Raw genomic sequence first — 112,324 nt, forward strand, 5'->3', positions numbered from 1 at the left:
CGGCATCCGATACCGGCCTGGATCGTGGTCGGCGCGGGTACCGGCGGCACCAGCGCCACCATCGGCCGCTATGCCCGCTACCGGCGGCTGCCCACCAAGCTCTGCGTGGTCGATCCGGAGAACTCCGCGTTCTATCCCGGCTGGCAGGCGGCCGACTGGTCGGTGCGCACCGGCCGGGGTTCCCGGATCGAGGGCATCGGCCGGCCGATCGTCGAGGCGTCGTTCCTGCCCTCGGTGGTGGACCGGATGGTGCAGGTGCCCGATGCGGCCTCGCTGGCGGCCATGCGAGCCGCGTCGGCGGTGCTGGGCCGGCGGGTGGGTGGCTCGACCGGCACCAACCTGTGGGGTGCCTTCGGCCTGATCGCCGAACTGCTGGCCGCCGGCCGATCCGGCTCGGTGGTCACCCTCATCTGCGACGCGGGCGACCGGTACGCCGACACCTACTACGCCGACGAGTGGGTGGCCGGGCAGGGCCTCGACCTGGCACCGCACCTGGCCACCGTCGACCGGTTCCTGACCGACGGCTCCTGGCCGACCTGAGCCGCCGACCAGAGCCGCCGGCTTGCGGCGGAAGCCTCAGCGGGTGGGCGCGCGTTCGGCCAGGCCGGGATAGCGCAGCACGAAGCCTTCCGGGTCCACCTCGACCTCGGCGCTGAAGCCGCCGCTGGCGTACCGGAAGCTGTTCGGGCCCAGCCCGGTGTACGTCTGCTCGGTGGGGAGCACGGTGAGACTGGGCAGCAGCACCCAGGCCACGCTTATCGAGTGGGCGGTGTCGGGGGGTGCCGTGTTCAGGCCGAGCCGGCGCAGCGGCAGGGTGTTGAACAGCGGTGAGCCACCCAGATCCACGTCGAGGGCGTCGGCCAGCCGATCCGGGTCCTCCAGGCCGGGCAGCCCGGCCGGGGCGTGCCCCGCGGCGGTCAGGACCGCGTCGAGGTCACCCTGCTCGGCGGCGGTCACCCGCCACCGCTGCGTCGCCCGTTCGAGCCGTACGTTGCGCCGCCACCCGGCCCCCTCGACCTCGACCTCCAGGCGGACACTGGCCCAGTCGGTGTCGGTGGCCACCTGGTAGCGACAGGTGTAGGGAACCGGGTCGACGGCCAACTGGGTGCCCGTCGCTGTCAAGCCGTGGCCGTCGTCGACCAGGGCGTGCTCGGCACCGGCGGTGTCAGTACGGGTCCATAGCAGTGACTTCGGCGTGGTCGGCATGAGCCGGACGTTACGCCACCCGGCGGAGCCGGGCAGCGTATGCGCCGGAGATCAGCACCGCGAGCGGAGCGCGGCGGTCAGTAGCTGCGGGCCCGCGGCCGGCCACCCGTCCCACGCCGTTCCTCGCGTGGCCGGTCGTGCGTGTTCCAACCGTCCGACCGACCGCCCCGGTCACCGCCGAAGCGGCGCTCGCCGCGCGGGTTGTCGTGGTGCCGGCGGTCGCCAGGTGCCTGCTCCGCGAAGCGACGTTCGCCCCGGTGACCGTGGTCGGCGTAGCGGCGCTCGCCGCCCGGCCGGTCGCCGAAGCGCCGGGGGCCGCCCGGCCGGCTGCCGCGCCGGGGCTCCGGCTCGTCGCGTACCGGCACCCCGCTCGGCTCCCGCGCCCCGGTCAGCTCGGCCAGCACGGGGTCGCCGACGCGTACCCGGGACTGGGCCGGCTCCACACCGGCCTTCTCCAGCATCGCCAGGGTGGTGCGGCGCTGCTTCGGCAGCACCAGGGTGGCCACCGCGCCGGCCTCACCGGCCCGGGCGGTACGCCCCGCACGGTGCAGGTAGTCCTTCGGGTCCTTCGGCGGGTCGACGTGCAGCACGAGGGAGACCCCGTCGACGTGGATGCCCCGCGCCGCGACGTCCGTGGCGACCAGGACGTTCGTCCGCCCCTCACGGAACTCCGCCAGCGTGCGGGTGCGCATCCGCTGGGTCTTGCCCCCATGCAGCCCACCGGCCCGTACGCCGACGGCGGCGAGCTGCGTGACCAGCCGGTCCACGCCCAACTGGGTACGGGCGAAGACGATGGTCCGGCCCGCCCGCGCGGCGATCGACGCGGTCACCGGGAACTTCTCCTGCGGCGGAATGAGCAGCAGGTGGTGGTCCATCGTGGACACGGCGGCGGTCGCCGGTGCGGTCGAGTGGGTGACCGGGTCGGTCATGAACCGCCGCACCAGTGCGTCGACGTCACCGTCGAGAGTGGCCGAGAAGAGCAGTCGCTGCGTGCCCGCCGGCGTCTTCGCCAACAGCTCGGTGACCTCGGGCAGGAAACCCATGTCGGCCATCTGGTCGGCCTCGTCGAGCACGGTGATCTCGACGTCGTCGAGCTGGCAGACACCCCGGTCGATCAGGTCGGCGAGCCGACCCGGCGTGGCCACCACCACCTCGACGCCGCGCCGCAGGGCATCGATCTGCCGGTCGTACGGCACCCCGCCGACGGTGGTCTTGAGGAACACGTCGACGGCCTTGCCCAGCGGCATCAGCGCATCGTTGACCTGCATGGCCAGTTCCCGGGTGGGCACCAGCACGAGCGCCCGTGGACGTCGGGGGCGGGCCCGCTCGCCGGCGGCGATCCGGGCCAGCAACGGCAGCCCGAAGGCGAGCGTCTTACCGGAGCCGGTCTGCCCACGGCCCAACACGTCGCGTCCGGCGAGCGCGTCCGGCACGGTGGCCTGTTGGATCTCGAACGGCGTGGTGATGCCCTGTCGGTCCAGGGCGCGGACCAACTGCCGGGGAAGCCCGAGCGAGTCGAAGGTGACCGGGGCGGTCGTGCCGGCCGGCTGCGGCGCGGCGGAAAGGTCGGGGGAGAACGGGGGCGTGCCGAGGTCAGTGGAGGTGGTCAAGAAATGCCTTTCGAGCGGGGCGCATCTTCGCGATGTCCCGCTGCGGCCGTGGCCGCCGGATCTTCCGCAAGAACGCCCATGGGCGCGCGTGACACGCGCCAGGTCAATGATCAGAGACAAGTGTACGGCGGTCGGCGCCTGCTTACCCGCGCCGGAGTCGCGTAGTGGGCGGACTCACCAACGATCCACAAGCCGTCGGTCGTCCGCGAGGCCACTGCTCGCGCTGGGCAGCGCGTCGTTCGCGAACAGCACCACAAGGACGCTGATCGCCACCAGCATCCCCAGCGCGACCGCCATCAGGATCACGACCCGGAGGTTGCTGCGGGACCGCTCGGCCGCCGTGTCCGCCCAACCCTGCGCCAGGATGTGGCCGGTCAACGAGCCGGAGGTCTCCTGATCAACGGTCGGGAACACCACCGTCGCCGAACTATCAAGTCCGGCGTAGTACGCACTCAGGTCGGAACCGCCGGGACGCTGCGTTGGCGCAGGCCCGGGCGGGCGGTACGGCTGTTCCGCTTCGGCCGGACGGGGCGTGCGCTCCGGCTTCCCGGGCGGCCGGACACTTGGCGGCGATCCGGTCTCGGACGTCCCGACCCGCGCGGCCTGTTCGGACGTGCTGCTCTGGGGTCGCGTCGCACCCGGATCCTCGCCCGGCGGGTCCACCGCCGCGAGCGACCCGGCGGAGCCCGCGAGCGAACCGGCGGAGCCCGGGCGCAGTCCCGGACGGGACGAGGGTCGAGGCGCGACCCCCGGCGAACTGGGCCCAGGCTCGTCACGGCGGCCGGCGGGGTCCGTCGGCGGCGGCCAGACGGGCAGCGCCGGTGCCGGCACTACCGGAGCCGCGTCAACCTCGCTTGGGCCGTCGGACGGAACGCTTCGGGACACGGCAACGGACGGCGTGGGTCGGGCGGTGGCCGGTGGGGGCGGGAACGGCGGTGCCGGCATCGGACCCGGTGGCGGCGGTGGTGCCGGTACGGGTGGGCTGGGAGGGGGCGTCGGCGGACCCGGAACCGGTGGTGCGGGTCGGGGGGTGGGCGGAACCGGGGCCGGTCCCGGCGGGTACGGACCGGGCGTCGGTGGCGTCGGTGCCGGCGACGGTGGGATCGGCCCGGGCGCCGGGGGATGGGGTGCGGGTTCCGGCTCGGGCGCGGGTGGCGTGGGCGGTTCGGCCGGCCTGGCCACGTGAGCCGGAGTGGAGCGGTAGACACCTGTTGCCTTGCCGCCGCCCCCGGCGGACTGCGCCTCGTCCACGCTCACCGGGCTGAGGTTGGGTACCCGAACGCTGGCCCGTGCCGGGTCCGGTGCTGCCGGCGCCGGGCTCGGCCGAATTTCCTCCCGCTGACCGGGAACGTTGGCCGTGCCGGTCACCGAAGCCGCTCCGGTGGGATCGACACTGCCGCTCGTGCCCACCGGTCCGGCGGTGGCCCGGTACGTGGTGCCCCCGCCGGTCACGGTCGGTCCGTCGCCGGCCGGTGGCTGGCCGTGAGTCACGTCGCCGGGCACCGTCGCCCCGGCGACGCCCGCCCGGCCCCGGGCCGGTCCCGCCGCCCGGCCGGCGACGTCCGCGATCGGACGGGGGGTGGGCGGTTGAGCAACAGGTTCGGCCGACTCATCGGCCGTTCTGTCCGGGACGCCGCGCATAGCCGGCTGCGACTCGACGGCGGGGGTGGGCTCCGGCTTGGGGGCAGGGGGCGGGTCCGCCGGCCCCGCCGGAACCTCTTGCTCCGTCATCGTCGCCTCCGCGCCACGCTCGCCACCGACCCGTACCGCCGGACCGGAGTGCCTGAGTGACACCGTGCCACATTCCGTCCGCGCAGCACACCCGGAGTGTGTACCCGCGTTGTGGTGTGATCAGTCGCCGGCAGACCGGACATCGACAGACCCTTATCAGCGTGGACGTCGTGGCCGGCCTGCGGCCACGGATGGATGTCCTCCGAGCGTCATGTCTCTGTGACATGAAAATGTCACAGAGACATGAGGGTTCAGGTGAAGTCTCCAAACGCCCTGTTGCTCTCGGTGACCGGCGGTCGTCGCGGATCGACGGGTGCGATGTCGGGGTCAGGTCACCGTCCGCCGACCGTGGACGGGCGGGCCGAGGCGCTGTCCTCCGGCGCCGCGCTGCTCGCCTCGGTGGTCGGTTCGGCCTTGCCGGCGGCCGTGGTCGGCGCGACGCTGCCGGCTTCGAGGGTCGGTGCGGTGGTCCTGGACGCTGAGGTCGTCGCCGACGGGGTGGTGGTCGCCGACCGGGTCGCCGACGGGATGGCCGGCGGGGTGGTGGTCGCCGACGGGGTGGCCGGCGGGGTGGTGGTCGCCGGCGGGGTGGTGGTTGCCGGCGGGGTGGTGGTTGCCGGCGGCGTGGTGGTCGCCGGCGGCGTGGTGGTCGCCGGCGGCGTGCCGCCCGACGAGGTGGGGGAGGGAGTCGGCGTCTTCGTGGGCTTGGGCGTCTTCGTGGGCTTCGGCGTTTTGGTGGGCTTCGGCGTCTTGGTGGGCTTGGCCGTCTTGGTGGGCTTGGCCGTCTTGGTGGGCTTCGGCGTCGGCTTGGGCTTGGGTGCCGGCGGCTGCGACGGGGTGGGCGGGGACGTCGGCGCCGGCACCGCGCCCACCACCCGGGTCGCGGCGTAGAGCCGGGACCACCGGACCGTGGAGATCTTGACCACGTCACCGGTGGTCGGTGCGTGGATCATTTTGCCGCCGCCGACGTACATTCCCACGTGATGGATGCTGCGCCAACTGCTGCCCGAGGCGAAGAAGAGCAGGTCGCCGGGAAGTAGAGCGGTGCGAGGCACCGTCCGCGAGCTGGTTGCGCGGTACTGGTCCCGCGAGACTCGCGGCAGCTGTCGGTAACCCGCCGATCGGTATGCCGCCCACATCAGGCCCGAGCAGTCGAACGAGTTCGGTCCCTCGGCCGCCCAGACGTACGGGTCGCCGAGCTGTTTCCGGGCGTACGCTACGGCGGCCTTTGCCGTGAGGTGCGCGGCCAGCCCACCGGCGGACTGGTCGACGTAGTCGGCACCGATCTGCTGCTCGGCCGTCTCCTGTTGGCGGGCCAACTTGACCAGCTGCGTGGAGTTCTCGTCGCGCAGCTTGATTAGCTCCGCCTCGGCGTCGCGTAGCGCCTGCTGGGTGGCGGTGTACTGCTGCTGAATGACCTGGAGCCGCGACTGGGTGGCGGTGAATGCCTGCGTCGCCACCTGCTCGATGGCCCGGGCGCGTGTCATGCCGCCGGCGGCGGGGCGGGTGTCGTGCCCGACCTTCTCTCCCCGGTAGGCCCGGCCGAGCAGATCCAGGTCGCGCAGGTCGGTGGCGAAGCCGCCGGGCGGTAGCGCGGCGGCAACCTTGATCGCTTCGGCGGCTGCCTGGTCGGCACGCTGCTGCGCCTGCTGGACCGCGCCCCGGGCGAACTCCAGATCACGCTCGGCGGTGCGGAGCTGGGTCTGCACCTCGTTGCGCTGCTGTTCGAGTTCGAGTAGCCGGGTGCCCAACTCGGCGACCCGCGCCTCGGCGGCCGTGATCCGGGTCTCCAGCGTGCTGGCACCGGGAGCGCCGAGCGCCGGTGGCGTCAGGCCCGGAGTGTTACCGGCGGGCATGCCGGGTAGTTGGAGCGGACCGGTGGCCGCGGGACGGGAGCCGCTGTCGGGCACCGTGACGGGTATGCCGGGCTCGGCGTACGCCGGTGCGGCGAGGACCGTGCTGGCGACCGCGGCGAGCAGGGCGGACCAGAGCGCCGGACGTAGCACCGGTGAGACCGCCGGACCTCGTCGCCACTGCCTTCCGTCCGTGCTGTCGATCATCCCGCTCCTCGTCCGGTCGTTGCTCTGCCACGCTCGGTCGGCGCGGCGCTTCGGGACGCTACCAGCGTGTGTCGTGCCCCACCCTGTCTTACCTCAGGTGGTGCACTGATGTCGATGTCCGGCCGGATAACGGGAGGCTGAGAGTCTGCTGCCAATGACCACGGTGTGAGTTGCCGCCGCGGCCGACGTAGGCTCGGGTGGCGACCGCGTTCCGGTCGCGACCGCAGGTGGAAGGGGACGGGGCTTTCGATGGACGCCGGACTCAAGCGCGAACTCGAGGCGAAGGTGTACGCGGGGGAGCGGCTGACTCGTGAGGACGGGATAGCCCTCTACTCCAGCGACGATCTGACCTGGTTGGGGCGGCTGGCCCACCACAGGCGCACCGAGATGAACGGTGACCGGGTGATGTTCAACGTCAACCGGCACCTGAACCTCACCAACGTGTGCAGCGCGAGCTGCGCGTACTGCTCCTTCCAGCGCAAGCCGGGCGAGAAGGACGCGTACACCATGCGCATCGACGAGGCGGTTCGCAAGGCCAAGGAGATGGAGGACGAGCAGCTCACCGAGCTGCACATCGTCAACGGCCTGCACCCGACGCTGCCCTGGCGTTACTACCCCAAGGTCCTGCGCGAGCTGAAGGCCGCGCTGCCGAACGTGAAGCTCAAGGCGTTCACCGCGACCGAGGTGCAGTGGTTCGAGAAGATCAGCGGACTGGGCGCCGACGAGATCCTCGACGAGTTGATGGACGCGGGCCTGGAGTCGCTGACCGGCGGCGGTGCGGAGATCTTCGACTGGGAGATCCGCCAGCACATCGTCGACCACGCCTGCCACTGGGAGGACTGGTCCCGGATCCACCGGCTGGCGCACACCAAGGGGATGAAAACCCCGTCGACCATGCTCTACGGCCACATTGAGGAGCCCCGGCACCGGGTCGACCACGTACTGCGGCTGCGTGAGTTGCAGGACGAGACCGGCGGCTTCCTGGTCTTCATTCCGCTGCGCTACCAGCACGACTTCGTCGACTCGGCGGACGGGAAGATCCGTAACCGGATTCAGGCCCGCACCACGATGGCCTCGCCGGCCGAGTCGCTGAAGACCTTCGCGGTCTCCCGCCTGCTGCTCGACAACGTTCCGCACGTCAAGTGCTTCTGGGTGATGCACGGACTGTCGGTGGCTCAGCTCTCGCTCAACTTCGGTGTCGACGACCTGGACGGCTCGGTCGTGGAATACAAGATCACCCACGACGCCGACTCGTACGGGACGCCGAACACCATGCACCGCGACGACCTGCTGCACCTCATCTGGGACGCCGGGTTCCGTCCGGTCGAGCGCAACACCCGCTACGAGGTGGTCCGTGAGTACGACGCGGCCCCCACGCTGGCCGAGCGTCGGGCCGAGCCGCAGCAGGTCTGGGCCTGATCCGACGCGTACCCTGGCACGACGATGGCCGAGCAGCAGAGCGCGTTTCCCCGCCGGGACGCCGAGGGGCGGGTCCGCACCCTGGGCGACCTGGTGGGTGTCGGCCTGGCCGGGGTGGTCATCGGGCTGCTCGTGCTGGTGCTCCTCGACGTCGCCTTCGCCTGGTTCGGTGCCGGTGAGTTCGGCCAGGCGAACGGCTGGCTCGCCGTGATCCTGCCTGCCTGGCTGTTCTGGGAGGACTTCCGGGCGTGGGATTTCGGTGCGCCCCGGGTGGTGGCCGCGCTGGTGGCCGTGGCGATGGCGGTGGTCTCCGGACTGCTGGTGGCCGGGGTGGCCACGGCGCTGCCGCCGCTGCTGTCCGGCGTGCTCGCCGCGACCACGTTCACCGTGGTGTACGCGATGATCTGGTTTCCGGGCGTGCGCTGGCTGGCCAACCGGACCGGCTGAGGCAGAGTGACGACGTGAGCGAGCGGAGCGAACGAACGTGAGTGCGGCGGTCAAGTACACGCTCGGCCGGATCGGTCTGTTCGTGGTCGTGGTGGCGGCCCTCTGGCCGGTCGACCTGGACATCTTCCTCAAGTTGATCCTGGCACTGCTGTTCTCCGCAGCGCTCTCGTTTTTCCTGCTCAAGGGCTGGCGTGACGAGATGGCCGAGGAGATGGCCGCCGCCGCCGAGCGTCGCCGCGGGGAGAAGGAGCGGCTGCGGTCCGCCCTGGCCGGCGACGACCAGGCCGACGACGACGCGACGGGTGATCGGCCCACCGACGGGAAGGGCTGAGCGCTCCGGTGACCGGGTATCCGGTCACCTGAACTTCCGGTCGGCGGAAACATGTCGCCGACATGAGTATCCGGTTGGGATGGACCCAACAACGATTAATATTGATATGACCATGTGACAGGTGGTGGGCTGTCCGCTACCGAGCGGGGGATCCCCGCGCCTCCAGGAGGTTGTCCATGGCCTTCCGTTCCATCCCCGTCCGTCGTGCCCTGGCGCTCATCGTTGCCGCCGGGCTCGGCCTGCTCATCGTCGCCGCGCCACCGGTCTCCGCCGAACCGGCGCCCGACCGGGACCAACAACCGGCCGCCGTGCCCTACCGGGTGCTCGGCCCGAAGACCCTCGCCGACCGCAACGCGGTGGCCCGTACGGGTGCCGCCATCGACTACTCCGAGCACGGCGTGCTGCACGTCTCGGCCACCCGGGCCGAGGCCGCCGCCATCACCCGGCTGGGGTTCCGGCTGGAGGCGGTCGCCGCGCTGCCAACCGACCGGGGACAGGCCGACGGCGACGTCGGTGTCCTCGGCTTCCCGTCGGCCGACTCCAACTACCACGACTACCCGGAGATGATCGCGGCGGTGAACAAGGTGGTCGCCGATCACCCGACGATCGCGCGAAAGATCAGCATCGGTAGCTCGTACGAGGGTCGTGACCTGGTCGCGGTGAAGATCTCCGACAACGTCGCCACCGACGAGAACGAGCCGGAAATCCTGTTCAACGCGCAGCAGCACGCCCGCGAGCACCTGACCGTCGAGATGGCGATCTACCTGCTCAACCTCTTCACCGACAACTACGGCTCCGACTCGCGGATCACCAGCCTGGTCAACGGCCGGGAGATCTGGGTGGTGCCCTCGGTCAACCCGGACGGCAGCGAGTACGACATCGCCACCGGCTCCTACCGGTCGTGGCGCAAGAACCGCCAACCCAACAGCGGATCGTCGTACGTCGGCACCGACCTGAACCGGAACTGGAGCTACAACTTCGGGTGCTGCGGCGGCTCGTCCGGCTCCACCTCCTCGGACACCTACCGGGGTCCGTCGGCGTTCTCCGCGCCCGAGACGCAGGCGCTGCGCAACTTCGTCAACAGCCGGGTTGTCGGCGGGGTGCAGCAGATCAAGGCCAACATCGACTTCCACACCTACTCCGAGCTGGTGCTCTGGCCGTACGGCTACACGTACAACAACACCGCCCCGGGAATGAGCGCCGACCAGTACAACACCTTCGCCACCATCGGTCAGCAGATGGCGGCGACGAACGGCTTCACCCCGCAGCAGTCCAGCGACCTGTACATCACCGACGGCAGCAGCATCGACTGGATGTGGGCCGAGCACGGCATCTGGGCGTACACCTTCGAGCTGTATCCGGGCTCGGCCTCCGGCGGCGGCTTCTACCCGCCCGACGAGGTCATCCCGCAGCAGACCTCGCGTAACCGCGAGGCGGTGCTGATGCTTTCCGAGTACGCCGACTGCCCCTACCGGGCCATCGGCAAGCAGGCCGAGTACTGCGGCAGCGGTGGCGGGGGGACCACGGTCTGGTCGGACACCTTCGAGACCGCGACCGGCTGGACGACCAACCCCAACGGCACCGACACCGCGACCACCGGGCAGTGGGAGCGGGGCGCCGCGCAGGCCACCAACTCCAGCGGAGCCAAGCAACTCACCCCGTACGCGGGCAGCAACGACCTGGTGACCGGCGGGCTCGCCGGCAGCGGCGCGGGTGCCTACGACATCGACAGTGGGGTGACAAGTGCCCGATCGCCGGCTGTCGCACTGCCGTCCAGCGGCACGTTGACGCTCTCGCTGGCCTGGTATCTCGCCCACGGCTCGAACGCGTCGTCGGCGGACTACTTCCGGGTCAGCGTGGTGCACAACGGCGGCACCACGGCGCTGCTCACCCAGTCCGGCGCGGCCAGCAACCGCAACGGTGCCTGGACGGTGTCGAGCCTCAACCTCACCCCGTACGCCGGCCAGTCGATTCGGATTCTGGTGGAGGCCGCGGACGCCTCGACCGCCAGCCTCGTCGAGGCGGCTGTGGACAACGTCACCATTACCTCCTCCTGAGCTGAACGGGGCCCCGCCATCCCCCTCGCGCGGGGCCCCGTCCAGGGACCAAACGGGCAGACCGGGTTCTCCCGGCAGCTCACCGCCGGGCCTCCGGCAGCGCGACCGGCCTGCTCAGCGGGGCGCTGACGCGACGTGCGCTACGGTCTTAGCGACCCGTTCCAGCGAAGCCGGTGCGACACCGGCGCTGTCCCGCAACTGTGATGCCCCGTTCGCGGGGACGAGCCAGGTCGCCTGGGGCGCGGTCGCGATCCGCGCTCTCGAGGAAGGGCGCCTCGCGGACGGGTGCCCCGGCTCCCTGTCGGCGAAGCAGCACATCCTCGACCGACAGGAGGACCGATGTTCAGACGTACCCCCGCAGTCTTCGCCGCCAGCCTGGCGGTGGCCGCGCTCGCGCTCGGCGCCTGCGCCGAGAAGACCACCGACACCCCCGCCGCCAGCGGCAGCCCGAGCGCCGCCACCTTCCCCGTGACCGTCGGGTCGCTGACCCTGGAACAGCGGCCCGAAAAGATCGTCTCGCTGTCGGCGACGGCCACCGAGATGCTCTTCGCGATCGGTGCCGGCCCGCAGGTCACCGCGGTCGACGACCAGTCCAACTTCCCGGCGGACGCACCGAAGACGGATCTGTCCGGCTACCAGCCGAACGCCGAGGCGATCGCCGCGAAGGACCCCGACCTGGTGGTGCTCAGCAACGACCGCAACAAGATCGTCGACCAGCTCACCAAGCTCAAGATCCCCGTTCACCAGGCTCCGGCGGCGCAGACCCTCGACGACTCGTATCGGCAGCTCACCGAGCTGGGCACGCTCACCGGCAACACCGACGCGGCGGCCGACGTGGTCCAGCGGATGAAGGACGACATCACGAAGATCGCGGCCGAGGTGCCGCAGCGGGCCGAGGCGCCCACCTACTTCCACGAGCTGGGCCCGGAGCTGTACACCGCCACCAGCAAGACCTTCATCGGTTCGATCTACAGCCTCGCCGGGCTGGAGAACATCGCCGACGCGGCCGACGCCGACGGAAAGAACGGCGGCTACCCGCAGCTGTCCCAGGAAGTGATCATCGACGCCGACCCGGACTTCATCTTCCTCGGCGACGTGCGGCAGGCCGGTCAGACCGCCGACAAGGTCAAGGCCCGGAGCGGCTGGGCGTCGCTCAGCGCGGTGCAGAAGGACCAGGTCGTGGAACTCGACGACGACATCGCCTCCCGGTGGGGACCGCGCGTGGTGGACCTGCTGCGGGCCATCGTGGACGCCACCGCCAAGGCCGCCGAGTGACGCTGACCGTCGAGCGCTGAACGGATCGTGCACGACGTGCTGAAGCGTGGCCGACTCGGCACGCCGGTCGGGGCGGCCACCCCGCCCCGGCCGGCGGGCCTGCGGAAACGTTGGCTCGCGGCCGGGGTGCTCGCCGTGCTCGTCGCCCTGGTGGCCGGGGTCTCGCTCGGCCCGGTCAGCCTGCCGCCCGGCAGCGTCGCGATCGAACTGCTCAACCTGCTGCCCGGGGTACGCCTGGACAGCGGGCTGACCGAGCGGGAGATCGCCATCATCACCGAGCTTCGACTGCCCCGGGCGGTGCTGGGTCTGCTGGTCGGCGGGCTGCTCGCCCTGGCCGGCGGCGCCTACCAGGGGGTGTTCCGCAACCCGCTGGCCGACCCCTACCTGCTCGGCGTCGCGGCCGGGGCCGGGCTCGCGGTCACCGTGGTGCTGACCCTGGGCGTCGGCGTGGGCGGAGCGTTGAGCGGGCTGCCGGACACCATCCCGCTGGCCGCCTTCGTCGGCTCCCTCGGCGCGGTGGCGATGACCTACCTGCTCGGTGCCGCCGGTGGACGTAGCCGCTCCCCGGCGACCCTGATCCTGGCCGGGGTGGCCGTCTCCGCGTTCCTCAGCGCCGGGCAGACGTACCTGCTGCAACGACACGCGGAAAGCATCCAGCAGGTGTACTCCTGGCTGCTCGGGCGGCTGGCCACCGCGGGCTGGCAGGACGTCCGGCTGGTGCTGCCGTACTTCCTGCTGACCAGCGTGGTCATCCTGCTGCACCGGCGGGAGTTGGACGTGCTCTCGGTCGGCGACGACGAGGCGGCCAGCCTCGGCCTGCATCCGCAGCGGTCCCGGTACCTGCTGATCGCCGCCGCCTCGCTGGGCACCGCCGCCGCCGTCTCCGCCTCCGGCCTGATCGGTTTCGTCGGCATCATCGTGCCGCACACCGTACGGATGCTCGCCGGGTCGAGCTACCGGGTGATCCTGCCGCTGTCGTTGCTGTTCGGTGGGGCCTTCCTGGCGCTGACCGACGTGGTGGCGCGCACCGCCGCCGCACCGCAGGAGATCCCGATCGGGGTGGTCACCGCGCTGCTGGGTGGGCCGTTCTTCGTGGTGGTGCTGCGCTCGGCCCGGCGGGTGCTGACATGACCGGCTCGTCGACCGCGCTCGCCGTCGACCTGCGCGGTTTGCGGATCAGCCTGGACGGTACGCCGATCCTCGCGGGCGTCGACCTGACTGTCGCCACCGGCGAGTGGGTGACGGTGATCGGTCCCAACGGCGCGGGCAAGTCGACGTTGCTGCGCGCCGTCGGCGGCCTGCTCCCCGCGCCGGACGCCGTCCGGCTCTTCGGTACGCCACTGGGCGAGCTGCGCCGCCGGGAACGCGCCCGGGTGGTGGCCACGGTCGCCCAGTCGCCGGTCGTACCGTCCGGCATGGCGGTGCTGGACTACGTGCTGCTCGGTCGTAACCCGTACATCCCGCCGTTGGGCCGGGAGTCCGCCGCCGACCTGGCCGTGGTGCACGAGGTGCTCGACCGGCTGGACCTCGCCGGCTTCCACGCCCGGGAGCTGGCCACCCTCTCGGGCGGTGAACGGCAGCGGGTCTTCCTGGCCCGGGCGCTGGCCCAGGGCGCCACTCTGCTGCTGCTGGACGAGCCCACCAGTGCCCTCGACATCGGCCATCAGCAGGAGGTTCTCGAACTGGTCGACCAGCTACGTCGGACGCACGGCCTGACGGTGCTGGCCACCATGCACGACCTGTCCATCGCCGGTGAGTACGCCGACCGCATGGTCCTGCTGGCCGGCGGCCGCATCGTCGCCTCCGGCACTCCCGACGAGGTGCTCACCGAGGACCTGCTGGCCCGCCACTACCGCGCCCACGTCCGCGTCATCCCCGGACCCCACGGCCCCCTCGTCCTCCCCACCCGCCCCACCCGCGCCGATCATGCAGTTGTCCCACCTGACAAAAGCCGCGAAGACTAACGAAGCGACAACCACAACTGCATGATCGACGGGCAGAGGTGGGCGGGCGGGTCAGGGAGTGAGTGCGATGAGGGAGAAGAGGGCGCCGTGGGGGTCGCGGAGGGCGGTGAGGCGGCCGGCGGGGACGTCACGCGGGGGGACCAGGATGGTGCCCCCGAGTTCGGCGGCGCGGGCTGCGGTGGCGTCCGCGTCGACGACCGAGAAGTACAGCGTCCAGTAGGCCGGCGAGTCGGCCGGGAACTCGCCGCTCAGCGGCGGCATCATGCCCGCCACCAAGCGGTCGCCGAGCCGCCACCCCGTGTAGGCGACCTGGCCCATCGGCTCCTCCTCCGGCTGCCAACCGAAGACCAACTCGTAGAAGATCCGTGCCCCGTCCGGATCGGGGGTCACCAGTTCGGTCCAGCTCATCGCACCGGGCACGTCGAACACCTCGGCCCCGGCGAAGGTCATCGGCTGCCAGACGCTGAACGCGGCCCCGGCGGGATCGGTGAAGACCGCCATCCGACCCCGGTCGAAGACCTCGAACGGCGGCACCACCACCTGTCCACCGGCCCGTTCCACCCGGCCGGCGACCAGATCGGCATCGTCGGTGGCCAGGTATGTCGACCAGATCGGCACCTGGTCCGGTACGGCCGGTGGGCCCGCCCCGGCCACCGCCCGCCCGTCGAGCAGGAAGACCGTGTACCCGCCCGACTCCGGCTCGGGGTCGACCCGGCCGGTCCAGCCGAACAGTTCCGGATAGAACCGCCGGGCCGCGTCGAGTCCCGGCGTCGCCAGGTCGGCCCAACAGGGCGTACCCGGTACGACGCTGACCACGGCCACCCCTCCCGACCTGCGGCGACCACCGGTCGGCCGCCCTTCTCGGCATGGTGGCACCGGTACGCCGTCGTTCGGGGTGGAAACCGGGGGAACGTCAACTGAACCGGCGACCCGGTCCCGTGCGGTCGGGAGTCAGCCGAGCGGTGCGGGTAGCGGCGTGGCGTGCAGCACGGACAGCCGGGACACCGCCCGGGTGAGCACCACGTACAGCCGGTTCAGGCCGCGTGGCTCGGCGGTCGCGATGGCGGCCGGTTCGACCGCGATGACGTGGTCGTACTCCAGGCCCTTGACTAGGGTCGCGGGCATCACCGTGACGCGCGCCTCGGTGGCCGGACCGTCGGCGGTCGCGGTCTCGATTGCCGCCTCGGCCAGCGCCGCCCGCAGCCCGTCCACGGTGTCGTCGACGGCGATCACGGCGATCGACCCCTCGAACGTGAGCGCCGTCCGCACCTCGGCCACCGTCGCGGCGGCGAGATCGCTGACGGTACGCACCGCAAGCGTGCCGTCGCTGCGCAGGGACTCGGCCGGCGGCACGTCGACGGCCAGCGCCGGAAGCAGCCGGTTGGCGAAAGCCAGCACGGCGGCGGGCACCCGGAACCCGATGGTCAACGGCACCACCGTCGCGTCCGGCTTGCCCAGGTGGCGCAGGCTGTCCCGCCAGTCGCTGGCCGCCCACGGCGCGGTGGCCTGGGCCAGGTCGCCGAGGAGCGTGAGCGAGCCGTGCTCACTGCGTCGGGCGATGACCCGGCACTGCATCGGGGAGAGGTCCTGGGCCTCGTCCACCACCACATGCCCGTAGCCGGCCGGGCGTTCCAGCAGGCCGGCCGCCTCGTCGATCAGCACCGCGTCGGCGGCCGTCCACCGGGTCGCCTTCGCTGTTCTTCCCCACCCGGTCCCGGTGGTGGGACGGCCGGACCCGGCGCTGGTCAGCAGCCGCTGCTCGTCGGCACCGAGCAGGCCGTCGGCGGCCTGGGCGAGCCGGTCCGGGTCGGTGTAGAGCGCGTGCAGCAGGCCGTCCGGCGTGAGCGCGGGCCACACGGCGTCCAGGAATGCGGCGACCGGATTCGACCGGCTCATCCGGCGCAGCCACGCGTCGCTCGGCGACTCCGCGCGCCGCGTTTCGGCCTGCCGTTGCAGCAGTCCGACCACCCGGGCCCGGACCCGGTCCCGCCCGACGGCGTACGGCAGGCGCTCCGCGCGGGTGTCCTGGACCAGCCGGTGCAGCGGCTCCAGCCCGATCCGCCAGCGGAACGAGCCGTCGGAGACGAGCACCGGTTCCGCCGGCTCGCCGACGTACGCGTCGACGGCCCGGCGCAGCACCTCGGCCATCCGCGGGTCGTGCTTGAGCGTGGCCACCACCGGTGGATCCACCGCGCGTACCGGCACCCGGTCGACCAGGTCCTCCACGGTGGCCTGCTCCACCTCGACCTCACCGAGCGCGGGCAGCACCGCCGCGATGTAGCCGAGGAAGGCCCGGTTCGGCCCCACGACCAGCACCTTCGACCGTCGCAGCCGCTCCCGGTAGAGGTAGAGCAGGTACGCCGCCCGGTGCAGCCCGACGGCGGTCTTGCCGGTGCCCGGGGCGCCCTGCACGCAGATCGAGTCGGCCAGGTCGGCCCGGACGAGTTCGTCCTGCTCGGGCTGGATGGTGGCGACGATGTCGCGCATCGGCCCGACCCGGGGTCGTTCGATCTCGGCGGTGAGGATCCGGCTGGCCGTGCCGAGTTCCTCGCCCCGGTCGAGGTGCTCGTCCTCGAAGCTGGTCAGCTTTCCGTCGTTGAAACCGAACCGGCGGCGTACCGCCAGGCCCTGCGGATCGCGGGCGCTGGCCCGGTAGAACGCGCGCGAGACCGGCGCCCGCCAGTCCAGCACCAACGGTTCGCCCTGCTCGTCGGTGACGTGCCGGCGGCCGACGTGGTAGCGGCGGCCGGCGTGTTCGGCATCCGCGTCGCCGAAGTCGAGCCGGCCGAAGAAGAGCGGGGTGCGCGGGTCATCGGCCAGTTCGGCGACCCGCCGGGCAAGGTGCCGGCCGAGCTGCTCGGCGGTGTACGCGTCCCCGGCCACCTTGTCGCCGGTGGCGAAGAGCGCCTCGGCGCGTTCCCGCATCCGGTGCAGCGCCGCCCGCGAGCGGGTCAGGTGCGCCCGTTCGGCGGCAAGTTCGTCGTCAAGTGCGGGTGGTTGGGGGATTTCTCGGGCGTGCAGGCTCATCCACGGACTCCTCGACACGGGAAGAAGGCTGCCGCTCGCGTTTCCGACTCGTGGGTCGGCGCGGGGACGTCCGCTGCGGTGCTACTCACCGCGGCCGTCGGGCGGAACGAACAGCCTACTCCCGGGACTGCCGGGGACAACCGGTTTTCGGTCCGGCGGGGGATCATGGGGACATGACGCAGGCGCACTCCGAGCCGCCCCGGGTGACGATCAGCGACCCGCAGACGCTGCGGGCGCTCGCTCACCCCGCCCGGCTCGCGATCATGGAACATTTGGCGACGACCGAGGGCGCGGTGACCGCCACCGAGTGCGCCGAGGTGGTGGGCCTGTCGCCGAGCGCGACCAGTTACCACCTGCGGGCACTGGCCAGGTTCGGCCTGGTGGAGCAGGCGCCGAGCCGGGGGGACGCCCGCGAGCGGCTGTGGCGTGCCGCGATCCTGTCGTGGGGAATCGACGCCGGTCGGGACGCCGACCCGTCGGTACGCGACGCCGAGCAGACCCTGGTCGAAGTTTTCCTGGCCCGGGAGCTGGAGCGTAGCCGGGACTGGCTGCGCCGGGCTCCGGACGAGTCCGAGGAGTGGTATCGCAGCGCGATTCTCAGCGAGTCATTGTTGCTGCTCACCGCCGAGGAGCTGGCGGAGGTGAACGAGGCCGTGACCGCCCTGCTTCGGCCGTACCGCATACGCACCCGGACCGATCCACCGCCGGGGGCCCGTCGGGTCGCCGTCCAGTACCGGGCGCTGCCGCTGGCCTGAACGTACTTGCGCCAACCAGATGTGAAGCATTACTTTCGAAGTATGTCCTTCACATCTGGCGGGTCGCGTTGGGCCGACGTCGCCCTGGCCACCGCCGCCCGTGGCTTCGCCACCTGCGGGCAGTTCCTCGCGGCGACCACGCTGACGCTGGCCCTCCAGTCGTCCGGCGCGGGTGGCCGTGCCGTCGCGGGGATGCTGCTGGCGGCGACGCTGCCGCTCGTGGTGCTCGCCCCGCTGACCGGTCGGCTCGCCGATCGGGTGGACAGCCGGATGCTGCTGGTCGGAGCCGGACTGGCCCAGTCGGTGATCTGCCTGGCGCTGGCGTACGTCGACCATCCGTTGCTGGTCGTGGGGCTGGTCGCGCTGCTCGCCAGCGGCCTGGCAGTCGCCCAGCCGGGGCTGGCCGCACTGGTGCCCGCCATGGTGCTTCCCTCGGATCTGCCCAAGGCCACCGCACTCAACCAGACCGCCGGCACGCTCGGTGTGCTGACCGGGCCGGCCGTGGCCGGGTTCCTGGTGGGAGGCTTCGGTGCCCGGGTACCCCTGTTGATCGCCGCACTCGTTTATCTGCCGCTCGTCGTCGCCGGCCTGCTCGTGCGTACCCGCCGAGGCGGCAGGCGGCAGTTGACGGTGACCAGTGGCGCGGCGGTCGTGGACCGCGACGCCGGGCCGGTTGGCGGCTGGCGCCTACGGCAGGACCCGCTGCTGGTAGCGATGGTGGCGACCCTGGCCGGCGTGATCGCGGCCATCGGCGCGATCAACGTCATCGACGTCTTCTACGTACGCGAAACCCTCGGTGCCTCGGCCTCCGTGTACGGACTGGTGACCGGGGCCTGGACGCTCGGTGTGCTCGGCGGTGCCTGGATCTTCGCCCGGGTGGTCAGGCGGCTCACCGACGACGGCGCCCTGGTCCAGGGCGGCCTGCTGCTGCTCGGCGGCTGCTGCGTGGCGGTGCTGCTCTCGGTGACGGTCCCCACGGCTGCACTGCTGGTGCCGCTCTGGCTGCTCGGCGGCCTCTGCAACGGCGGCGACAACGTCTTCCACAACGTGGTGGTGGCGCGGCGGGTACCCGAGGCGGCCCGCGGGCGGGCCTTCGCCGCCGTGGGTGCCGCGGTGCAGGGCGCGGCGATGGTCGGTTATCTGGTCGGTGGCGTGCTGCTGGAGGCGACCGAACCGCGCCCGCTGATCGTCGGATGTGGGGTGGCCGGGCTGCTGGTGCTGCTCGGCTTCGTGGGACCGGTCCGCCGAGCGGTCCGGACCGAACGCTCCCGCGTCCGGCAACTCCCACCGGCGGGCCCTGCGCAGACGGGGCCGGCGGGTGCGGGGTTGGCCACTTCCGCGCCGTCCGGCTGAGCAGGTCAGGGGCGGCGGGGATACGGTCGGGGCATGGTCGAGCGCCTTGCCCGCCCCCGCGTCGGGCACATCCAGTTCCTCAACTGCCTGCCCATCTACTGGGGGCTGATGCGCTCCGGCACCCTGCTCGACATCGACCTGCGCAAGGACTCGCCGGACCGGCTCAGCGCCCAACTCGTCGCCGGTGACCTGGACATCGGGCCGATCACCTTCGTCGAGTACCTGAAGCACGCCGACGAGTTGCTGCTCCTGCCCGACCTGGCCGTGGGCAGCGACGGGCCGGTGCTGTCGGTCAACCTGGTGAGCACCCGGCCGCTGGCCGACCTCGACGACGCACGGGTGGCGCTTGGCTCCACCTCAAGGACCGGGGTGCTGCTCGCCCAGTTGCTGCTGCGCGAGCGGTACGGGGTCGACCCGGAGTACTTTCGGTGCCCGCCGGACCTGACCCAGATGCTGTTGGAGGCCGACGCCGCGGTGTTGATCGGCGATGTGGCGCTGCGGGCGATGTACGAGGCACCCCGGCAGGGGCTGACCGTGACCGACCTGGGTCAGGCGTGGCGGGAGTGGACCGGGCTGCCGATGGTCTTCGCCGTCTGGGCGGTCCGCCGCGACTTCGCCGCGGCCCATCCCGGGTTGGTCAAGGAGGTGCACGAGGCGTTCCTGCGGTCGCGTGACCTGTGCCTGGCCGAGTTGGACCAGGTCGCCGAGTCGGCGGCCCGGTGGGAGCCGTTCGACGCGAGCACGCTCGCCGACTACTTCCGTACCCTGGACTTCTCGCTCGGTGAGCGCCAGATCGCCGGCATCCGCGAGTTCGCCCGCCTCACCGCCGCCCACGGTGAAACCCCGCCACTACCCCCCACCGGCCCCACCTTCTTCACCCGCTGACCCGCGGGTGCGGCAGGCTCACGGGCTGGTGGTGAGCAGCGCCTCGGTGATCTTCTCGCAGTTCTTCATGCCGTACTCGTAGCCCTTGTTGATCGGGTACTGGAGCATCACGCCCATCGTCCAGGTGTCGCCGATCGCCAGGCAGTTGACGTGGATCTCCTGCTCGCGGGTGCGGTCGACCCAGCCGTTCTTGATGGCGATCTTCTTCGCCTCGGCGTCGGGGAACGCCTTGCGGATGCCGAAGTCACCGGCACCGCGTACCTGGCGCATCTCGCCGAGTAGCCACTTGGTCCACTTCGGGCCGGCGGCCGTGCCCTCGGCGATGCAGTTGCCCAGGCGGGCGGTGTCCCGGGGGGAGAGTTCGGTACGGCTCCAGCCGAGATCGCTCGACACCTTGCTGTCGGTCAGCTCGCAGGTGGACAGCAGCCGCTTGATCGAGGCCGCTCGGCCGATCTGGGTGTAGAGCTGCTCGGTGCGGGTGTTGTCGCTGTCCCGGATGATCCGGGTCAGGTCGTCCAGCTTCGCGTCGCTCGGGGTCTGCCCGGCGTTGGCGGTACGGCGCAGGTAGTCGGCCACGATCCAGGACTTGATCAGGGAGGCGGTGGTGCTGGTCTCGGCCATGTTGTCCGAGCCGATGATCTCCCCCGAGCGGCGGTCCAGCACGCTCCACGCGTACCAGCCGTCGATGTCCAGGTCGATCTCCTCGGCCTCGAACGGCAGCGGCTCGGGCTCCGGCGAGGGACTGGGGGGCGGCCGCACGCTGCGGTCGGTTGAGGTGCCGTCCCGGGCCGCCGGTGACTCACCCTGACCCCACTGGGCGGCGGCGGTGGACTCGAAGGGCGAGCCGGGCAGCAGGCGCAGCGACACCAGGACCAGCCCGATCAGCACGGCCGCGATGGCGATCAGACGCAGCGGCGATGTCTCGCCGTTGCGGCTACGGCCGGCCATCAGAGCTTCCCGATCGGCTGCTGGGGCACCTTCAGAGCACCGCCGGGCTGCGGCGTCACCAACTGGCTCGCGACGCTGGCGCAGATGCCCGCCCCGTAGTCGAGCCCGTTCTGCCTGGGGTAACGCAGCATCACCGCAAGGCTCCACTTCTCGGTCACGGCCAGGCAGTTGACGTGCCAGTTGCCGTCGTAGACGAGGGAGGTCCAGCCGTTCTTGATGCTGACCGGTCCCTGGCTGGTGATCGACTCCGGCAGGCCGTCGATGATGCCCCACCGGCCGCCGCCCTCCGAGGGCTTCTGGTCCTTGGCGGCGGTGCTGCCGCGAACCTTGCTCATCTCGGTGAGCAGCCACTTGGTCCACTTCGGGCCGGCGGCAGTGCCGTCGGCGATGCAGTCGCCGAGCCGTACCGCGTCGCGCGGGGACATCCGGGTGAAACTCCACCAGCCCTCGTAGCCTTTGACGTTGCCGGGCTTGGTGTCGGTGAGGCCGCAGAGGCTGATCGCCCGCTTGATCACGGGACCGGGCTGCCCGTTCGAGGACGCACGGTAGGAACCACCTGCGGCGGCGTAGACCATGTTCGCCCCCTTGTCGCTGCTGTCCCGGATGGCCGCGCTGGCCGCCTTCTTCATCCACGTCGGCGGCTTCTTGTCGCCGAGTTGACGCAGGTAGTCGGCGACGATCCAGGTCTTGAGCATCGACTCGGTCGAGTTGGTCGCGGCCATGTTTTTGGAGCCGGCGAGCTGGTCGGTCTCCCGGTCGAGCAGTGCCCAGGAGAAGAATTCACCCGTGAAGTTCACCGAGACCTTGCCGGCGGCCAGGGTCGGCGGCGGCGGTGGCGCGGGTGTGGGCGCGGCGACGCTCTCCGGGCTGGCCTCCGCCTCGCTGGCGGAGAGCCGGGCGTAGGCGGTCGGCACCAGCATGACGCCGCCGAGCAGTATCGCCGTCGCGGCGAACACCATGGTCACGCTGGATCGCATGAGCGGGCGAGCTCCAGATGTCGGGGCCGGGGGACCGGCTTGTTGCCAGGACTGACCGGTGCGGATCGCCTGGGCCGGGGGAAGTGGCCTGATCTGGCGATCGTCGTCAGCCGATCGGTGTGACGGGAAGTCTACGTGCGGATCGGCGCAATGCCAGGACTCGAACCCTGGCGACTCGCCGTGAGGGTGAGAAAAACGAACCGCTACGCGGTCCTTGCGAGGAATTGTCGCTGATTCGTGACCCAGCTCATAGTTTCCCGCGCCACCGATGGCGATCGGGAGGTGACGGAGGGTGGCCCCGAATTTGTATGACACCCTCTGGCTTATTCAACCCTTAGCTGTAACACTGGGGGCATGTATGGCAATGACTTCCCGGGCGAGGACCCGCCCGGCGGGCTGCTCGGTGAGGTCGAGGCGGCGGAGGCGGCGTTGCGCGCGGCCGCGGCACGTGACCGTGGCGCCGCCGAGCCGGGCCGCGACCTGGCCGCCTACTTCGCCGAGGTCGTCGACGCCGATCAGAAGATCGAACCCCGCGACTGGATGCCGGAGGCGTACCGACGGACGTTGATCCGGCAGATCGCGCAGCACGCCCACTCCGAGATCATCGGCATGCAGCCGGAGGGCAACTGGATCAGCCGCGCACCGTCGCTCAAGCGCAAGGCGATCCTGCTGGCAAAGGTGCAGGACGAGGCCGGCCACGGCCTCTACCTCTACGCCGCCGCCGAGACCCTCGGCATCAGCCGGGACGAGCTGGTCGACCTGCTGCTCAACGGCCGGCAGAAGTACAGCTCGATCTTCAACTACCCCACCCTGAGCTGGGCCGACGTCGGAGCGATCGGCTGGCTGGTGGACGGTGCCGCGATCGTCAACCAGGTGCCGCTGTGCCGCTGCTCCTACGGCCCGTACGCCCGTGCCATGATCCGGGTCTGCAAGGAGGAGTCGTTCCACCAGCGCCAGGGCTACGAGATCCTGCACACCCTGGCGCACGGCACCCCGGCGCAGAGGGCGATGGCCCAGGACTCCGTGGACCGCTGGTGGTATCCGTCACTGGCCATGTTCGGCCCGCCCGACGGCGACTCCACCCACTCCGCCCAGTCGATGGCCTGGAAGATCAAGCGGTTCTCCAACGACGAGCTGCGCCAGCGCTTCGTGGACATGTGCGTCGGTCAGGCCGAGGCGCTCGGGCTCCACATTCCCGACCCGGAGCTACGCTGGAACGACGAGCGCCAGGCGCACGACTTCACCCAGCCGGATTACGACGAGCTGATGCAGGTGATCAAGGGCGACGGGCCGTGCAACCGGCAGCGGATCGAGCACCGGCGCCGCGCCCACCGTGAGGGCGCCTGGGTGCGCGAGGCGGCCGCCGCGTACGCCGCCAAGCGTGCGGAGAGGGAGAAGGTGGCAGTGTGAGCCGGCAACACACCCCGCTCTGGGAGGTCTTCGTCCGAGCCCGGCGCGGGCTGGCGCACAGCCACGTCGGCAGCCTGCACGCGCCCGACGCGGAACTGGCCCTGCGCAACGCCCGTGACCTCTACACCCGACGCCAGGAGGGGGTGTCGATCTGGGTGGTGCCGGCGAGCGCCATCACCGCGTCCAGCCCCGACGAGAAGGACGCCTTCTTCGACCCGGCCGCCGACAAGGTCTACCGCCATCCCACCTTCTACGAGGTGCCGGACGGGGTGGCGCACCTGTGAGCGACGTGCTCTCCTTCGCCCTCTCCCTCGGCGACGACGCGCTCATCGCGGCGCAACGGCTGGCCGAGTGGAGCACCCAGGCACCGGAGATGGAGGAGGACATCGCGCTGTCCAACATCGCCCTGGACCAGCTCGGTGCCGCCCGCCTCCTGCTGTCGTACGCGGGTGAGCTGGAGGGCGCCGGCCGGGACGAGGACGCGTTGGCGTACCTGCGCGACGACCGGGAGTTCCGCAACTGCCTGCTGGTCGAGCTGCCCAACGGTGACTTCGCGGTGACCATGGCGAAACTGCTCGTGCTGGCGGCCTACCAGGTGCCGCTCTACACCGCCCTGGCCGGCTGCCCGGACGAGCGGTTGGCCGCCATCGGCGGCAAGGCCCGCAAGGAGTCCGCGTACCACCTGGACCACGCCGCGCTGTGGGTGCGGCGGCTCGGCGACGGGACGGAGGAGTCACACCGGCGGATGCAGGCCGGTGTGGACGAGATCTGGCCGTACGCCGACGAGTTGTTCACCACATGGCCGGACGCGCCGGTCGACCCGGCGACCCTGCGGTCCGAGTTCGACGACACCGTGACCGCCGTGCTCGCCGACGCGACCCTCGCCGTCCCCGAGGTCGCCTGGACGCCGGCCGGTGGGCGCGACGGCGTGCACACCGAACACCTGTCGTACCTGCTCGCGGAGATGCAGGTGCTGCACCGCGCCCACCCCGGGGCCCGCTGGTGAGCCGATGAGCCGGGCACGGGAGGCGGTGGCGGCGGTGGTGGACCCGGAGATCCGGGAGGTCACCATCGACGATCTCGGCATCCTCCGCTCGGTGTTGGAGGACCAGGTCACCGGTCGGGTGGTGGTGACGATCACCCCCACCTACACCGGCTGCCCGGCGATGGACGTCATCCGCGCCGACATCCGGCGCGCGTTGGCCGCCGCCGGTCATCCGGACGCCGAGGTGCGTACGGTGCACAGCCCGGCCTGGAGCACCGACTGGATCAGCGACGCCGGGCGGGCCAAGCTGGCCGCCGCCGGCATCGCCCCACCCGCCCCGGTCCGGCGCGACGGCGTCGTTCCGCTCACCCTGACGGTGCGCTGCCCACGCTGCGGCTCGCCGGAGACCGAGCAGCTCAGCCGCTTCGGCTCCACCGCGTGCAAGGCGCTGTGGCGCTGCCGCTCCTGCTCCGAACCCTTCGACCAGGTGAAGGCCCTGTGACTGTCACCATCACCCGCCCGGTCCGCCGCCGTCCGGTGTTCCATCCGCTGCCCGTCGTCGCCGTGGACCGGCTCACCGTCGATGCCGTCGCGATCACCTTCGCGGTGCCGGAGGAACTGCGCGAGACCTTCGCGTTCGGTGCCGGCCAGCACCTGACCGTACGCCTGCCGGCCGAAGCCGTTGCCGCGGACAGTGACGGCGGCGGGGACGTGCGCCGTTCGTACTCGATCTGTTCCACCCCGGCGGAGCTGGCGCGGCACGGGCGGTTGCGGATCGGCGTGCGGGAGATTCCGGGCGGCGCCTTCTCCGGCTACGCCTGCGGGGCGCTGCGGCACGGCGACACCATCGAGGTGCTGCCGCCGATGGGGCACTTCACCACGGCCTTCACGCCGGACCGGGCTCGCCGCTACGGCGCGGTGGTCGCCGGCTCGGGCATCACCCCGGTGCTGTCGCTGGTCGCCACCGCACTGGCCGTCGAACCGGCCAGCACCTTCACCCTGGTGTACGGCAACCGCACGGCCGGCAGCGTGATGTTCGCCGAGGAACTGGCCGACCTGAAGGACCGCCACCCGAGCCGGCTGCACCTGGTGCATGTGCTCTCCCGTGAACAGGGCGATTCGCCGCTGCTGTCGGGTCGGATCGACGCGGAGCGGCTGGATCGGCTGCTGGAGACCATCGTGCCCGGCGAGGCGATCGAGGAGTGGTTCCTCTGCGGCCCGTACGGACTGGTGGTGGACGCCCGTGCGGTGCTGGCCGCGCGGGGCGTCGCCGAGTCGGCGGTGCACACCGAGCTGTTCCACGTCGATGCGCCGCCCGAGCCGGTGCGCCGTACGGACGACGCGTCCGGCGGTACCGACGTGACGATCACGCTCGACGGAAGATCGTCGAGCTTCACCATGCGCCGCGACGAACGGGTGCTGGACGCGGCACTGAAGGTCCGCGGCGAGCTGCCGTACGCCTGCAAGGGCGGGGTCTGCTCGACCTGCCGGGCCAAGGTCGTCTCCGGTGAGGTGGAGATGGCCCGCAACTACGCCCTGGAGCCCGACGAGGTGGCCGCCGGTTACGTGCTGACCTGCCAGTCCAACCCGCTCACCGACACCCTCGCCATCGATTACGACGCGTGACGCGTAGAACGTTTCGTTCTTGCTGGGGCCGGTTTGTGGCAGTCGGGCGCGCGATCGCTCCGGCGTCCACCGGACCTCTGCCCCTCCGTGCGGGAGGACGGCATGTCGGACAGGGATGGATCACAAGTGAAGTGCGCCGCTGAGAGCTGATCGGCTGCTCGGCGTACGCTCGGGGGCGTGACGGTGAACCGGGAGATCGACGACATCCTGCAGCGCGGCGCCGACGGCGGGCGGATCACGCCCGAGGAGGCTCTGCTGCTCTACACCGAAGCCCCCTTCCACGCCCTCGGCGAGGCGGCGGACGCGGTCCGTCGGCGGCGCTACCCGGACAACGTCGTCACGTACCTGATCGACCGCAACATCAACTACACGAACGTCTGTGTGACGGCGTGCAAGTTCTGTGCCTTCTACCGCGCACCGAAGCACAAGGAAGGGTGGACCCACCCGACCGAGGAGATCCTGCGTCGCTGCGGCGAGGCGGTCGAGCTGGGCGCCACCCAGGTCATGCTCCAGGGCGGCCACCACCCGGACTACGGCGTGGAGTACTACGAGGAGCTGTTCTCCTCGGTCAAGAAGGCGTACCCGCAGCTCGCGATCCACTCGATCGGGCCGAGCGAGATCCTGCACATGGCGAAGGTCTCCGGGGTGAGCCTGGACGAGGCCATCGCCCGGATCAAGGCCGCGGGGCTCGACTCGATCGCCGGGGCCGGCGCCGAGATGCTGCCGCAGCGGCCCCGCACGGCGATCGCGCCGCTGAAGGAGTCGGGCGAGCGCTGGCTGGAGGTCATGGAGTTGGCGCACCGGCAGGGCGTCGAGTCGACCGCGACGATGATGATGGGGACCGGCGAGACGGCCGCCGAGCGGATCGAGCACCTGCGGATGATCCGCGAGGTGCAGGATCGTACGCAGGGCTTCCGGGCCTTCATCCCGTGGACGTACCAGCCGGAGAACAACCACCTCAAGGGCCGCACCCAGGCGACGACCCTGGAGTACCTGCGGCTGGTGGCGGTGGCCCGGCTGTTCTTCGAGACCGTGCCGCACCTGCAGGCGTCCTGGCTGACCACCGGCAAGGACGTCGGCCAGCTGGCGCTGCACATGGGTGTCGACGACCTCGGGTCGATCATGCTGGAGGAGAACGTCATCTCCTCGGCGGGTGCGCGGCACCGGTCCAACCTGCACGAGCTGATCGGGATGATCCGTTCCGCCGGCCGGATCCCGGCCCAGCGCGACACGCTCTACAACAGACTGGCTGTGCACCACACGCCCGCCGACGACCCGAGCGACGACCGGGTGGTCTCGCACTTCTCGTCTATCGCTCTGCCCGGCGGCGGTGCCGGCCGATCGCTGCCCCTGGTCGAGGCGAGCTGACCGACGCCCAATCTCGACAAGTCGAAAGCGACGCCGATCGGTGCCTGGACCGCCTGACCTCGCCGCCGCAAGCGCGAGTTTCGGCATGGTGGCCCTTCCGGGGCCGCGGTAGGCCGCGAGTTGCGGCATGGTGGCCCTTCCGGTCGGCCGAACACCGCGAGTTCCGGCATCCCGGGACCTCGTGGGGACGGACGGCGTCGTGGGTGGGTGCGGCAGCAGCGGACGAGAGATCACTATGGGTCACTGTGGTGGTGCGATCGGTTGTCAGCCGAACGGCTCGGGTGGATCATCCATCCGGTTCGAAGCGTTGGGCCGCTCCGGCCATGGGCTCGGGTGTGGCCAGGTAGCAAGACCCATCAATCCGGACAATCCTTAATTGGCCATTAGCTGAGCAGCTTGTGGCGGGTGTGAAGCAGGGTGGCGCGGGTGATCGTTGACCGCTAACGTCCCCGCCCGTACGTTTCATTCACCCCACGGGGGAGACACCTCTGATGATTTTCCGTAACCGGGCTGCCGCGTACCTGGGTGCCGGTGCCGCCGGCGTCCTCGCGGCCGGCGCCTTCGCCGCCCCGGCTCTGGCGGACGACAGCGCGGACCTTGCCATCAAGGCGACCGGCACCACGATCGCGGTCGGTGCGCCGGGCAAGGACGCCAGCGTCTCGCTGCTGAACAAGAGCAAGGTCGACGCCAAGGACGTGCTCGTCGCCCTCGACATCAGCAAGCTGAAGACCGACCTCGTCGACATCGACGAGAGTGGCTGCAACCCGCGCGAGGACGGCTGGATCCTCTGTGGCATCGAGGGTGACACCATCCGCGCCGGCGAGGACGTCGACTGGTTCTTCCCGTTGACCCGCAAGGGCGCCGAGGTCGGCCCGGCCGGCTCCATCACCGCGGTGATCCTGCACGGCGGCCCGGACCCGGACGAGTCCGACAACGTGGTGACCGTGGACGTCAAGGTCGAGGGCACCGGGCCGGACCTGACCGTCGTCGCCGACGATGTCCGTAAGGCCGTCAAGGTCGAGGGTGGCACGTTCACCGAGGTCGGCGACCTGTACGCGGGCAACACCGGTCAGCTCATCTACGGCGCCTTCAACCAGGGTGACCAGGCCGCCCGCGGTCTGCGCATCGAGGTGCAGCTGCCCGAGGGCGCGACCTTCGCGGAGAAGGAGCCGGACTGCACCTACAACGCCGCGATGACCTCGCTGACCTGCGAGTACGACAAGGCCGTCCTCATCCCGGCAGCGCAGGACACCGACGGTGACGACCTCTACTCCGGTGCCCGCTTCTACAACCTGGTGAAGGTCGCCGACGGTGTGCAGCCGAGCAGCCTCACCGGTGGCAAGGTCACCATCGACTCGCTGTCGGTGCAGGAGGCCCCCAGCATCCTCCGGTCCGCCGCCACGTCGGCCCTGCCGGAGAACGCCACGGGCGTCGCGGTCAACGACGTCGACCCGAGCGACAACACCGACGACTTCGCGGTGGTCGTGGCCGCCGAGGGCGGCTCCGGTGGTGGCGACGGTGACGGCCCCGGCCTGCCGGTCACCGGTGCGCAGGTCGGCCTGATCGGTGGCGTCGGCGCGGCTGTGCTGGCCGCCGGTGTGGCCATGTTCCTGGTTGCCCGCCGTCGCCGGGTGGTCCTGGTGACCCCGGGTGACGAGAAGACGGACGACTGAGCTTCGTCCTCTATCGGCCCGCGTGGGCCGTTCACATAACGCACGGCAGTGAGGGCGGGGTGGGTGACCATCCCGCCCTCACTGTGTCGCTCGACCCTGGGCGGGCCGCCGCTCGCCGGGCTGGCAGAGTGAAGGGGTGAGCCGTACCCCGCAGGGCCAGCGCGCCAGTCTGGACAAGCAGCCGCACGAGGTCGCCGCGATGTTCGACGGTGTCGCGGCCCGTTACGACCTGACCAACACCGTCCTGTCGTTCGGTCAGGACCGGTCCTGGCGACGGGCGACCCGCGCCGCGCTCGACCTGCGGCCGGGTGACCGGGTGCTGGATGTGGGTGCCGGCACCGGCGTCTCCACCGAGGAGCTCGCCCAGTCCGGGGCGTACGCGATCGGTGCCGACCTGTCCCTCGGCATGCTGTACGCCGGCAAGCGCACCCGCCCGCAGGTGCCGCTGCTGGCCGGAGACGCGCTGCGGCTGCCCTTCGCCGACGCCAGCTTCGACGCGGTGACCATCTCCTTCGCGTTGCGCAACGTCAACGACACCGACGCCGCGCTGGCGGAACTGGCCCGGGTGACCCGGCCGGGCGGCCGGCTGGTGATCTGCGAGTTCAGCACCCCGGTCAATCCCGCGTTCCGCACCGTGTACCTGTCCTACCTGATGCGTTCCCTGCCGGCCGTGGCCCGGACGGTCTCCAGCAACCCTGACGCGTACGTCTATCTCGCCGAGTCGATCCGGGCCTGGCCGGACCAGTCGGCGCTGGCAGCGCGGGTGGCCGCCGCGGGTTGGGAACGGGTGGCGTGGCGCAACCTGACCGGCGGCGTGGTGGCCCTGCACCGCGCGGTCCGCAGGTGAGCGCGGCTCACCCGGCGTCCATACCCTCTAGGCGGTAATACGCCATTTAGGCAAATAAGGCGATTATGTCGTCTTTGCGGCTTAAGCTGGCCCACATGACGGATCCGAAGAATGTGGCCATCGGGGATGCCGCGGAGCTGGTGGAGCAGCTCCGGGGCCTGGCCGGGGCGGATCCCGCCGACGTCCGCCAGGTGGTGACCGAGGTGCTCGCGGCCCTGGACCGGGCCGCCGGCGGTACCTTGCGTGAGCAACTGCCGGAGACCATCCGCGCCAGCCTGGACAGCGCCGCATCGGCACGCACCTGAGTGCCGCGTCGCGAGAGCTGATTGACAGATGGCGGCAGGGCTCCGGCTCCGGTGACCGGGGCCCTTCCCTGCGTCCAGCAGGTTAGGCCGACCTAACAAGGCGAGCTTACGGTGCCGGTCATAGACTCGTCCCGGCTGGCTTGTGAAGCATTTCACGAGCAGGCGGGGAGGAGGCGCTAATGACTGCGGTGGAGAACGACGCCGATGTGATCGTCGTGGGCGCCGGTCCCGGTGGTTCGGCGACCGCGTACCACCTGGCTCGGCACGGCGTACGAGTGCTGCTGCTCGAGAAGACCGAGTTCCCCCGGGAGAAGGTCTGCGGCGACGGGCTGACCCCCCGCGCGGTGCGGCAGTTGATCCGGATGGGGGTGGACACCTCCCCCGAGGCCGGCTGGCTGCACAACCGTGGCCTGCGGGTGATCGGCGGCGGTGTCCGGCTGGAACTGGACTGGCCGGATCTGGCCAGCTTCCCGAACTACGGCCTGGTGCGCACCCGACTCGACTTCGACGACCTGCTCGCCCAGCGCGCGGTGTCCGCCGGAGCCAAGCTGCGGACCAGCGTGAACGTCATCGGCCCGGTGCTCGACGGCGACGGCCGGGTGATCGGGGTGCAGGGCGAGGACGGGCCGGACAGGGCACCCGTCACCTTCCACGCTCCGCTGGTGGTGGCCGCGGACGGCGTCTCGGGCCGGTTCCCACTCGCCCTCGGGCTGGCCAAGCGAGAGGACCGCCCGATCGGTGTCGCCGTCCGGCGCTACTACCGCTCCGAGGCCCGCCACGACGACGACTACCTGGAGTCCTGGCTGGAGTTGCGGACCAAGGGCACCAACGAACTGCTGCCCGGGTACGGCTGGATCTTCGGCCTCGGTGACGGCCGGGTGAACGCCGGGCTCGGCATCCTCAACTCGTCCTCGGCGTTCGGCAAGACGAACTACCGGCGGCTGCTCACCGACTGGCTGGCCAACACGCCGCCGGAGTGGGGGATGGCCGACGATGCCAACGCCGAGGGCTCGATCCTCGGCGCCGCGCTGCCGATGGGCTTCAACCGGGTGCCGCACTACACCCGGGGAGTCCTGCTCGTCGGCGACTCCGGCGGCATGGTCAACCCCTTCAACGGCGAGGGCATCGCGTACGCGATGGAGTCCGGCGAACTGGCCGCGGAGGTCGCGGTCCAGGCGCTCGCCCGGCCGGCCGGCGCCGAGCGGGAGCGGGCCTTGATGGCGTACCCGCAGGAGCTGAGCTCCCGGTTCGGCGGCTACTACCGGCTGGGCGGGATCTTCGTGAAGCTGATCGGCCGTCCGGAGATCATGCGGGCGGCGACCAAGCACGGGATGCCCCATCCCACGCTGATGCGCTTCGTGCTCAAGCTGCTGGCCAACCTCACCGACCCGCGCGGCGGTGACGCGATGGACCGGGTGATCAACGCGATGACCCGGGCCGCGCCCGCCGTGTAGGGGTGCGGAGCAGGCAAGGTCCACCCCCGCCGAAGGGCGCGGGGTGGGATGTGAATAGTGTGAATTTCGCCAACCACCGAGGGCAGGGAAGGACGAGCAGGAGAAAATATGTCGCTCTCGCCTTACGTACCCATCATCGGGCTGTTCGCCCTCGCCGCGGGTTTCGCGCTGTTCTCGATAGCCGCCGCCCGGTTCGCCGGCCCCCACCGCTACAACAGGGCCAAGCTCGAAGCCTACGAGTGTGGGATCGAGCCTAGCCCGCAGCCGATCGGCGGTAGCCGGTTTCCGGTCAAGTTCTACCTGACGGCGATGCTTTTCATCGTCTTCGACGTGGAGATGATCTTCCTTTACCCGTGGGCGGTCTCCTTCGACATCCTGCCGGTCTTCGGGTTCGTCGCCATGTTGGTGTTCATCGGTGCCGTCTTCGTCGCGTACGCCTACGAGTGGCGGCGCGGCGGCCTGGACTGGGACTGAGGGAGGAACGGCTATGGGTATCGAGGAGAAACTTCCCGCCGGAGTCCTGCTCACCTCGGTGGAGAAGCTGGTCAACTGGTCGCGCAAGTCGTCGGTCTGGGGCGCCACGTTCGGCCTGGCCTGCTGCGCGATCGAGATGATGGCCGCCGGTGGTCCGCACTACGACATGGGCCGCTGGGGCATGGAGGTCTTCCGGGCCTCGCCCCGGCAGGCCGACCTGATGATCGTCGCCGGCCGGGTTAGTCAGAAGATGGCCCCGGTGCTGCGCCAGATCTACGACCAGATGGCCGAGCCCCGCTGGGTGCTCTCCATGGGTGTCTGCGCCAGCAGCGGCGGCATGTTCAACAACTACGCCATCGTGCAGGGCGTCGACCACGTCGTACCGGTCGACATGTACCTACCGGGCTGCCCGCCCCGGCCGGAGATGCTCATCGACGCGATCCTCAAGCTGCGCGAGAAGATCGGCCACGAGCCGCTCGGCCCGAACGGGCGCAAGATGCTGGCGGCCCGGGAGGCGCGCGGTGACGTGCCGGTGGTGCCGTACGGCTCGATGCCGTCGTCGTACCGCAGCGACAAGGCCCGGCGGGCCGAGTGGACGAAGGCCGTCCGCGAGGGCCGCGAGGAGCAGCTGCGGATCGAGAACTGGATGAACGCCCAGAACCACCTCCACCCGTACGGGGGGATCAAGTGACTGACGACAAGCCGACCACCGGCGGCGTGCCGATCCCGGTGACGCCGGCCGGCGCGACGAGTGGCGCGCCGGCCGAGTTTCCGCCGGCCGCACCGGCGGGCCTGGGCATGTTCGGCAACCAGGGCAGCGGCGACGTCTCCGGGTTCGGCGGACTGGTCCGGCAGCACCACACGGTCGAGGACTCACCGCGGCCGTACGGCAGCTACTTCGACGAGGTCCGGGACGCGCTGGAGGAGGCGTACCCGGCGTTCGGCGAGGCGATCGAGAAGGTCGTGGTCGACCGGGGCGAGCTGACCCTGCACATCCGTCCGGAGCGGATCGCCGAGGTCTGCCAGGTGATGCGGGACGATCCGGCGCTGCGTTTCGAGCTGTGCTCGTCGGTGTCCGGGGTGGACTACCTGGGCGCCGATGCCCGCCGACTGCACATCGTCTACCAGCTCACCTCGATGACGTACCGGCGGTGGGTCCGGCTGGAGGCGGCGGTCAGCGCCGAGGAGCCGCACCTGCCCAGCGTCACCTCCATCTACCCGACCGCCGACTGGCAGGAGCGGGAGGCGTACGACATGTTCGGTGTCGTCTTCGACGGCCACCCGGCGCTGACCCGCATCCTCATGCCGGACGACTGGGAGGGTCACCCGCAGCGCAAGGACTACCCCCTCGGCGGCGTGCCCGTGGAGTACAAGGGCGCCGAGATCCCGCCGCCCGACAAGCGGAGGTCTTACCAATGACCGCGTCGAACTACGCCACCGAGCGCGAGACGACCGAGGGCCGGGTCTTCACCGTCACCGGCGGGGACTGGGACGACGTCGTCTCCGGCGTCGACCCGATCAACGAGGGTCGGATCGTCGTCAACATGGGCCCCCAGCACCCGTCCACGCACGGTGTGCTCCGGCTGATCCTGGAGCTGGAGGGCGAGACGGTCCGGGAGGCCCGCTCGGTCGTCGGCTACCTGCACACCGGCATCGAGAAGAACCTGGAGTACCGCAACTGGGTGCAGGGTTCGACCTTCGTGACCCGGATGGACTACCTCTCCCCGCTGTTCAACGAGACGGCGTATTCGCTGGCCGTCGAGAAGCTGCTCGGCATCGAGGAGCAGATCACCGAGCGGGCCACCACCATCCGGGTGCTCATGATGGAGCTGAACCGGATCTCCTCGCACCTGGTGTGGCTGGCCACCACGGCGATGGAGCTGGGCGCGATCAACATGATGCTCTACGGCTTCCGGGAGCGCGAGTACGTCCTGGAGATCTTCGAGCTGATCACCGGCCTGCGGATGAACCACGCGTACGTCCGGCCGGGCGGCGTCGCCCAGGACGTGCCGGACGAGGCCATCGTCAAGATCCGCGATTTCCTCAAGCTGATGCCGAAGCGGCTCAAGGAGTACGAGGACCTGCTCTCCGGGCAGCCGATCTGGCTGGAGCGGACGCAGAACGTCGCGGTGCTGGACGTGACCGGCTGCTTGGCGCTCGGCGTCACCGGGCCGGTGCTGCGTTCGGCCGGGCTGGCCTGGGACTTGCGCAAGACCATGCCGTACTGCGGCTACGAGACGTACGAGTTCGACGTGCCGACCCACTCCGACGGCGACGTCTGGGGCCGTTACCTGGTTCGCAACGCGGAGATCCGCGAGTCGCTCAAGCTGGTCGAGCAGGCGCTCGACCGGCTCAAGCCCGGTCCGGTGATGGTGGCCGACAAGAAGATCGCCTGGCCGGCGCAGCTGGCCGTCGGCGTCGATGGCATGGGCAACTCGCTGGAGCACGTCGCAAAGATCATGGGCCAGTCGATGGAGTCCCTGATCCACCACTTCAAGCTGGTGACGGAGGGCTTCCGGGTGCCGCCGGGCCAGGTGTACGTCGGGGTCGAGTCGCCGCGCGGCGAGCTGGGCGTGCACGCGGTCTCCGACGGCGGGACCCGGCCGTACCGGGTGCACTACCGGGAGCCGAGTTTCGTCAACCTCCAAGCCCTGCCGGCGATGGCCGAGGGCGGCCTGATCGCCGACGTCATCGCCGGCGGCGCCTCGCTGGACCCCGTCATGGGAGGTTGTGACCGGTGAGCGCGAGGAGTGAGCTTGCGAGCCCCGCAGTCGCGAACGGAAGGCGACGCTGATGACTGTCTTCACTGACGAGACGCGGACCAGGGCGCGGGAGATCATCGCCCGCTACCCGGCGGACCGGTCCCGCTCGGCCCTGCTGCCGTTGCTGCACCTGGTGCAGGCCGAGGAGGGCTACGTCTCCCCGGCCGGCGTGGCGTTCTGCGCCGAGGTGCTCGGCCTGAACAAGGCCCAGGTCGGCGCGGTCGCCAGCTTCTACACGATGTACAAGCGCCGGCCCACCGGTGACTGGCTGGTCAGCGTCTGCACCAACACCATGTGCAACGTGCTCGGTGGCCAGGAGGTCTACGACACCCTCGCCGAGCACCTGGGCGTCGGGCACGACGAGACCACCGCCGACGGCAAGGTCACCCTGGAGCATGCGGAGTGCCTGGCCGCCTGCGACTACGGCCCGGTGATGACCGTGAACTACGACTTCTTCGACGGTGTCGACCCGCAGACCGCGGTCGAAGTGGTCGACGAGCTGCGCGCCGGTGGCCGGCCCACGCCGAGCCGCGGTGCCCGCCTCTGCACCCTGAAGGAGATGGCGGTCCAGCTCGCCGGCTTCGCCGACGAGCGGGAGGGTGCCGTCGCCGACGGGGTGCCGGGCGAGCCGACCCTGCGCGGTCTGCGCCTGGCCCAGCAGCACGGCATCTCGGCGCCGGGCTTCGACCCGAACACCCCGATCCGCAGCGGCAAGGCGGGGGACAAGCCGGCACCGGCCACCCCGGCGAAGGCCGCTCCGACCGGCAGCACCGCACCCGACGTTCCGGCGCCGGACCGCAAGTCGCCGCAGGTGCGTACCGCCGAGACCCGGCAGCCGGACGCGGAGACCGCCGTCCCGGACGCTCCCGGCACCAAGGCCCCCGTCGACGGGCAGCCGCCCGCGGCGGGCGACGCCCGGGCCGCGGAGGCCGCCGGCGTGGCGGCCAACAGGCCGGCGGGCGACGCCAAGCCAGCCGGTGACGACACCGGGGCGCAGGAGCGCAACCTCAGGGAAGCGGAGTCCGCCGGTGGTGGCCAGGATTCCGCGCACGACAAGGGGGCTCAGAAGTGACCACGCCCGCGCCACAGACCCTGGCCAAGCTGACGCCCGTGCTCACCAAGCGCTGGCTGTCCCCGGACGCCTGGCGGATCGGCACCTACGAGAAGCTGGACGGGTACGCCGCGCTGCGTAAGGCGATCAAGGCCCACCCGGACGACCTGATCCAACTGGTGAAGGATTCCGGGCTGCGCGGTCGCGGCGGCGCCGGCTTCCCGACCGGTCTCAAGTGGGGCTTCATCCCGCAGGGCGACGGCAAGCCGCACTACCTCGTGGTCAACGCCGACGAGGGTGAGCCCGGCACCTGCAAGGACCTGCCGCTGATGACCCACGACCCGCACTCGCTGGTCGAGGGCGTGATCATCGCCTCGTACGCGATCCGGGCCAACCGGGCCTACATCTACATCCGGGGCGAGGCCGTGCACGCCGCCCGCCGGCTGCGCAACGCGGTGAACGAGGCGTACGCCAAGGGCTATCTCGGCCGCGACATCCTCGGCTCCGGTTTCGACCTGGATCTGGTGGTGCACTCGGGTGCCGGCGCGTACATCTGCGGGGAGGAGACGGCGCTGCTGGACTCCCTGGAGGGTTTCCGTGGCCAGCCCCGGCTGCGTCCGCCGTTCCCGGCCACCCACGGGCTGTACGCCAGCCCCACCGTGGTCAACAACGTGGGCACCATCGCCAGCGTGCCGTACATCGTGCTCGGCGGCGCGGACTGGTGGAAGTCGATGGGCACGGAGAAGTCCGCCGGCCCGATGATCTACTCGCTCTCCGGCCGGATCGTCAACCCCGGCCAGTACGAGTGCGGCCTCGGCATCACGCTGCGCGAGCTGATCGAGCTGGCCGGCGGAATGCAGCCGGGGCACAACCTGAAGTTCTGGACCCCGGGCGGATCGTCGACCCCGCTGCTCACCGCCGAGCACCTCGACGTGCCGCTGGACTTCGAGGGCGTGGCCGCCGCCGGTTCGATCCTCGGCACCACGGCCACGCAGATCTTCTCCGACCAGGACTGCCCGGTCTACGCGACCTACCGGTGGCTGGAGTTCTACCACCACGAGTCGTGCGGCAAGTGCACCCCGTGCCGGGAGGGCAACTACTGGATGGTCCGGGTCTACCGGCGCATCCTGGCCGGCCAGGGCACCCAGGACGACCTGGACACCCTGCTCGACACCTGCGACAACATCCTCGGCCGCTCGTTCTGCGGCCTGGGTGACGGCGCCACCAGCCCGGTGACCTCGTCGCTCAAGTACTTCAAGCAGGACTACCTCGACTACATCGAGGGACGGACCGCGCCGAAGTTGTCCGACAAGCAGTTGGTGGGAGCCCACTGATGCGAGTGCGAGGAGTGAGCGGAGCGGGCCCCGCAGCCGCGAGCGAAAGGCGAGCACTGTGACGGACGTTGCCAAGCCGACCGAGACGGTCACCCTCACCATCGACGGCGTGGAGGTCACCGCCCCGAAGGGAGCGTTGCTGATCCGGGTCGCCGAGCAGATGGGCACCGAGATCCCCCGGTTCTGTGACCACCCGCTGCTGGCTCCGGCCGGCGCCTGCCGGCAGTGCCTGGTGGAGGTGGAGGGGCAGCGCAAGCCCGTCGCCTCCTGCACCCAGCCGGTCGCCGACGGCATGGTGGTCCGCACCCAGCTCACCTCTCCGGTCGCCAAGAAGGCGCAGGAGGGGATCATGGAGCTGCTGCTGGTGAACCACCCGCTCGACTGCCCGATGTGTGACAAGGGCGGCGAGTGCCCACTGCAGAACCAGGCGATGTCGACCGGCCGCACCGACTCCCGGTTCCACGAGCACAAGCGGGAGTACCCGAAGCCGCTGCCGATCAGCACCCAGGTGCTGCTCGACCGGGAGCGGTGCGTGCTCTGCCAGCGGTGCACCCGGTTCTCCGAGGAGATCGCGGGCGACAAGTTCATCGACCTGATGAACCGCTCCTCCGCCGAAGAGATCAACATTTACCGGGACGAGGACTACGGGACCGAGGGCGAGGACGGCGACGTCCCGTTCAACTCGTACTTCTCCGGCAACACCGTGCAGATCTGTCCGGTCGGCGCGCTCACCGGCACCCAGTACCGCTTCCGTGCCCGTCCGTTCGACCTGGTCTCCAGCCCGAGCGTGTGTGAGCACTGTTCGGCCGGCTGCGCCCAGCGTACGGACTGGCGGCGGGGCAAGGTGCTGCGCCGGCTGGCTGGGGACGACCCCCAGGTCAACGAGGAGTGGAACTGCGACAAGGGGCGGTGGGGCTTCCAGTACGCCCGCGCCGCCGACCGGCTCACCACCCCGCTGGTCCGCGACGAGCGCACCGGCGAGCTGCGGGAGGCGTCCTGGAGCGAGGCGCTCAGCGTCGCCGCCGAGGGGCTGCGGGCCGCCCGGGACACCGGCCAGGGTGCCGCCGTGCTCACCGGCGGTCGGCTGACCGTCGAGGACGCGTACGCGTACGCCAAGTTCGCCCGGGTCGCGCTGCACACCAACGACATCGACTTCCGGGCCCGCCCGGTCTCCCGCGAGGAGGCCGACTTCCTGGCCAGCACGGTCGCCGGTAGCACCGACGTCACCTACACCGACGTCGAGAACGCGCCGGCGGTGGTGCTGGTCGGTCTGGAGCCGGAGGAGGAGTGCCCGATCCTCTTCCTGCGGCTGCGCAAGGCGCACCTGAAGAACAAGCTGAAGGTGTACGCGATCGCGCCGTTCGCCACCCGCGGCCTGGAGAAGCTCGGGGCCAAGCTGGCCCGCGTGGTGCCGGGCGAGGAGGCCGAGGTGCTCGCCGAGCACGCCACGGTCGCCGAGGCGCTCAGCGCCGAAGGGGCGATCCTGATCGTCGGCGAGCGGCTGGCCACCGTACCGGGCGGCCTTTCCGCCGCCGCCGAGGTGGCCGCGCGTACCGGGGCGAAGCTGGCCTGGGTGCCGCGGCGCGCGGGTGACCGCGGCGCCGTCGACACCGGCTGCCTGCCGAACCTGCTGCCCGGCGGTCGCCTGGTCACCGAGCCGGGCGCCCGTGCCGAGCTGGGCGAGGCGTGGGACATTCCGGCCGGGGTGATCCCGAGTCAGTCCGGCCGGGACACCGACGGCATTCTCGGTGCCGCCGCCGCGGGCCAGGTGGGCGCGCTGGTGGTGGCCGGAGTCGATCCGGCCGACCTGGCCGACCCGCGCCTGGCCGAGCAGGCTCTGGACACGGTGCCGTTCCTGGTCAGCCTGGAGTTGCGGGCCGGCGCCGTCACCCGTCGGGCGAACGTGGTCCTCCCGGTCGCACCGGTGGTGGAGAAGGCCGGCAGCTTCCTCGACTGGGAGGGCCGGCTGCGCCCGTTCGACGCGGTGCTGGAAACCGCCGCGATGACCGACGGCCGGGTGCTCGACGCGCTCGCCGCTCAGCTGGATGTGCGGCTGGGCACCGGGGACGTGCTGACCGTCCGGCGTGAGCTGGGCAGCCTGCCGGTGACCCGCGCTGAGCGCCCGGCCGCGCCCACGGTGCAGCCGGGCTCGGTGCCGCAGCCGGGTGCCGGTGAGGCGGTGCTGGCGACCTGGCATCAGCTGATCGACCTGGGCAGCCTCACCGACGGTGACGAGTACCTGGGTGGCACCGCCCGCCCGCCGGTGGTCCGGCTGGGCAAGGGCAGCGCGGAGGCGCTCGGCGTCGCCGACGGCGACCCGGTAACGGTGGGTACCGACCGGGGTGCGGTGACCCTGCCGGCGGCGATCACCGAGATGCCGGACGGTGTGGTCTGGCTACCCACCAACTCGCCAGGTTCGACCGTGCGGCGCAGCCTGGGCGCGACCTCCGGCGTGGTGGTGCGGATCTCCGCCCCCGGCGTGACGGAGCCGGTCGCCGCCGACGCGGCCGACCGTCCGGGCCCGTTCCTCAACTCATCCGGGGGTGCCGCATGAACGTCATCGCCCAGGCGCCGTCGCTGAGCGACTTCGGCCACGATCCGTGGTGGTTGGTCCTCGGCAAGATCGTCTTCGCCTTCGTCGTGGCCCTGCTCGGCACCCTGCTCGGCGTCTGGTTCGAGCGGCGGGTGGTGGGGCGGATGGCCGTGCGCCCCGGCCCCAACCAGCTCGGTCCGTTCGGTCTGCTGCAGACCCTCGCCGACGGCCTGAAGATGGCCTTCAAGGAGGACATCCTCCCGAAGTCGGCGGACAAGGTCATCTACTTCTTCGCCCCGGCCATCTCGGTGATCTGCGCGGTCACCGCGCTGTCGGTGATCCCGTTCGGCCCGATGGTGAGCATCTTCGGTCACCAGACGCCGTTGCAGGTCACCGACGTGCCGGTGGCGGTGCTCGTGGTGCTCGCCCTCTCGTCGATGGCGGTCTACGGCATCGTGCTCGCCGGCTGGGCGTCCGGCTCGACCTACCCGCTGCTCGGCGGACTGCGGTCCGCCGCCCAGCTGATCTCCTACGAGGTGGCGCTGGGCCTGTCCATCGTGGCGGTGTTCATGCTCGCCGGCACGATGTCGACAAGTGAGATCGTCGCCGCCCAGGGCAGCAACACCGAGCTGAGCCTGTTCGGCGTCGACATCCCGACGCCGGGCTGGTACGCGCTGCTGCTCTTCCCGAGCTTCATCGTCTTCTTCATCTCCATCGTCGGCGAGACCAACCGGCCGCCGTTCGACCTGCCGGAGGCGGAGTCGGAACTGGTGGCCGGCTTCATGACCGAGTACAGCTCGCTCAAGTTCGCGCTGATCATGCTCAGCGAGTACGTCGCGATGGTGACCATGTCGGCCTTCACCGTGACGCTCTTCCTGGGCGGCTGGCACGCACCCTGGCCGATCACCATCTGGTCGGGCGCCAACTCCGGCTGGTGGCCGCTGCTCTGGTTCTTCGGCAAGGTCATCCTGTTGGTCTTCGTCTTCGTCTGGCTGCGCGGCACGCTGCCCCGGCTGCGGTACGACCAGCTGATGCGCTTCGGCTGGAAGGTGCTCATCCCGATCAGCCTGGTCTGGATCGTGGTCCTCGCCGGCCTGCGCACCGTCGACGACTGGGACACCCAGAGCCGGCTGTACGCCATCGGCATCCCGGCCGGCATCGTGCTGCTCGCCGCGCTGTTCTGGCCGAGCCGCAAGCCGGCGCCGAAGCCGACTCTCGCCGAGCAGATCGACAACCGGCCGCCGGGCAGCTTCCCGCTGCCCCCGATGGATCTCCAGGTACCACCGAGCCCGCGCACCCGGCGCATGGTCGCCGAGCGGGAGCCGGCCAACGTCCCCGCCGGCCAGGACTCTGAGGAGGTGTGACGTGGGCGCGATCACCGGAACGTTCAAGGGCTTCGGGGTCACCTTCTCGCACATGTTCAAGAAGGTCGTCACCACCGACTACCCGTTCACCCCGCCGACGCCGGCTCCCCGCTACCACGGGCGGCACATCCTCAACCGGTACCCGGACGGGCTGGAGAAGTGCATCGGTTGTGAACTGTGCGCCTGGGCCTGCCCGGCGGACGCGATCTACGTCGAGGGTGGCGACAACACCGACGAGCAGCGCTTCTCGCCGGGCGAGCGGTACGCCAGCGTCTACCAGATCAACTACGCGCGGTGCATCTTCTGTGGACTGTGCATCGAGGCCTGCCCGACCCGCTCGCTGACCATGAGCAACGAGTACGAACTGGCCCGGGACAACCGCCAGGACCTGATCTTCACCAAGGAGCAGTTGCTGGCCCCGCTGCTGCCGGGGATGGAGCAGCCGCCGCACCCGATGCGGCTGGGCGACAGCGAGAAGGACTACTACATCGGCAGCCTCACCAACCCGGGCACCTCCGCCGGGGCGGAGCGCTCCCCGATGGGGCCGGGGCGTTACCAGGTCGACGAGCACCCGGGCGTCACCTTTCCCGGTGCCGAGCAGGCCGCAGCGCGGGCCGAGGCGGAGAAGGGAGAGTCGGAATGAACACCTCGACGCTGCTCGCCGCCTCCGGTGCGGTCTCCGGCGGCGAGGCGGTGACCTTCTGGATCCTCGCTCCGCTCGCGCTGGCCGGTGCGATCGGCATGGTCGTCGCCCGCAACGCGGTGCACTCGGCGCTGTGGCTGGTACTGACCATGCTCAGCCTCGGGGTGTTCTACGTGCTCCAGGCGGGACCGTTCATCGGCATGGTGCAGATCATCGTCTACACCGGCGCGATCATGATGCTCTTCCTGTTCGTGCTGATGCTGGTCGGTCGGGAGGCGTCCGACTCGCTGATCGAGGTGCTGCGCGGCCAGCGGATCGCCGCGATCGGGCTGGGGCTCGGCTTCGCCGGCCTGCTGGGCAGCGGGGTCTACCGGGCCACGCAGGGCAGCACCCCGATCGGCCTGGAGCAGGCCAACGCGGGCGGCAACGTGCAGGGCATCGCCCGGCTGCTCTTCACCGACTACGTCTTCGCCTTCGAACTCACCGCGGCGCTGCTGATCACCGCCACCATCGGCGGCATGATCCTGGCGCACGTCGAGCGGCGCAAGGAGGACCGGCGCGACCAGGTGGCCACCATGAAGGCCCGCTTCGCGCCCGGCAACTACCCCGGCCCGAAGCCCGGCCCGGGTGTCTTCGCCACCTCCTCGTCGGTCGCCACCCCGGCCCGCCTGCCGGACGGGCGGCTGAGTGACCGCAGCACGCCGGACATCCTGCCGGTGCGGGAACTGACCGCCGAGGAGACCACGCTGAAGGGCACTGAGAAATGAGTGACTTCTTCTCGGTCGAGCCGAACTACTACCTGGTCCTCGCCGCGGTGCTGTTCACCATCGGCGCGGCCGGGGTGCTGGTCCGGCGTAACGCGATCGTGTTGTTCATGTGTGTCGAGCTGATGCTCAACGCGGCCAACCTGGCGCTGGTCACCTTCAGCCGGATGAACGGTGACCTCAACGGCCAGATCATGGCGTTCTTCGTGATGGTGGTGGCGGCGGCCGAGGTCGTGGTCGGGTTGGCCATCATCATGGCGATCTTCCGCACCCGACGCTCCGCCAGCGTCGACGACGCCAACCTGCTGAAGTACTAGAGGGGCCCACCGGTGGACGAAATCATGACGTACGCCCAGGCTGCTCCGGCCGAGACCGTCTCGTACGCGACGGCGGACGGGCTGCTGAGCAGCGTCTGGCTGCTGGTGGCCATCCCGCTGGTCAGCGCGACGATCCTGCTGCTGCTCGGCCGACGGGCCGACCGCTGGGGGCACTGGCTCGGGGTGACCGCCGTCGGTGCCGCCTTCCTGCTCGGCCTGAGCTACTTCCTCGGCCTGCGCGGCCTGGAGAACAGGTCGGTCGAGCTGAGCCTGTGGGATCTCATCGCGGTCGGCGGCCTGCACGTGGACTTCGGTCTGCTGTTCGACCCGCTGGCCGGGGTCTTCGTCCTGCTGATCACCGGTGTGGGCTTCCTGATCCACCTGTACGCCGTCGAGTACATGGCGCACGACGCGGGCCGGCGTCGCTTCTTCGCGTACTTCAACCTGTTCATCGCGGCGATGTTGCTGCTGGTGCTCGGCAACAACTACGTGATGCTGTACTTCGGCTGGGAGGGCGTCGGTCTGGCGTCGTACCTGCTGATCTCCTTCTGGTACACCAAGCCGGCCGCGGCCACCGCCGGTAAGAAGGCGTTCCTGATGAACCGGGTCGGCGACGCCGGCCTGGCCATCGCGATCTTCATCATGTTCGCCACCCTCGGCACCACGCAGTACGACGAGGTGTTCAACGGGGTGAGCGCGTTGGCCGGAGGCACCGTGCTGGTGCTCGGCCTGCTGTTGCTGCTCGGCGCGGCCGGCAAGTCCGGCCAGTTCCCGCTCCAGGCATGGTTGCCGGACGCGATGGAGGGCCCGACTCCGGTGTCGGCGCTGATCCACGCCGCGACGATGGTCACCGCCGGTGTCTACCTGATCGCCCGCTCGAACGTCATCTTCTCGGCCAACGCCACGTTGCAGCTGGTGGTGGTGAGCGTCGGTGCGTTGACCCTGCTCATCGGTGCGATCATCGGCTGCGCCAAGGACGACATCAAGCGGGTGCTGGCCTGGTCCACGGTCAGCCAGATCGGCTACATGTTCCTCGGCGTCGGGCTCGGTGGCGCGGCGTACGCGCTGGCCATCGTGCACCTGCTGGCGCACGGCTTCTTCAAGGCCAACATGTTCCTCGGCGCCGGCTCGGTGATGCACGGGATGAAGGACCAGGTCGACATCCGTCGCTTCGGTGGCCTCGCCAAGTACATGAAAATCACCTGGCTGACCTTCGGCGCGGGCTGGCTGGCCATCATCGGCATGTTCCCGTTCTCCGGTTACTTCTCCAAGGAGCCGATCATCGCCGCCGCCTTCGAGCGGGAGGGCTGGACGGCCTGGCTGTTCGGCGGGGCGGCGGTGCTCGGTGCCGCGTTGACCGCGTTCTACATGACCCGGCTGTTCGTGCTGACCTTCCACGGGCCGAAGCGGTGGACTGAGGACATCGAGCACCCGCACGAGTCCCCGGCGCTGATGACGATTCCGCTGATCCTGCTCGGCGTCGGCTCGCTGGGTGCGGGTTGGCTGCTGGCCACCTCCGTACCGGACTGGCTGACCACCACCGCCGGGCTCGGCGCGGCCGAGGCGCACCACGACGCGGTGCTGCCGCACTGGGCGATCGTGGTGCTGTCGCTGGGGGTCACCGTGCTCGGTGCGGTGCTGGGTTGGTTCCTGTTCCGCAACGGGACGGCGACCGCGCCGCAGCCGGCCGGGGTGCTGGTCACCGCCGCTCGGAAGAACCTCTACGCCGACGCGGTGAACGAGGCGGTCTTCGAGAAGCCGGGCATCTTCCTCACCCGGGCGCTCGTCTACCTCGACAACCGGGGCATCGACGGGCTGATCAACGGGCTGGCGGCGGGTGTCGGCGGCGGCTCGGGCCGGCTGCGGCGGTTGCAGACCGGCTTCGTCCGGTCGTACGCCACCTCGATCCTGACCGGCGCGTTGCTGGTGGTGGCCGCCTTCCTGGCCGTGCAGGCGGGGTGGTTCGCGTGATCGACCTCTTGAGGCTGTCGGCCTCACAGGCGGCCGTCGCCGGCGGACCGCACAGTGACGACGGAGGTAAGGCCGCATAATGTCCGACTTCCCGTTCCTCTCGGTGCTCACCGTGGCGCCGCTTGTCGGCGCCGTGGTCGTCGCCCTTCTGCCGCGCAGCCGACCGACGCTGGCCAAGCAGGTCGCGCTCGGCTGGTCGCTGCTGGTGCTGGCGCTGTCGGTGGTCATGTGGGTGACCTTCCAGGTCGGTGGCGACCGCTTCCAGTTCCGCGAGTCGTACCCGTGGATCCCGAACTGGGGGGTCAGCTTCACCTTCGCCGCCGACGGCATCGCGCTGGTCATGCTGATGCTGATCGCGGTGCTGGTGCCGCTGGTGATCCTGGCGTCCTGGCACGACGCGGAGTCCTCGAAGCGGTCGGTGCCGGTCTACTTCGCGCTGCTGCTCGTCCTCGAATGCACGATGATCGGTGTCTTCGCCGCCGCCGACGTCTTCCTGTTCTACGTGTTCTTCGAGGTCATGCTGGTGCCGATGTACTTCCTGATCGGCAGCTACGGGGGTCACCAGCGGCAGTACGCGGCGGTGAAGTTCTTCCTCTACTCGCTTGTCGGTGGTCTGTTCATGCTGGCCGCCGTGATCGGCCTGTGGGTGGTCGGGGGCAAGACCTTCGACTGGGTGGCGCTGTCGCAGGTGGACATCTCCACCGGTGCCGAGCGCTGGCTCTTCCTCGGGTTCTTCGTCGCGTTCGCGATCAAGGCACCGTTCTTCCCGTTCCACACCTGGCTGCCGGACGCCGGTGGGGCGGCACCCGCCGGTGCCGCCGCGCTGCTGGTCGGCGTGCTGGACAAGGTCGGCACCTTCGGCATCCTGCGGTACTGCCTGCCGCTGTTCCCGGACGCGGCCCAGTGGTTCGCACCGTGGGCGCTGGCCCTGGCGGTCATCGGGATCATCTACGCGGCGCTGCTGGCCGTCGGGCAGAACGACCTCAAGCGGCTGGTGTCGTACACCTCGATCGCCCACTTCGGCTTCATCGGCGTGGGCATCTTCGCCTTCACCACGCAGGCGGGCACCGGAGCCGTGCTCTACATGGTCAACCACGGCCTCGCCACCGGGCTGCTGTTCCTGGTGGTGGGCATGCTGATCGCGCGTCGGGGCTCGGCGCTGGTAAGCGACTTCGGTGGCGCGGGCAAGCTGGTGCCGGTGCTGGCCGGTGTGCTCTTCTTCGCCGGTCTCGCCTCGCTGGCCCTGCCCGGTACCGCGCCGTTCGTCTCCGAGTTCCTGGTGCTGATCGGCACGTTCACCGTGAACAAGCCGGTCGCGGTGATTGCCACGCTGGGCATCATCCTGGCGGCGGCGTACGTGCTGTGGATGGTGCAGCGCACCACGCAGGGCACGCTGAACCCGGCGCTGACCGAGATCGACGGCATGAAGCGTGACCTCAACCTGCGCGAGAAGGTCGTCGTGGCCCCCCTGATCGCGCTGATCGTGCTGCTCGGCTTCTACCCGAAGCCGGTGACGGACGTGATCAACCCCGCCATCCAGGCGACCATGCAGGACGTCGGCCGGACCGACCCGGCCCCGTCGGTAGACACCGTCCAGGAGGCGAGTCGGTGAGCGCGAGGAGTGAGCTTGCGAGCCCCGCAGTCGCGAGTCGAGAGGCTGGTGGGGTGAGCGCGAGGAGTGAGCTTGCGAGCCCCGCAGTCGCGAACGAAAGGCTGGTCCAGTGACCGAGCTTGAACTGCCGCCGATCGACTACGCGGCGATCGCGCCGATCCTGATCATGCTGGGCGCGGCGGTGGTCGGGGTGCTGGTCGAGGCGTTCGTGCCCCGGCGGCTGCGGCACCCCGTGCAGCTGCCGTTGGCGCTGCTGGCGGTGCTGGCGGCGTTGACTATGGTGGTGGTCAACGCCGACAAGCGAATGATCACCATCGGGGTGATCGCCGTCGACGGGCCGACGCTGTTCCTCCAGGGCGCGATCCTCGCCCTGTCGGCGGTCGCGCTGCTGCTGCTCGGCGAGCGGGTGGTCGAGCGCGGCGGCGCGTTCGTCGCGCAGGCGGCGGTGACCGCCGACTCGCCGGAGGACCGCCAGCAGGCGGAGAGTGCCGGTGGCGCGGGCGAGGTGTACCCGCTCACCACCTTCGCGATTGGCGGCATGCTGATCTTCGTGTCGGCGAACGACCTGCTGACCATGTTCATCGCGCTGGAGGTCTTCTCACTGCCGCTCTACCTGCTCTGCGCGCTGGCCCGTCGCCGCCGGCTGTTGAGCCAGGAGGCGGCGATGAAGTACTTCCTGCTCGGCGCGTACGCCTCGGCGTTCTTCCTGTTCGGCCTGGCGCTGATCTACGGCTTCACCGCCGGCCTGGGTGACCGGGCCGCCGGGGTGGACTTCGCCACCGTCAACGCGGCCGTGGCGAACTCGACGGCCAGCCCGGTGCTGCTCTTCGCCGGTATGGCGCTGGTCGCCACCGGCCTGCTGTTCAAGGCGGCCGCCGCACCGTTCCATGTCTGGACGCCGGATGTCTACCAGGGCGCACCGACGCCGTTGACCGGATTCATGGCGGCCTGCACCAAGGTCGCCGCGTTCGGTGCCCTGCTGCGGGTGTTCCATGTGGCCTTCGAGGGGGCCCGCTGGGACTTCACTCCGGTGCTCGGCGCTGTGGCGGTGCTCACCATGCTGGTCGGCGCGCTGTTCGCGGTGACGCAGACCGACATCAAGCGGCTGCTGGCGTACTCGTCGATCGCCAACGCCGGCTACCTGCTCGTCGGTGTGCTCGCACCGGGCAGCGAGGGCCTTTCCGGCACCATGTTCTACCTGGTCGCGTACGGTTTCACGGTGTTGGCCGCGTTCGCGGTGGTGACGCTGGTACGCGACGCCGATGGTGAGGCCACCCACCTGTCCCGCTGGGCCGGGCTGGGCCGACGGTCGCCGGTCTACGCCGCCGTCTTCACGTTCGTCCTGCTCGCCTTCGCGGGCATTCCGATGACCAGTGGCTTCACCAGCAAGTTCGCGGTGTTCGGCCCGGCATTGGACGGCGGCCAGGTGTGGCTGGTCATCGCCGGCGTGTTGACCAGCATGGTGCTGGCCTTCCCGTACCTGCGGGTCGTGGTGCTGATGTGGCTCTCCGAACCGGGTGACACCACGCCGACGGTGGCCGTTCCCGGCGGGCTCACCTCGGCCGCCCTGGTGATCGGGGTGCTCGCCACCCTGGTGCTCGGCGTCGCGCCGGATCCGCTGCTCGATTTGGCCTCCGCTGCCGCCGACTTCGTTCGGTAACGGCTGAACTGCCGATTGAGGGCCGGTCCACGCTCGGTGGGCCGGCCCTCGCCGCGTATCCCCGGTCCGGTGCAGGTAGAACGTGTGTGGCATGGTTGGAGGCGTGGTGATTAGGGGTGGCGAGGGTTCAGGCGTCACCGGCTCCGGTGGTCGCCGGAGCCGGTCCGGCGCGGCTCAGTTCGGCGCGCTCGGCCTTCACCTCGCCGATCCGCGCACTGAGGAGTCCGTGCTCGGCGTGTTGGCGGCGGTCGAGGCTGAGCTGCTGGCGAGCATCGCCAGCGCCGACCCGTTCGTCACCGAGGCGGCCCGGCACCTGGTGGAGGCCGGCGGGAAGCGGTTCCGGCCGTTGCTGGTGGCCCTGGGCGCCCAGTTCGGCGATCCGACGCGAGCGGAGGTCGTCTCGGCGGCCGTGGTGGTGGAGCTGACCCACCTGGCCACGCTCTACCACGACGACGTGATGGACGAGGCGTCGGTGCGCCGGGGCGCACCCAGCGCCAACTCCCGGTGGACCAACTCGGTGGCCATTCTGGTCGGCGACTACCTCTTCGCCCGGGCCGCGGACGTCGCGGCCGAGCTGGGCACCGAGGCGGTACGCCTGCAGGCGCGGACCTTCGCCCGGCTGGTCCACGGGCAGATCGCCGAGACCATCGGCCCACGGGCCGGTGACGATCCGGTGACGCACTACCTGCGGGTGATCGCCGAGAAGACCGGCTCCCTGATCGCCACGAGCGTTCAGTTCGGCGCCCAGTTCAGCGGGGCCGCCCCGGACCAGGTGGCGGCGCTGGCGGGCTACGGCGAGACCATCGGGGTGGCCTTCCAGCTCTCCGACGACCTGCTCGACATCGCCAGCGAGTCGACGGAGTCGGGTAAGACACCCGGCACCGACCTGCGGGAGGGCGTACCCACCCTCCCGGTGCTCTACGCCCTCGCCTCCGACGACGCCGACGCCGCCTCCGTGCGCCTGCGGGAGATCCTGGCCACCGGTCCCCTGACCGACGACACCCTGCACGCCGAGGCGCTCGGCCTGCTCCGGGAGAGCCCGGCGCTCAAGCGTGCCCGCGAGACCGTCCGCAGCTTCGCCGAGGACGCCCGCACCCACCTCGCACCCCTCCCACCCGGCCCGGCCCGCCGCGCCCTCGAATCCCTCTGCGACCACATCGCCGACCGCACCAGCTAGCCCCCACCCCACCGGGTTGATCAGGAAGTTCTGGTCGCCGTGCGCGCGAATCCACACGCGAACCTCGATCAACGTTGTGGGCGTGTGGGCGTGGGGTGGTAGCGGGGGGTGGAGAGGAGCGGGGCGGCGGCGAGCATGGCGGCGGCGGCGGTGAGCCACATCGCGGGATAGCCGGCTGCGGCGGCCAAGGGGCCGAGGGCGAGCGGGCCGAGACAGCCGCCCGCGTACACCCCGGTCTGGGTGATCGAGGTGGCTGCGGCCGGTGACTGCGGGTGCAGTTGGACCACCGCGAAGTTCATCAGCCCGGGCCAGGACCAGCCCAGACCGAAGCCGAGCACCACGCCGACCACCAACGGCCCCGGGCCGGCCACCGCGAGCAGGCCCAGTCCCACGGCGCCGGCCACCAGCAGACCGGCGATCACCGCGATGTGTCCACCGGTGCGTCGATCGGCCAGCCAGCCGACCCCGATCCGGGCCGCGACGCAGACCGCGCTGCCGAGGGTCAGGGTGAGCCCGGCCATGCCCGGACCGAGACCCCGGTCGACCGAGGCGTCGACCACGAAGGTGCCGAGCGCGTTCGCCGCACCCGCGGCCAGCGTCGCGGCCACTCCGACGAGGACCAGTCCCGGGTTCGCGCCGCCGGTCCTTCCGGTGCGCCGCCGCGCGGGCTGGGCGCGCTGCAAGGGTACGGCCGGCAGCACGGCCAGTGCGGCACCGGCTGCCGCCACGAAGGCCCATCGCCAACCGACGGTCAGCGCGAGGGTGGGTACCGCGACTCCGGCCAGCAGGGTGGAAACCGGGATGGCTGCCTGCTTGACGCCGAACGACAGCCCCTGCCGTCGGGGTGGGACGTGCCGGGCGAGCAGGGCGTTGCTGGACAGTTGACCGAGCGCGTTCGCGGTGCCGGCCAGGGCGAGCAGACCGACCAGGACCGGGTACGACCGGGCAACCACCGCCACGGCCAGCAGGGCGCCGGCGGAAACCCCGATGCCCGCGCGGGCCACCACGGCGGCGCCCCACCGTTCGACGAGCGCACCGGACGGCACCGAGGCGAGGGCGCCGACGCCGAAGTAGACCGCCACGACGAGTCCCAGACCGGCGGGGGAGAAGCCCAGCTCCTCCCGCATCTGTACGGCGAGCCCGCCGACCAGGAAGACCGGCAGGACACAGACGATCGTGACGGTGACCGCGACCGCACTGGCCCGTACGGGTCGTGCTGTGGTCTCCGAGGTGCGTGCAGGGGCGATGCCGGCCATGGTCCGGCCAACCTACGCCAGCCGCATCTCGGCGACGGAAAGTGCGGTCAACTTCACATCGCGTACTCGATTACCCTGGCTGATCCACCCGATCAGGCGTTTCGCGCCGGGCCGCTTTTTCATATGGTGTAAGTCCCCGGTGGCGGAGGTGGTTGTGCGTGACCCCCTGGCGGAACCTTCGGACCTGATCCGAAGTGTCTCCCGCGCGCTTCGAGTGCTTGAGTCGGTCGGTCGTGCCCCGCGGGGCCTGACGGTCAAACAGATCGCCCGCCGCTGCGAGCTGACCGTGGCCACTACGTACCACCTGGTTCGCACCCTCGCGTACGAGGGCTACGTGATCCGTCGGGAGGACGGCACGTACATCGTGGGTCTGGAGGTGGCTGACCGCTACCGCGAGCTGGTGGCCGCCTTCCGTGGCTCACCGGCCATCGGCGAGAGCCTGCGCCGGGTGGCCCTGGAGACCGGCTGGAGTCACTTCCTGGGCCGGTTCGTGGGTGGCCAGGTGGCGATCACGGCAGTGGCGGAGGGCAACCGCTCGCCGTACCTGGAGGATCTCGTCCCCGGTTTCGACGAGGGTGCCCACGCGACCGCGCTCGGCAAGGCCCTGCTCGCCACGCTCACCGCCGAGCAGCGCCACCGTTACCTGCGTGAGTACGGCATGCGTCCGTTCACCAGCGCCACCCTCACCACCCCGGAGGCATTCGAGGCCGACCTGTCCGCGGGGGACCGACGCGGGATGCAGTTGGAGTTGGGTCAGTTCCGGCAGGGCGTGGCCTGCGCCGCCGTACTGGTGAGCCCGGACAAGGACATGGAGCGGCGGACGGTGCTGGCCTGCGCGCTGCCCGCCAGCGAGATGATGACCTCCGCCCGGGTGGTGCGGACCAAACTGCTCACCGCCGCGCGCGCCATCGCCGACGGCCTGGCCGCCGACAACTGACCGTCGCCACCCGCCGAGACGGCCCCCTCCCTGGTGGGGAGAGGGCCGTCGGATGGGCGGCCGGCGTGATGCCGGATCGGGGGTCAGCTACCGACCGGTCCGCCGTCCAGCCGCCAGGTCACCACCACGCCCGGCTTGGCGTAGTCGCCGTCCGGCCACGTGGAGGCCGGGTTGTCGACCGTGGCACCGGTGATCTCCCCCGGGTGCTGCACGGCCACGAAGACCGAGCGGCTGTCCTCGGTGATGAACGGACCGCAGGTCTCCGCACCCATCGGCACGGTCAGGAACTGCTTGAGGTGGCCGCGCTCCGGCCCTTCGGTCGCGGTGGCGAAGAGCCCGTCGTTGCTGCCCAGCGCGTTGCCGTCGGTGGAGATCCAGAGGTTGCCGGTGGCGTCGAACGCCACGTTGTCCGGGCAGGAGATCGGCGAGACCTTGGTCTTGTCGTACCCGGCGAAGTAGGTCGACGGGTCCGCCGGGTCGCCGCAGACGATCGGCAGCGACCACGTGAACGTGTCGGAGGTGTTGTCCCCCCGGTCCTCGACCAGTTCCAGGATCTGCCCGTGCCGGTTCGCGATACGCGGGTTGGCCTCGTCCGGCGCCGGGTTGCTGCCGACGCCACGGTTGGAGTTGTTGGTGAGCGCCACGTACACCTTGCCGGTGAGCAGGCTCGGCTCGACGTCCTCCGGACGGTCCATCTTGGTCGCACCGACCTTGTCACCGGCGAACCGGGTGAAGGTCAGCACCTCGGCGGCGGTCATTCCGTCCACGTAGGACCGGTTGCCGCTGACCAGCTTGATCCAGCGGCCCCGGCCGTTGAAGGCGCCGTCGCTGGGCAGGGTGCCGGAGCCGTCGATCTCGCCGGCGCTGGTCTGGTCGAGCTTGGCGACGTAGAGGGTGCCCGACTCCAGCAGCGTCAGGTTGTGCTTGCGGGCGACCCAGGAGCCACCCTTCATGAACTTCTTGTCCGAGACGAACTTGTACAGGTAGTCGAAGCGCTCGTCGTCGCCCATGTACGTGACCACGTGCCCGTTGCGCGCGACGATCACGTTCGCGCCCTCGTGCTTGAACCGGCCGAGCGCGGTGTGCTTGCGTGGGCGGCTCTCCGGGTCGAACGGGTCGATCTCCACGACCCAGCCGTGCCGGTTGGCCTCGTTGGGGTGCTTCGCGAGGTCGAAGCGCTCGGCGGCCCGGTCCCACTTGCGGCTGCCGCTGGGGTAACGGGCGGTGGTGTTGATCCCGTAGCGCGCCAGCCGGGCCTTCTCCGACTCCGGCGCGGCGTCGCCGCCGACGAAGTACTGGTTGAAGTTCTCCTCACCGGACAGCACCGTGCCCCACGGGGTGACGCCGCCGGCACAGTTGTTCAGCGTGCCGATGACCGTACGACCCTTCGGGTCGGCGGCCGTCTTCACGAACGACGTGCCGGCGGCCGGGCCGGTCAGCTCGAACTTGCTGCTCAGCGCGTCAATCCTACGGTTGTACGGCCTACGGCCGGAGTCGACGACCTGCCACTGGCCGGTGCCGGCGACCCGCTCGATCTCCACCACCGACATCCCGTGTGCAGCCATCGCCACCTTCACCTGCTCGACACTGAGCGCGTCCTGGCTGGTGAAGCCGGGGAACATCAGGTCCTCGTTGGTGTACTCGTGGTTGACCACGAGCAGTGCCCGCTTGCCGCGCTTGTCGAGCGGGAGCACGCCGACGAAGTCGTTGTTGTAGCCGAACTGCTTGGCCTGTGCGGCGGGGGACTGCCGGCGCAGGTCGAACTCCGGCGCACCGGGCACCACCGGGTCGCCCCAGCGAATGACCACGGCGTGGTCGTAGCCGTTCGGGACGACGAACGTGTCGAGGGTGTTCGGCGGGATCGGCTTGAAGCTCAGGGCACCGCTGCCCGGACGACGACCGGCCGTCGCCGGCTGACCGGCCGGGGGCACCGGCGGGACCGGAACCGGGGCCGCGGCGGCGGCGGGGGCCGCGCCGGCCGCAGCGCCGCTGAAACCGAGCACCAGGGCGCCGACCGCCCCGGCGCGGACCACACCGCGGCGGCTGACCTCGGCGTTCACCACGTCACCGAAGTACGCGTTGTCGGAGGTGTTGGGTACCGGGTGGTCACAGGCGTTGCCGCAGCGGTACAGGCAGGTCATGGCGTCGCGGCTGCCGTGGCGGGGGGTGCCCAGCAGCGGGAGCAGCCGGAGACGGTCGCTCATGGGGAGGATCCTCCTGAGGGTCGGTGCACGTCGGTGCAGGTCACCGACGCGTACCCGCCGGACGCTAGGGCGGCGCGGTGAGCGCGGGTCAGCGTCGACGTGAATCAGCGATGAACTCCACCCCGGGAATCCCAGGTTTGAGCTGGGAATGAACCGATCGGCGTGACAGCACGTATCTCCGGTCGTAACACCGCGCCCGCTCGCGCCGAGAGCGAGGAGAAGACCATCAGCGACCACGACGCCCACCTGCTGCGCGCCCTGCACGACGAGCATGCCGAGGCGCTGTACGCGCACGCGTTGCGGCTGGTCAACGGCGACCGGCAGCGAGCCGAGGACCTGGTGCAGGAGACGCTGCTGCGGGCCTGGCGGCATCCGGAGTCGCTCGACCCTCGGCGCGGTTCGGTACGTGCCTGGCTCTTCACCACCGCGCGCAACCTCGCGATCGACGCCTGGCGGCGGCGGTCCACCCGGGTCGGCGAGGTCTACACCGACGAACTTCCCGAGCCGCCGGAGGTCGTCGACGAGACCGAGCGGGCCGTCGAGGCGTGGACGGTCGCCGAGGCGCTCAACCGGCTCAGTCCCTCGCACCGCGATGTCCTGGTGGAGTGCTTCTACCAGGGACGATCGATTTCCGAGGCGGCCTCCCGGCTGGGCGTGCCGCCGGGCACGGTGAAGTCCCGCACCCATTACGCGCTGCGCTCCCTACGGCTGGTCCTGGCCGAGATGGGGGTGACCGGATGAACCGTTGCGAGTTCGCGTACGACGACGGGGCGTACGTGCTGGGCGCGCTCTCCCCGGCCGACCGCGTGGCCTACGAACGGCATCTCGTCGACTGCCCGGCCTGCCAGCAGTCGGTTTCCGAGATCGCCGTGCTGCCCGGCCTGCTCGGCCGGTTGGACCCGGCCAGCATCGAACAGTTCCTGCCACCGCCGGAGAACCCCCGGGTGCCCGAGCTGCTCAACGCCGCGCGGGAGCGCCGACGCCGCGAGCGGCAGGCCGGCCGGCTGCGGTACGCGGTAATCGGGCTGGCCGCCGCCGCGTTCGCTCTGGTGGTCGGCTTCGGGGCGGCCACGGTGCTGCCCGGGCAGGGGCCGAACGGGCCGGTGGCACAGGTTCGGATGGTGCAGATGCAACCGGTCGCCGGCACGGCGCCGCTGCACGCCGAGATCGGCCTGACCGGCACCAACTGGGGCACCGAGGTCACCATGCATTGCGGCTACGACGAGCGGGCCGGGTACGGCAAGGCGAACGCCTTCCGGCTGGTGGCGCACGCCGGGGACGGTTCGCAGGAGCAGATCGGCTCCTGGCTGGCCGCACCCGGCGACGACCTGCGGATCAGCGGGGCGACCCGGTTCACCAACGCCGAGCTGGTCCGGCTGGAACTGATCCGTGCCGACGGCACTCCCGTGCTCGCCTACGAGGTCCGCTGAACCGTGCCCCAGTGTCAGTGGCTGGTGGCGACCGCCGTCGTGGGCGGCACGGTGCCGTTCAGGCGTAGGCGGCGGGTGTGCCGCGCCTGGCGTACGGCGTCGGCGGTGAAGACGATCAGGGCGAGCCAGACCAGGGCGAAGCCGGCCAGCCGGGCCGGCGGCATCGGCTCGTGGAAGATCAGTACGCCGCAGCCGAGCTGGAGGATCGGCGCCACGTACTGAAGCATGCCGAGGGCGGTCAGTGGCAGCCGGTTGGCGGCACCGGCGAAGAGCAGCAGCGGAATGGCGGTCAGCGCTCCGGCGAGCACCAGCAGGGCCGTGTGCCCGACCGAGACGTGACCGAACGCGGCGGCACCGGTGGCGGCGAGCCAGCCGAGGTAGCCCAGCGCGGGCAGCGACAGCACGGCCGACTCGACGAACAGGCCCTCCGCCGCGGGCAGGCCCAGGCGCTTCTTCACCAGGCTGTACCCGCCGAAGGTGAACGCCAGGATCAGCGCGAGGTACGGCAGCCGGCCGTAGTCGACGGTGAGCACGGCCACCGCCAGGGCACCGACGCCGAGGGCCAGCCACTGCGCCGGGCGTAGCCGCTCGCGTAGCACCAGCACCCCGAGCAGGACCACCACCAGCGGGTTGATGAAGTAGCCGAGGGCGGTTTCCACCACCCGGTCGGAGTTGACGCCGTAGATGTAGGTGAACCAGTTGACGGCGATCAGCGCGGCGGCGGCCCCGATCCCGGCGAGCGTTCGTGGCCGGCGCAGCAGGGCCCGCAGGAAGCCGACGTTGCGCAGCGCGACGAGCAGCAGCGCGACGAAGGCGACGGACCACACCACCCGATGCGCCAGGATCTCCAGCGGGCCGGCGGGGCGCAGCAGCTTGAAGTAGAGCGGAAAGAACCCCCACAGCAGGTAGGCACCGAGTCCGTAGAGGTATCCGAGGCGGAGCGACGTCACGGGTTCACCGTAAGGGGCGTCCGCGGCTGTCGATCCTTGCTGGTGAGCGGGCTCACGGCCTGGTCGCGCTCGTCGAGTTCCATCCACCGGTCGGCGCGTACGGCACCGAAGCCGACCTTCGCGTACACCCCGTGAGCGTCGTTGGTGGCCAGCAGGATCCGGCGTACGCCGAGCTCGGCCAGGTGGTCACGGACCGCGCCCGCCAGCCAGGTGCCCAGCGCACGACCCCGTTCGGCCCGGTCGACGTAGACGTCGCAAAGGTAGGCGAAGGTGGCCCGGTCGGTGATGACCCGGGCGACGGCGACCTGCCGGCCGTCCGCCGGCCGGTAAACGCCGAACCCGACGGACCCGGCGAACGCCCGCGTCACCGTCTCCCGGTCCCGCCCGAGCGCCCAGTACGCGTCCCGGCTGAGCCAGCTGTGTACGAGATCCAGATCGAGCCGGGCCGGATCGGTGCTGATCGTGAAGCCGTCAGCGCGGGTGAGGGTGAACACTTCGTCGAAGCTAGTGCCTCAGCTCGGTGGGTTCCGCAGCCAATTCCCGCCATCTGGCCGGGCGCGCCGTCCCGGTGGTCGCCGTTGCCGGCGACCACCGGGAACTCGCGTCGGTTGGGTCAGTCGCGGTCGAGGACGGCGCCGAGGATCCAGGTGACGATGCTGACGAAGAGTGCCCCCAGCACCGCGGCCGGCCAGAAGCCGTCGACGTCGAAGGGCAGTCCCGCCTGATCCGCGATCCAGCCGGTGAGCAGGAACAGCAGACCGTTAACCACGAGGGCGATCAGGCCGAGGGTGAGCAGGTAGACGCCGCAGCCAACGGTCTTGATGATCGGCTGGAGCACCCCGTTGACCACCCCGAAGATGACCGCGACGAGGATCAGGGTCAGGATCGTCTCGGAGACCGAGTCCGTTTCAAGCGAGATGCCGGGAATGAGAAGTGTGGCCAACCAGAAGGCCACCGCCGTGGCGCCGACCCGGATCAGCAGCCCTTTCAAAAAACCCATGGCGGGCATGGTGCCACGGCGGGCGTGCGGGCGGAACCCGCGAGATCATCCATCGCGACGAAGGGTGCGGTCACCGATGAGCTGCGCCTCGATCGACGTGCAGCCGAGCAGAGCCCAACGCAGGGCCCGCCGGTTGACCACGGCGACCATGTCGTGCCGGATCCGGGTCAGCAACTCCGCCGCGTCGCCGAGCCGCAGCGCGTTGCCGGCGACGGTGGCTTCCGCCGGGCTGAGCGGCTGGAAAACCGCCAGGTCGGCGCGGCCCAGCGCGTCCGCGTCGGCGGCGGTCAGCGCGTCGCGGACCAGTAGCGTGGTGTGCCAGGCGGTGCCCGGCCGTGGACCGGCCGGCGCTGGCGCGTCCAGCACCACGAGCACCGGGGTCAGTGGCGTGCCGGGCTCTCCCGCCACCGGGCGGTCCGGTGGGGTCAGCCGGACCGGCCCGCCCGGCCAGCCGACGCCCCGGACGAACGGCTCCCAGGCGGGTGCCCGGGCGGTCTGGACGATCACCCTGGCCCCGAGTGCCACCGCACGCACCACGATCAGTTGGGCGGCGGGTACCCCGCCGACGAGCATCAGTCGGGTGCTCTCCGGCCGGAACAGCCGGATGGTGACGGCGTGGCCGCGCCGGTTGACGCCGAGCATCAGCCCGGCGGCACCGAACGGCAGTTCCGGGGCCAGGTCCTCGCTACCGATCGGCGCCTCCCGCTCCGGTTTCCGGGCACCGGTCGGTGGTGCCCCGGGCAGGGCCAACGGCAGCGTTCCGGCGAGCCCGTCCAAATGCCCGCCGTCGAGTCGCTCCACCGCCGCGCCGTCGGCGGACACCGTCCGCCGCAACTGCCGGGCCGCCGTCGAAAGCTCGGTTGGCGTCGTCGCGGCCAGCCGGACGAGCAGCCCGGCGGCCGTGGGCCGCTCCGTCCCGGCGTGCAGCGACACCGTGACCGCGGTCGCCGGTAGCTCCCACAGCCGAGGCACGAGCGTGGCCGCGTCACCTTCCGGCCACCGGCTCAGCCGGAAGGTGGTCTGCAACAGGCCGCCGCATCGGACCGCCTGCCAGGACTCCCGCACCGGAGCTCCGTCGTGGTGGGCGAACTCGGCAAGCACCCGCCGGATCGGCTGCTCGCCCATCGGTCGTACGGTCACCGGTCGGAGCCGCCGGACGACGCGCCGGACAGCGCCCGCGAGGGCGTGCCGCAGCGCCTCCTCCGGCCAGCCCCGCGTCCGCGACACCCGCACCGCCAGCACCGCCCGCTCCCGGCCGGCCAGCTGCCCGTCGGTGAGCTGACGGTAGGAGACGGCCGCCGCGCTGCCGCCGGCACCGACCGCCGGTGCCGGCTTGCCGGTCAGGAGAAGTTGTACGCGTACGGGTGGTGCCTGGTCGGTGTCGGCCGGGAGCAGCGACGCGGGTGACGGTAGTGACAGTTCGCGGTCACCGAGCAGGTCGGCCGGGTCACCGATCTCCAGCAGGGCCACCAGGCCGCCCGGGTCGTCAAGCACGGCGGCCGGACCATCGCCCAGCTCGACGGGACGGATCACGGCGTGCGGGTCCACCAGGTCGAGCAGCTCGGCCTGGCCGGAGTGGGGGCTGGTCAACCGCCGTCGGGCCAGGTAGCCGAGGCCGACGACCAGCCACTCGTGCAACCAGCGCCGGCGGACCCGGCACCAGGTCACGGCGAGCAGCGCGGTCGCCACCAGTGTCGTGGCGATCGTCGCCAGGAGGTTCCGGCCCGGTACGGCGACGAGCGTCGCCGCCACCAGCTGGGTCGCGACGATCTGCCCCGACCGAAGCCGAGCCGGTCGTCTTCGACGGCCGGTGCGTGGCTTGGCCCCGGCGGGGAGGATCCGAGGCCCGGGGCTGGCAGACGGCTCGCCGGAGGGAGGGAGAGCGGCCGCATCCGGGCGGGTGGGAGTGAGGGTCGCCGCCACCACACCTCCCCAGAGCCGATCACCCATCGCAACATTGCCGCGGCCCATCGTAATTACCGGCGGGCGATCGCGTTGTCCACAGGGGAACCCGGCGGGGTAGCAGAACCGCGATCGTGTCGCTACTCTCAGCGACGAGTTCTCGTTGGCCCATCCCGCGTCGTGCTCGCCCTCCGGCGTCGTGGGTGGTGCGTTCCCGCCGCAGGGCCAGCCACGATCGAGGAGACGAGGTGACGTCCAAGGTGTCCCAGACCCAGGCAGAGGCCGCGGTGATGCAGCAGACCGCGGCGAAGTTCGAGCAGACCGACCAGTCGTTGCAGTCGATGCTCAGTGGACTGCTGGTCCAGCTGGAGATCCTTCAGCAGGCCTGGCGCGGGGCTGGTGGCCGGTCGTTCGAGCAGGTCAAACGGAAGTGGGCGGAGGATCAGGCCGGGTTGCAGCAGGCCCTGCGAGAAACGGCGGGCGCGATCCGCGCCGCCGGCACGCGGTACGACGCGTCGGACGCTGAGGCGGCCGCCCGGGTGGCCGCCACCAACCGCGGCGGCATCCAACTGCCGCTCTAGAGCCCACGACCTCAGGGAGAAAGAATCCGATGGAGCACGGTGTGCTGGTCGTCAACTTCGCTGCGCTGCAACAGGCCAGCGCGGACATCCAACGGGCGCTGAACACACTGGACGCCCAACTCGGTGAGTTGGAGCGCGATGCGGCGCCGCTGATCGCCAGCTGGTCCGGCGCGGCCCAGCAGGCCTACGAGCAGCGGCAGGCGCGGTGGCGCAACGCCTCGCAGGATCTCCAGGTGATGCTGCGCGACATCAAGCTCGCGGTGGACGAGTCTGCGGCCGACTATCTCGACACCGAGAAGCGGAACACCAACCTCTTCCAGTGAGCCGCTGCGCATGGACGGCGGGGTGACGCAGATCGGCGTCACCCCGCGTCGTGGTCATGGTCGGCCGGACGCCATCGTCGGCGTACCCCCCGAGGCAGCACCGCCGAGGCCAGCACGACAACAGCCATCATCGGCACCCCCACGCCGGTCAGCAGCAGTGCCCGGCGTCGCGCGTCGCTCCGACGGTCCTGCTGCGCCAGCAATGTCGAATCGGGCCGATCGTCGGCCAGCCCGGTCACCGGTCGCGGGTGCTCCGACATCGATCCGGTCTCGGTGACCGCCCGGTACGGGTTGAGCACACCCGCGCCGTACCCGACGCCGGGTGCCGGATCGGCGGTGGCGACGATCCGTCGAGCCACCTCGACCGCGCCGAGGTCCGGGCGGTACTGGCGTAGCAGGGCCGCGGTGGCGGCGACGAAGGGCACCGCGTAACTGGTTCCGTCGGCGCTGCGGTGACCGTGCCCGGGGGCGGCGATCAGCACATCGACACCGGGAGCGACGAGATCCACGTGGGCGCCGGTCTGCGAGAAGTCGGCCCGTGCCCCGTCCGCGCCGACCGCGCCGACCCCGAGCACCCCGTCGTACGTGGCCGGATACGGGCGGCGTTCGGCACCACCGGAGAGGTTGCCGGCGGCGGCCACCACGACCACGTCCCGGCTGAGCGCGTACCCGACCGCCGCGCGGACCGTGGGGTGGTCGGCGTAGAGCACCACGGAAAGGTTGACCACGGTGGCGCCCTGGTCGACCGCCCATCGGATGGCCCAGCCGAGGTCCCGTGGGGCTGCCGTGCGTCCCGTCCCGCGCCCGTCCACGACCTGCTGTTCGCTGACCCTGACCGGCAGGATCCGGGCCTTCGGCGCCAGCCCACGGAAGCTGGTCCCGGCGCGTGGCGCGGCGGCGATGAGGCTCGCCACGCCGGTGCCATGACCGACACAGTCGAGGCCACCGTCCCCGCCGGGATCGAGCAGGTCGGCGCCGGCGAGCACCCGCCCCGCCAGTTGGGGATGCCGCCGGTCCACGCCCGAGTCGACCACCGCCACGGTCACTCCGGCACCGGTGGCCAGCCGGGCGAGGCGCTCCGGGGAGTACCGCTGCTGTGCCCACGGGGTCGCGGCGACCGGTCGGGCCGGTGCCGGTGGCGACGCGCATCCCGGCGCGGCGCGGGCCGGCGTCACCGCGCCTGGGGTCATCGGGCCGGCCAGCAGGGCTGCGACCAGACCCGCCCGGATCAGGTACGGCAGGCGTCGAGCATCCCGCCGGTGCCGCCGCGCACCTGGTACCCGGTACATCGACCGCCTCCGCATCGTGTCGACACCGGGACGGGATGTTATCGGTTGCTGGTGAACCGGGCGGGCCACCGCCAGCCTGGCATTGTGATCTTGTGATCACCTTGTAGGTTGTACCCGATACCTATGGCCTGTGTCCGGGAGGAGGGGTGGCCGTGACCGACTGGGAGCCGGCCACCGGGGCCGAGGCGGCGATGCGCGACGCGCTGCACGGCAATGACCAGCAGCTTTACTTCCGTATCCTGTCCGGTGTCGAGCTGTTGCTACCGGTCTCCGCCCAGGCGGCCGCGGGGCAGACGCCGGTGGGCTGGGGCACCTGGACGACCGGCGGCCGGACACACGTGCTGGCGTTCACCTCCGCCGAGGCGATGCGGGCCTGCCTCGGTGAGCACGCCGGCCCCAGCCGACGCACCGGCTACGCCGAACTCGCCGCGAGCTGGCCGAACCACGAGTGGTGGCTGGCGGTGAACCCGGGCCTGGCCATCGAGGGCTACCTGCCCGCCTGGTACGTCTCCCAGCTGTCCCGAGGTGACGTCCGGCTACCCGGCCGTACGGTGGGCGCCCGTGCCCGGTTGGAGCGCGTGGAGGCGCTGAACCGGGCCCGCGACGCCGCCTCGGCGGCACCCGCCCCGGCGACGCCGAATCCGCCGTCCCCACCGCGGCAACCGGGTCCGGTCCGGCCGACCCAGGTCTCCCCGGCGCCGCCGGTGGTGCCGGCGGCCTTCCATCTTCCCGGGGTGCCATCGGCGGCGGGCACGGTCGCCGGTCCGCACCGACCGGAGCCCGCCGAGCGGGCACCCGCTCCGCCCCGCCCGGCTCGACCCGACGGCAGCGGGATGGGCCGGGCCGATGCGGCCGGCCCGCAGCGGCCGGGTGATCTCGGCGGTGTCCGGCCGGACGGCCCCAGCAGAGACGGCATGTCGCCACGGCGGCCGTCGCCGGGCCGGAACGAGGAGCCGAGCTCTGCCGGGCCGGGATGGCCCGTGGCGCCGGAGCGGCCCGGAGCGCCCAGCAACGGACGACCGGCCGGTTCCGACCCGCCAGCTCAGCGCTCCTTCTTCGAGCCTGCCAACGGTCGCTCGACGCATCGCGGTGACCGCCTTGCCGAGCGGGCCGCGCCACCGTCCCGGTTCCGGGGCGGTCAGCCGTTCCCCCGGCGCGGACCGGCCGGCGAACCGCCGTCCGACGGGCCGACTCGCGCCTTCGTGTTCAGCGAGAACGACCAGGCCACCACCCGGACGCGACCGGTCCCGAACGAGGAGGCGACCCAACCGCTGCCGCCGCCCGACGGGCCGGTCCGACCGCTGCGGGTGAGCACCCCGGCGGGCTGGGCGGCACCGGGCGGCGGTGATCCGACCGCTGGCGGCGGTGACCCGACCCAGGCGCTACCCCGGCGCCAGCCGGTCGAGGAGGAGCCGGCCACGGCGGCCGAGCCGGTCTCCGCTCCGCCCGCGCCGCGCCGCGGTTTCACCCCGATCGTCATAGAGGGCACCATCATCGAGGCCCGCGACCTCACCATGACCAACGGTCACCCCGGCGGGGCACCGCACGGCGGCAGCGGGCCGGTGTCCCAGGCGGGGGCACCGTCCGCTCGTCCGGCACCGGAGGACACCGAGGTGGCGGCCTCGCCCGTGCCGGCACCGGAGCCGACAGCCGCCGATCCGGAGCCGACGGTGCGCTTTCCGACGCCGAGCGTCTCGGAAGCCGAGCCGACCGTGGTGACGCCGACGGTGACGCCCGAGCCGACCGTTCCGGTCCGGACGGTGATGCCCGAGCCGGCGGTGGCTGCTCCGACGGTCACCCCGGCAACGGACAGCCGGACCCGGACGGACACCGACGCCGGGGTGGCACCTCCGGCCGCCGCCCACCCGACGGCCGCCCCGGTCACGGAGACACCCTCGCTGTTCACCCCGGTGTCCGCACCGCCGTCGACGGCGTCGCCGTCCTCGGTGCCCGCATCGACCGCGCCGGCCACGGAAGCGCCCGTGGCCGCCGGAGTCCCGGTGCCCGACCCCGCCGCGTCCGAGGCGGCCACCGCGTCCGTCGCCGTGCCGCCCTTCCGGCCCGCCAACGAGGTGGAGGAGGACCTGTACGGCGCCGCCGAGGCCGGCAGCACCGACACCTTCCTGTCCACGCTGCTGCTGGCCCGGGTCCTCATGCCCGTCGCGGCCGACTCCGCCCCCGGTAGCCACCCCGGCGACCCGGGTTTCGTCTGGCCGGCGGTGCAGTTGGACGGGCAGACCTTCGTGGTGGCATACACCTCTCCGCAGCGCCTCGCCGACCACACCGATCCGGCGGCCGAGACGGTCCAGGTCCGCTTCGTCCAGCTGATCCGTAGGTGGCCCGACCCGGCGTGGTCGTTCGCGGTCAACCCCGGCACCCCGGTGGGCGCAAAGCTGCCCGGTGAGCAGATCGTCGGACTGGCCAACTGGGCTGCCGAACTCGGCCTCGGCGACGACGCTGAGGGCGAGCCCGAGCCGACCGTCGAGGCTCCCGCACCGGCGAGCGGTCCACGACAGGCGGCACCGCCGGGCGACCCGGCCCGGCCGATCGTGATGCAGAAGGCGATCGCACCGAGCCAACTCGGCTACTACCTGGAACGGGGCTACGACCGGGTCTCCGGATTCGTCCACCGGGCGAGCGAGTTGGCGCATCTCACCACCCCGGCCGCCCTCTACCAGGCGCTCGGCCTCAACCATGCCGAGTCGCCCTTCGCGCCCGACGCCGAACAGATCTACGTGCTCAGGTGGCCGGCGTACCGGCCGAGCCTGTACCGCATCCCCTACGGCGGGCAGAACGAGGCGGCCATGCGGGCGATGGAGGGTTGGGTGATCGAACGGCCCCCGTTCCGGGGCAACGGCTTCGCCCCCGGTTCGGGCAGCGACGTGCTCGCCGAGTTCAAGGTGGACAGCGTCCGGTTGCCGCACGGCGCTCAACTGGTGCGCATCGACGCCTCGGGCAGCGAGCGGCTGATCGCCGTGCTCGACGCCGACACGCTCTCCTGGCAGGAGGTCGGTGAGCGGTGATGCGGGACGGCTATGTGGCGCGCTGGCGCGGGCGGGAGTTCCAGGCCAGCCCGGACGGCGGCGAGGTTCGGCTGTACCAGCCGGACGCGACCGACGGTTTCACCGAGGTGCGCCCCGGCCGGCACGTCCGGGTGGTCCCGGCGAACGAGATCGAGGCACTGGCGTACGTCCGCACCACCTGCACCTGGAAGGGGCAGCCGTTCATCGTGCTGGCCGAGCACGACGGATGGCTGCGGGTCGAGTACACCGGTGGACGCTGGCCGGTCGCTCAGGCGATGCGGTTGGAGGCGTTCGACTTCGGCGTCTACCAGGGCTGGGCCCCCGTCGGCGAGGTCAGCGACGTACGCGAGCAGCGGGTCTGAGCCCGTCCGCGCGGGTCAGGACTTCGCCCAGCGCAGCACCTCACCGAGCACCAGTTCCGGTGTCTCCAGGTGAGGGAAGTGCCCGACCTCGTCGAGCAGTCGCCACTCGTACGGCGCACTGACGTAGCGCCCGGAGCCCTGGGCGGTGCGCGGCAACGCGGCCACGTCCCGCGCGCCGTGCAGTTGCAGGGTGGGAGCGGACAGCGGTCGTTGCATCAGCTTCACGAACCGGTAGCCGTGCAGCCGCAGCCCCGATCGAAACGCCCACCGGTAGCCCTCCAGGGCGCAGAAGGCGGCCTGCGGGATCCGCATGGCCTCCCGGTAGCGCCGCGCGTAGTCGGAGAAGTCGGCACCGGTGACCCAGCGGTCGCCGCCCCACCGGCCCAGGATCTCCTCCACCGCGCGGCCGTTGTCGCGGGTGAGGAGGTGTTCGTACCGGGGCAGCTGGAACCTCAGCGCCGGGGTCGACGCGGCGAACTGACCGCGTGGATCAGCGAAGATGGCGGCCCGCAGCCGCAGTGGGTGCGGGGCGCCGAGCACCACCAGGCGGCGTATCAGGTTGGGATGGAACGACGCCGCGGTCCAGGCGATCATGCCGCCGGCACCGGTGCCGACCAGCGTGGCCGAGCGCTCGCCCAGCGCCCGGATCAGCCCGGCGACGTCGGCCGCGAGGGTGTAGCCGTCGTACCCCCGGGGTGGTTTGTCGCTGGCGCCGTAGCCCCGCAGATCCATCGCGACGGCGCGGAAGCCGGCGTCGGCGACCGCCGGTAGCATCCGGTGCCAGGCCCACCAGTGCTCGGGGAAGCCGTGCAGGAAGAGCACCATCGGCCCGGTGCCGGCCTCCACGACGTGGAAGCGGCTGCCGTTGGCACCCACGAACCGGTGCGTCCACGGCCCCTCGGTGAGTACGCAGGACTCGTCGACGGCCTCGTCACGCTGCTCGGTCATGCCGGACAGCCTAGGGCCCTGTCCTGCCGATCGGTTGGTGCCGTCGGCGTGGGTGCCGGGCCGATCCGACCGAACGCCGGCATGCTCGTGGTCGAAGACGCTTCGACCGCCGTTCTCCGGCTGGATGGTGTGGTCGCCGATCCAGACGGCGGTGTCGCCGATCTGGCGGTCCCACTCGTCCGTTGCCCGCGCGTCGGCGGCGATCTCCTCGTCTGTCCGCCCGGCCGGTCCGGCTCGGGGATCTCGTTGTGCAGTGGACCGCCGGACTTCGTCGGGCCGGGCATATCCGGGTCCGTGTCCTGGTCGGGGTAGTTCGGGTGCCCGTCGTTGGTGCGACGTGCGGAAACATGACGAGGGTGGCGGCCCGATCCCGGACCGCCACCCTTGGGGTCGTACGCCTGTCGTCAGTCCTCGTCGGACTTGCCGCCGCTCATACCGGAGGCGATCAGGTCCATCACGGACGAATCCTGCAACGTGGTCACATCACCCAACGAACGGTTCTCCGCCACGTCCCGCAGCAGCCGACGCATGATCTTGCCGGACCGGGTCTTCGGCAACTCCGGCACCAGCATGATCTGCCGGGGCTTGGCGATCGGGCCGAGCGTCCGCGCCACGTGGTTGCGCAGCTCGGCGATGAGCTGCTCACCGGCCTCGCCGGAGATCTCGGTGCTGCCCCGGGGAATGGCGAACGCGACGATCGCCTGCCCGGTGGTCGGATCGGTCGCGCCGACCACCGCTGCCTCCGCCACCGACGGGTGCGACACCAGCGCCGACTCCACCTCGGTGGTGGAGATGTTGTGCCCCGACACCAGCATCACGTCGTCGACCCGGCCGAGCAGCCAGACGTGCCCGTCGTCGTCCTTCTTGGCGCCGTCCCCGGCGAAGTAGATCCACGGGGCGTTGGCGTCGCCACTGGCACCCGCGCCGAACCGCGACCAGTACGTCTCGATGAACCGGTTGTCGTCGCCCCAGATGGTACGCAGCATCGACGGCCACGGCTCCCGCAGCACGAGGTAACCGCCGCCGCCGTTGGGCACCGACTGGCCCTGGTCGTTCACCACGTCCGCGACGACACCCGGCAGGGGGGTCATCGCCGAACCCGGCTTGGCGGCGGTCACGCCCGGCAGCGGCGAGATCATCATGCTGCCGGTCTCGGTCTGCCACCAGGTGTCCACGATGGGCAGCTCACCCCGCCCCACGTGCTGCCTGTACCACATCCAGGCCTCGGGGTTGATCGGCTCGCCGACGCTACCGAGCAGCCGCAACGAGGAGAGGTCGTGCTCGGCCGGGATCTCCTCACCCCACTTCATCATGGTGCGGATCAACGTTGGCGCGGTGTAGAGAATGGTCACCCGGTACCGGTCGACGATCTCCCAGAAGCGGCCCTTGTGCGGAGTGTCCGGGGTGCCCTCGTACATCACCTGGCTCACGCCGTTGGCGAGCGGGCCGTAGACGATGTAGGAGTGACCGGTCACCCAGCCGATGTCCGCCGTGCACCAGTAGACGTCGGAGTCCGGCTTCAGGTCGAAGACCGCGTACGAGGTGTACGCGGCCTGGGTCAGGTAACCGCCGGTGGTGTGCAGGATGCCCTTCGGGCGGGCGGTGGTGCCGCTGGTGTAGAGAATGAACAGCGGGTGTTCGGAGTCGAACGACTCCGCGGTGTGCTCGGCCGACGCCTGCTCCACCGTCTCGTGCCACCAGTGGTCCCGCTCGGACCAGCCGACCTCCTCGCCGGTACGCCGAACCACCAGGACGTGCTGGACCGACGGGCAGTTCGCCACCGCCTCGTCGACGGTCGGCTTGAGCGCGGACGGCTTGCCGCGCCGGTACCCGCCGTCGGCGGTGATCACCACCTTCGCCGAGGCGTCCTGGATCCGGTTGGTCAGCGCGTCGGCGGAGAAGCCGCCGAAGACCACGCTGTGCGTGGCGCCGATCCGGGCACAGGCCAGCATCGCGACCGCGGCCTCCGGGATCATCGGCAGGTAGATCGCCACCCGGTCACCGGCCGTCACCCCGAGGTCGGTGAGCGCGTTCGCCGCCTGACAGGTCATCCGGTGCAGGTCGGCGTAGGTGATGGTGCGGCTGTCGCCGGGCTCGCCCTCCCAGTGGATCGCCACCTTGTCGCCCCGGCCGTCCTCCACGTGCCGGTCGAGACAGTTGTAGGCCACGTTCAACTGCCCGCCGACGAACCACTTCGCGAACGGCGGCCGGGACCAGTCCAGCACCTGGTCCCACTGCTTGCTCCAGGCCAGCCGGGCCGCCTGACGCTCCCAGAAGGCGAGCCGGTCGGCCTCCGCCTCGGCGTACGCGTCCCCGGTGACGTTGGCGTCGGCGGCGAGTTCGGCCGGCGGCGGGAACTGGCGCGTCTCGTTCAGCAGATTGGCCAATGCCTCGCTCATGCCGGCACTCCGCTTCGCTTCGTGCCGCCCTGAGGCACCAGCGCGCTGCATTGATGATTCGCTCGCTGCCGCTCGCTCATGGGGTGACTCCTCGTTGCTCGGGTGACCTGGGTCTCTCCCGGAGGTTAGTCGCGGCGGCCGAGCGTGGCGACCGATCCCCGACGCGCCCGTCGCTCAACGGCCCCTCCCACGCGCCGAGGGGCAGGGCAGCCCTACTCATCGGCCATGCAGGTGGCGGGGATCGCGTTGCCGGTGACTCGCGCCCGGGGCGACAGGCATCATCGCTAACGTGTCGGGGTGACCGCCGATCCGCTCGCGCCGCTGCTCGACCTCGCCGACATCGCTACCGCCGTGGAGCGTGCCCGTGACCGGTTCGACCGGGCGCTGGGCCATCGGGCGCTGCGCCGCCACGGCGGCCAGGTCGCCGCAGAGGTGAGCCTGCGCTCCGCGGTGGCCAGCGCCGGCCTGGAGGGCCACCACCACGAGCGGGAGGCGGTACGCGCCGGCACCGTCACCGAACCGGTGCTCCAGGGTGCGCTGCGGGTGGCCGGAGCCCTGCCCGGGCTCAGTGAACTCTGGCCGAAGGCCCCCCGGCAGGCGCTGGCGAAGCTGCACGTGCTCGCCGCCCGCGAGATGGTCACCGAAGCCGAGCTGGGCCGCCCGGTCGACGACCCGGTGGTCGCCGCCCGGCTCGACGCCCTGGCCACGCTGGTGACCGGCGGCACCCGGGTCACCCCGCTGGTGCTGGCCGCCGTCGTGCACGGCGAACTGCTCAACCTGCGGCCGTTCGCCGGCCCGTCGGGCGTGGTGGCCCGGGGCGCGGCCCGTCTCGTGCTGCTCTCCACCGGATTCGACCCACGCGGCCTGCTCGCCGTCGATATAGGGCACCGGGAACGCGAGCCGGAGTACGTGGGCGCGGCCGGTTCCTTCGCCACCGGCACCCCGGACGGCCTGCGATCCTGGCTCCGCCACTACATGTCCGCCGTCGAGGTGGGCGCCGACCAGCTCACCGCGATCGGCGACGAGATCCTGGCCGCCTGACCGGGCACGGCTGCTCGTGCGCCTGCGCTGTCAGGCGGGGCGAGGCTGGCCCGGGTACGGGTGCAATGCTCGGCCGGTCAGGCTGGCGAGGCGGGGGCGCGGGTGCGGCGGTGCCGGCCGTACCAGGCGATGCCGATGGCCACTCCGACGCCCACGCCGAGCGCCGCCGCGGCGACCGGAACGGCGGGCCGCTCGCGCAGCCGCCGGCCCAGCGGCACCGGATGCCGGAACTCGAGCACCGGCCAGGCGTTCTCCACCGCCAGCCGGCGTAGCTGCCGGTCCGGGTTGACCACCGACGGATGACCCACGCACTCCAGCAACGGGCGATCGCTGTACGAGTCGGAGTAGGCGTACGAGTCGGCCAGGTCGTAGCCGCGGGCGGTGGCGAGCTCGCTGACCGCCTCGACCTTGCGGGGACCGGCGGCGTAGAACTCGACCTCACCGCTGTACCGACCGTCGACCACGCCCATCCGGGTGGCGATCACGTCGGTCACCCCGAGCAACGCGCCGATGGGGCGCACCATCTCCTCGCCCGAGGCGGAGACCAGCACCACGTCCCGTCCGGCGGCCTGATGCTCCTCGATGAGCGCGGCGGCCTCCGCGTACACATAAGGGTGGATCAGCTCATGCAGTGTCTCCGCGACGATCTGGCGGACCTGCTCCACCGGCCACCCCTTGCAGAGCGTGGCGAGATAGTCGCGGGTCCGGGCCATGGTCTGCTCGTCGGTGCCGCCCAGCCGGAACATCAACTGCGCGTACGCCGACTTGACCACATCACGTCGAGTGATCAGGCCGTCCCGGTAGAACGGCCTGCCGAACGCCAGGGCGCTCGACTTGGCGATGACGGTCTTGTCCAGATCGAAGAAAGCGGCACTTCGGCCCACGGCGCGAAAGTCTAGCCCGATGCACTATGGTCGGCGGGTGCCCGGGGGCTGAAGAGCACTCGGACCTGCGGGCCGCCCCCACCCGCCTGCGAAGAGTGACCGCGGTCACACGCTGCGAACAGGATTTCGCGGGGAGTGGAGGTTACACCACTCGACGTACACAGGTCCGCTCAGGCAGACTTGTGCAGAGCACAACCATTCATATCTCGTACACCGGCAGACCCTCGGCGGTTGCACCCCCCGTGACCGCTGAGCGGGTTCGGCTCGACCCCCCCGGAGCCGAACCTTCAGACGACCCCCGTCTCCCCCCGACGGGGGTCGTCCCTTTGCGCCGTGAGTGCTCCGGTGCTGCTCACAGGTCGTCCCCGATGTCGCCAGTAGCCTCATCCTGCGGCGTCTCCGGGGCCAGAGGCAGCAGAGAGGCAGCAGAGCCGTCGAAGGCCGCCAGGACGCGGGCGGCGTAGTCGTCCGGGGTGTGGGTGTACCGGTTGAGCGTGGTGGACGCCTGCTCGTGGCCCATCACCCGCTGCACCAGGTTGATCGGTACGCCGTCGGTGACCAGCCAGGTGGCGTAGGCGTGCCGCAGGTCATGGAACCGCATCCCGCCGACGGCCTTGGCCGCGATACAGGCGACCGCTTCCCGTTCGGTGGTGACCTCCGCCGACCACTCGATGCCTTCCCGGTCGGGCCATTGCGCCCGGTACCGGTGCGGGCCGGCGTCGACGACCTGGCCGAGGAGCCCGGCGCGGACCAGCGAGGGCAGCCAGACCCGACGGCGGAAGTTCGACCGGCGCAGCGGACGGCCGACCCGGTCGCGGAAGACCAGCGTGCGCGGGTCCGAGTTGTCGGCGGCGGCATGCAGCTGGCGCAGCGCGTCGACGAGGAAGCCGGGCAGCGGCACGGTCCGTACTCCGGCGCGACTCTTCGGGTACGGGCGCAGCATAATCCCGCCGTGGGTCTCCTCGGCGACCTGGACGACGCGCAGCGATGCCCGGTCGAGGTCGACTGACGACCAGGTGAGCCCGGCGCACTCGCCCCAGCGGAGCCCGGCCCCGGCGGCGGCACAGACGATGGCCCGGTGACGGGGCGGCACGGCCGGCAGCAGCTTGCCGAAGAAGTCTTCCCGGCTGATCGTGACCGGCTTGACGTCCCGGGACCGGTCCCGAGGCAGCTTCACCCCCTCGGCGGGGTTGACCGCGATCAGCCTTGCCTGCACGGCGGTGCGGAGGATCATCGAGAGCAGTTGGTAGCACTTGCCCACCGTTGCCGGGGCGAGGTCACGACCGAGCCCGGTCACCCACTCCTGCACCGACATGAAGTCGACCTTCCCGAGTGGCCAGTCACCCCACTTGGGCAGAACATGCGCCCGCAGCAGCGACACGGTCCGTTCCGTGGTGCGTGCCTCGACTGAGCGGGTGGCGAGCCACTGCTGAGCGAAGTCACCGAAGCGGGTCCGGCCGGCGTGCGGGTTGACGTAGGTGCCCCGGTTGAGGCTGCCTTCGACCTCCACCAGGTAGGCGTTGGCCTCCCGCTTCGTGCGGAAACTCTTCGACTTCTGCTGGCCGGCAGGATCGCGCCAGCACGCACGGAAGGTGCCGGCCGAGGTCTTGCGTACGAAGCCCATCAGCGCCCCCGACGGTGCTCGGTGCCGGTGGCGGCGGGTTGCTCGGCGACGCCGTCAAGCCAGGCGTGGAAGCGGGTGCGGGGAATCAACCAGCGGCCACCCAGGCGGGTCGCCGGGATGGTGCCGTCGCGGACGAGGGCGTAGGTGCTGCCGAGCGAGATGCCCAGCAGCTTGGCGACCTCGCGCACGGTGTAGGTGACCGGCTCGACGACGGTCGCCCCCGTACGAGGGACGAGCCGGACGACCGGAGCCGGGCGGGCGGTGGTGCTCATTACGGTGACCTCCTCAGGTCTCTCGGATCAGGCGGCAGCCGGCGCGGTGCCGGCCGGGGTAGTGCCGAGTTCATGGGCGAGTTCATGGGCGAGTTCATGGGCGAGTTCATGGGCGAGTTCTTCGCGGCCGGTGGTGTGTCGCTCACGGGCCATGGCGGCGGCGGTGGCGGCGAGGAGGGCGTCACCCGAGGTGTGCCAGCCGACGCCGGCGAAGGTGAGGGTGCCGACGATCAGAGTCGTGTCGTCGTCGTGGTGCTCGACGGCGCGGAACGCGCCGGGGTGCTCGTCGGCCTGGTCGTGATGCTCGTGCCGCCGGAAGCTCACGCGGGTGTCGCGCAGAAGTTGGAAGGTGACCGAGTAGCGGCGGCCTTTGGTGAGGAAGTGACCGCCGTAGCCGAGCATGTGCGCCCAGCGGCGTAGCCGGGCGTACGGGTTGCCGGTGGCGGGTTTCGTGGGTTCGGTGTCAAGGGCGGCTTGACGGTGGGCGACGCAGACGGGGCAGGCGGCGTAGCGGGTGTGGGTGCCGCAGTCGGGGCACTCCCAGCGCGGGACGAAGCCGGGCCGGGGTCGAGGCTCCCGGGGCCGCTCGGACAGTGGCACGGGGGTGCCTGTGGGTCGGCCGATGCGCCAGCAGGCGTCGATGAGGCGGGCGGTGTGGTCGCCGTCGGGGTCGGCGTAGTCCCCGATCGTGTCGGCGGTCAGGCGGGTGGAGGTGTGCCCGGTGGCCTCAGTGCTTTTGGTGGCGTACTTGGCAAGGTAGCCGGCGACCATGCCATCGGTGACCTCACCAGCTCCGTCGGCGGTGATCGGCCGTAGGTCGACCTGCTCACCCCAGGTGATCGGCCATCCGTCGGGCCGGTCGGGGTGGGTCGGAGTGTGGAAGCCGATCTGTTCGGCGGCATGGCGCAGCGCGTCGACCAGGTCGCCGACGCCGAAGCAGGGCGGGGGTGGGACGACGGCGGTGGGGTCGTCGGGGTGGACGCCATCGAGGCGGGCGATGGCGTGGAAGTGCACCGCTCCCCGCGCCTGCAACTCCGCCACCTTGCCCGGCGAGAGCCGCACCGGAGGAACCTTGCGGATGTTGCCAGAGGCGGTGACCACCTCGACGCGGGAAATGCCACGACGGCGGGCGAGCTTCGCGAGGTAGCGTTCCGCGGCTTGCTTGGTGCGGTGCCACAGCTCCCCGGAGAACAGGTTCCACACGACCTGGTGGTCGTGGTCGTAGCAGTCCAGGCACAACGGCCGACCGAGCACCGCGTCACCGGACTCATGACGAGCCCAGCAGACGGCGGGACGGCCGTGCTCGCACAGGCCGACATCCCGACGGGCGTGGCACGGTTCGGCCCGGCAGTCACAGCGACGCCGGTTGCCGCAGGTGTGCTTGCGGATCACGCGGGTGTGGACGGTGCCGAACGATGGTGCGGTGAAGGTGGCGAACACCGCCGGATGCGAGGCGACCGTCTCCGGCACACCCTTGCCGCCGACCAGGCCCGCCCGCAGGAGCTGGAACGCGTCGCGTTGGTAGGTGTGCGCGCACGACGGGCACACGGTGGCGCGGCGGTTGCCGCAGGCGGTGTAGATCGCGGCGTCGGGCATGGCGTCGGTGTGCCGCTGCTCCAGCACCCGGCCAGTGGATTGCTCGACGGTGAGGAGTTGGCCGGCGAGGCGGATCGGGCGGGTGCAGCCGGCGGCGGCGCGGACATGTTCCAGCCAGCCGAAGTAGTCCGGACGGGTGGCACGCAGGAGAGCGGAGCCGGCGGCGGTGTAGTCGTACACGGGTGTGGTGTCGGCGTTCGAGCCCACACCCCGGGCCGTGATGGTCCGGGGTGTGAGGTCCAGCGTCGACGCCATCAAGCCGCAACCCCGATGGTGTGGGGGCGGGTGGTGATGGTGCGTTCGCGCACGATGACGCGGCAGGCGCCGCATTGGCGCTTGGCCGGCTCATGCCGGTGACAGGCAATTTGGGTGGTCACGTTGCCGCAGCGGATGGTGACCGGAGTCCGGCAGGGACCGCCGGGGATGACGTCGATGACGGTGCGGCGGGTGTCGAACGGGTGCGGTTCCGGGTCGGCGGGGCAGGTGTGGGTGACGTGCTCGACGTCGACGAGAACGATGGTCATCGCCCACCGCCGTTGAGAGTGGCCAGCAGGTGGCCGGCGACGGCCGGGGTGATGTCGAGTCGGTCGGCCATCTCGTCGACCGTGATGGGCCGTCCGGTGGCCTGTTCGTGCTGCACGGCCGAGAACCGGGCCATCGGCAACAAGTGCGCGGGAACGTCGACCGGTTCGACGGTCGGCGCGGTGACAGGTTCCGGAGCCGAGACCGGCTCGACCGTAGGGACCGGGGTCCGTTCGGGTGCGGTGATGGCGGCAGGCGCTTCGCTGGTCTGTTCGGCGGCTTGGACGTGGATGGGTTCGGCAGGCTCAACCGGCGTAGACGACGGGGGGTTGGTGCCCTTGGTGGGGGCGAGGACGAGTTTGACCAGGGCCATGAAGGCCAGGGCGGGGACGGCGGACAGGAGCCAGCCGGAGACGCCGGGCTTGGCGACCGCCAACTGTGCGGCCAGGGACAGGCTGGCAGCGGCAACGAGCAGGAACAGGGGGTAGCCGATGGGAGCGCCGACACGGCGGCGTCGGCGGATGGTCATTAGGCACGCGATGGGGACGAGTTCGGAGATGACGGCGTTGGCCCAGCCGAACCACTCGCCCGTGCCGGTCGGGGAGTTGGCAAGCGTCCAGTCTTTGACGTGGGTGAACGAGGCGGCTCCCGCGAAGCCGGCGACGGTGAGCAGGATGAGGACCAGGACGACACCTTCGAAGCGGGTGCCGGTGGTGATGGGTTGAGGGTTCATCGGACACCGCCCATGTAGGCCATGGCGGCACCGATGAGGAGGATGACGGCGAAGGTGATCAGGACGCCCATCAGGAGTCTCCTTCGTGGCAGTCGAGGCAGCAGCCGTAGCGGCGCGGGATGTAGTAGGGCTTGACCTGGCCGCAGTTCCGGCAGGTCCGGCGGGCACGCAGCGCCTTCGCGATAGCGGCCCGTTGGGCGGTGGTGGCGGTGCGTTTGGGTGCGGCGAGGTCGAGGCGGTAGAGGTAGGCGACCCGCTTGCCGCGTCGCCAGAGGATCTGGGCGACCGGGTCGTGACCGCCGGGTCGGAGGCCGGCGGCGCGGAGTTGGCGGCGGGTGGCCAGGCCGGTGGGGGCCATCAGGTAGGGGAAGGTGGGGAACCCGTGGCGGGTGCCGAGCGGGTCGTAGAAGCGGACCCGCAGCCCGATGTGGTCAGCGAAGTCGGTCACGGCCGATCACCGCCCCAGCGTTGTTGGGCGGCCTGTCGGGAGATGCCGAGGCGGGAGCCGATCTCGGCCCAGGAGTAGCCGAACTGGCGCAGGCCGATGACGGCGTCAGTGATGGCCTGGTCGATGACCGCCGACAGGGCGGTCAGGTCACGGAGTGCTTCGACGTCTCCGGTGGCGACGCGGCGACCGTGAGCGCGGATGATGCGCCGAGCGAAGCCGGCGAACTCGGTGTTCTCGACGACGTCGCGCCGCTTCTGCGCGGGGACGCGGGGTGTCAAGGACTTCTTGACGGTGTTCACCGGTTCTCACCTCCGGTGGTGTGGAGGTGGTCCCATTCGTCGGCGGCGGTTTCAAGGGCGGTGATGACCTGCTCGGCGGTCCGGGTCGGGTCGTCGTTCCACGAGTAGGGGGAGGTGTGCTCGTCGATGACGAAGCCGTCCTCGTCGACGAGGAACAGCGGATACGCGGTGTCGAGGTAGTCGACGAACGCGGCGAGTGCGGCGAGGTAGTCGCCCAGGGCGTCCGGGTCGAGTTGGGAGAAGTGCTCCACTCGGTGGCCGGCGGTGGCGATGCCGATGGCCCCGGCGGCACAGGCCGGCGGGGTGGGGTTCCAGGTGGTGGTAGCGGCGTAGTAGCGGCCCTGGTGCCAGCCGTGCCGGCGTAGGTAGAGGGCAGCCATCCTCAGCAGGTCAGCGGGTGTGACCTGAACTGCGGTGGGTGGGTTTTGGGTAGCCTTCATGGCAGCCACGTCCTTTCAGAAGGGCTTGGTGGAGGTCGGCGGAACCGGATCGGCTTTTGCAGGGCGTGAGCCGGTTCCGTCGACTGCTATCGGTTGCGGAGCCGCAGGTAGCGGCGGTGTCGGGTGTCGTCGCCGCCCATCAGGTGTGGGGCGGAGACGTAGACGAGCCGGCCCGTGGCGCTGGCGGCCTGGATCATCACGGCCAGGTCTTCCGGATTGCCGACGACCCAGATTTCGGTGTACTGGTTCGCGCGCTGGTTGCTGGCCTTCGTGTAGGCGCGTTCGCGGGTGGTCATGCCGCCATCCCCCAATCAGTGGGAGAGCCGGCCGGGGTGACGGGGGTGCCGGGTCGGCGGATCCAGGCGGCGTAGTCGGCGATGCCGGCGATCTGCGCGTCGGTGAGGTAGGCGACCTTGATACGGCGGGGGATGCCGCCTTCGGCGATGAGGTAGGCGGCTCCCTGGTTGGTGGGGGCGATGTCGGTTGCCGTGTAGCCCTGCTCGGCCCATCCGTGGCCGAGGACGATGTTGGAGCTGTTGGGGGTGGTGCAGCGGAACGCGGCGCGGTAGCCGAACAGGTCCCGCAGCGAGGTGGGGATGATGTCGAACGACGGCCGCTGCGTCGCGGCGACCACCGGGATGCCGGCGGCGCGGCCCCGGGCGACGAGGTCGCGGAGCAGGGCGACGAACTCTTCCTGTTCCTGTTTGGTGCCGACGGTGGCGGAGTAGAAGGCGATTTCGTCGACCAGGACCGTGATGACGGAGAGGCGGTCGGCGGCGGTGAGCTTGCGCCGGTTGTGGGCGCGCAGCCACGCGTAGCGGTTGTTCATCACCAGCTGGAGGCGTCGTAGGACGTCGAGGGCGGCGGGCATGTCAGGCCCGATGAACGCGTCGGCGGAGTCTTCCCACTGCCCCAGCTCGACCAACTTCCCGTCGAGGAGGACCAGACGGCTGTCGACGGACAGGGCGGCGTGGGCGGCGATGGCGTTGAGCAGGCCGGACTTACCTCCGCCGGGTTCGCCACCGGCGAGGAGGTTGCGGTAGGCGAGGGTGATGTAGACGGGCTGGCCGAACTCGTCGATGCCGATGAAGATCGGGTCGAACATCGACAGGCCAGGCCCCACCGGAATCCCGGCGTTCGCAGTAGTAGTGGTGCTGTGCATGGGAGTGTCTCCGTTTCGGCGGTTGGCGGCTGGTGGGGCCAGCGCGTCAGCTGGCCCCACGAGGTGGGTTAGTTGGCGAGGTTGTCGCCGGATGGGATCTGCTCCCGAGCCGCAGCGACGTTGGCCAGCAGATTCCGGGCGTGTGCCTCGACGATTGACAGGAAGTGCTGCCGTTCCTCGGCAGTCAGCACCAGGTAGGCACCGGGCATGTTCTGGTCCTGGGTGCCTTCGTGGTTGAGCCACCGAATGAAGTGCTCCAACCGGCGGTAATCAACAAGGAGGTTTGCCAGCAACGCCCGGTAAAGGGGGGCGTCCACTTCGTCCCAGTCGCCGTTGGCGACTGCTTGATGCGCGATAGCAACGCCATCGGAAGATGGAGGAGGAAAGTTGGCGATGACTTCGGACATGAGGGTCCGTCCTTCCATAAGAGAAATTGCGCAGACAGCGCGCGGCAGTGGGCCGTAAGGCGCGTCAGATCCAGTCGGAGACGTCGTCGTCGGCGTCCGCCGACGTGGCCGCAGGCTTGGTGCCGTTGGCCGTCGTGGTCGCGGCCGGCTTGGCCGGCTTCCGATCACCTTGTTTGGGCAGGGTGATGGTGGGTGCCTGCACGTCGGGCAGGTCCAGAGCGGTCGGCACCACCGGGGGTGCCTGCTCGACGGTGGGGGTGTCCGGGTCGATCACGTCGACCAGCGGCGACCCGACGTTGGCGGTCAGCACCTCACGGCGCTTGATGTCGAACCGCACGTAGGCGGAATTGCCGTCCGATGCCCGTTCGATGAGCACGGTGGAGGCGTGGCAGGTCACGGCGATCTTGTCCAGCCGGCCTTCCAGGTCCTTGACCGACAGGCCAGGGCGCAGGTAGACCCAGACACGTTCACCGACCGGGGTCGGGGCGGCCCACAGGATCAGCGGCAGACTGCCGGACTGGTTGGCGATGATGAACTGCGCGAAGCACACCCGCAGCCGATGCCGCACCACGAGGCACCATCCCCACGCCACCAGCCGGCGGCGGACCGGAGTCACACCGGCCGGGACGCCGACGACCAGGGCGACGACGAGAAGCGTCACCAGGGTCGGAGTGTTCGCGGCGAGTTGAACCCAGCCGGTCAGGAGCAGACCGGCGAGGCCGATTTCCGGGGTCCACCACCACAGCAGCCGGATCACCGGCCAGATACGGACCAGCACCCACACGATCCCACCCAACGGCACGCCGACAGCAACAGCGACGAACAAGGCCAGGATCGGGTGCATGTAGGAGGAGGCGACCACGGCCGCCAACAGGCCGGCGATGACCGCCGTCAGGACGAACGCCATCCGGGCGTTCCGAGCCCAGGAGCGGTGAACACGGGCCTCGATGACCGTCACCGTTCCGGTTGACTTCCCGCCGAACGGACGGCGAGGGCTAGACTTAGACACGACGAGTCCTCCCAGTGGTTGGGCTGGATGAGTTGAGGCGACGGGGTCGGGTGATGTAGGAGTCAGACCGACCCCGCGCCGCTTACTTCCGATGACCAGTTGGCTGGTCAGTGCGGGCGGTTGACGACCCACGCGGCCGGCAGATGCCCGCCGTGGGACAACCACTTGTCGAGCGCTTCCACAAGCTCGATCAGGTTGAGGGTGTCGAGACCACCGAACCCTTCCGGGCTGTCTTGGTGGGCGAGCAGTTCCCGGATTTCCGTCAGAGTGGTATCGGGATCCATAGGGGACCTCCAAACAGGTGGAGGGCAGAGGGGCCGGCAGGCATAGAAGCCAGTACCGACCCCACGCCACAATTTCGAGAACGGCAACCACGGATTGCCGGGGCCAGGAATGTAGGAGTCAGTAACATTCCCGGACCGAGGTGGATCAGGTCAGCGGACCGTAGGCCGCTTCAGGAGACACCGCAGGCTTCACACAGCACGCTGTGCGAAGGACTTACTTGGCCGCCGAACCAGCCTTCGGCTTCAGCGAGATCGCACGGAACGCGACGCCGTTACGCCCGTTGGTCGCCCACGGGATGGCCTCCAACTGCTCGACCTCGATGAGCTGCCCCACCATCACGCCCGGCTTCTCACCCGCCGTGGTGATGGTGATGACCTCACCGCCGTTCTCGTCGAGAACGAAGACCTGGGTGGACCACATGAGCCGGCCCGTTCCCTTCTCCGACCGCTGATTGCCGTTCTGGTCGTTCTTCGGCTCCGGGTCCTTCGACACCGTCACCTGCTTCGCCTTGGTGTCCACGTACAGCTTCACTTACAGACCTCCTGTGTCTCGGGCCAGTCGTTGAGCTTGTCCCCGGTGGACTCTTGCTCGTGGCCTCTCTGAGAAAGAGAATCCTCGATTCCAGGAGACGACCCATCCGATGGGCTGGACGACTAAAGGACGTCTTGGATAGCATGAACTTGTCCCTAGTTGTCCCTTGAGGAGGGTTCGATGGCGAACGAGCGACTGCGCGATGCCATCCTGCGAAACGGCCTCACCCCGGTCGCGGTGGCCGAGCGGATCGGCGTCGACCCGAAGACGGTGGAGCGGTGGATCACGCAGGACCGCACGCCGTACCCTCGGCACCAGCACGCCATTGCGGCGATGGTGCGACAGGACGTGCCCTACCTGTGGCCGAAGGCAGTGACGCCGGAGAAGGCGTCGAGAATCGGCCAGAGCGAGATGGTTCAGCTCTACTCCCGGCGTTCATCGGTGCCGTACGACCTGTGGCATCAACTGATCGAACGGGCCGAGCAGCGGATCGACGTCCTGGCCTACGCCGGCCTATTCCTCGTCGAGCAGGACCCGCGACTCATCGACACATTGCGCCAGAAGGCGATCGACGGAGTCGCCGTTACGGTTCTGCTCGGTGACCCAACCAGCGCTGCCATCGAGCGGAAGAGCGTCGAAGAGGGTGCGCCCGGTGTTATGGCGGCGAAGATCCGCCAGGTCCAGCAGTACTACAACCGGCTCGATGGCGTTCCGGGAGTCAAGGTGCGCTATCACGACACGACGCTGTACAACTCGATCTACCGGTTCGACGACGAAATGCTGGTGAACATGCACGTACTCGGGTTCCCGGCACCACACGCCCCCGTGATGCACCTGCGCAAGCTCAACGGCGGCGATCTGTTCCGCACCTACTCCGACAGCTTCGACAGGGTTCTTGCCTCCTCGAAGTCACAGCCGGGCGGCGAGGTGGCAACCTAGATCCATGGCGAGGACCGAGCACTACCACGACCCGAACGCACCGAAGGCCAACAGCATCGTCGTGGCCGTCTCCGTCTTCGTCCGAGACGCACAAGGTCGGGTGCTGCTTATCCAGCGCACCGACAACGGCCTGTGGTCTCTGCCCGGCGGTGGCCAGGAGATCGGCGAGTCAGTTGCAGAGGCAGCCGTCCGGGAGACCCACGAGGAAACCGGCATCACCGTCGAGGTGACCGGCGTCGTCGGCGTCTACTCCGACCCCGGACACGTCATCGCATACTCCGACGGCGAGGTGCGGCAGCAGTTCTCCCTCTGCTTTCGCGCCGCACCCGTCAGCGGCACCCCGACCCCGAGCGACGAGTCACGCGAAGTCCGGTGGGTTGCCCGCGACGAGGTGGCCGCGTACGACATCCACCCGTCAACCCTGCTCCGCATCACCCACGGCTACGAGAACGAGGCGCAGCCCTATATCGGCTGACGCTGAGCGTTGCCGGCGAACCGGCGCTGAGTCCGCTGCACAGCGGCGGCCATCTCCGGCTCTGCCCGACCGATGAACCGGGTCACCAGGTGCTCCGGCCCGTACCGCGACCGGATCTCCGCCAGCCGTTCCAGAACTTCGAAGTCCTGCCCGTCCGGCCCGGTCGTCATGTCCGAGAAGCAGAGAGCATCGGTTACCGCGGTTTCCTCCCGAGGGAACTCGGCGGCCAGGACCTCGCCGAGCCCACGTTCCTCTGCTTCCAGCCAGGCACAGGAGTGGTGAGCCACCAGAGCGGCAATCCGCTCGTCGTACCTCTCACGCCGTAGCCAACGGCCACCGTCGAGGGAGTGGAAGCCGGTGTCGACCAGGTCCGGGCTGTAACCCACGTCGTGCAGCCACGCCGACGCCACCAGCACGTCACGATCCTCGACCGGTACCGCCGCGCTGATCCGGTCCGCCTTGGCAGCGACGGCCTGGACGTGACTCCAACGGCGGGGCAACGGCGTCTCCAACAGCTGCCGCGCGACTTCCCGAGCGGCATCGACGAGGGCGGCCATGCCGCCCAGGGTACGGAGCGCACTCGGTCCGCACCATCCCGTGTCCGGTGGCCGACGACACCAGACCGGCCGGCAGCCAGCGAAGTGGTTCAAAGTTTCTGTACGTCTTCAAGGCGGCCCTGAACGGGCCGCACGCGCCGCCGCCTGGGCGCGCGACCGTCGCTCCGCTGGCGCTACGACTCCGGCCACGCAACACGCCCGGCGGCTGGCGCGGAAGCGGGAAACCCAAGGGGCCGCCGCAGAACGACAGGGCGGTTGACCGGGTGGTAGTGGGCCGGCAGCCGGCCGGGCCGCGCGGCCACCAGCCCGCGCGGCGCAGGGGAGCGCACGCCGGCCACGTCGGCGAGCTGGCAGCGGTCGCGGGGTTGCGGTTACTGCGCCTCCGGCGGGGGCGCTCGGGCTCCGAGATGGTTGCAACCCCGTCGGCGCGTTGCGGTCCGTGGGTGGTTGCGCGAGCCATCCCGTCACCGTCGACCCGGGCAAGCCGAGCAGACCACCGCCCGACCCGCCAGCGTCCGAACCTATGTCAAGGTCCGCTTGACGTGGCGGGCCGGGCGGAGGCCCGCTCCCACATGGGGCGGGTCGACGGCGACGGGATGGGCTGCGGCGTTATGCGGGCGTGGGTAGCGGCGTACTGTCGGACGGTTCATCGGCGGGGGCTGCCGCTTGGGCGTACGGGTCTAACGCGAAGCCACGGAAGTCGTTCCAGGTGGTACGCAACCTTTCCTCGGCCTCATTAATCGACGTACGAACTGACCGCTCGGCTTCACGAAGCTTCTCCGAGCGAGCTTGCTGCTCCTGGGTCCCGCTCAGCAGAGGCACAACAATCCGACCCACATGCTCAGGCGTTAGCTCGATGAGCCCGGTAGAGCCCGTGTAAAGCCTGTCCGACTGCACCCTTCCGAAGCCGCACCGCAGGAAATCAGCCAGGTAGAAGGGGTCCACGACCTTGGGATCCACTCGGATGATCGTCATGTGGCTATCCGCGATTGCGGGGATATCGTCGTCGTAAACGCCGGCTTTGCCGAGAGTGCCGTCACCCGTTGAGGCGAGTAGCACGTCGCCACGCCTTACCTTGCAAGAGTCTGGCATCTCGTCGAAGGTCGACTTTTCTATCCAGTCACCCGAGTCTACGATCTCACCATAATGAGTGGTCGATGACCCGGCCTTAAGTACGCGTGCATATCCATCCTCGCGATCGACATAAATAGTCGCCGCCGGGCTCTTCCCCCTGACTGTCTCGATCAAGTTCAGGTCGCCAATTGTGAGGCCGTCCGCGCTCACGATGTCAGAGATTTGGCTCCTGACTCGGCTGTCCCAATACTTGAAGTCAAGGCGACGAGTTCGGTCGCACCACACCTCAGATGCCGACGCGGTAAACGACCGCCAATACTGGGTCGTTACCGTCGTTTCGGCCCTCGTCGTCTCGACCAGCGAGGCGAACTGGCTTCGAAGGTCCGCAAACTTGAATCCCCTGATAGCTTCCCCTGATGGGTGGTAACCCAGCGAGGTGAGTGAGCAGAAGACGACGGGGTAGTCTTCCTCAGGATCATCCAAGTCGGGATCGAGTCGTTCGAGGAGCAAAACGCTCGACTTTACCGTGATCTTATTCGGCTTGAAGGTGCTTGCGGGCAGGCTGATAACGGCGAGGACCCTGCAGTTCTCGAGAATCCAGCGCCGCACCTCAGCAGCGCTATCCGTGTTCAGTGCCCCGTCGTCGATGACTGTGCACACCAGTCCTCGCGGCTTGGTAGCTAACACCATCCTCTGCAGGAAGAGAAGCTGGCCCTTAGTGGTTCGGACCGGATACTTGGCCAGGTCGTCGGGAGAAAGGTCCGACTCCGAGGTTCCGAAAGGGGGATTGCTGATGATTAGATCGTAGGCGCCCTCGTCCATGCTCCACTGTGAAGCGTTAAGGGCGAGACTGTTCTCGGCCGTGATGTTCGTGTGGCCGTCCCCGCTGACGATCATATTCATCTTGGCGGAAGACGCGACGCCTGGATTCGCGTCCATCCCGAAGAACACATCCTGCATGATGCGTTGTCGGATCTCGCTGCGCATCGCCGCAGTGATTCTCCTCTTCTTCGCCCTGCGCTCCACTTCCTCAAGAGCGTCTTTCATGAGGAAGACGAGGAAGCCGCCGGTGCCGCAGGCCGGATCAAGTACTCGGATGTCTGACCGGCTGGATGCACCGTTGACAATCATGTCGCGTCCAACAAGCTCAAGCATGAGGTCGACTAGTTGCCGAGGGGTGAAGTACTGACCGAGCTTCTTCCCCTTGAGAGTTGCGCGAACAAAATATTCGAAGGCCGCACCCTTGGTGTCGAGACCGCTGTCCGTGAATGAAACCTTTGATAGCTCGGACACTAGGTATGCATATGTCCTGGCCTGCTTAAGCTTCAAACCTTCAGTAATAACGTCGCCGTACATTCCACGGCAGTAATCGATCATCTTGTCGACTAGGGTTTTGACTTCGTCGGCCCTGTCGCTAGGCCGCGCTGCGAGTTCATGAAAACGCCATGAATATGGCAACGCAACGTCCGAAGGGCTTTCGTCGGCCTTCTCTTCTAGCAGTCGCAAGAACAGCAACTTAGAGAAGTCTGCGAAAGCTGAATCCTCATCCTTCTCAAGATTTCGGATCTTGCTGTGGCACCTGTAGAAGAGAGCGTTCAGCTGCTTCAGGGGAAGACCAGGTCGAAAGGGGAGGCTCTCGTCATCCTGGCTGAGATCCGAAATATTCGGATTTGCTCTCAGGCGTCGAAGGACTCCAGGGAGCTGTGATCGATGAGGAATCATCGACCGTCCGGATCGTGCGCCATTCAGCGTTAGCTCAACACCAGTTGCTGCGTTTAGCAGCTCTAGGTCTTGGCCATTAGTGAGTGCGACGAAGGGCGCACCCACGCGCTTGCCGTAGTCGAGCGCCTGTTTCCGGTCGGCAGCAGTAAGGCGGTGAGATTGCCTCTTTGCTTCGATTAGGAAGCTAACTTTCTTGCCATCGAGAGCAACGGCGATATCTACGAACCGCTGACGATGTCCATCTGTGGCGGGTAGTTCGAATGTTAGATCAGTGGCGACGTCGTAGCCGCGTCGGACCAGGTAGGGGAGAATTCTCTTGATAACCGTCTCGGTCTCTGAAATGCCCCGCGTAGTCAAGAAAATCTGCCCCTCTAGCGCTATTCGTCGGTCCGATAAACGGGCCATAACCCTGCGGCCGGCTTGCGCTCGACTGCCGCCGAACCGGCCTGTTGCAGTTCGGCCGTGGCTCGGATGGGCCTGCGTGGTCATCGCTGCGCCGCCTCGTCGATCCTATCGGCGGCCAGGAGGGGCGTGTCGACAGCCATGCCGTACCCGTTCAGGGTCAGACCGCGACCTACGGTTCGCCAGTCAGGAAGCCCTCTGAGGCAGCACAGCGTGACCGCAGGGGCGCTCTCGGTGCCTATGGCGGTCGCTGTCGTGGCCGTGCCAGCACTGGCCCGAGCCTGGCGTCGCCCGCCTAGTACTGGCGCTGAGCCTGTCACGTATCCAGCTACGCTCATTCCATGTCTTCGCGCGCCTACCTGGTCGTCCTGGGGCATCGCGACTCCATCGTGTGGGTGCTGCGGGAGCAGCGGATGGCGGTGCCCCGGACGATGCGCGGCGAAGCCGCCAAAGTGGCGGAAGGTGACACGCTCTTTCTCTACGCGACACGGCGGTCTTGGAACAATGTTGTTCGCGACAGGGGCCGAATCTTTGGTGTCGCTAGGGCCATGAGCGGGATGCGGCCGCTCGAAGCGCCTGTTGAGCTGGGGGGCCGACTGTTCCATGCCGGCTTCGATCTCTCTATTCGTGGAATCGTCCCATTCCCGGGTGGTGTGGAGATTGGATTGATGGCGGACAGGCTTGAGACGTTCCGGCAGCCAAAGAGTTGGAGCGCATACCTTCGGCGGCCGCTCTTGCGCGTCGCCGAAGCTGACGTTGGCTTGTTGACCGAAGCGCTCCAGCCTCTGCTCGTCCCTGACTCGATCGCAGCTGACACGTACAAGCTTCGGGAAGAGTGAGACGTCAGACAGCGAGGCAGCAAGAAGGCAGCGCGAGCGTCGGTACGGGTGGAACCGGAAGACCATGCAACGATGTCTGGCACCTGCTCGTCGATGCCGGCCGCGACCGGATAGCAGCGGCCAGTAGCTTGAAACCGCATCCCCCCGACGGGGGTCGTCCCTTTGCGCCGTGCCTGCTCCGGTACGTGAAGCCGCCGCAGAGGGTGTCGACGTCCATCGCGGCTGTGCCGCCAGAGGATGCCGCCTGCCATGTCGGGTCACTGCCCCGAACCGGGTCGTCCCCTTGCCTCGGTGGTAGCGAACAGCTCCAGCAGGTCGCGACCCGTGCTGCTCGCACCGAAATGCTGGTCCAGGCGCACGGGGTCGAGCAGCACGAACCCGTGGGCCTCGGAGAAGCAGCCGGTCAGTTGGACGGCAGGAAAGAACCGGGTCATCCGATCACGGCGCGGGCGGGTGTGCGCTTCGGTTCGAAGCAGACCAGCGCGCGACCCCGCCGGTCGGTCACCACCCAGGGGTGACCGACGTACGTGTGCTGCCGGTACGACTCGCGCGGGTGCAGCACGGCGTACTGCCTCCGCTGCCCATGGTGGTCCAACCAGTACACGATCACTGATCGCGAACGCAGGTTGACGAACTCGATGCTGGTCTCGCTGCCGCCACTGACCGAGCGCAGCCCACGCTCCCGCCATGCCGGTAGCGGGGTCAGGTGCTCCGGTTGGGGTGGCCGGGTGGTCGCTGGCGGTTTCGCCGGCCGAGTTGGCGAGGGTGTCGGGCGGGTGCTCGGCGTGGCGGGCACGGTCGATGACTCGGCCCGGGTGGGCGACGGGATCGGCGTCGCCCTGCGGCTGAGTTGCGGGCGGGAGGACGCGACTCCGCCGACGGACGACGCGGCCGACGGCGACGGCACGTCGGCGGACGCGACTTCGTCCAGGTTGAATCCGGGGCTGCCTGGAGGAGGAGGTACCCAGTCCGACGGCACATCGGGGGCCGCGACCGTCGGTGGCTCGGTTTCCGGCCACAGCACGGTGAGCATGAGGCCGAGCGTGGCGACCGCGAGGCCGGCCAGCACCAGCCGGTGCGACATTCGCCCGGGAGAGCGGTGGGCGGGTTCGACGGAGACGGCGGCTGCCCGGATGGGCGGGGGTGGGTCGGCCGCGGCACCCGGCGGCTCCGGCGCTGGCGGAAGTGCTCGCGGTGCCGGGCGTGCCGCCAGTTGCCGGGCGCGGGAACGTGGGTCGAACAGCCAGGGGCCGACCCGCAGCCTCGGCTCGACACGGGCATGTTCGTGATCTGGCGACTGCGTCATGACCTCGATCCGACGAGGGATGCCGTTCTCTGCCGACGGCACGGAACGTCGATTATGCGTGTTGCGCGTCACGTTGCGCCACGGCTGACGAGGGTCGAGATAGATGCGATGGGCGTCCCCCTCCCCATAACAGATCAACGCTCCTTGTGGGCGCTGTCCACACAACGGTTCGTTGTCCACAGGCCAGCCGACAGGGGCGGCGTGCGAAGTGACAGCGGCGGCAGGGTTCGACCCAGTGAACCCGCGCCGATCGCTTGGAGGCCGCGATGCCATCCCGTACCTCCGTTCCACCGGACCGGCGGCTGCCGCTGGTCGTCACCTCGGACGGTGACCTGCTCGATGATCTGCTCAGGCTCGCCGCCGCAGGTGGAGTCGAGGTGGAGGTGGCCGCCGATCCGGCGGCTGCCCGCACCCGCTGGCGGCCATCCCCGCTGGTCCTTGTCGGCAGCGACCAGGCGCAACCCTGCCTGCGGGCGCGGCTTTCCCGGCGTCCCGGGCTGGTCCTGGTGGGACGGTCCGGTGACGTCGAGTCCGGTTGGCAGGTGGCCGACCTGCTCGGTGCCGAACACGTCGCCGTGTTGCCGGCGGCCGAGCCGTGGCTGGTGGACCGGTTCGCCGAATGCGGGGTCGAGGGCGCGGCCACAGCCTCGGCCCGGATGGTCGCGTTGATCGGTGGCCGGGGCGGAGCCGGTGCGAGCATTCTCGCCGGTGGCCTCGCCGTCACCGCTGCCCGGGCACGGCTGCGTACTCTCCTGCTCGACGCCGATCCGCTCGGCGGTGGCCTGGATCTGGTTCTCGGCTGGGAACAGCTGGAAGGGCTGCGCTGGCCGGCGCTGACCGGGGCCGATGGGCGGGTCGACGCGCCCGCCCTGGTGCGAGCGTTGCCCAGTCGGGGCGATCTGGTGGTGCTCTCCTGGGACCGTGGCGATCTGATCGCCGTGCCGGCCGAGGCGGTGGCCGCCACCCTGGACGCCGCCCGGCGGGGGCGGGACTTCGTGGTGGCCGACCTGCCCCGACACCTCGACGACGCCGCGGTGACCGCACTTCAGGCGGCCGACCGGGTGTTCGTGGTGGTGCCCGCCGAACTGCGGGCGACCGCCGCGGCGGCCCGGGTGGTCGCGGCCGTCGGGCCGCACTGTTCCGACCTGTCCGTCATCGTCCGGGGTCCCGCTCCCGGCCGGCTGCGCGCCACCGAGGTCGCCAAAGCGCTCGGTCTGCCACTGGCCGGTTCGCTACGGCCTGAGCCCGGGTTGTGCCGGGGGTTGGAACGGGGCGAGGCCCCGGCGGCCGGTGGGCGAGGCCCGCTGGCCGAGCTCTGCCAGCGGATCGTCAACGAACTCACCGGTCAGCCCGTGGCGGGTGCGGCATGACCGGGGAGAATCTTGCGGCCCGGGTACGGCAGCGGATCGCCGCCACCACCACGCCGGTCACCCCGGCCGCGATCGTTTCTGCGGTACGCGCCGAACCCGACGCCGCCGTACTCGGTGACAACGCCCTGCTGCGGATGGCCGACCGGGTACGCGACGACCTGGTGGGCGCGGGGCCGCTGGCCGCGCTGCTGGCCGATCCCGAGGTGACGGACGTCCTGGTCAACGGGGCACGGGTGTGGGTCGACCGGGGGCAGGGGCTGCACCAGGTGCCGGTGCCGGTGGGCACTCCGGACGACGTCCGCCGACTCGCGCAGCGGCTCGCGGCCGGGGCAGGTCGTCGGCTGGACGACGGTTCGCCGTGCGCCGACGCACGGCTGGCCGACGGTACGCGGCTGCACGCGGTGTTACCGCCGGTGGCGACCGACGGGCCCTATCTGTCGCTGCGTACCTTCCGGCAACGGCCGTTCACGCTGGACGAGCTGGTGGCACAGGGTGCGGTGGTTCGGCCGGTGGCGCCGGTGCTGGCCGCCGTGGTGGCGGCCCGGCTCGCCTATCTGGTGATCGGCGGCACCGGCTCCGGCAAGACAACTCTGCTGAACACGCTGCTCGGCCTGGTGCCGACCACCGAGCGGATCGTGCTGGTCGAGGACGCCGCCGAGTTGCGGCCGGTGCACCCGCACGTGGTGGGTCTGCAGACGCGTACGGCCAACGTGGAGGGATCGGGCGCGGTCGGCCTGAGCGAGCTGGTCCGGCAGGCGCTGCGGATGCGGCCGGATCGCCTGGTGGTCGGCGAGTGTCGGGGCGCGGAGGTGGTCGACCTGCTGGCCGCGCTGAACACCGGGCACGAGGGCGGGGCGGGGACGCTGCACGCCAACACCCCGTCGGACGTGCCGGCCCGGCTGGAGGCGCTCGGTCTGCTCGGTGGGCTGCCACGTCCGGCGCTACACGCCCAGGTGGCGGCGGCGCTTCAGGTGGTGCTCCAGATTCGCCGTACGCCGCAGGGCCGCGTGCTGGAGTCCATCTGTCTGCTGCTGCCGGAGGGGCCCGACCGGTTGGTCACCGCCGTTCCTGCGTGGATCCGCAGTCGAGGCCTCGGTTTGGCCGCCCGGGCGCTGGGCACGCTGATCCGCAACCGCGATGTGCCGGTGCCGCCGATCCTGTGTGAGCCGTGGCCCGCGTCGGCGGTCTCGTCGTGAGCGGCGCGTGGTGGTGGGCGGTGTCGGTCTTGCCGGTCCTGCTGGCACTCGCACACCGGATGCGTTGGCGACGGGTGCTGAGTTGGTCCGGAGATGACGGGAAAGCGGCCGACGACGCGCTGGTCGCGTGGGTCGTCGCCCTGCGGGAAGCGGGCGGTCGGCGTGACGGGGACGGCCCGCAGGGCCCACGTCGGAGCGGCCCGGAACGGACCGGTGTCGGGTGGCCGACGCCGGAGACACCGCCTTCCTCGATGGTGGCCCACCCGTGCAGGCCGGCTGCTTCCCCGATCGTCCGGCCCAGGTCAGGACCGCCGACAGCACCGACCGCGCCTCGTCCGCCGGGGCCGCGCGGAAGCCGGCGGCCGAATCGGCCCGGTGGCGTGCCCGGTGTGGTCGTACGGGGACCAGCACCCGCCGTTGTGGAGTCGACGGCAGGGTCGCTCGGCACGGCGGTGCCGGACGAGGATCAGATCGCCGCAGGCGGCACCGATCACCTGGCACCGGCCGACCTCCGCGAGCAGGCCGACCTGCGTGAACAGGCCGACCTGCGTGAACAGGCCGACCTGCGTGAACAGGCCGATCAGCGCTCGACGGGGATGAGCCGACCGGCGGCGCTGCTCGTGAGGCCACGACCCATCCTGGTGCTGACCTGCCTGGTCGGCGCGGCGGTCGGCGGGCTGCTCGCCGGTCCGGTGGCGGCGACGGCGCTGGCCGGCTACGGCACCCTGGGGGTGCGGGCGATCCGCCGTCGGGCAACTGTGGGCCGGGCCGACCGGGAGCGCCGGGAACGGCTGGATCAGCTGTCTGCCCTGGCCGGGGACCTGCGGGTCGGTCTGCCGGTGCCGGTGGCCGCGCAGGTGCTGACCAATTCGCTTCCCAGCGCCACTTCAGGTGCGGCGCCACCGGTCCGGCCGGACGAGGCCGACGCCGGTCAGCCCGTCGGGTCCGAGCTGTGTCTGGCCGACGAAGGCGCGCCCGGTTCGGCGGGAGACCGCCTCGGGCGACTGGCCGGGGCTGCGGTGCGGCTGGCTGAACGTACGGGAGCGCCGTTGGCCGATCTGGTGGAGCGGATCGAGGCCGATGCCCGGGCGACGGACCGAGGGTTGGCTGCGGCCACGGCCCAGGCGTCCGGTGCCCGGGCCACTGCCTGGTTGCTGGCTGCTCTGCCGCTGGGCGGGATCGGCCTCGGCTACGGGATCGGGGTGGACCCACTTCGGGTGCTGCTGCACACCCCGGTCGGCGGCGCTTGCGCGATCGCTGCCGTGGGCCTTCAGGTGACCGGGCTGCTCTGGGCGGAGCGTCTCTCGGCCACCTCGTCCGGGGACAGCTGATGTCCGGGACGCCACTGGTCGCCTGTGGTCTGGCCGGTGCAACCCTGGCCGCCGCGCTCGCGGTCGGCCGATACCGGCCCCGGCGTCGGTTGCGCCGGTTGTCCAGAAACGTGACGGCCAGCCGAACAGGTCAGCGGTTCTGGAGTTCGATGCCCCGACAGCCCAGGTGGCGTGGGGCGTCACCGACCGTCGCGCGGGACGGTTCAGCTGGCGGGACCTCGGCACATGCTCCGGCAGCCGAGGCACGAGGGTCGAGCCAGTGGCGGCCCGACCTGGTCCGGCTGACCGCATGGCTGTCCGGGCTGGCGGTGGCGGTGCTGATCGAAGGCTGGGCCGGCCCGGTGGCGGCACTGCCCACGGCGGTGCTGCTCGACCGGCTGCTCCGGCGGATCGAGCCGCCGGCCGTACGCCGTGACCGACTGCGTGCCGCAGCCGACCTACCACTCGCCGCTGACCTGCTGGCGGCGGCGCTGCGGGCCGGGGCACCCGTCGAACGTTCGGTGCTCGCAGTGGCTGACGCGCTTGGCGGGCCGCTGGGCCGGCAGCTTGCCCGGGTCGGTCGGACCCTGCAACTCGGCGGTGGGCCCCCGGAGGCGTGGGGACATCTGGCGGCAGTTCCGGGAGCGCAGCGGGTGGCGACCGCCGCGATCCGCTCGGCGAGCAGCGGCGCCGCCCTGGCAGGAGCGCTCAGCCGGCTCGCCGACGACCTGAGAGCGGACCGGGCCGTCGCGCTCGAGACGGCCGCTCGCCGTTCGGGCGTGCTGATCGTGTTGCCGCTGGGGCTCTGCTTCCTGCCCGCCTTCATTCTCGCCGGTCTGGTGCCGGTGATCGTCGCTGTCCTTGGCGACGTGCTGTGAACCCATCGAGAAAGGACGAACACGTGCGCAGAATTCTCGCCCGCCTTCGCGGGGACGCCGGGATGAACACGGCGGAGTACGCGGTCGGAACGCTCGCCGCGGTGGCCTTCGGCGGCGTCCTGCTCAAGGTGCTGACCTCCGACGGTGTGCAGTCCGCGTTGACCGCCGTCATCGACCGGGCACTGAAGTGACCGGGCGCCGGCCGGCCGGCCACGACCGGGGATCGTTCACGGCCGAGATGGCGGCCGGCCTGCCGGCGCTGGTGCTGCTGCTGCTCACCGGGCTGACCACGATCAACGCGGTGAGCACCAAGGCGGCGTGCCTGGACGCGGCCCGGGAGGCGGCGCTCGCCGCCTCCCGGGGAGAGCCGGGCACCGCCGCCGGCAGCCGGCACGCACCGGCCGGGGCGGAGGTGCTCGTCGCCTCGGACGGTGAGCACGTCCGGGCGACGGTCCGCGCCTCCGTCCGCGCCCTCGGTGCCGATCTGCCCACGATCAGCGTCGTGGCGACGGCCGTCGCGGCGGTCGAGCCGGGTGCGCCGGAGCCGCAACCGTGAGCACCCCCGCAGTTCGCCCTGCCACCACCGCCCCCGGGCGCGGCCTGCACGCGGGTCGGCGGCGTCCTGCCCGGTGGCAGTTTTGGCCGGGGTGGAAGCTGGGCTGGCTGGCCCGGGGGCGAAATCGGGGTGGTGAGCGGGGTGGAGCCACGATCTGCCTGCTCGGCGTGGGGTTGTTGTTCGTCGTGGCGGGCCTGTTCGGCGCGGGTGTGGGAGCGGCTCGGGTGGCGCGGCAGCAGGCCCGGGTGGCCGCCGATCTCGGCGCTCTCGCGGGTGCGGCTCGGGTCCTTCAGGACGAGCCGGTGGCGTGCGCGCGGGCAGCGGAGTTGGTCGCCGCGAACGCTGCCCGGCTGGTGCGGTGCCAGATCGATGGGCTGGACGTGCTGGTCACCACTGAGGTGATCGTGAGCCCGTTGCCGGGAATGACCCGGGCCGCCGAGGTCACCAGCCGGGCCGGCCCGCTGCGCGGCTGACCGCGTACCGGCAAGGGCGGTCGGGTCGGTGGAGATGGACCGGCCCGCTCGACCACGACGTCGAGCGGGCCGGGCCGCGGGGGAGGTGGATCCCAGGTCGGGGCCGGTGTCAGCGGCCCTGGAGGGCGTCGAGGGCGACGGCCATGGCGATCACCAGGCGGCGGTCGATCTGCGGGTTCTGGATCTCGACGACGTATCGGTCGCGCAGACCGAACTTCTTCACCACGGAGAAGACGGGCTGACCGTCCGCGACGAAGTCGAAGTGGTACGGCAACCAGGACAGCGAGTCGACGAAACGGCGCAGCAGTGCCACCGGCATGCTGCGCTCCTGACCGGTGACGTTGGGCAGACCGGCCTGCTCGACGTGCCAGGTCGAGCGGAGCAGCGACTGCGCGAAGTCCTTCCGGAACAGGCCGATCGGGTTGCCGGCGTCGTCGGTGACGTCGTACGTGGCGCCGAGGTCGAGGCGCTGGCGCGCCTTGAAGCCGAGCAGTGGCTGCTGCTTGGACTCGTCGGTGTAGATCGTCACCTGTTCCTTGAAGGCGAGCCGCTTCTGCTGGGCGAACGCCAGCAGCCCACCCTCGGAACCGTCCGGCGTGACGCTGTGCACCTCGTACTGGTTGACCATGAACCGCACGCGCTGGCGGATGTGGAACTGCTGCTGTGCCTGCAAGCTGTCGAGCTGCATGAGAACTCCTCGATTGTGGTGCGCCGGAGTGTCGCACAGTAGGACAACGGCTGCGTTCAGGGTCCGCCGGGTCAGCGGACGCCGTCCACGCCCGACCGGTGCGTCATGGTGGTCAACAGCAGATGGATGGTGCGCAGACGTTCGTTGATCTGATCCAGCCGTTCGGCCTGGGCCAGGGTGGCGAGCGCGGTCCCCAGCGCGATCTGCTGGTTGATGTCGAGCTTCTCCTGATCGATGGTGTAGAGCAGGTCGACGGTCTCGGCGATGGTGTCGGCCACGGCCTCTCCTCCATGCTGGCAAGGACGGTGAACGGCAAGCACGGCGCTCGATGGAAGCGCTCCCACCATCATTGCCCGGTGGCCCCGGTTTTCATACCCGCGACGTCATTCCGGCAGGTTGGCGAGCACCACGTCGAGCACCAGGATCGACTCCGGCTTGGACAGCGGGTTGTTGCCGTTGCCGCACTTGGGTGACTGCACGCAGGACGGGCAGCCGGCCTCGCAGCCGCACTCGGCTATCGCGGCCCGGGTGGCCCGGAGCCAGGACGCCGCCATCCCGTAGGCCCGCTCGGCGAAGCCCGCGCCCCCCGGATGGCCGTCGTAGACGAAGACGGTCGGCGCCTCGGTGTCCGGGTGCACCGCCGTGGAGAGCCCGCCGATGTCCCACCGGTCGCAGGTGGCGACCAACGGCAGCAGCCCGATCGCGGCATGTTCGGCCGCGTGCAACGCTCCCGGCACGTCGGCCGGATCCACCCCGGCGGCGATCAGCGACTCGGGGGAGAGGGTGAACCAGACCGCGACGGTACGCAGCTCACGCGCCGGCAGGTCCAGCGGACGGGTGTCGATCACCTCGCCGGTGGCAATCCGTCGCCGCTGGTAGGAGACCACCTGACTGGTGACGTCCACCTCGCCGAGGAAGAGCCCGACCGGTCCGGCGTCGACGTAGGAACGCACCGAGACCACCGACAGTGAGGTGACGTCGCGGGCGTGGGTGGACCAGTCCGGCTCCTCGGGCCGCACCAGCGCGCATCCGTCGTCCAGGTCGAGCGAGTCGACCACGTACGACACGCCCTGATGCAGGTAGACCGCGCCGGCGTGCAGCAGGAAGTGCGCGGAGCCGCCGTCGACCGTGCCGAGCAGCCGGCCGGTCGCCGCCTCCACCACGCAGACCGGGGCACCGCCCTCGCCGCGCAGATCCACCTCGGGGCGTTCCCGGTGTCGCCAGTACCAGCCGGTGGGCCGTTGGCGCAGCGCGCCCGCCTCGACCAGCGCCGCCACGGCCTCCTTTGCGCCGTCACCGAAAAGTTCCAGGTCGGCCGCGGTCAACGGGGCCTCCGCCGCCGCGCAGGCCAGCTGCGGACCGAGCACGTACGGGTTGGCCGGGTCGAGCACGGTCGCCTCCACCGGCGCACCGAAGACCGCCTCCGGATGGTGCACCAGGTAGGTGTCCAGCGGGTCGTCCCGGGCCACCAGCACCGCGAGGGCCTCCTGACCGGAGCGCCCGGCCCGGCCCGCCTGCTGCCACAGCGACGCCCGGGTGCCCGGATAGCCGCAGATCATGACCGCGTCCAGCCCGATCAGGTCGACCCCCAGCTCCAGAGCATTGGTCGAGGCCAGCCCCAGCAGCTCGCCGTGCAGCAGCGCCCGCTCCAACTCGCGACGCTCCTCGCGCAGGTAGCCGGCCCGGTATGCGGCCACCCGGTCGCCGAGCCCCGGCACCGCCTCGTCGAGACTGCGTCGGGCGCTGGTCGCCACCACCTCGGCACCCCGGCGGGAGCGGACGAAGGCCAGCGTGCGTACCCCGGCGGCGACGGTGTCGGCGAGCAGGTCGGCGGTCTCCCGCAGCGCCGACCGGCGAACCTGGGTCAGATCGGACCCCGGGTCGGGCTCCCCGGACGCACCTGGCCTCCCGGCCCGCTCCCGGCGTGGTGCCGGCGTGGGCGTGGCGGCGGACGGGTCCGGCGGAAGCAACGGCGGCTCCCAGAGGGCGAAGGTGACCCCCGCGCGCGGTGAGGTGTCCTCGGTGACGGCCGTCACCGGGAGGCCGGTCAGCCGGCCGGCCGCCGCGGCCGGATCGCCCGACGTCGCCGAGGCCAGCACGAACGTCGGGCCGGCGGCGCGACCGTACCGGGCACACTGCCGCCGCAGCCGACGCAGCACGTGGGCGACGTGTGAGCCGAACACGCCCCGGTAGACGTGGCACTCGTCCACCACCACGTACGCCAGTCGACGCAGGAAACCGGACCACTGGGCGTGCCCGGGCAGGATGCCGTGGTGCAGCATGTCGGGATTGGTCAGCACGAACCGGGAGTGCCGCCGGATCCACTCCCGCTCGGCGCGCGGGGTGTCGCCGTCGTAGCAGGCCGGGCGTACGCCCTCGATCTCCAACGCGGCGACGGCGCGCAACTGGTCTGCGGCGAGCGCCTTGGTCGGTGCCAGGTAGAGCACGGTGGCGCGCGGGTCGGCGAGCAGCGTGGCCAGCGCCGGCAACTGGTACGCCAGGGACTTGCCGGACGCGGTGCCGGTGGCCACCACGACGTGCTGGCGGTCGTACGCCAGGCCGGCCGCCTCGGCCTGGTGCCGCCACGGTGTCACCACGCCGCGCCGGGCGTACGCCGCGCGCAGTTCCTCCGGTGCCCAGGACGGCCACGGTGCCGCCGCCCCGGGCCGGGGCGGCACCCGCTCGACGTGGGTGACCGGATCGGCGGGGTGCCGCTGGCGTAGCCGGCGCAGCAGTTCTCCGGGCGACACGACCGGCGCGCCGGTGGGGACGTCATCCGGCGGGCCGGCCACGGGAACCGGGCCCGCCGGGTCGGCCGGGACCGCGCCGGGCGGTCGCTCGGGGCCGCTGCCGGCGGATACGGTGGCTGCCGAGGTCACGTCCTGCACTCTCGCACTGGTGTTCGGAAATGGGAAATCGGCGTGCCGGTACGGATGCACCTGCCCCGGTGAGTTGTCGGCCCGACCCTGGGGTAGTGGTTAGATGCCAAGAGACTTTACGGCTGCCTGAGGAGGACGGATGGAGCTGTCACTGGCGACCCGGACCGTGGGTGAGCACACGGTGCTCGAGGTCGGCGGTGAGGTGGACGTCTACACCGCCCCCCGGCTGCGCGAACGGCTTCTGGAACTGATCGAAGCCGGGGCCCGGCACGTGGTCGTCGACCTGGGTCGGGTGGACTTCCTCGACTCCACCGGGCTGGGCGTGCTGGTCGGCGCGCTCAAGCGGCTGCGCTCCGCGGACGGCACCTTCGCGCTGGTCTGCGACAAGGAGCCGTTGCTCAAGATCTTCCGGATCACCGCGCTGGACCAGGTGTTTCCGCTGTACCCGACGGTCGAAGCAGCGACCGGCGCCGGCCAGTGATGGCCACGGTCCGGCTCTCCTTCTCGCCCGCGCCGGTGCACGTGCGTACCGCCCGCCTGGTCGGCGTCGCGGTGGCCCGGCGCGCGGGCGTTCGCGAGGATCTGCTCGACGAGGTCCGCCTGGCCATCGGCGAGGCGTGCACCCGGGCGGTCGCCCTGCACCGCCAGCACGGCGTCGCCGAGTCGGTGCTGGTGGAGATGTCCGACTCGGGGGCGTACTCGGTGCGCGTGGTGGATCGGGCCCCGATCGAGGCGAGCATCGGTCTGGCCGCGCTCGATGCCGACCAGTTGGCCAACGAGTCGCTGAACGAGGACGACCTGACGACCGGGGTCGGCTTCGCTCTGCTCGCCGGATTCGTCGAGGATCTTCAGGTCCGTCCGGTCGACGAGGGTGTCGGCACCGAGGTGCGGATGGTCTGGCCGGTCAACCACTGAACCGAGGGCCCGGCCGCTCCGGCCGACCGCTACCGGATCACCATGGGCCGCTTCCCATATCAGATTTCGGCTGGTAACACAGCGACGGAGATCATCCAGACCCGCCGCCACCTCGGTGTGACCTCGAACACTGCGGGCGGCTAGAGTACGCGGGTTGTCAGCAAGTGATCCACCCGGCACCCAGCGCAGATGGGCGTGAAGCGCTGGTTCGTCGGGTGGATCGGCGCGCGCTTGCGAATTCGCATCCAGGCGCCGGGCGGTGCGTCTCCACCGGCCGGCGCGTTGTTCGGCACAGGAGGACACAGATGTCCGACACCTTGGCCGCCGAGGGCGGCGGGATCTCCCTCACCGGAGCCAATGTCACGTACGTCGTCATTGCCGCAGTGATCGCGCTGGTCGCGCTCGCCTTCGCCGCCGCCTTGACGAAAACGGTGCTGGCCGCCGGCAAGGGCACCACCAACATGCAGGAGATCTCCGGGGCCGTGCAGGAGGGCGCCTCGGCCTACCTGCTCCGGCAGTTCCGGACCCTGGCGATCTTCGTGGTGATCGCCGTGGTGCTGCTGTTCCTGCTGCCGGTGCACGACACCGACGGCAGCGAGACCGCGGTGAAGATCGGTCGCTCGCTCTTCTTCGTGGTCGGTGCCCTGTTCAGTGCCTTCATCGGTGGCGCGGGCATGTGGCTGGCGACCCGGGCCAACCTGCGGGTGGCCGCCGCCGCCCGGGAGCGGGAAGGTGGCCGGGAGTCGGCCATGAAGATCGCCTTCCGGACCGGTGGCGTGGTCGGCTTCCTCACCGTCGGTCTCGGCCTCTTCGGCGCCGCGCTGGTCGTCCTGATCTTCCGGGGTGACGCGCCGACGGTGCTGGAGGGCTTCGGCTTCGGCGCCGCCCTGCTGGCCATGTTCATGCGGGTCGGTGGCGGCATCTTCACCAAGGCCGCCGACGTCGGCGCCGACCTGGTCGGCAAGGTCGAGCAGGGCATCCCCGAGGACGACCCCCGTAACGCCGCCACCATCGCCGACAACGTGGGCGACAACGTCGGCGACTGCGCCGGCATGGCCGCCGACCTCTTCGAGTCGTACGCGGTCACCCTGGTCGCCGCGCTCATCCTCGGTCGGGCCGCGTTCGGCACCGACGGCCTGGTGCTGCCGCTGATCATCTCCACCATCGGGGTGCTGGTCGCCATCATCGGCGTCTTCATCACCCGGCTGCGCGCCACCGACCGCAACGGACTGACCGCGATCAACCGGGCCTTCTACCTCTCCGCGCTGATCTCGGCGGTGCTGGTCGCGCTGGCCTCGTTCGCCTACCTTCAGCCGTCCTGGGCGGCGCAGCTCGGTGACGACTGGCGGGAGACGCTCAACGTCAACGGCGGGGACCCGCTCTTCGGCCCCCGTGGCGTGGTCATCGGCGCGGTGATCATCGGTATCGTGCTGGCCGCCGCCATCCAGGCGCTCACCGGCTACTACACCGAGACCAACCGGCGCCCCGTGCAGGACATCGGCAAGAGTTCGCAGACCGGCGCGGCCACCGTCATCCTCGCCGGCATCAGCGTCGGTCTGGAGTCGGCGGTCTACTCGGCGCTGCTCATCGCCGGCGGTGTGTTCGGCGCGTTCCTGCTGGGCGGCGGTTCGATCACCCTGTCGCTGTTCGCCGTGGCGCTGGCCGGTACCGGCCTGCTCACCACCGTCGGCGTGATCGTCGCCATGGACACGTTCGGCCCGATCTCCGACAACGCCCAGGGTGTGGCCGAGATGTCCGGCGACATCGACGAGCACGGCGCCCGTACGCTCACCGAGCTGGACGCCGTCGGCAACACCACCAAGGCGATCACCAAGGGCATCGCGATCGCCACCGCGGTGCTGGCCGCGACCGCGCTTTTCGGCTCCTACACCGACACGCTGCGAACCGCGTACGCCGACGCCGGGGTGACCGACGTGGGTGCCGAGATCCTGAACGCGTTGAACGTGTCGAACCCGCAGAACCTGGTCGGCCTGATCATCGGTGCGGCGGTGGTGTTCCTCTTCTCCGGTCTGGCCATCAACGCGGTCTCCCGTTCGGCGGGTGCCGTGGTGATGGAGGTCCGTCGGCAGTTCCGCGAGCTGCCCGGAATCATGGACCGCACCCAGCGTCCGGAGTACAGCAAGGTCGTCGACATCTGCACCCGCGATGCACAGCGTGAGCTGCTCACCCCCGGCCTGCTGGCCATCCTGGCGCCGATCGCGGTCGGCTTCGGCCTCGGGCCTGGCGCGCTGGCGTCGTACCTGGCCGGTGCGATCGGTGCCGGCACCCTGATGGCGGTCTTCCTGGCCAACTCCGGTGGCGCCTGGGACAACGCCAAGAAGATGGTCGAGGACGGCGCGTACGGCGGCAAGGGTTCCGAGGCGCACTCCGCGACCGTCATCGGTGACACCGTCGGCGACCCGTTCAAGGACACCGCCGGCCCTGCCATCAACCCGCTGATCAAGGTGATGAATCTGGTGGCGCTGCTGATCGCGCCGGCCGTGGTGGCGTGGAGCGTGGGCGACGACCGCAACGTCGGCCTGCGGGTCACCATCGCGGCGGTGGCGACGCTGATCGTCGTCGCGGCGGTGGTCTTCAGCAAGCGCAAGAGCATCGCGATGGGCGACGACGCCGACAGCGGGTCCGGCAGCGCGGACCCGCGTCCGGAGGAAATCAAGGCCTGACGCGTGGCACACACCGGTCCCCGGTCGGCAGCTGTCTGCCGGCCGGGGACCGGTCGCCTCCGGACCCGGTACCGATGACCGGTGCCGACCGGGGAGAGAAGCCGTACGCTGCAACGCATGCGTACGTGCCGGGCGGCAGCCGCCGGAAAGTTCACGGTGGTCCTGGCCACGCTGATGATGTTGGTCGCCTGCGGCTCCGCTGGCCCCAGCCCGCGGGCCTGGGCCGCCTCGGTCTGTTCGGCGCTCACCCCCTGGCGGGCCGAGATCAGCAAGCTGACCAACAGCACCGATCAGCAGATGACCGCGCAGACCACCCCGGCGCAGGCCAAGGAGAACCTGGTCCGGCTCTTCGGCGGCGCCGAGCAGGCCAGCGAGACCGCCCGGCGCAAGGTGGAGCAGGCCGGAGTGCCCGAGGTCGAGCACGGCGAGGAGGTTACCGCCGGCTTCCGCGCCTCGCTAGCGTCGATGCGGGACGCCTACGGCCGGGCCCGGGTCACCATCGACGGCCTGGGCACCGGTGAGGCCAGCACCTTCTACGACGGGGTCCAGGCCGCCGTGGAAACCCTCCAGCAGGAGTACGACGCCAGCGCGCTGGACACCAGCCGACTCGACTCCGAGGAGTTGAAGCGCGCTTTCGACGAGGTACCCGAATGCCGCTGAGCGGTTCCGGCGAGACACCGGCGGCGCAACCGCTGCCGGTGTCCTTCCCACCGCCCGACGAGACATCACCGGTGCGCCGTCGTCGGCCGAGCGGCCGTCGACGCGCCCCCGCCGACCCGCCGGCCGAGCACGACTCTCCGGACCGCCCGACAACGTCGCCGGTCGACGCCACCGGCAGCGACCGGCAACTGGTCTTCTTCGGCGCGGAGACCGGTGAGCCCTCCGTGGCCGACCTCGCCGGGCTGCTCGCCGGCCCGGGCGAGGTGCACCGGATGGGCGGCACGGCCCGGTTGTCGGTGGTGGTGGCCGCCGCGTGGCGGGTGCACGTGCTCATCGCTGAACTGGCCCAGCGGGGCGTCCGGAGCAGCTGGGGACCCACCGAGGACCAGCGTTACGCGGTGCGGACCACGTACACCCGGACGATCGTGCCGCTCGCGGCGGCCTGGCTGCGCGGCCCGACGCAGCATCCGCCGCCGGGGTTCCAGCTCGACGGCCGGCGGCTGCGCCTCTGGCTGGCCGCGGCCGGTGTGGCCGATCCGCCCGACTTCCTGCTCCACCTCGGCGGTGGCGAACCGGCTCGATGGGCCGCGGTCGGTGCCGCCCTGGCCACGGCCGGGCTGACCGGAGAACTGGTCGAGGCGGGACCGGGTGGGCCCGTGTACCGGATCGCGGGCCGTCGCGGGACGCAGCGGCTGGCCGAGCTGGTCGGTGAGCGCCCGCCCGCGAGCCCGCCCTCGGCCTGGCCGACCCGGGCCTGACGGCCAGGGCGGCTGTCCGATCTGAGACAGCCGGGTGTCGGGGGAACACAGGGAGGATCGGCCGGGTTTGACCTCCACCGAGGGGCTGCCGTGGTCACAGCGGCCCGCTCGTCACCCTACCCAGGGTGTACGGTGACGCCGTCCGGCGTGACCACAGATTGTCCGGGGCGGATCGCCGCCCGCGAAACCCGAAACACGGACGGCGCGTTACGTTGGACATCCGGACCGCCGAGCACCGGTGGGTCGAGTGCGCCCCAGGCCGGCCAGGCGCGGCCATTGAGTGGGAATGAGGTCGAAACAGACGTGCCGAGCAACGCTGGAACCACCCGTCTGGTCATCGTCGAGTCTCCGGCGAAGGCCAAGACGATCTCGGGCTACCTGGGCCCGGGGTACGTCGTGGAGGCCAGCTTCGGGCACGTCCGTGATCTGCCCCGCAACGCCGCCGACGTGCCCGCCCGGTACAAGGGTGAGCCGTGGGCCCGGCTCGGCGTCGACGTCGACAACGGCTTCCACGCCCTCTACGTCGTCTCCGCCGACCGCAAGCAGCAGATCAGCAAGCTGACCAAGCTGGCCAAGGAGGTCGACGAGATTTTCCTGGCCACGGACGAGGACCGTGAGGGCGAGGCGATCGCCTGGCACCTGGTGGAGACCCTCAAGCCCAAGGTGCCGGTCCGGCGGATGGTCTTCCACGAGATCACCAAGCCGGCGATCCAGGCGGCGGTGGCCAACCCCCGGGAGATCGACCGGGATCTCGTCGACGCCCAGGAGGCCCGGCGCATCCTCGACCGGCTCTACGGCTACGAGGTCTCCCCGGTGCTGTGGAAGAAGGTCATGCCGAAGCTCTCGGCGGGCCGGGTGCAGTCCGTGGCCACCCGGATCGTGGTCGAGCGGGAACGGCAGCGGATGGCCTTCCGCACCGCCGAGTACTGGGACATCCTGGCCACCCTCGCCGTGACCAATCCGGGCGAGGGGCCGCGCAGCTTCAACGCCACTCTGGTCGCGCTGAACGGCGACCGGATCGCCACCGGCAAGGACTTCGAGCCGACCACCGGCCGGGTTCGGCCGGGTGCCGGTGTGGTCCACCTCGACGAGGGCGGGGCCCGGGGGCTCGCCGCCCGCCTGGCGGGGCGGCCGTTCGCCGTCACCCGGGTCGAGGAGAAGCCGTACCGGCGTCGCCCGTACGCCCCCTTCATCACCTCCACCCTCCAGCAGGAGGCGGCCCGGAAGCTGCGGTTCTCGTCGCAGCAGACGATGCGCACCGCGCAGCGGCTCTACGAGAACGGCTACATCACCTACATGCGTACCGACTCGGTGAACCTGTCGGAGACCGCCATCGCCGCGGCCCGCCGGCAGATCATCGAGCTGTACGGCGAGCGCAGCGTGCCGCCGGAGCCGCGTCGCTACACCGGCAAGGTGAAGAACGCGCAGGAGGCGCACGAGGCGATCCGCCCGGCGGGAGACAACTTCCGTACCCCGGGCGACGTGGCCAAGGAGTTGTCGGCCGAGGAGTTCAAGCTCTACGAGCTGATCTGGCGGCGCACCATCGCCTCGCAGATGACCGACGCGGTCGGCTCCAGCGTCTCGGTGCGGATCCGGGCGACCACCTCCGGCGGCGAGGAGGCCGACTTCGGCGCCACCGGCAAGACCATCACCGACCCGGGCTTCCTGCGGGCGTACGTCGAGTCCAGTGACGACGAGAACGCCGAGGCCGAGGATGCCGAGCGGCGGCTGCCGAACCTGGTCAAGGACCAGCCGCTCACCGCCGACCAGCTGGCCGCGCAGGGCCACCACACCCAGCCGCCGGCCCGCTACACCGAGGCGTCGTTGGTGAAGGCTCTGGAGGAGCTGGGCATCGGCCGCCCGTCGACCTACGCGTCGATCATGCAGACGATCCAGGACCGGGGGTACGTCGTCAAGCGCGGCCAGGCGATGATCCCGTCGTTCCTGGCCTTCGCGGTGATCGGGCTGATGGAGCGGCACTACCCGCGTCTGATCGACTACGACTTCACCGCCAGCATGGAGAACGAGCTGGACGAGATCGCCGGTGGTGACCACGCCGCCGTCGACTTCCTCACCGCCTTCTACTTCGGCAGCAGCAACGGCACCGGCGACCAGGCCATCGCGCATGCGGGCGGGCTGAAGAAGCTGGTCACCGAGAACCTCAGTGAGATCGACGCGCGCAGCGTCAACTCGATCCCGCTGTTCACCGACGACGACGGGCGTGAGGTGGTGGTGCGGGTCGGCCGGTACGGGCCGTACCTACAGCGCTCGGTGCCCGGCGAGGAGCAGACGCCCGCAGCCGAGGGCGAGGAGGGCACCAGCCCGGGCGACCGGGCGCCGATCCCGGAGGGGCTGGCGCCGGACGAGCTGACCCCGGAGAAGGTGCACGAGCTGTTCCTCGGCGGCGGGGGCGAACGCAAGCTGGGCGACGACCCGGCGACCGGCGAGCCGATCCTGCTCAAGTCCGGCCGGTTCGGCCCGTACGTGGCCAGCGGCGAGCGCAAGTCGTCGCTGCTGCGCTCGCAGTCGCCGGACTCACTCACCTTCGATGAGGCACTCAAGCTGCTCAGCCTGCCCCGGCTGGTCGGGGTCGCCCCGGACGGCGCGGAGGTGTTCGCCAACAACGGCCGCTACGGCCCGTACGTCAAGCGTGGTGACGAGTTCCGCTCGCTGGACTCGGAAGACAAGATGTTCACCGTCACGCTGGACGAGGCCCTGGCGTTGCTGGCCGCACCGAAGACCCGCCAGCGTCGGGCCGCCGCCCCGCCGCTGCGGGAGATGGGCAACGACCCGCTGACCGAGAAGCCCCTGGTCATCAAGGACGGCAGGTTCGGTCCTTACGTCACCGACGGGGAGACCAACGCTTCGCTGCGGCGCGGTCAGACGCCCGAGGCGTTGAGCCTTGAGGAGGCTTCCGAGATGCTCGCCGAGAAGCGGGCAAAGGGTCCGGCCCCGAAGAAGAAGGCCACCGCCAAGAAGGCACCGGCCAAGAAGACACCGGCCAAGAAGACACCGGCCAAGAAGACACCGGCCAAGAAGGCGACGGCGAAGAAGACCAACGACTGACCGCGCCGAATCTTGGTCCGAAGCTGCCCCTGGAGGGGCGCTGGCGGACCAAGATCTCTCCGCTGTCCACAGGGGCAGCGCGGGGAGACGGGGGCGCGGCAGGGTGGGTGCGTGGAGTGTCGGAAGTCGAGGACGGCATGGTCACGCGCTGGGGAGCGTAGGCGAGGGTCTACGTCCCGAGATCGGGTACCGGCCCTGCCGAGGGACGACGCGGATGAGCTGACCTGGTTGCTGTTCCATCAGGAGCAGGTGCTCAGCCTCGATCAGGCCCGGCTGCACCTGTCGCTCAAGGCCATCCGGCATCGGGTGACCTCAGGTCGTTGGCGGCAGGTGCACCGGGCCGTTTACGTGACACACAACGGGCCGCTGACACCTGCGCAACTGCCGTGGATCGCCGTCCTGTCGGTAGGCCCGGCGGCGGTGCTCGGCGGGCTGAGCGCCGCGCGGGCGTGGGGCCTGCGCAGACCCGGCGACGGAATCGTGCATCTGCTCGTACCGGCCGGGCGCCGGCCGCGTTCGCTGCCGCCCAGCGTCCGGGTGCACCGCACCACCATCCTGACCGCCGAGGACATCCTCGATGTCGGGCTGCCGCGCCGGACGAAGCCCGCCCGTTCGATAGTGGACGCGGCGCAGTGGGCGGTCAGCGACCAGGACGCGTGCGCCATCATCGCGGCCGGCTTTCAGCAGCGCCTCGTCGGCGGCGACGATGTGCAGAGGGCACTCGATCGGCTGCCCCGCGCCCGGCGGCGCGCCCTGATCCGACGGACCGCCGTCGATGCGGTGGGTGGTGCTCATTCCCTGCCGGAGTTGGATTTCCTCGCCCTCGTCCGGCGCGCCGGGCTGCCCGAGCCGACTCGGCAGGTGGTTCGGCGGGATGCTGCCGGCCGGCGCCGCTACCTGGACGCGTTCTTCGAGGAGTGGCGGGTGCTCGTGGAGATCGACGGCGGCCAGCACCTGGACCCGGCTACCGCCTGGGCGGACATGCGACGGCAGAACGACCTGTGGCAGCGCGGTGACCGGGTACTCCGCTTCCCGGCGTGGGCGATCCGCCACGCACCCACCCAGGTCATCGGCCAGCTCCGCACCGCCCTGTTGACGGCGGGTTGGTGCCCGTGACCATGCAGATCTTGGTATGACAGCGCCCCCTGAGGGGCGGATTCGGACCAAGATTCGCGGTGGGTTCAGCCGAGGAGGTTGGTCAGGTAGGGGGTGGTGAAGGTGCGGTGGGGGTCGAGGTGGGCGCGGATACGCTGGAAGTCGGGCCAGCGGGGGTAGGCGGCAGCGAGCGAGGCGGCAGTACGCCAGTGCAGCTTGCCCCAGTGCGGTCGGCCGCCCAGCCCGGTCGTCATTTCCTCGAAGGCCCGGAAGTACGGTTCGTAGGGCACCCCGACGTACTGGTGCAGGGCGAGGTACGCCGAATCACGCCCGTGGGCGGGTGACAGCCAGATGCCGTCCCCCGCGCTGAAGCGAACCTCGACCGGGAAGAGCACCTTGAACGGCAACCCGCCGATGATGCGGCGCACCGCCGCCAGCGCCTCGGTCAGCGCCTCCCGTGGCAGCCCGTACTCCATCTCCAGGAAGCGGACCCGGCGTGGGCTGCAGAAGACGGCGTCGGAGCGGCCGGTGTAGCGGCGCTCACCGAGCGCCCGCGCGGAGAGCGCGTTGATGCCCGGCGCCAGGCCCGGCACGGCGCGGCCGAGCCGGCAGGCGCCGGCAAGGACGGTGTTGGCCAGGAAGTCGTCGTCCAACCAACCGCGCCAGCGGGACAGCGGCCGGTCGTCCACGGGTACCCGGTCGTTGGTCTTGAGCTGCACCCGGTCGGTGTACGGGAACCAGAAGAACTTTAGGTGATCGTGCGCGTCTACCAGGCCGGGCAGCTGCGCGAGCACGGCGTCCAGCGACGCCGGCCGTTCGTGAGCCAGCAGGACGAAGGCGTCCGCACAGCGCAGCGTCACCTCTACCAGTACGCCGAGCGCGCCGAGCGAGACCCGGGCGGCGTCGAACACCTCAGGGTGGGACCCGGCGGAACAGTGCAGCACCTCCCCGGCACCGGTGACCAGGGTCAGCGCCTCGACGAAGGTGGCCAGGCCGCCGTGGGCCGCACCCGTGCCGTGGGTGCCGGTGGCGATGGCGCCGGCCACGGTCTGCGCGTCGATGTCACCGAGGTTGGGCAGAGCCAGTCGGTGACCGGCGAGTAGCACGTTCACCTCCCGCAGCGTCATCGCGGCCGGTACGGTGACGAGGCGTCGATTGACGTCCACACGTACGTCGATGGCGAGTCGGGTCAGCTCCATCCGCTGCCCGTCGCTGACCGCGACGGGGGTGAAGGAGTGGCCGCTGCCGAGCGGGCGGATCCGCCCACCGGTTTTGGCGGCACGTCGGATCTGCTCGGCGGCCTCGTCGACCGAGGACGGCCGTAGTACGGCGGTGGCCACGCCGCGTTGGTTGCCTGCCCAGTTCGACCAGGCAGTGGTCTCGGTGGCGGTGCGCTCGGCCATGGGCCCGCTCCTCAAGGTGAATATGAACCGAATTCATATCAGGAACGTTGTCCCTGGTAAACACCGCAATCGAGGTCCGCTCGTTGTACCGGTAGTCACGGACTCGTGACGTGCAGATATGTTCATCCGTCGAGAGGGGGTGGCGAGTGTCCACTTCAGCCGCCACGACCGGGCCACTGCGTCGAGTGCCAGTGCAGGGTCGTAGTGTCGCGCGGGTCCAGCGGATGCTGGACGCCTGCGCCGAACTCGTCGACGAGGTGGGGTACGAGGGGCTGACCACCACCCTGCTCGCCGAGCGGGCCGAGGTGGCGATCGGGTCGGTCTACCAGTTCTTTCCGGACAAGCGGGCGATCGTGCAGGCGCTGACGCTGCGCACGATGGAGTCCTACCTCCAGCGGCTCGATGAACGCTTCGCCTCGGACGACCTGACCCACTGGTGGGACGGGGTCGACGCGGGGATCGATGAATACATCACGATGCACCGCACCGTTCCCGGGTTCCGTACCCTGCACTTCGGCGACGTGGTCGACCTGCATCTGCTCGATGAGCAGCGGGACAACAACGGGGTGATCGCCGACCAGTTGGCGCGGGTGCTCACCGAGCGCTTCGGCCTGGCCGACGTGCCGGACCTGCGTTTTCATCTGGAGATCGCGGTCGAAGCGGCCGACGCCCTGATCAAGTTGGCGTTCCGGCGCAAGCCGGACGGGGACGACCGGGTGCTGACCGAGGCGAAGGCGTTGATCCGGGAGTACCTGCACCGGCAGGTCAACGCTCGGGGTGACGCCGGCCGCCGGTCGGTGGTGCAGCCGGCGAAGCCGGCCGACGACCAGATCGTCGCCGATGCCGAGCCCGCGCAGCCGGCGGCCCAGCCCGCCTGACACCGACCGACGCCTGACACCGACTCCGGCCGACCCGGGCCGGAACGGCCACCGACCGGACGGTCAGAGGAAGGCCCGCCCCTCCCCCCGGTAGGTCGGCACGGTGGCCACCACCTGGTCGCCGTCCACCAGGTGCAGCTCGTTCACCCGTTCACACAGCTCGCCCGACTTCGCGTGCCGGAACCAGACCCGGTCGCCGATGCGCAGGTTGGCGGCGGGTGCGCCGGTCAGCGGGGTCTGCACCTCGCCGGCACCCTCGGTGCCGAGCAGGCTGAGCCCGGCGGGCAACCACGGGCGGGGCAGCCGGCTGCGGTCGGCCGAGCCGGAGGCGATCCAGCCACCGCCCAGCACGGTGGCCAGGTCGGGCGTCGGGCGCCGGACCACCCCGCAGGCGAAGAAGGCCGCCGGGGTGGGACGCCAGGCGCGGTAGGCGTCGAACAGCGTCGGCCCGTACAGGCCCGATCCCGCGGTGATCTCGGTCACCGCGGGATCGGCGCGGGTCGCGGCCACGCTGCCGGTGCCGCCGCCATTGACGAACTCCAGGTCGGCGTGCTCGCGTACGGCGGCCACCGCCGCGCTCCGGCGGACCAGCAGCTCGCGGTACGAACCGCGTTGGGCCAACCGGATCGCGGTGCCGAGCGCCGCCCGCCCGGGCGGTGCGTCGCCCAGGCCGGCAATCTGCGCCTCGTACGACATCAGCCCGACCAGGCGGAAGCCCGGCCGGCGGACGACCGTGGCGGCCAGCCGGCCGGCCGCCCGGGCGCTGTGCACGGGTGACCGGCGGACGCCGACGTGCAACCGCCCGCCGAGCAGCCGCCACGAGGCGTCCAAGTCCAGGCAGACGCGCAGCTCGGAGCGGCGTCCCGAGGGTGCCACCGTGTCGCAGAAGTCCAGTTGATCCGGGTCGTCGACCATCAGGGTGATCGCTCCGGCCAGCACCGGATCGGCACCGAGCGCGGCAAGCGCGCCTCGGTCGACGGTGGGGTACGCCACCAGCACGTCGGCGCTGGTCCCGCTGCGGACCAGCCAGATCGCCTCGGGCAGGGTGAACGCCAGCACCGCCTGCCAGCCCGGCCGGGCCAGCGTGCGGGCGATCAGCTCGCGGCTGCGCACCGATTTGCTGGCGACCCGCAACGGCTTGCCGTCGGCCAGGCCGACGAGGGCGGCGGCGTTGGCATCGAAGGCGCCGAGGTCGACCACCGCGTACGGCGGGTCGAGGTGCGCGGTCGCCCGGTCCAGCCGGTGGCGCAGATTCTTGCTGTCGGTGGCCACGTGTGCACGCTAACTGTGAAACGGTGGATGCGAAATACCCTCGCGTCTGCGTTGTCTGGGCCGGGCTGGCCGCGGCGGCCTAGGCTCGGCGAGCAGGCGGTGCAGGACGGAAGGACGTCCTTACCGGGTCTAGAGTGTTCCACCGGGGGAGCCCAGCGATGGGCCGGCACGTGGAGGTACGGCCATCGAAAGCGAGTTCAACGGCGAGCCGTCCGGCGTGTCGCCGTCCACGGACCAACCTGCCGGCACAGCCGGGCAGCCCGGCGATGCCACGAGCCAGCCCGGCGATGCCACGAGCCAGCCCGGCAAGGCGGGGACGCCGGGCGGCTCCGGCGGCCAACCCGACCTGACCGGGTACGGCGCGATCCGCTCGGTGCTGCGCATCCGGCCGTTCCGGCGGCTCTGGATCGTGCTCGGCGCGGCCTCCTTCGGTGACTGGCTCGGCCTGCTCGCCACCAGCGTCTTCGCCGCCGCCCAGGTGGAGGGGAGCACCGCCAAGGGCGCGGCCTTCGGTGGCGTGATCGCCGTTCGGCTGTTACCCGCCCTGCTGCTCGGCCCGGTCGCCGGAGTGCTGGCCGACCGGTTCGACAGGCGCTGGACGATGGTCATCTGCGACCTGCTGCGGTTCGTGCTCTTCGCCTCCATCCCGCTCTACGCGCTGACCGGTGCCAGCGGCGCGCGGGTGGTCAGTTGGGCAGCGATCGCCACCTTCCTGATCGAGACGGTCACCCTGCTCTGGATCCCGGCCAAGGAAGCCGCGGTACCGAACCTCATCCCGCGGGCCCGACTGGAGACGGCCAACCAGCTCACCCTGATCACCACGTACGGCCTGACCCCGGTCTTCGCCGCGATCGTGCTCTCCGCACTCGACGGCATCATCCGGAGTGTCACCGGCGGCGAGATGCCGGGCTGGGCCCAGCCGGCCCAACTCGCGCTCTGGTTCAACGCGTTCTCCCGGCTCGCCACCGCCGTCGTGGTGGCCCTCGGCATCAAGGAGATCAGTCAGGGGCAGACCGACGAACGGGAGCGCACCGAGCAGAGCATGATGCGCCAGTTCACCGAGGGCTGGCGGTTCATCGGCCAGACCCCGCTGGTGCGCGGACTGGTCCTCGGCATCCTCGGCGCCTTCGCCGGCGGCGGCATCGTCATCGGCACCGCCCGGTTCTTCGCCGACTCGCTCGGCGCCGGTGATGCCGCGTTCTACCTGCTGTTCGGCGCGATCTTCATCGGCCTGGCGATCGGCATCGGCCTCGGCCCGATGATCGTGCGGGAGATGTCCCGACGTCGCTGGTTCGGCATGAGCATCGTGCTGGCCAGCGCCTCGGTGATGACCCTGGCATTCGCCATCCACCTGTCCATGGCGCTGGTCGGCGCGGTCTTCGTCGGGGCCGGCGCCGGGATGGCCTTCCTCTCCGGCACCACCCTGCTCGGCGGCGAGGTCGCCGACGAGGTACGCGGCCGGGTCTTCGCCGTGGTGCAGATCGGTACCCGGCTCGTGCTGATCCTGGCGATCGCGCTCGGAAGCCTGCTGGCCGGTGTCGGTGGCTCCCGCACGCTCACCATCGCCGACCTCGGCATCTCCGTCTCCTCCACCCGCCTGCTGCTGCTCGCTGCCGGCGCGGCCGGAATCTTCGCCGGGATCAGCGCCTTCGGGCAGATGGACGACAAGAAGGGCGTGCCGGTCCTGGCCGACCTGTGGGGGTCGATCCGGGGCCGTCCGCTGATGCCGGCCGAGCCGTTCGTCTCGGCCGGACTCTTCGTGGTCTTCGAGGGCGGCGAGGGCGCCGGCAAGTCGACCCAGCTCGGCAAGCTGGCCGAGCTGCTCCGGGGCCAGGGACGGGACGTGGTGGTCACCCGGGAGCCGGGCGCCACCGGCGTCGGCGCCCGGATCCGGTCACTGGTGCTGGACACCGCGACCGACGAGGCGCCCTCACCGCGCGCCGAGGCGCTGCTCTACGCCGCCGACCGGGCGCATCATGTGGCCACCGTGGTCCGGCCCGCCCTGACCCGGGGCGCAGTCGTGATCAGCGACCGGTACGTCGACTCGTCCCTGGCCTACCAGGGTGCCGGCCGGACGCTGCCGGTCGACGAGGTGTCCTGGCTCTCCTCCTGGGCCACCGGCGGGCTCAAGCCCGATCTGGTGGTGCTGCTCGACGTCGATCCGCGTACCGGGCTGTCCCGGGTCGCCGCGCGTGCGGAGAGCGCCGACCGTCTGGAGTCCGAGTCGATCACCTTCCACGACCGGGTCCGGTACGCCTTCCTCGATCTCGCTGCCGCCGACCCGAAGCGTTACCTGGTGCTCGACGCCGCCCGCTCGGTCGAGGAGATCGCCGAGCGGGTCGCCCGCCGGGTGGAGGAACTGCTCGGCAACGCCGACGGGGTCGATCACCCGGGTCGGGCGCATGGTCCGGACACCTCGGTGCAGCCCGAGTTATCCCCGTCGGAGCTGGTGACGACGGAGCGGAACTGATGCCGGACGCCTTCGCCGATCTGGTCGGGCAGGACGAGGCGGTGCGGACGCTGCGCCGGGCTGCCGCGGCTGCCGCCGCCGTGCTGCGCACCACCACCGGCGAACCCGAGGCTGCCCTCGGCGCTGACCCGGGTGGTGGCATGACCCACGCCTGGATCTTCACCGGACCGCCCGGTTCGGGCCGCTCGGTCGCGGCCCGGGCCTTCGCCGCCGCGTTGCAGTGCGTGCACGGCACCGGCTGCGGCGAGTGCCCCGGCTGCCACACCACCCTCGCCGGCACGCACGCCGACGTCCGGCTGGTGGTGCCCGAAGGGCTCTCCATCGGGGTCAACGAGATGCGGGCTCTGGTGCTGCGCGCGGCAAGTACGCCGTCCGGTGGGCGCTGGCAGGTCGTCATCATCGAAGACGCCGACCGGTTGACCGAGGCGGCCGGCAACGCACTGCTCAAGGCGGTGGAGGAACCCCCACCGCGTACGGTCTTCCTGCTCTGCGCTCCGTCCACCCACCCGGACGACATCTCGGTGACCATCCGGTCGCGGTGCCGGGTGGTGCCGTTGCGGCAGCCGGCGGCCGAGGCGGTGGCCGACGTGCTCGTCCGTCGGGACGGGGTCGCCCCCGACGTGGCCCGCTGGACGGCCGCCGCCACGCAGGGCCATGTCGGGCGGGCCCGCCGGTTGGCGCGTGATCCACAGGCTCGTGCCCGGCGGGAGGCGGTGCTCGCGGTGCCGCGTCGGCTCACCGGGGTGGGTGCCGCCTTCGACGCCGCGTCCGCGCTGATCGAGGCCGCCGAGGCCGAGGCCGAGGCGTCGGTGGCGGAGATCGATACCGCGGAGCGCGCGGCGCTGGAGACGGCGCTCGGTGCCGGCGGCACCGGTCGGGGCGCGGCCGGTGCCGCCCGGGGATCCGCCGGACAGCTGAAGGACCTGGAACGACGCCAGAAGTCACGGGCGACCCGGGCTCAGCGGGACGCGCTGGACCGGGCCCTGGTGGACCTCGCCGCCTTCTACCGGGACGCGTTGACCATGGCGCTGGGTGCGCCGGTGTCGCCGGTGCACTCCGACACCGCCGAGCTGGCCGAGGCGGGCGCTCGTAGCTGGCGTGCGGAGGGGACGCTGCGGCGTCTGGAGGCGGTGCTCACCTGTCGCGCCGCGATCGAGGCCAACGTCAAGCCCCGGATCGCCGTCGAGGCGATGATGCTCGCCCTGTGGAAGGGCTGACCTCCGTCGG

At 70.7% G+C, this 112,324-nt stretch carries 104 protein-coding genes, 2 pseudogenes and 1 riboswitch (1 of these 107 only partly in view); of the genes and pseudogenes, 64 read left to right on the forward strand and 42 right to left on the reverse strand.

The features are described 5' to 3' along the window. On the forward strand, window positions 1-540 hold the 3' portion of the coding sequence (gene cds1 / locus AC2CHE_RS00575; RefSeq protein WP_484502884.1) for an L-cysteine desulfhydrase Cds1. 552 nt of this gene lie to the left of the window's left edge; the window shows 540 of its 1,092 coding nt (coding positions 553-1,092); its start codon lies beyond the left edge, outside the window; its stop codon occupies window positions 538-540. A 36-nt stretch (window positions 541-576) separates the two neighbouring features. Here the strand turns inward: cds1 and AC2CHE_RS00580 are convergent, their stop codons facing one another. The 4 genes from AC2CHE_RS00580 to AC2CHE_RS00595 all read right to left on the reverse strand — a co-directional run bounded on the left by AC2CHE_RS00580 (window position 577) and on the right by AC2CHE_RS00595 (window position 6,607). Beyond that, complete coding sequence (locus AC2CHE_RS00580) at window positions 577-1,206, reverse strand: putative glycolipid-binding domain-containing protein (protein WP_484502885.1); 630 nt, start codon at window positions 1,204-1,206, stop codon at window positions 577-579. Between the two features lie 77 nt (window positions 1,207-1,283). Next, complete coding sequence (locus AC2CHE_RS00585; protein WP_484502886.1) at window positions 1,284-2,816, reverse strand: DEAD/DEAH box helicase; 1,533 nt, start codon at window positions 2,814-2,816, stop codon at window positions 1,284-1,286. A 174-nt stretch (window positions 2,817-2,990) separates the two neighbouring features. Further along, window positions 2,991-3,233 (reverse strand): hypothetical protein, encoded by a 243-nt coding sequence (locus tag AC2CHE_RS00590; protein ID WP_484502887.1) that lies wholly within the window; start codon window positions 3,231-3,233, stop codon window positions 2,991-2,993. A 1,646-nt stretch (window positions 3,234-4,879) separates the two neighbouring features. Further along, window positions 4,880-6,607, reverse strand: a complete 1,728-nt coding sequence (locus AC2CHE_RS00595) for a C40 family peptidase (protein ID WP_484502888.1) — start codon at window positions 6,605-6,607, stop codon at window positions 4,880-4,882. Between the two features lie 249 nt (window positions 6,608-6,856). Here AC2CHE_RS00595 and mqnE point away from each other — a divergent pair, with 249 nt between their 5' ends. The 7 genes from mqnE to AC2CHE_RS00630 all read left to right on the forward strand — a co-directional run bounded on the left by mqnE (window position 6,857) and on the right by AC2CHE_RS00630 (window position 14,100). Continuing rightward, on the forward strand, window positions 6,857-8,026 hold the full coding sequence (mqnE, locus tag AC2CHE_RS00600; protein WP_484502889.1) for an aminofutalosine synthase MqnE: 1,170 nt from the start codon (window positions 6,857-6,859) through the stop codon (window positions 8,024-8,026). 24 nt (window positions 8,027-8,050) lie between these two features. Continuing rightward, window positions 8,051-8,473, forward strand: coding sequence for a hypothetical protein (locus tag AC2CHE_RS00605; RefSeq protein WP_484502890.1), 423 nt, complete (start codon window positions 8,051-8,053; stop codon window positions 8,471-8,473). A 37-nt stretch (window positions 8,474-8,510) separates the two neighbouring features. Further along, window positions 8,511-8,804, forward strand: a complete 294-nt coding sequence (locus tag AC2CHE_RS00610) for a DUF4229 domain-containing protein (RefSeq protein WP_484502891.1) — start codon at window positions 8,511-8,513, stop codon at window positions 8,802-8,804. 176 nt (window positions 8,805-8,980) lie between these two features. Next, window positions 8,981-10,861, forward strand: coding sequence for a M14 family metallopeptidase (locus AC2CHE_RS00615; protein WP_484502892.1), 1,881 nt, complete (start codon window positions 8,981-8,983; stop codon window positions 10,859-10,861). 169 nt (window positions 10,862-11,030) lie between these two features. Further along, window positions 11,031-11,091, forward strand: a riboswitch (cobalamin riboswitch). A 109-nt stretch (window positions 11,092-11,200) separates the two neighbouring features. Continuing rightward, window positions 11,201-12,136, forward strand: coding sequence for an ABC transporter substrate-binding protein (locus AC2CHE_RS00620; RefSeq protein ID WP_484502893.1), 936 nt, complete (start codon window positions 11,201-11,203; stop codon window positions 12,134-12,136). A gap of 39 nt (window positions 12,137-12,175) precedes the next feature. Beyond that, a complete protein-coding gene (locus AC2CHE_RS00625) occupies window positions 12,176-13,267 on the forward strand; it encodes a FecCD family ABC transporter permease (RefSeq protein ID WP_484503024.1) in 1,092 nt (363 codons plus the stop codon). After that, the gene (locus AC2CHE_RS00630; protein WP_484502894.1) at window positions 13,264-14,100 is read left to right on the forward strand and encodes an ABC transporter ATP-binding protein; all 837 of its coding nucleotides are present in this window, start codon (window positions 13,264-13,266) and stop codon (window positions 14,098-14,100) included. Before AC2CHE_RS00625 ends, AC2CHE_RS00630 begins: the two co-directional genes overlap by 4 nt. A gap of 51 nt (window positions 14,101-14,151) precedes the next feature. On the opposite strand, the gene AC2CHE_RS00635 is transcribed toward AC2CHE_RS00630, so the two are convergent. Beyond that, window positions 14,152-14,916 carry a VOC family protein gene (locus AC2CHE_RS00635; protein WP_484502895.1) on the reverse strand — a complete coding sequence of 255 codons (765 nt, stop codon included), beginning with the start codon at window positions 14,914-14,916 and terminating at the stop codon, window positions 14,152-14,154. 135 nt (window positions 14,917-15,051) lie between these two features. Beyond that, window positions 15,052-17,127 (reverse strand): HelD family protein, encoded by a 2,076-nt coding sequence (locus AC2CHE_RS00640; RefSeq protein ID WP_484502896.1) that lies wholly within the window; start codon window positions 17,125-17,127, stop codon window positions 15,052-15,054. Window positions 17,128-17,300: 173 nt separating this feature from the next. Between AC2CHE_RS00640 and AC2CHE_RS00645 the strand changes: the two genes are divergently transcribed. Genes AC2CHE_RS00645 through AC2CHE_RS00655 form a run of 3 tightly spaced genes read left to right on the forward strand, consistent with a single transcriptional unit; the run spans window position 17,301 to window position 20,120 of the window. Beyond that, window positions 17,301-17,882, forward strand: a complete 582-nt coding sequence (locus AC2CHE_RS00645) for an ArsR/SmtB family transcription factor (RefSeq protein WP_484502897.1) — start codon at window positions 17,301-17,303, stop codon at window positions 17,880-17,882. 42 nt (window positions 17,883-17,924) lie between these two features. Next, the gene (locus AC2CHE_RS00650) at window positions 17,925-19,235 is read left to right on the forward strand and encodes an MFS transporter (protein WP_484502898.1); all 1,311 of its coding nucleotides are present in this window, start codon (window positions 17,925-17,927) and stop codon (window positions 19,233-19,235) included. Window positions 19,236-19,268: 33 nt separating this feature from the next. After that, entirely contained in the window at window positions 19,269-20,120 is an 852-nt protein-coding gene (locus AC2CHE_RS00655) for a menaquinone biosynthetic enzyme MqnA/MqnD family protein (RefSeq protein WP_484502899.1), read from the forward strand. 18 nt (window positions 20,121-20,138) lie between these two features. Here AC2CHE_RS00655 and AC2CHE_RS00660 read toward each other — a convergent pair whose 3' ends face one another. Both AC2CHE_RS00660 and AC2CHE_RS00665 read right to left on the reverse strand, forming a co-directional pair. Next, window positions 20,139-21,068, reverse strand: coding sequence for a serine hydrolase (locus tag AC2CHE_RS00660; protein WP_484502900.1), 930 nt, complete (start codon window positions 21,066-21,068; stop codon window positions 20,139-20,141). Further along, window positions 21,068-22,045 carry a hypothetical protein gene (locus AC2CHE_RS00665; RefSeq protein WP_484502901.1) on the reverse strand — a complete coding sequence of 326 codons (978 nt, stop codon included), beginning with the start codon at window positions 22,043-22,045 and terminating at the stop codon, window positions 21,068-21,070. The genes AC2CHE_RS00660 and AC2CHE_RS00665 overlap by 1 nt, the downstream gene beginning before the upstream one ends. Window positions 22,046-22,399: 354 nt before the next feature. On the opposite strand from AC2CHE_RS00665, the gene paaA reads away from it, so the two are divergent. The 25 genes from paaA (at window position 22,400) to AC2CHE_RS00790 (ending at window position 49,375) form a co-directional block, all read left to right on the forward strand. Further along, complete coding sequence (gene paaA / locus AC2CHE_RS00670) at window positions 22,400-23,455, forward strand: 1,2-phenylacetyl-CoA epoxidase subunit PaaA (RefSeq protein WP_484502902.1); 1,056 nt, start codon at window positions 22,400-22,402, stop codon at window positions 23,453-23,455. Continuing rightward, window positions 23,452-23,739 (forward strand): 1,2-phenylacetyl-CoA epoxidase subunit PaaB, encoded by a 288-nt coding sequence (paaB, locus tag AC2CHE_RS00675; protein ID WP_484502903.1) that lies wholly within the window; start codon window positions 23,452-23,454, stop codon window positions 23,737-23,739. Before paaA ends, paaB begins: the two co-directional genes overlap by 4 nt. After that, window positions 23,736-24,461: a 1,2-phenylacetyl-CoA epoxidase subunit PaaC gene (gene paaC, locus AC2CHE_RS00680; RefSeq protein ID WP_484502904.1), complete on the forward strand. Its 726-nt coding sequence runs from the start codon at window positions 23,736-23,738 to the stop codon at window positions 24,459-24,461. The genes paaB and paaC overlap by 4 nt, the downstream gene beginning before the upstream one ends. 4 nt (window positions 24,462-24,465) lie before the next feature. Next, window positions 24,466-24,942: a 1,2-phenylacetyl-CoA epoxidase subunit PaaD gene (gene paaD, locus AC2CHE_RS00685; RefSeq protein WP_484502905.1), complete on the forward strand. Its 477-nt coding sequence runs from the start codon at window positions 24,466-24,468 to the stop codon at window positions 24,940-24,942. Beyond that, window positions 24,939-26,066, forward strand: a complete 1,128-nt coding sequence (paaE, locus tag AC2CHE_RS00690; protein WP_484502906.1) for a 1,2-phenylacetyl-CoA epoxidase subunit PaaE — start codon at window positions 24,939-24,941, stop codon at window positions 26,064-26,066. Before paaD ends, paaE begins: the two co-directional genes overlap by 4 nt. A gap of 177 nt (window positions 26,067-26,243) precedes the next feature. After that, complete coding sequence (gene mqnC, locus AC2CHE_RS00695) at window positions 26,244-27,434, forward strand: cyclic dehypoxanthinyl futalosine synthase (RefSeq protein WP_484502907.1); 1,191 nt, start codon at window positions 26,244-26,246, stop codon at window positions 27,432-27,434. Between the two features lie 491 nt (window positions 27,435-27,925). Further along, entirely contained in the window at window positions 27,926-29,107 is a 1,182-nt protein-coding gene (locus tag AC2CHE_RS00700) for an LPXTG cell wall anchor domain-containing protein (protein WP_484502908.1), read from the forward strand. 136 nt (window positions 29,108-29,243) lie between these two features. Beyond that, window positions 29,244-29,954: a demethylmenaquinone methyltransferase gene (locus AC2CHE_RS00705; protein ID WP_484502909.1), complete on the forward strand. Its 711-nt coding sequence runs from the start codon at window positions 29,244-29,246 to the stop codon at window positions 29,952-29,954. Window positions 29,955-30,049: 95 nt separating this feature from the next. Beyond that, a complete protein-coding gene (locus AC2CHE_RS00710) occupies window positions 30,050-30,259 on the forward strand; it encodes a hypothetical protein (protein ID WP_484502910.1) in 210 nt (69 codons plus the stop codon). A 179-nt stretch (window positions 30,260-30,438) separates the two neighbouring features. Then, window positions 30,439-31,713: a geranylgeranyl reductase family protein gene (locus AC2CHE_RS00715; protein ID WP_484502911.1), complete on the forward strand. Its 1,275-nt coding sequence runs from the start codon at window positions 30,439-30,441 to the stop codon at window positions 31,711-31,713. Between the two features lie 108 nt (window positions 31,714-31,821). Next, complete coding sequence (locus AC2CHE_RS00720) at window positions 31,822-32,187, forward strand: NADH-quinone oxidoreductase subunit A (protein WP_210828576.1); 366 nt, start codon at window positions 31,822-31,824, stop codon at window positions 32,185-32,187. Window positions 32,188-32,200: 13 nt separating this feature from the next. Continuing rightward, the gene (locus AC2CHE_RS00725; RefSeq protein ID WP_137781694.1) at window positions 32,201-32,878 is read left to right on the forward strand and encodes a NuoB/complex I 20 kDa subunit family protein; all 678 of its coding nucleotides are present in this window, start codon (window positions 32,201-32,203) and stop codon (window positions 32,876-32,878) included. Next, window positions 32,875-33,606, forward strand: a complete 732-nt coding sequence (locus AC2CHE_RS00730; protein WP_484502912.1) for an NADH-quinone oxidoreductase subunit C — start codon at window positions 32,875-32,877, stop codon at window positions 33,604-33,606. Before AC2CHE_RS00725 ends, AC2CHE_RS00730 begins: the two co-directional genes overlap by 4 nt. Continuing rightward, window positions 33,603-34,928: an NADH-quinone oxidoreductase subunit D gene (locus AC2CHE_RS00735; protein WP_484502913.1), complete on the forward strand. Its 1,326-nt coding sequence runs from the start codon at window positions 33,603-33,605 to the stop codon at window positions 34,926-34,928. The genes AC2CHE_RS00730 and AC2CHE_RS00735 overlap by 4 nt, the downstream gene beginning before the upstream one ends. A 52-nt stretch (window positions 34,929-34,980) precedes the next feature. After that, window positions 34,981-36,021 carry an NADH-quinone oxidoreductase subunit NuoE gene (gene nuoE / locus AC2CHE_RS00740; protein WP_484502914.1) on the forward strand — a complete coding sequence of 347 codons (1,041 nt, stop codon included), beginning with the start codon at window positions 34,981-34,983 and terminating at the stop codon, window positions 36,019-36,021. Further along, entirely contained in the window at window positions 36,018-37,334 is a 1,317-nt protein-coding gene (nuoF, locus tag AC2CHE_RS00745; RefSeq protein ID WP_484502915.1) for an NADH-quinone oxidoreductase subunit NuoF, read from the forward strand. Before nuoE ends, nuoF begins: the two co-directional genes overlap by 4 nt. A gap of 58 nt (window positions 37,335-37,392) precedes the next feature. Continuing rightward, on the forward strand, window positions 37,393-39,888 hold the full coding sequence (locus tag AC2CHE_RS00750) for an NADH-quinone oxidoreductase subunit G (protein ID WP_484502916.1): 2,496 nt from the start codon (window positions 37,393-37,395) through the stop codon (window positions 39,886-39,888). Beyond that, complete coding sequence (gene nuoH, locus AC2CHE_RS00755) at window positions 39,885-41,231, forward strand: NADH-quinone oxidoreductase subunit NuoH (protein ID WP_484502917.1); 1,347 nt, start codon at window positions 39,885-39,887, stop codon at window positions 41,229-41,231. Before AC2CHE_RS00750 ends, nuoH begins: the two co-directional genes overlap by 4 nt. Window position 41,232: 1 nt before the next feature. Then, entirely contained in the window at window positions 41,233-41,874 is a 642-nt protein-coding gene (nuoI, locus tag AC2CHE_RS00760; protein ID WP_484502918.1) for an NADH-quinone oxidoreductase subunit NuoI, read from the forward strand. Then, window positions 41,871-42,641, forward strand: a complete 771-nt coding sequence (locus tag AC2CHE_RS00765) for an NADH-quinone oxidoreductase subunit J (protein ID WP_484502919.1) — start codon at window positions 41,871-41,873, stop codon at window positions 42,639-42,641. The genes nuoI and AC2CHE_RS00765 overlap by 4 nt, the downstream gene beginning before the upstream one ends. Further along, window positions 42,638-42,955: an NADH-quinone oxidoreductase subunit NuoK gene (gene nuoK, locus AC2CHE_RS00770; protein WP_013731028.1), complete on the forward strand. Its 318-nt coding sequence runs from the start codon at window positions 42,638-42,640 to the stop codon at window positions 42,953-42,955. Before AC2CHE_RS00765 ends, nuoK begins: the two co-directional genes overlap by 4 nt. Before the next feature lie 24 nt (window positions 42,956-42,979). Then, a complete protein-coding gene (gene nuoL, locus AC2CHE_RS00775) occupies window positions 42,980-44,926 on the forward strand; it encodes an NADH-quinone oxidoreductase subunit L (RefSeq protein WP_484502920.1) in 1,947 nt (648 codons plus the stop codon). A gap of 79 nt (window positions 44,927-45,005) precedes the next feature. Next, on the forward strand, window positions 45,006-46,538 hold the full coding sequence (locus AC2CHE_RS00780; protein WP_484502921.1) for an NADH-quinone oxidoreductase subunit M: 1,533 nt from the start codon (window positions 45,006-45,008) through the stop codon (window positions 46,536-46,538). Between the two features lie 109 nt (window positions 46,539-46,647). Further along, window positions 46,648-48,198, forward strand: coding sequence for an NADH-quinone oxidoreductase subunit NuoN (gene nuoN, locus AC2CHE_RS00785; protein WP_484502922.1), 1,551 nt, complete (start codon window positions 46,648-46,650; stop codon window positions 48,196-48,198). A 91-nt stretch (window positions 48,199-48,289) separates the two neighbouring features. Then, on the forward strand, window positions 48,290-49,375 hold the full coding sequence (locus tag AC2CHE_RS00790) for a polyprenyl synthetase family protein (protein ID WP_484502923.1): 1,086 nt from the start codon (window positions 48,290-48,292) through the stop codon (window positions 49,373-49,375). Window positions 49,376-49,443: 68 nt separating this feature from the next. Here AC2CHE_RS00790 and AC2CHE_RS00795 read toward each other — a convergent pair whose 3' ends face one another. Beyond that, window positions 49,444-50,631 carry an MFS transporter gene (locus tag AC2CHE_RS00795; protein ID WP_484502924.1) on the reverse strand — a complete coding sequence of 396 codons (1,188 nt, stop codon included), beginning with the start codon at window positions 50,629-50,631 and terminating at the stop codon, window positions 49,444-49,446. A gap of 154 nt (window positions 50,632-50,785) precedes the next feature. On the opposite strand from AC2CHE_RS00795, the gene AC2CHE_RS00800 reads away from it, so the two are divergent. Next, complete coding sequence (locus AC2CHE_RS00800) at window positions 50,786-51,568, forward strand: IclR family transcriptional regulator (RefSeq protein WP_484502925.1); 783 nt, start codon at window positions 50,786-50,788, stop codon at window positions 51,566-51,568. 83 nt (window positions 51,569-51,651) lie between these two features. On the opposite strand, the gene AC2CHE_RS00805 is transcribed toward AC2CHE_RS00800, so the two are convergent. Next, complete coding sequence (locus AC2CHE_RS00805) at window positions 51,652-53,772, reverse strand: PhoX family protein (RefSeq protein ID WP_484502926.1); 2,121 nt, start codon at window positions 53,770-53,772, stop codon at window positions 51,652-51,654. 246 nt (window positions 53,773-54,018) lie between these two features. Here AC2CHE_RS00805 and AC2CHE_RS00810 point away from each other — a divergent pair, with 246 nt between their 5' ends. Both AC2CHE_RS00810 and AC2CHE_RS00815 read left to right on the forward strand, forming a co-directional pair. Beyond that, on the forward strand, window positions 54,019-54,513 hold the full coding sequence (locus AC2CHE_RS00810) for a sigma-70 family RNA polymerase sigma factor (protein ID WP_484503025.1): 495 nt from the start codon (window positions 54,019-54,021) through the stop codon (window positions 54,511-54,513). Continuing rightward, a complete protein-coding gene (locus AC2CHE_RS00815; RefSeq protein ID WP_484502927.1) occupies window positions 54,510-55,202 on the forward strand; it encodes an anti-sigma factor family protein in 693 nt (230 codons plus the stop codon). The genes AC2CHE_RS00810 and AC2CHE_RS00815 overlap by 4 nt, the downstream gene beginning before the upstream one ends. A gap of 14 nt (window positions 55,203-55,216) precedes the next feature. Here AC2CHE_RS00815 and rarD read toward each other — a convergent pair whose 3' ends face one another. The 4 genes from rarD to eccE all read right to left on the reverse strand — a co-directional run bounded on the left by rarD (window position 55,217) and on the right by eccE (window position 58,904). Beyond that, complete coding sequence (rarD, locus tag AC2CHE_RS00820; RefSeq protein WP_484502928.1) at window positions 55,217-56,152, reverse strand: EamA family transporter RarD; 936 nt, start codon at window positions 56,150-56,152, stop codon at window positions 55,217-55,219. Further along, window positions 56,149-56,646, reverse strand: a complete 498-nt coding sequence (locus AC2CHE_RS00825) for a GNAT family N-acetyltransferase (protein WP_484502929.1) — start codon at window positions 56,644-56,646, stop codon at window positions 56,149-56,151. Before AC2CHE_RS00825 ends, rarD begins: the two co-directional genes overlap by 4 nt. Before the next feature lie 119 nt (window positions 56,647-56,765). Next, window positions 56,766-57,152, reverse strand: a complete 387-nt coding sequence (locus AC2CHE_RS00830; protein ID WP_484502930.1) for a phage holin family protein — start codon at window positions 57,150-57,152, stop codon at window positions 56,766-56,768. 45 nt (window positions 57,153-57,197) lie between these two features. Beyond that, a complete protein-coding gene (eccE, locus tag AC2CHE_RS00835; RefSeq protein WP_484502931.1) occupies window positions 57,198-58,904 on the reverse strand; it encodes a type VII secretion protein EccE in 1,707 nt (568 codons plus the stop codon). 410 nt (window positions 58,905-59,314) lie between these two features. Here eccE and AC2CHE_RS00840 point away from each other — a divergent pair, with 410 nt between their 5' ends. Both AC2CHE_RS00840 and AC2CHE_RS00845 read left to right on the forward strand, forming a co-directional pair. Then, window positions 59,315-59,635: a WXG100 family type VII secretion target gene (locus AC2CHE_RS00840; RefSeq protein ID WP_210937516.1), complete on the forward strand. Its 321-nt coding sequence runs from the start codon at window positions 59,315-59,317 to the stop codon at window positions 59,633-59,635. A gap of 29 nt (window positions 59,636-59,664) precedes the next feature. Further along, the gene (locus AC2CHE_RS00845) at window positions 59,665-59,958 is read left to right on the forward strand and encodes a WXG100 family type VII secretion target (protein WP_484502932.1); all 294 of its coding nucleotides are present in this window, start codon (window positions 59,665-59,667) and stop codon (window positions 59,956-59,958) included. A 38-nt stretch (window positions 59,959-59,996) separates the two neighbouring features. Here AC2CHE_RS00845 and mycP read toward each other — a convergent pair whose 3' ends face one another. Continuing rightward, the gene (gene mycP / locus AC2CHE_RS00850) at window positions 59,997-61,148 is read right to left on the reverse strand and encodes a type VII secretion-associated serine protease mycosin (protein WP_484503026.1); all 1,152 of its coding nucleotides are present in this window, start codon (window positions 61,146-61,148) and stop codon (window positions 59,997-59,999) included. Between the two features lie 251 nt (window positions 61,149-61,399). Between mycP and AC2CHE_RS00855 the strand changes: the two genes are divergently transcribed. Both AC2CHE_RS00855 and AC2CHE_RS00860 read left to right on the forward strand, forming a co-directional pair. Beyond that, on the forward strand, window positions 61,400-64,270 hold the full coding sequence (locus tag AC2CHE_RS00855; RefSeq protein WP_484502933.1) for an SseB family protein: 2,871 nt from the start codon (window positions 61,400-61,402) through the stop codon (window positions 64,268-64,270). After that, window positions 64,267-64,632 carry a hypothetical protein gene (locus AC2CHE_RS00860; RefSeq protein WP_484502934.1) on the forward strand — a complete coding sequence of 122 codons (366 nt, stop codon included), beginning with the start codon at window positions 64,267-64,269 and terminating at the stop codon, window positions 64,630-64,632. Before AC2CHE_RS00855 ends, AC2CHE_RS00860 begins: the two co-directional genes overlap by 4 nt. Before the next feature lie 15 nt (window positions 64,633-64,647). Here AC2CHE_RS00860 and AC2CHE_RS00865 read toward each other — a convergent pair whose 3' ends face one another. The 3 genes and pseudogenes from AC2CHE_RS00865 to acs form a co-directional block, all read right to left on the reverse strand. Continuing rightward, complete coding sequence (locus AC2CHE_RS00865; protein WP_484503027.1) at window positions 64,648-65,580, reverse strand: alpha/beta fold hydrolase; 933 nt, start codon at window positions 65,578-65,580, stop codon at window positions 64,648-64,650. Between the two features lie 78 nt (window positions 65,581-65,658). Then, window positions 65,659-65,909 (reverse strand): annotated as a pseudogene (locus AC2CHE_RS00870) (immune inhibitor A domain-containing protein); the annotation flags it as partial. 75 nt (window positions 65,910-65,984) lie between these two features. Next, complete coding sequence (acs, locus tag AC2CHE_RS00875; RefSeq protein WP_484502935.1) at window positions 65,985-67,979, reverse strand: acetate--CoA ligase; 1,995 nt, start codon at window positions 67,977-67,979, stop codon at window positions 65,985-65,987. A 297-nt stretch (window positions 67,980-68,276) separates the two neighbouring features. Between acs and AC2CHE_RS00880 the strand changes: the two genes are divergently transcribed. After that, complete coding sequence (locus tag AC2CHE_RS00880) at window positions 68,277-69,020, forward strand: Fic family protein (RefSeq protein ID WP_484502936.1); 744 nt, start codon at window positions 68,277-68,279, stop codon at window positions 69,018-69,020. Between the two features lie 77 nt (window positions 69,021-69,097). On the opposite strand, the gene AC2CHE_RS00885 is transcribed toward AC2CHE_RS00880, so the two are convergent. The 15 genes from AC2CHE_RS00885 to AC2CHE_RS00955 form a co-directional block, all read right to left on the reverse strand. Beyond that, entirely contained in the window at window positions 69,098-69,904 is an 807-nt protein-coding gene (locus AC2CHE_RS00885) for an HAD family hydrolase (RefSeq protein ID WP_484502937.1), read from the reverse strand. A gap of 352 nt (window positions 69,905-70,256) precedes the next feature. Next, a complete protein-coding gene (locus AC2CHE_RS00890) occupies window positions 70,257-71,528 on the reverse strand; it encodes a tyrosine-type recombinase/integrase (RefSeq protein WP_484502938.1) in 1,272 nt (423 codons plus the stop codon). Beyond that, window positions 71,528-71,800, reverse strand: coding sequence for a helix-turn-helix domain-containing protein (locus AC2CHE_RS00895; protein WP_484502939.1), 273 nt, complete (start codon window positions 71,798-71,800; stop codon window positions 71,528-71,530). The genes AC2CHE_RS00890 and AC2CHE_RS00895 overlap by 1 nt, the downstream gene beginning before the upstream one ends. A 27-nt stretch (window positions 71,801-71,827) precedes the next feature. Continuing rightward, window positions 71,828-73,651, reverse strand: coding sequence for a replication initiator (locus AC2CHE_RS00900; RefSeq protein ID WP_484502940.1), 1,824 nt, complete (start codon window positions 73,649-73,651; stop codon window positions 71,828-71,830). Beyond that, window positions 73,651-73,920 carry a hypothetical protein gene (locus AC2CHE_RS00905; protein WP_210940122.1) on the reverse strand — a complete coding sequence of 90 codons (270 nt, stop codon included), beginning with the start codon at window positions 73,918-73,920 and terminating at the stop codon, window positions 73,651-73,653. The genes AC2CHE_RS00900 and AC2CHE_RS00905 overlap by 1 nt, the downstream gene beginning before the upstream one ends. Next, window positions 73,917-74,651: a hypothetical protein gene (locus AC2CHE_RS00910; protein WP_484502941.1), complete on the reverse strand. Its 735-nt coding sequence runs from the start codon at window positions 74,649-74,651 to the stop codon at window positions 73,917-73,919. Before AC2CHE_RS00910 ends, AC2CHE_RS00905 begins: the two co-directional genes overlap by 4 nt. A gap of 70 nt (window positions 74,652-74,721) precedes the next feature. Further along, window positions 74,722-75,099 (reverse strand): RRQRL motif-containing zinc-binding protein, encoded by a 378-nt coding sequence (locus AC2CHE_RS00915; protein ID WP_484502942.1) that lies wholly within the window; start codon window positions 75,097-75,099, stop codon window positions 74,722-74,724. Then, window positions 75,096-75,398, reverse strand: a complete 303-nt coding sequence (locus AC2CHE_RS00920) for a hypothetical protein (RefSeq protein WP_484502943.1) — start codon at window positions 75,396-75,398, stop codon at window positions 75,096-75,098. Before AC2CHE_RS00920 ends, AC2CHE_RS00915 begins: the two co-directional genes overlap by 4 nt. Next, entirely contained in the window at window positions 75,395-75,838 is a 444-nt protein-coding gene (locus AC2CHE_RS00925) for a DUF6197 family protein (protein WP_484502944.1), read from the reverse strand. The genes AC2CHE_RS00920 and AC2CHE_RS00925 overlap by 4 nt, the downstream gene beginning before the upstream one ends. An 86-nt stretch (window positions 75,839-75,924) precedes the next feature. Then, complete coding sequence (locus tag AC2CHE_RS00930; protein WP_282237285.1) at window positions 75,925-76,134, reverse strand: hypothetical protein; 210 nt, start codon at window positions 76,132-76,134, stop codon at window positions 75,925-75,927. Next, entirely contained in the window at window positions 76,131-77,000 is an 870-nt protein-coding gene (locus AC2CHE_RS00935) for an FtsK/SpoIIIE domain-containing protein (protein WP_484502945.1), read from the reverse strand. The genes AC2CHE_RS00930 and AC2CHE_RS00935 overlap by 4 nt, the downstream gene beginning before the upstream one ends. A 68-nt stretch (window positions 77,001-77,068) precedes the next feature. Beyond that, window positions 77,069-77,407 (reverse strand): hypothetical protein, encoded by a 339-nt coding sequence (locus tag AC2CHE_RS00940; RefSeq protein ID WP_484502946.1) that lies wholly within the window; start codon window positions 77,405-77,407, stop codon window positions 77,069-77,071. Window positions 77,408-77,471: 64 nt separating this feature from the next. Further along, a complete protein-coding gene (locus AC2CHE_RS00945; RefSeq protein ID WP_484502947.1) occupies window positions 77,472-78,365 on the reverse strand; it encodes a hypothetical protein in 894 nt (297 codons plus the stop codon). 158 nt (window positions 78,366-78,523) lie between these two features. Further along, complete coding sequence (locus tag AC2CHE_RS00950; RefSeq protein WP_484502948.1) at window positions 78,524-78,700, reverse strand: hypothetical protein; 177 nt, start codon at window positions 78,698-78,700, stop codon at window positions 78,524-78,526. A gap of 214 nt (window positions 78,701-78,914) precedes the next feature. Continuing rightward, on the reverse strand, window positions 78,915-79,232 hold the full coding sequence (locus AC2CHE_RS00955) for a hypothetical protein (protein ID WP_210940112.1): 318 nt from the start codon (window positions 79,230-79,232) through the stop codon (window positions 78,915-78,917). Window positions 79,233-79,469: 237 nt separating this feature from the next. On the opposite strand from AC2CHE_RS00955, the gene AC2CHE_RS00960 reads away from it, so the two are divergent. Next, window positions 79,470-80,171 carry an XRE family transcriptional regulator gene (locus AC2CHE_RS00960; RefSeq protein ID WP_484502949.1) on the forward strand — a complete coding sequence of 234 codons (702 nt, stop codon included), beginning with the start codon at window positions 79,470-79,472 and terminating at the stop codon, window positions 80,169-80,171. A gap of 4 nt (window positions 80,172-80,175) precedes the next feature. After that, window positions 80,176-80,646 (forward strand): NUDIX hydrolase, encoded by a 471-nt coding sequence (locus AC2CHE_RS00965; RefSeq protein WP_484502950.1) that lies wholly within the window; start codon window positions 80,176-80,178, stop codon window positions 80,644-80,646. Here AC2CHE_RS00965 and AC2CHE_RS00970 read toward each other — a convergent pair. Together AC2CHE_RS00970 and AC2CHE_RS00975 are read right to left on the reverse strand one after the other, a co-directional pair. Beyond that, complete coding sequence (locus AC2CHE_RS00970; RefSeq protein ID WP_484502951.1) at window positions 80,634-81,203, reverse strand: HD domain-containing protein; 570 nt, start codon at window positions 81,201-81,203, stop codon at window positions 80,634-80,636. The genes AC2CHE_RS00965 and AC2CHE_RS00970 overlap by 13 nt on opposite strands. A gap of 609 nt (window positions 81,204-81,812) precedes the next feature. Continuing rightward, window positions 81,813-84,356: an N-6 DNA methylase gene (locus AC2CHE_RS00975; RefSeq protein WP_484502952.1), complete on the reverse strand. Its 2,544-nt coding sequence runs from the start codon at window positions 84,354-84,356 to the stop codon at window positions 81,813-81,815. Window positions 84,357-84,742: 386 nt separating this feature from the next. Here AC2CHE_RS00975 and AC2CHE_RS00980 point away from each other — a divergent pair, with 386 nt between their 5' ends. Beyond that, window positions 84,743-85,240: a hypothetical protein gene (locus tag AC2CHE_RS00980; protein WP_484502953.1), complete on the forward strand. Its 498-nt coding sequence runs from the start codon at window positions 84,743-84,745 to the stop codon at window positions 85,238-85,240. A 257-nt stretch (window positions 85,241-85,497) separates the two neighbouring features. On the opposite strand, the gene AC2CHE_RS00985 is transcribed toward AC2CHE_RS00980, so the two are convergent. Both AC2CHE_RS00985 and AC2CHE_RS00990 read right to left on the reverse strand, forming a co-directional pair. Then, complete coding sequence (locus AC2CHE_RS00985; protein WP_484502954.1) at window positions 85,498-85,674, reverse strand: hypothetical protein; 177 nt, start codon at window positions 85,672-85,674, stop codon at window positions 85,498-85,500. Beyond that, window positions 85,671-86,546, reverse strand: a complete 876-nt coding sequence (locus AC2CHE_RS00990; RefSeq protein ID WP_484502955.1) for a VHL beta domain-containing protein — start codon at window positions 86,544-86,546, stop codon at window positions 85,671-85,673. Before AC2CHE_RS00990 ends, AC2CHE_RS00985 begins: the two co-directional genes overlap by 4 nt. 266 nt (window positions 86,547-86,812) lie before the next feature. Here AC2CHE_RS00990 and ssd point away from each other — a divergent pair, with 266 nt between their 5' ends. From ssd to AC2CHE_RS01025, 7 genes and pseudogenes are all read left to right on the forward strand, one after another. Beyond that, the gene (ssd, locus tag AC2CHE_RS00995; RefSeq protein ID WP_484502956.1) at window positions 86,813-87,916 is read left to right on the forward strand and encodes a septum site-determining protein Ssd; all 1,104 of its coding nucleotides are present in this window, start codon (window positions 86,813-86,815) and stop codon (window positions 87,914-87,916) included. Next, window positions 87,913-89,112, forward strand: a complete 1,200-nt coding sequence (locus AC2CHE_RS01000; protein WP_484502957.1) for a TadA family conjugal transfer-associated ATPase — start codon at window positions 87,913-87,915, stop codon at window positions 89,110-89,112. The genes ssd and AC2CHE_RS01000 overlap by 4 nt, the downstream gene beginning before the upstream one ends. Before the next feature lie 614 nt (window positions 89,113-89,726). Beyond that, window positions 89,727-90,443 (forward strand): annotated as a pseudogene (locus tag AC2CHE_RS01005) (type II secretion system F family protein); the annotation flags it as partial. Between the two features lie 149 nt (window positions 90,444-90,592). Further along, window positions 90,593-91,300 carry a type II secretion system F family protein gene (locus AC2CHE_RS01010; protein WP_484503028.1) on the forward strand — a complete coding sequence of 236 codons (708 nt, stop codon included), beginning with the start codon at window positions 90,593-90,595 and terminating at the stop codon, window positions 91,298-91,300. Between the two features lie 62 nt (window positions 91,301-91,362). Beyond that, complete coding sequence (locus AC2CHE_RS01015) at window positions 91,363-91,491, forward strand: DUF4244 domain-containing protein (RefSeq protein WP_205808979.1); 129 nt, start codon at window positions 91,363-91,365, stop codon at window positions 91,489-91,491. Window positions 91,492-91,538: 47 nt separating this feature from the next. Next, window positions 91,539-91,856, forward strand: a complete 318-nt coding sequence (locus AC2CHE_RS01020) for a TadE family type IV pilus minor pilin (RefSeq protein WP_484503029.1) — start codon at window positions 91,539-91,541, stop codon at window positions 91,854-91,856. 44 nt (window positions 91,857-91,900) lie between these two features. Then, on the forward strand, window positions 91,901-92,329 hold the full coding sequence (locus AC2CHE_RS01025; RefSeq protein ID WP_484503030.1) for an Rv3654c family TadE-like protein: 429 nt from the start codon (window positions 91,901-91,903) through the stop codon (window positions 92,327-92,329). A gap of 109 nt (window positions 92,330-92,438) precedes the next feature. On the opposite strand, the gene AC2CHE_RS01030 is transcribed toward AC2CHE_RS01025, so the two are convergent. The 3 genes from AC2CHE_RS01030 to AC2CHE_RS01040 form a co-directional block, all read right to left on the reverse strand. Continuing rightward, window positions 92,439-93,017, reverse strand: a complete 579-nt coding sequence (locus tag AC2CHE_RS01030) for an LURP-one-related family protein (RefSeq protein ID WP_484502958.1) — start codon at window positions 93,015-93,017, stop codon at window positions 92,439-92,441. 71 nt (window positions 93,018-93,088) lie between these two features. After that, entirely contained in the window at window positions 93,089-93,295 is a 207-nt protein-coding gene (locus AC2CHE_RS01035; RefSeq protein WP_093404067.1) for a hypothetical protein, read from the reverse strand. A 105-nt stretch (window positions 93,296-93,400) separates the two neighbouring features. Further along, the gene (locus tag AC2CHE_RS01040) at window positions 93,401-95,896 is read right to left on the reverse strand and encodes a DEAD/DEAH box helicase (RefSeq protein WP_484502959.1); all 2,496 of its coding nucleotides are present in this window, start codon (window positions 95,894-95,896) and stop codon (window positions 93,401-93,403) included. Between the two features lie 139 nt (window positions 95,897-96,035). Here AC2CHE_RS01040 and AC2CHE_RS01045 point away from each other — a divergent pair, with 139 nt between their 5' ends. From AC2CHE_RS01045 to AC2CHE_RS01075, 7 genes are all read left to right on the forward strand, one after another. Continuing rightward, window positions 96,036-96,377, forward strand: coding sequence for an STAS domain-containing protein (locus AC2CHE_RS01045; RefSeq protein ID WP_484502960.1), 342 nt, complete (start codon window positions 96,036-96,038; stop codon window positions 96,375-96,377). Next, window positions 96,374-96,811 carry an ATP-binding protein gene (locus tag AC2CHE_RS01050; RefSeq protein ID WP_484502961.1) on the forward strand — a complete coding sequence of 146 codons (438 nt, stop codon included), beginning with the start codon at window positions 96,374-96,376 and terminating at the stop codon, window positions 96,809-96,811. Before AC2CHE_RS01045 ends, AC2CHE_RS01050 begins: the two co-directional genes overlap by 4 nt. Before the next feature lie 305 nt (window positions 96,812-97,116). Then, window positions 97,117-99,495 carry a sodium-translocating pyrophosphatase gene (locus AC2CHE_RS01055; RefSeq protein WP_484502962.1) on the forward strand — a complete coding sequence of 793 codons (2,379 nt, stop codon included), beginning with the start codon at window positions 97,117-97,119 and terminating at the stop codon, window positions 99,493-99,495. A gap of 117 nt (window positions 99,496-99,612) precedes the next feature. Continuing rightward, entirely contained in the window at window positions 99,613-100,155 is a 543-nt protein-coding gene (locus AC2CHE_RS01060) for a hypothetical protein (RefSeq protein ID WP_484502963.1), read from the forward strand. Continuing rightward, entirely contained in the window at window positions 100,146-100,913 is a 768-nt protein-coding gene (locus AC2CHE_RS01065; protein WP_484502964.1) for a hypothetical protein, read from the forward strand. Before AC2CHE_RS01060 ends, AC2CHE_RS01065 begins: the two co-directional genes overlap by 10 nt. Before the next feature lie 303 nt (window positions 100,914-101,216). Beyond that, the gene (gene topA / locus AC2CHE_RS01070) at window positions 101,217-103,979 is read left to right on the forward strand and encodes a type I DNA topoisomerase (RefSeq protein WP_484502965.1); all 2,763 of its coding nucleotides are present in this window, start codon (window positions 101,217-101,219) and stop codon (window positions 103,977-103,979) included. 228 nt (window positions 103,980-104,207) lie between these two features. Beyond that, entirely contained in the window at window positions 104,208-105,095 is an 888-nt protein-coding gene (locus AC2CHE_RS01075) for a DUF559 domain-containing protein (protein WP_484502966.1), read from the forward strand. A 65-nt stretch (window positions 105,096-105,160) separates the two neighbouring features. Here the strand turns inward: AC2CHE_RS01075 and AC2CHE_RS01080 are convergent, their stop codons facing one another. Beyond that, window positions 105,161-106,477 carry a D-arabinono-1,4-lactone oxidase gene (locus AC2CHE_RS01080; protein WP_484502967.1) on the reverse strand — a complete coding sequence of 439 codons (1,317 nt, stop codon included), beginning with the start codon at window positions 106,475-106,477 and terminating at the stop codon, window positions 105,161-105,163. Window positions 106,478-106,701: 224 nt separating this feature from the next. Between AC2CHE_RS01080 and AC2CHE_RS01085 the strand changes: the two genes are divergently transcribed. Further along, window positions 106,702-107,355 carry a TetR/AcrR family transcriptional regulator gene (locus AC2CHE_RS01085; RefSeq protein ID WP_484503031.1) on the forward strand — a complete coding sequence of 218 codons (654 nt, stop codon included), beginning with the start codon at window positions 106,702-106,704 and terminating at the stop codon, window positions 107,353-107,355. 63 nt (window positions 107,356-107,418) lie between these two features. Here the strand turns inward: AC2CHE_RS01085 and AC2CHE_RS01090 are convergent, their stop codons facing one another. Then, the gene (locus AC2CHE_RS01090; RefSeq protein WP_484502968.1) at window positions 107,419-108,627 is read right to left on the reverse strand and encodes an amino acid deaminase/aldolase; all 1,209 of its coding nucleotides are present in this window, start codon (window positions 108,625-108,627) and stop codon (window positions 107,419-107,421) included. Between the two features lie 373 nt (window positions 108,628-109,000). Between AC2CHE_RS01090 and tmk the strand changes: the two genes are divergently transcribed. Together tmk and AC2CHE_RS01100 are read left to right on the forward strand one after the other, a co-directional pair. Continuing rightward, window positions 109,001-111,097, forward strand: coding sequence for a dTMP kinase (gene tmk, locus AC2CHE_RS01095; protein ID WP_484503032.1), 2,097 nt, complete (start codon window positions 109,001-109,003; stop codon window positions 111,095-111,097). Beyond that, window positions 111,097-112,314 (forward strand): DNA polymerase III subunit delta', encoded by a 1,218-nt coding sequence (locus tag AC2CHE_RS01100; protein ID WP_484502969.1) that lies wholly within the window; start codon window positions 111,097-111,099, stop codon window positions 112,312-112,314. The genes tmk and AC2CHE_RS01100 overlap by 1 nt, the downstream gene beginning before the upstream one ends. Window positions 112,315-112,324: the final 10 nt, after the last annotated feature.

It is taken from the genome of Micromonospora sp. ATLC16, assembly GCF_057196645.1.

What these genes read in the sequence shown, in the direction of transcription:
- acs (WP_484502935.1), bottom strand. Translation starts at nt 67,979, where the DNA reads ATGAGCGAGGCATTGGCCAATCTGCTGAACGAGACGCGCCAGTTCCCG.
- AC2CHE_RS00865 (WP_484503027.1), bottom strand. Translation starts at nt 65,580, where the DNA reads ATGACCGAGCAGCGTGACGAGGCCGTCGACGAGTCCTGCGTACTCACC.
- AC2CHE_RS00580 (WP_484502885.1), bottom strand. Translation starts at nt 1,206, where the DNA reads ATGCCGACCACGCCGAAGTCACTGCTATGGACCCGTACTGACACCGCC.
- mqnE (WP_484502889.1), top strand. Translation starts at nt 6,857, where the DNA reads ATGGACGCCGGACTCAAGCGCGAACTCGAGGCGAAGGTGTACGCGGGG.
- AC2CHE_RS00985 (WP_484502954.1), bottom strand. Translation starts at nt 85,674, where the DNA reads ATGACCCGGTTCTTTCCTGCCGTCCAACTGACCGGCTGCTTCTCCGAG.
- AC2CHE_RS01080 (WP_484502967.1), bottom strand. Translation starts at nt 106,477, where the DNA reads ATGGCCGAGCGCACCGCCACCGAGACCACTGCCTGGTCGAACTGGGCA.
- paaD (WP_484502905.1), top strand. Translation starts at nt 24,466, where the DNA reads ATGAGCCGGGCACGGGAGGCGGTGGCGGCGGTGGTGGACCCGGAGATC.
- AC2CHE_RS00990 (WP_484502955.1), bottom strand. Translation starts at nt 86,546, where the DNA reads ATGACGCAGTCGCCAGATCACGAACATGCCCGTGTCGAGCCGAGGCTG.
- AC2CHE_RS00790 (WP_484502923.1), top strand. Translation starts at nt 48,290, where the DNA reads ATGGTTGGAGGCGTGGTGATTAGGGGTGGCGAGGGTTCAGGCGTCACC.
- AC2CHE_RS01020 (WP_484503029.1), top strand. Translation starts at nt 91,539, where the DNA reads ATGGCGGCCGGCCTGCCGGCGCTGGTGCTGCTGCTGCTCACCGGGCTG.
- AC2CHE_RS00655 (WP_484502899.1), top strand. Translation starts at nt 19,269, where the DNA reads ATGGTCGAGCGCCTTGCCCGCCCCCGCGTCGGGCACATCCAGTTCCTC.
- AC2CHE_RS01060 (WP_484502963.1), top strand. Translation starts at nt 99,613, where the DNA reads ATGCGTACGTGCCGGGCGGCAGCCGCCGGAAAGTTCACGGTGGTCCTG.
- AC2CHE_RS01065 (WP_484502964.1), top strand. Translation starts at nt 100,146, where the DNA reads ATGCCGCTGAGCGGTTCCGGCGAGACACCGGCGGCGCAACCGCTGCCG.
- AC2CHE_RS00940 (WP_484502946.1), bottom strand. Translation starts at nt 77,407, where the DNA reads ATGTCCGAAGTCATCGCCAACTTTCCTCCTCCATCTTCCGATGGCGTT.
- AC2CHE_RS00910 (WP_484502941.1), bottom strand. Translation starts at nt 74,651, where the DNA reads ATGAACCCTCAACCCATCACCACCGGCACCCGCTTCGAAGGTGTCGTC.
- AC2CHE_RS00595 (WP_484502888.1), bottom strand. Translation starts at nt 6,607, where the DNA reads ATGATCGACAGCACGGACGGAAGGCAGTGGCGACGAGGTCCGGCGGTC.
- AC2CHE_RS01085 (WP_484503031.1), top strand. Translation starts at nt 106,702, where the DNA reads ATGCTGGACGCCTGCGCCGAACTCGTCGACGAGGTGGGGTACGAGGGG.
- AC2CHE_RS00700 (WP_484502908.1), top strand. Translation starts at nt 27,926, where the DNA reads ATGATTTTCCGTAACCGGGCTGCCGCGTACCTGGGTGCCGGTGCCGCC.
- AC2CHE_RS01000 (WP_484502957.1), top strand. Translation starts at nt 87,913, where the DNA reads ATGACCGGGGAGAATCTTGCGGCCCGGGTACGGCAGCGGATCGCCGCC.
- AC2CHE_RS00895 (WP_484502939.1), bottom strand. Translation starts at nt 71,800, where the DNA reads ATGAGCACCACCGCCCGCCCGGCTCCGGTCGTCCGGCTCGTCCCTCGT.
- AC2CHE_RS00925 (WP_484502944.1), bottom strand. Translation starts at nt 75,838, where the DNA reads ATGAAGGCTACCCAAAACCCACCCACCGCAGTTCAGGTCACACCCGCT.
- AC2CHE_RS01030 (WP_484502958.1), bottom strand. Translation starts at nt 93,017, where the DNA reads ATGCAGCTCGACAGCTTGCAGGCACAGCAGCAGTTCCACATCCGCCAG.
- AC2CHE_RS00900 (WP_484502940.1), bottom strand. Translation starts at nt 73,651, where the DNA reads ATGGCGTCGACGCTGGACCTCACACCCCGGACCATCACGGCCCGGGGT.
- AC2CHE_RS00735 (WP_484502913.1), top strand. Translation starts at nt 33,603, where the DNA reads ATGACCGCGTCGAACTACGCCACCGAGCGCGAGACGACCGAGGGCCGG.
- AC2CHE_RS00710 (WP_484502910.1), top strand. Translation starts at nt 30,050, where the DNA reads ATGACGGATCCGAAGAATGTGGCCATCGGGGATGCCGCGGAGCTGGTG.
- mycP (WP_484503026.1), bottom strand. Translation starts at nt 61,148, where the DNA reads ATGACCCCAGGCGCGGTGACGCCGGCCCGCGCCGCGCCGGGATGCGCG.
- AC2CHE_RS01055 (WP_484502962.1), top strand. Translation starts at nt 97,117, where the DNA reads ATGTCCGACACCTTGGCCGCCGAGGGCGGCGGGATCTCCCTCACCGGA.
- AC2CHE_RS00805 (WP_484502926.1), bottom strand. Translation starts at nt 53,772, where the DNA reads ATGAGCGACCGTCTCCGGCTGCTCCCGCTGCTGGGCACCCCCCGCCAC.
- AC2CHE_RS00630 (WP_484502894.1), top strand. Translation starts at nt 13,264, where the DNA reads ATGACCGGCTCGTCGACCGCGCTCGCCGTCGACCTGCGCGGTTTGCGG.
- AC2CHE_RS00765 (WP_484502919.1), top strand. Translation starts at nt 41,871, where the DNA reads ATGAACACCTCGACGCTGCTCGCCGCCTCCGGTGCGGTCTCCGGCGGC.
- AC2CHE_RS00815 (WP_484502927.1), top strand. Translation starts at nt 54,510, where the DNA reads ATGAACCGTTGCGAGTTCGCGTACGACGACGGGGCGTACGTGCTGGGC.
- AC2CHE_RS00645 (WP_484502897.1), top strand. Translation starts at nt 17,301, where the DNA reads ATGACGCAGGCGCACTCCGAGCCGCCCCGGGTGACGATCAGCGACCCG.
- AC2CHE_RS00640 (WP_484502896.1), bottom strand. Translation starts at nt 17,127, where the DNA reads ATGAGCCTGCACGCCCGAGAAATCCCCCAACCACCCGCACTTGACGAC.
- AC2CHE_RS00935 (WP_484502945.1), bottom strand. Translation starts at nt 77,000, where the DNA reads ATGCACAGCACCACTACTACTGCGAACGCCGGGATTCCGGTGGGGCCT.
- ssd (WP_484502956.1), top strand. Translation starts at nt 86,813, where the DNA reads ATGCCATCCCGTACCTCCGTTCCACCGGACCGGCGGCTGCCGCTGGTC.
- AC2CHE_RS00905 (WP_210940122.1), bottom strand. Translation starts at nt 73,920, where the DNA reads ATGACCATCGTTCTCGTCGACGTCGAGCACGTCACCCACACCTGCCCC.
- nuoK (WP_013731028.1), top strand. Translation starts at nt 42,638, where the DNA reads ATGAGTGACTTCTTCTCGGTCGAGCCGAACTACTACCTGGTCCTCGCC.
- AC2CHE_RS00650 (WP_484502898.1), top strand. Translation starts at nt 17,925, where the DNA reads ATGTCCTTCACATCTGGCGGGTCGCGTTGGGCCGACGTCGCCCTGGCC.
- AC2CHE_RS00970 (WP_484502951.1), bottom strand. Translation starts at nt 81,203, where the DNA reads ATGGCCGCCCTCGTCGATGCCGCTCGGGAAGTCGCGCGGCAGCTGTTG.
- AC2CHE_RS00965 (WP_484502950.1), top strand. Translation starts at nt 80,176, where the DNA reads ATGGCGAGGACCGAGCACTACCACGACCCGAACGCACCGAAGGCCAAC.
- AC2CHE_RS00620 (WP_484502893.1), top strand. Translation starts at nt 11,201, where the DNA reads ATGTTCAGACGTACCCCCGCAGTCTTCGCCGCCAGCCTGGCGGTGGCC.
- AC2CHE_RS00720 (WP_210828576.1), top strand. Translation starts at nt 31,822, where the DNA reads ATGTCGCTCTCGCCTTACGTACCCATCATCGGGCTGTTCGCCCTCGCC.
- paaA (WP_484502902.1), top strand. Translation starts at nt 22,400, where the DNA reads ATGTATGGCAATGACTTCCCGGGCGAGGACCCGCCCGGCGGGCTGCTC.
- AC2CHE_RS01100 (WP_484502969.1), top strand. Translation starts at nt 111,097, where the DNA reads ATGCCGGACGCCTTCGCCGATCTGGTCGGGCAGGACGAGGCGGTGCGG.
- AC2CHE_RS00725 (WP_137781694.1), top strand. Translation starts at nt 32,201, where the DNA reads ATGGGTATCGAGGAGAAACTTCCCGCCGGAGTCCTGCTCACCTCGGTG.
- AC2CHE_RS00845 (WP_484502932.1), top strand. Translation starts at nt 59,665, where the DNA reads ATGGAGCACGGTGTGCTGGTCGTCAACTTCGCTGCGCTGCAACAGGCC.
- AC2CHE_RS01045 (WP_484502960.1), top strand. Translation starts at nt 96,036, where the DNA reads ATGGAGCTGTCACTGGCGACCCGGACCGTGGGTGAGCACACGGTGCTC.
- AC2CHE_RS00715 (WP_484502911.1), top strand. Translation starts at nt 30,439, where the DNA reads ATGACTGCGGTGGAGAACGACGCCGATGTGATCGTCGTGGGCGCCGGT.
- AC2CHE_RS00950 (WP_484502948.1), bottom strand. Translation starts at nt 78,700, where the DNA reads ATGGATCCCGATACCACTCTGACGGAAATCCGGGAACTGCTCGCCCAC.
- nuoH (WP_484502917.1), top strand. Translation starts at nt 39,885, where the DNA reads ATGAACGTCATCGCCCAGGCGCCGTCGCTGAGCGACTTCGGCCACGAT.
- AC2CHE_RS00830 (WP_484502930.1), bottom strand. Translation starts at nt 57,152, where the DNA reads ATGGGTTTTTTGAAAGGGCTGCTGATCCGGGTCGGCGCCACGGCGGTG.
- AC2CHE_RS00980 (WP_484502953.1), top strand. Translation starts at nt 84,743, where the DNA reads ATGTCTTCGCGCGCCTACCTGGTCGTCCTGGGGCATCGCGACTCCATC.
- AC2CHE_RS00890 (WP_484502938.1), bottom strand. Translation starts at nt 71,528, where the DNA reads ATGGGCTTCGTACGCAAGACCTCGGCCGGCACCTTCCGTGCGTGCTGG.
- nuoL (WP_484502920.1), top strand. Translation starts at nt 42,980, where the DNA reads ATGACGTACGCCCAGGCTGCTCCGGCCGAGACCGTCTCGTACGCGACG.
- AC2CHE_RS01010 (WP_484503028.1), top strand. Translation starts at nt 90,593, where the DNA reads ATGCCCCGACAGCCCAGGTGGCGTGGGGCGTCACCGACCGTCGCGCGG.
- AC2CHE_RS00605 (WP_484502890.1), top strand. Translation starts at nt 8,051, where the DNA reads ATGGCCGAGCAGCAGAGCGCGTTTCCCCGCCGGGACGCCGAGGGGCGG.
- AC2CHE_RS01015 (WP_205808979.1), top strand. Translation starts at nt 91,363, where the DNA reads ATGAACACGGCGGAGTACGCGGTCGGAACGCTCGCCGCGGTGGCCTTC.
- AC2CHE_RS00665 (WP_484502901.1), bottom strand. Translation starts at nt 22,045, where the DNA reads ATGCGATCCAGCGTGACCATGGTGTTCGCCGCGACGGCGATACTGCTC.
- AC2CHE_RS00615 (WP_484502892.1), top strand. Translation starts at nt 8,981, where the DNA reads ATGGCCTTCCGTTCCATCCCCGTCCGTCGTGCCCTGGCGCTCATCGTT.
- AC2CHE_RS00780 (WP_484502921.1), top strand. Translation starts at nt 45,006, where the DNA reads ATGTCCGACTTCCCGTTCCTCTCGGTGCTCACCGTGGCGCCGCTTGTC.
- AC2CHE_RS00930 (WP_282237285.1), bottom strand. Translation starts at nt 76,134, where the DNA reads ATGACCACCCGCGAACGCGCCTACACGAAGGCCAGCAACCAGCGCGCG.
- AC2CHE_RS00795 (WP_484502924.1), bottom strand. Translation starts at nt 50,631, where the DNA reads ATGGCCGGCATCGCCCCTGCACGCACCTCGGAGACCACAGCACGACCC.
- nuoE (WP_484502914.1), top strand. Translation starts at nt 34,981, where the DNA reads ATGACTGTCTTCACTGACGAGACGCGGACCAGGGCGCGGGAGATCATC.
- AC2CHE_RS00660 (WP_484502900.1), bottom strand. Translation starts at nt 21,068, where the DNA reads ATGGCCGGCCGTAGCCGCAACGGCGAGACATCGCCGCTGCGTCTGATC.